Here is a 90,947-nt window from a genome sequence, read left to right on the forward strand (position 1 = left end):
CCAGCTTGGCATCTTCCCATGCCCGCTCTTGTTCTGCGCTTTACGCCATCAAGGCTTCTTGCGCCAAGTGGTCTGTGGATCGCATCAAGGATCTCACCCTCTGTGATGGATTCGCATCTGCAGATGATGGTACCATATGCGGGATTCTCTTTAATAAGAGCATTTCTCTCTTCTACTGAGAGGCCTTCAGTCTTCTTAACACCCTTACGAGTGCTGATCCAGTTAGCCTTCTCCTTAAGTCCCATCATATCCTTCATCATGTTGCCGACCATCTCGCCGATAGCAGGGCTACTTGTAAGTCCGGGAGACTCAATGCCTGCGCAGTCAATAAAGTGTGGCGCATCGTCAACTTCCTTGATGATGAACTCGTGATGTGATTCGTGGGCACGAAGTCCAGCAAAGGATGTGATGACATTTCTGATAGGAAGATTTCTTACATGATCACCGGCCTTAGCAATAAGATCATCGATGCCGGCTGCTGTTGTGTTGTTGCCTTCCTTGTTCTCAATATCCACAGCTGTAGGTCCAACAATAAGGTTGCCATGGATTGTAGGTGAAACAAGAACACCCTTACCAAGATTTGTGGGCTGAGGGAAGATCGTGTGTTTAACATGTCCGCCAACAGTCTTATCAAGAAGACAATAGTCTCCTCTTCTTGGTGTAATATGGATCTTGTCTGCACTTACCATATTATGTATTGTATCAGCATATACACCTGCAGCATTAACAACGTATCTTGCAACATACTCGCCGTTGTTAGTCCTTAAGTGCCAATTGCCGTCTTCACCTTTTTTAATATCTTCAACTTCTGTATTGAAACGGAAATCAACGCCATTCATGTTGGCATTCTCTGCCATAGCAATATTGAGCTCGAAAGGACAGATGATTCCGCTTGTAGGAGCCCAGAGTGCTCCCTCAACGTTCTCAGAAAGGTTTGGCTCCATCTCAAGAGCTTCCTCTCTGTTAAGGATCTTAAGTTCCTTAACTCCGTTGGCAATACCTCTGTTATAGAGGTCTTTAAGTCCATCAAGAGCTTCCTTGTGGATACATACGACCATTGCTCCGTTTCTCTTAAACGGAATATCAAGGTCTTTTGCAAGATCACCCATCATTTCATTGCCTCTGACATTGAGCTTGGCCATAAGCGAGCCTTCAGCTGCATCAAATCCGGCATGAACGATAGCGGAATTGGCTTTTGATGTTCCCTCACAAACATCTTCGCATTTCTCCAGTACGCAGACATTTGTCTCATAACGGGACAGCTCTCTTGCGACTGCAGACCCGGTAACACCGGCTCCGATTACGATCACATCGTACAACATAATAATCTCCTTTTTTCATTGGGCATGGGATACACCCTAAACTTGAAAAAGGCGAGAGAAAGCAAACTGTGTTCCCCACAGTATATGTGCTCACTCTCGCCTCCCGTTCAATATAAAGTTAATTCTATGATACTACTATTTGGTCTTTGTGCAAGCACGAATCCTATTCGATTAGCATTTAAATCAGCCAAACATTCCAGCGCCTGCAAGAACGTTGTAAAGAAGAGATGCAACGATACCGCCGCAGATAGGAGCTACTGCAGGGATCCAGCCATAACCCCAGTTGCCGTTCTTCTTGCCGAAGTTAGGAGCAAGGAGCTGATAAGCAATACGAGGAGCTGTATCTCTTGCTGCGTTCATAGCGTATCCTGTAAGTCCACCGAAGGAAGCACCGCATGCAACGATTACGCCGTATACGAGAACCCATACAGTGCGGTCTGAGCCAGCAGGGATCAGAGCCAGTGTGAATACAAGGATGAATGTAGCGCAGAACTCTGAAAGGAAGTTCAGAACCTGGTTAGGGATTGAAGGTGCTGTGCAGAAGCATCCGCGAACAACATCATCATTAGCTGTAGCCTTGATGTGATCTCCGTAGAGAACCATAAGGATAGCTGCGCCGCAGAAGCCGCCGAGCATCTGAGCAATAATCTGTCCTGCAACTGTTGACCAGTCACCGCTTCTGATAGCGATACCAATTGTAACTGCAGGGTTGAATGCTGAAGGGCATCCTGTGAAGTTGCTCATTGCAAATGCCGGAACCATAACTGCCATTCCCCATCCGATAAGGATGTGAACAGCTCCGCCGCCCTTAAATCCTGACTTCTCAAGTGATACGTTACAGCAAACGCCATCTCCGAGGAGTACCAGAATAAGTGTTCCGATAAACTCGCCTAAATAAATGCTCATAATAAATACCCCCTTTTATATGTGATTTTTTTCCTCACTTAAGTTAATATGTATCAGCCCTTAGCCCATCCAAGAGTTGCTTTAACAGCCTGCTTCCAGCCTTTAAGCTTCTCAGCACGAGCCTCTTCTGTCATTGAAGGCTCAAACTCTCTGTCGATAGCCCAGTTCTTGATAACATCTTCCTTGCTTGACCAGAAGCCAACTGCAAGACCTGCCAGGTAAGATGCGCCCATAGCTGTTGTCTCAACACATACAGGACGATGTACAGGAGCATTGATAATATCTGACTGGAACTGCATAAGGAAGTTATTCTTGCAGGCACCACCGTCAACCTTAAGAGCTGCAAGCTTGATTCCTGAACCCTCTTCCATTGCTCCGAGAACGTCGTTGGTCTGAAGAGCAAGTGACTCAAGAGTTGCACGAATAATATGTTTCTTGTTAACACCACGTGTAAGTCCTGTGATAGCTCCACGTGCGTAAGGATCCCAATAAGGAGCACCAAGTCCTGTAAATGCAGGAACTACGTAGCATCCGTTTGTATCAGGAACCTGAGTTGCGAAGTACTCAGAATCAGGTGATGTATCAACGAGCTTAACCTCATCACGAAGCCACTGGATAGCTGCGCCTGCTACGAAGATTGAACCCTCGAGAGCGTACTCAACCTTTCCGTCGAGACCCCAAGCGATAGTAGTAAGAAGTCCGTTGTTAGGGAACTGAGGCTTTGTGCCGATGTTCATCAACATGAAGCATCCTGTTCCGTATGTGTTCTTAGCCATTCCTGACTCGAAGCAGGTCTGTCCGAACAGAGCTGCCTGCTGGTCACCTGCTACACCGGCGATCTTGATAGGTCCGCCGAAGAACTCAGGATCTGACTCACCATACTCTGTGCTGCTGGAAGGAAGTGCCTTTGGAAGCATGCTCATAGGAACTTCGAGCTGGTCGCAAAGTTCTTTATCCCAGTCAACAGTGTTGATGTTGAACATCATTGTTCTTGATGCGTTTGAGTAATCAGTAGCGTGTACTTTACCCTTTGTAAGTTTGAAGATAAGCCAGGAATCAACAGTACCGAAGCACAGCTCACCCTTTTCAGCCTTCTCACGAACACCTTCTACGTTGTTAAGGATCCAACGAAGCTTTGTTCCTGAGAAATAAGGATCGAATACAAGACCTGTCTTGTTGTAAGCTGCATTGTCGATTCCGGGATACTTGTCCATAAGTTCCTGCTTCATATCAGCTGTTCTACGGCACTGCCATACGATAGCATGATATACAGGCTTACCTGTAGCTCTTTCCCAAACGATTGTTGTTTCACGCTGGTTTGTGATACCGATTGCTGCGATGTCTGTGTAGGTTGCACCAACCTTAGCCATAGCCTCACGAGCAACTGAAAGCTGTGTCTGCCAGATTTCATTAGCATCATGCTCTACCCAACCGGGCTGAGGATAATACTGTGTGAATTCCTTCTGAGCAACAGAGCACATCTCACCCTTCTCGTTGAACAGGATACATCTGTTACTTGTTGTACCTGCATCCAGCGCCATAACGTACTTTGCCATTACTTAACCCTCCTTTTTCTTGTGAAAGAAATAATATTATTAAAGCCCCTTCGCTTTAACTTCTCTTTAAAGCTCCCACACATCATGATTGGTGGTGGAAATTGCAAGTGCCCCGGCATCCAGTGCGTTCATCACATCTTCTTTGTCCGCTATTAACCCCCCGGCTATAATCGGAACTCTGCTGACCTTGTTGATCCGCTTTATCATCTTCGGAAGAACTATGCCCGGTAAAAACTCGATAATATCAGGTTTTATTCCGGGGCTTCTTGCCTGCTTTTCTATGTTCTGCAGTGCCAGAGAATCAAGTATGAAATATCTCAGCACTGTATTTAGCTCAAGTTCTCTTGCATGTTGGATGAGATTGCTCTTTGTGGTGATGATCCCATCTGCTTTTGTGTTGTTCTTAATAAAGTCAAGACATACGTCCTTGGAGTTATTAAGTCCTGTTATCAGATCCACATGCACCATTGCGACCTTACCGGCTTTCTTGATCTTGTCGACTATGGTCGGTATGCTGCATATATCTCCATACAAAACAAATATGATCTCAATGTCTTCTGTCAGAGCCACCTCAAGTCCTTCATCATCTTTAACTGCTGCGATGATAGGGTTGGACTCTATTTTGTTAATAAATTCTCGGTTTTTCATTTCTATTTTGATAAATAAAAAAAGAGCAAACAAAGTAAAATGAGGTTCCCCCTCATTTAACCCTTACTCTTTTCTCAAGGCTCTCTATTAATTTTAATGTACACCAGGATGTCTCGTTCATTCTGTCACCGTTTCAAACTTCCAAAAATCAAAACTCTTCGAATCGACTGTCGGTCAGTTCTTTACGACAAAATCATCATATCTCTTATTTGTGCAAATTGCAATAGCCCTATTTATACTTTTTTTATTTTTTGTACTATTTAACAAATATATTGTACAATTTTCGGCATAATACAATACAAAAAGTATAAATTATGCACAACACGCTTTAAAGCATTAAAGCATTTAGTTGACAAAATGCGCATAAGCATCAATAATTGACATCATTGTCAGAAATATCAAAAGTCAAAATAAAAACCTCAGGTATTAAACCTGAGGTCTGTCTGCCGGTGCATTTGTGTTTTCAACCATCATATTTATGGCTTCAACTGCCACTTCATAGAGCATAGCCATTTCCTTGGCTCCCTCGTCATCTTTTTCAGCAATCTTTCTGTACTGATTTGTAAAATATACCTTAGCCTGCTCTATTGTTCCCCTGGGAATCGCATGGCCATTTGCATACATTGCGCCTGTCTCAGTATTGAACTTATTGGAAGTATATTTTGCTTTCTGTGCATCCCCCACTCCCATTGATTTCGCCAATGAATGTATCAGATCTTCTCTTTCCTGTGCCATAGTCTCCTCCTGATGGTCTTCGTAATAATATCTATGTTTATTATAATATAACGCGCAGTAGATTTAAATCTTTTATTCACCTACAGCCTCATAAGCTGTATAAAACGTCTCTACATGATCAAACCTGTAATAGGCGTCTCCCTTAATGGAAGCAGCACTTCCCGGCTCAAGGCACACTTCATCGGTGTTCTGGGGAATCATCCACATGCAGTCCACAAGCTCTTTTCCATCAAAGAAAAGAACATAAGCATCCACTTTGACCTTTTTGTCAGACTTATTCTCCGCCGTAAGAATTGCAGAGTTGCCTTCTACCGCGGTATAGACTGCCACGTCTGTCGACATGTCTTTTTCATAAGGATCACGTTTTGATATAGAGAACTCAAAGGCATCGGGAATGCCTCCGCCAAGGTCCTTTTTGTCAAATCTTCCCTCGAAGACAAAGACACTTCCGTCCCTTACAACCTCCACGGTCTTCTCGGAGATTGCCATCTCATTTCCATCCTTGTCTCTGGCCGTAAAGATACACTCATATCTGCACAAATCTCCTGATTTGTTCTGCAAAACCAGGATCGGATTGGCATTGTGATCATCCTCCCTGAAATACTGGGCTACTATAAGGGTACCCACCGGAAGTCCGCCGTAGGATGGCATGTCATCATCAGATGGCGCGATGGAGATTATTCCTCCTTTATTCCTTTCAGCAGGAGCAATACTGTCAAGACTTTCAAATATCTCCGGAAGCTTTTCGGAAGATGCTAAAGCGCCGGCACTATTTGCCGCCTCTTCGCTGTGAGTCTTGGGAGTATTGGTGTAATAGGTCATCTCCTCGCCGGCAGAATCACTTACGTTTTCTTCTGCAAGAAGCGTATTCTCTTCCTTAATGATCCCCAGGCCTTTGGCAAGATTTGAATAATTGTTTATCATTATCTGCTGATAAAAATTTCTGCCGCCCTCATCCGGTGTCGGAAGATGCAGTCCAAAGGTGTTCAGATACATGACAATTGGAAGCAGAATTCCCGCAAAGGAAATCGCCAGGATCCTTACTATATCTATGGACTTTTCCTCAATGATCAGTCTTATGCCCATAATAAATGACACCAGTGACGGAATTATCCCCACCAGAAAAAACGAGCTGATAAGCCCAATAATTGAGGTTATAAGTGCAATTGTAGTTATATGCATGAAAGTCCCCTCAAGTTTCTGTGCATATTTTACAAAAGTAACTCAAATCTAAATGTCAATACTTGTATATAGAATATTTTATACTACAATATATGGTAGTTAAAGTGTTATGTAAAAGTATTGTGAGGAGGTAGAGATATGACAACAGCTGCGACATTGGAAGCGCTTGATCTTAGTGTCATCCGCAACATTCTTCGTTCGATGATTAATGAGCACTGGTCAGTTACAGAGGCTCTTGATGAATATGATATTCCTGAATCTCTTCGTGAGGAGTATGAAGCTCTTATCGAGAAGTGCTTTATTGATTAAGAGTTTTTAAGAAGGTCGAGTCCCACATCATAGACTTTTCCTTCAACTGCATCTTTAAGCCAGTCAGCCATAGAGATCCCGTTTTGAGTAAACAGCGTAAAATGAGGTTCTCTCACACTGCAATGTACAGTCCCGCCCATGGTAATGAGCGGGATTTTCCATTCATTCAAGAAAATCCCAAAATGAGGTGTTATCTCTTTTAACTGACGAACCATCTCACAGAGCTGATCGTAATATTCCTTCTGCACATCAGCATCCGTCTCGTACTTCTTGTTTATTATGTCGTTATAATAAGCACTCAGAAGATAGTCATGAATTGAACTCGAATATAAAAGAGTGAATCTATCGCCATATTTACTGTAGAGATCCTTATACCATTCCAGCGTGATATTGTCCCCATGAATAGGCTTCCAGAAGCTCTCTTTTGCCTGCCATATATTTTTGGCCGTAGAGCGCCATTTCTTGTAAAGGAGCTGTCCACTGTCTGAAAAGAGTGTGATGTTTCTTGCGTTCGGATAATAGTTATCCACCACTTCTCCCGCAAGAGCAGGCACAGCAAAAGCACCGGCGGAATTGCCGGCTATAAGAAGATGTGAAGGCGCAGGAAAAAGCTCTTTTGCCACCTTCATGCTCTCGAGGAAATTTACATAGCCATGGAAATGAAGTATCTCACCGCTTCCATCCTCGGCCTTATATGGATAGTCGTGGTTACCGATGTGGAAGTCTCCCGTTGCATAGGTTATGACAACAAAGCTCCAGTCCCTGAATGGATTGGCCTCGTTCTTAATATCGGTGATACCGACATTTATATTCATAAGCTGGGTAAAAGGCCTTAGATTGTTCCAGTAAAAGTTCGGCTGTCTTGCTGCCACTTTTCCACCGGTTACAGGCCTTGCAGCGGTATATTCATTCCAGGCCACTCCTCCACCCGAGAAAAAAACGCACAGCTTGTCAGGATCAGCCAGTTTTACATAGATGTAATACTCTGACCCATCCCCCGAAAGTCCTTTTTCAAGCGGTACTCTGTACCATGTCATCTTTTCGGGATCCTTTGGAAGATCCTCTGCCTTTCTTCCGGAATTCTCAATGGCTCTGCTTATGGAATTCTCTACAAAATCCCCGGCTCTGGAGGCAAATACAAGACCTCTTTTGATGTTGTTTTTATTAAGTCTGTTCTTGATGCTCATATATTAAACATCTTCTCCGATGCGTTCTTAAGATCTCTGAATCTGAAAATTATCAGGGCCGCGATGAGTATCATATAGGTGATAATACTTGCTACTGCCGGCCATGGGAAAGTATTCATGCCGTTTCTGATAAAAATTATCTGAACAAGTGCCATTACAAAATCAAGGACAATGTACAGGATATACTCGTCAAGACGAAGTTTAAGCACCCACGCAATGATGTTGGTTGCGATGGCAAGTCCTATCAGTGTCATTGGGATCATCCAATTGACACTCCAGCCATGGAAACCGGTCTTTATATCGATATAAAGATCAACTACAATTGCAACGACAACCTCAAAGGTTATGACCTTGATAAGGTTATTTCTAAGATACATGGTTGCTATAACATCAATCCACCCAACAAAAAGTCCCAACATAACAGGGCCTATAAAAGAGAACTCTCCTTTTGTCATTATGTTGATAGCCCCAAAGATTATCTCCGATGCTATAAACAAAAAAGTACACATCTTAAGGAAAGTGATATTGCTGATCTTTCTCTTTTCAAGAATTGGGAATGATGGGTTGTCATCTCCCTCGACTTCCTTAAGTCTTCCCTGGCACAGAGGGCAGCATTCCTTTCTGCCTCTTATTTTCACATTACATTTCTGACAAATCTGCATTTACTCTTTTTCCTCGTACATATCGTAATCATTGGTTCCAAGCTCAATTTCAATTCCCTCCTCAGAGAGACATCTGAAGAAATTAAGCATGGTCTTATGAGTCTTGAAGGGCGAAACCTCGCCGAATACCATCTTGTCCTTGAAGGTGCATACACACACCTGCTGAGACGAAGCAGTCATAAAAGCGCTGAATCTGTCGATATAATCGGCAACTTCCGGAGGCATCTTGATCTGTCCAAGGTTAGACATAGATGTTGTAACGCCCCTCTTGGCTGCCCTGTCAAATCTTCCGATGGTGAAGTCCTTGATTGGAAGCGGAACCATCTTGATCGCCAGGTTATGCTCCAATGATGAGTAGGAATTCATGGTCTTTTCTATGTTTTCAGATGAGAGCTTCTCCTTAAAGTCCTTGGCAACAGGCTCTATTATGCTCTTTAGCTCACCGTCATAGTTCTTCGGATCATAGTCAATATTGATGACACCAAAGAAGTTTCTTGCTGTTCCGCTCTTATAGAACTGACGCAGGTTAACAGGTACGCTGACTACGATATGTCTTCTCATCTGATGTCTGTTCATGCCCTGTATTACAGCCTTTATGTACAGTGCAACACACAAAACGCCTACTGTTGACTCATACTTGTGGGCAAGATCGAGGAACTTGGACGCAGATACAGTGCCCTCAAGAAGGTGTGGCAAAAGATTGTCATCCACTTCTCCCGTTACCTGATAAGCCTTAACGGATCTCATCTCTCCCAGCTGCTTAAGACCTTTTTGCTTGGAGTAGTTGTCTGTAAAGGCATCCACATTCTTCTCTTCCACAGAAAAATCATCGGATGGTTTAATGTCCTCGCTGAGGTTGTGCCTTATCTGGAGGTACCTTGTAACAAGGTTTTTAAAAAACATGAAAGCTCCGGTACCGTCTGCCAGTACATGGAACATCTCAAGGTTTATCCTCTTGTTAAAGTAGTTGACCCTGTATAAAAGATTCTTTTTACCGGGAATGTAAAGAGGAAGGCAGGCAGGAGTATGCTCCTGTTCCACCTTGGCCATTAAATTGCTGTCCTCGAGATAATACCAGAAAATTCCCCTGTGAAGAACACAGTTAAAGAATGGGAATTCCTCTATTGTATCATCCAGCGCCTGCTGAAGGATTTCGGGATTAACCTCCTCCTTCAGCTCGCATGTAAGTCTGAATACTCTGGTATTGGCTCCCTTTGCAGTTGAAGGTACAATCTTCGCAGCATTGTCGAGCTTATACCAGTTTGCTCTTCTCTCCATAAACGTTGATTACCTTTTTTCTTTATTCTGATCAGAGTTTTTCAAGTCTCTCTGTGACTATATCCATATTGCCCTTGCTCATCCTGTAGATAACATCCTCCAGGGATATGAACTTCTTGTTCCTGATGAACTTCAAGTACTTAGGGGTAAAGCGCATCTTGATACCTTTACTCTCAATTCCGGAGTTGACCTTATCCTGAATTGTAGCACAGGTATCTGCAGGGTCATGGGCCATGCTCTTATTAAGGATGCAAAGGAGTGTTCCTGCCGTGCGAACAAAGCCCTCACAGTTAGGGTCATCCGATACATCTATGGACTGCAGAGCTCCTACAGACCACTTCTTTAAAGTATGATAAATTCCGTACTCACAGTCAAGCTCTACCAGCTTATCATTTACGCCGTCGTACAGCCAGACTTCATTGCCCTTAACAAACATATCTCTTACCTGGAACAGGCTTCCTTCGAAGGGAAAAGAGATCCCGGCGCCATCGCACCCTGTGAGCATAATGTTGGAATTGATCTCCTCGACAAAGGACTCGGGCTCAGGTATGTCTTCCCTCTCCTTTTCGGTCTCCGGCACTTCTTCAGAAACTGAAGGCTCTACGTCTTCCCTCAGCTCCTCATCCTCTCTGACATCTTCAAATTCATCTTTTTTGCCTTCGATCCTGGGTCTTTCGGCATGTTTGATCCTGTATGGTCCAAAGCCTGATGTCTGAACGGTAAACCTGTCGGTATTGCACTCCTCAAAAGGTCCTGCAACAGGGAATCTTCCGCGCTTTCTTCCGAAGTAGTCCATATCAAACATAATGGCACTGCCATCGGAATTTTCAAATCTCTGCTCAGGCTCAAAAGCTATTCCAAGAGCCTCGGTGTTCATTGGCATAGTAAAGGATCTTGGCAGATACTCGTAGAGGTTTGTGTGAAGAGTATATCTTCCATCCTCCTCATCAAGGTATAAGCTGATCTTGTGATCCTTATCAACGTGGGCAGCAAGCTCGCCATCGCAGGGTCTTGCACCGTTGTAGTAGGCATTGCCTCCGGTATATACCGGCAGATATGAATAGTAGATATCATTTCCTACTTCCCAGGCCGGTATCTTAGTGAATTTGGCAAAATACTCTGATGCCGTCGGGAACTTATTGTACGGGCAGGTTCCGCAGATAAAGTTGTGCTGGTCCATGGTATCGCTGTTTTCTGAAATGCAGAAATCCAAAAGATCCTGCCTGACCTTCTGCTGAATAAAGATATTGTTGTAGAACCTTGCATCTCCGTGCTGGATTGTCATAAATCCTGCAATCTTTGTGGAGTGAGGAACATGGTAAGGCGTAAACCTTGATGTGGTCATCTTTCTGGTTCCATCATCAGTTCCCTGTCCAACATAAGAAAATGATCCGGCGATCAGGTTGTGTATAAACGCAAGGCCCTGTGTGCTCAGTCTGCAGGAAATCTGTGACAGAAGCAGGTTATGATCTATAAGTGTAGGGCCGTGTGAAACCTCAACAAAAATATCCTCGCCAAGTGAGAGGCTGTTATCAATGATAGCACCCTCCGGAGGAACATTGTCATGCATAAAGTTCTGAGTGACCCTTGTGCCCTGAGCCTGCCAGTCAAGCCAGAGTCCTCTGGTACAATGGTCAATGTGGTTGCGCCTTATTATGGTGTCAATGGCTGCATGAAGCTTGATACCACCTATCTCAGCACCTGCGAGATTATGCTTATTGTTAATATGATGGATATGGTTGTCCTCAATGATACTGAAAACACCGCCAAGATGTCCTACAATACCTGTCTGACCACAGTCATGGATATCGCAGCGTCTAACGATATGCGAGCCGACACTCTCTTTATCCCATCCTTCATTTACAGCCTGACATATGCAATCTCTCTCAGTCTGGCTTCCGATCTTTACAAAGGTAGTGGACCACTTGTTGTTATTGCCTCTCTGGAAGTACTTGCCAAGAGATATTCCGCTGCACTTTGATTCATAGATCTCGCAGTCCTCGATGATCCATCCCTTGGACCAGTGAGGACCTACCATACCTTCCTGGTAAGCAGTCGGCGGAGCCCACTGGGTGGCAGCACATCTTACGGTAAATCCGCAGAGTGTTATATAGTTTATACCTGTCTTTTCCGGATAGAAGCATGCCTTCCTGACAGAGAGCTCTACATTTTCTTCATTCGGGTCTTTTCCCTGGAAGTTAGCGTAGATTACGGTATTACCGTCCTCCTGGGCTGTAAACCATACATAAGTTGAAAAATCGGGATCCCAGGACCTCTTATCCTTATGTGGATGCATGCAAAGAGAGAGGTCAAAGACCTCGTACATAGACTTTCCGTCTAAATATATATCGCCTGTGTGTGGATTGTGTTCAGAAGGGAAGAACCAGTCCCCTCTGACTTCATCGATATAGGGATTGTAATCCCCAAAGAAGCTGTTTGGAATCCTGACACGCCATACGTTCTCAAAGCTCTCCCACCCCGAAAGGCGCTCAGCGCCGGTGATGATTGCTTCCCCACGTGACGTGCTGATATATTGTATCCTGTCCTTCTCAGTTCCTGAGTTTACAGGTTTTACCCATTCTCTGTATATACCGGGAGCCACAAATACAGTATCTCCCGCTTTAGCTGCCTGAGCGGCCTCCTGTATTGTTTTGAAAGGATGATCAATGGAACCGTCACCGCTTCTAAGTACACTGCCGGATACATAAATCTGCATACCTATGCCCCTCCAATCTGATATACTATTATAAGTATATCACGTTTTAACATAACCATCTAAGGAGAAGACCTATGGGACGCATGAAATTCATCTATGCCATTTCAATACTTGCAGCATTTATTCTTACAGGAGTCATAATAAGTCTGATAAGCTCTTTATTTTAAGCATTGTTCATCTTTTTGTTCTGATACAGATCAGAATCAGCCCTGGCAATAAAGGCCTGGAGTGAAACAGGAGCCTTGTAGTCATACTGTGCTATTCCTATGCTTACGCTTACATCATAGGGTGCTCCTTCAATATCAGATAATCTTCTGATATTGTTTTTTATCTGCTCCGCAAGATATGTAGCTTCTGCCCTATAAGCCATCTCAGCCACGATCACAAATTCATCTCCGCCGTATCTGGACACAAACATTCTTCCTCTCGGGCCCTGACAGGCGTCCTTAATAGCACTTGCAACTCTGATGAGTGCTCTGTCACCCTCAGTGTGTCCAAAGGCGTCATTTATTGTTCTAAGCTTATCCACATCAACCATGAGAAGGAACAGACTCATTCCGCTCTCTTCATTTCTCATTTTCTTAATCAGGAATTTATACATCTGATTTCTGTTATTGGTCTGAGTCAGCGGATCAATGGAAATCATATTGTCCTGGATAGTTGTATATACATAAAGCACTGCAACTACCGCTCCATAGCAAAGGAAGGGCACTCTCCAGAAACTAGCCTGAAGGATTCCACATACAATAGGAGCAAATGGGAAGATACCTATCATCAGATAGATTCCTCTCTCGGCGTACTTATCCTTATTGGCAAATCTGGAAAAAGCTTTTATGGATGATGCGATCATATATCCAAAAGGAATGATGACCAGAATCACATAAAATCTTCCGTTTACCAGTGTTCCACTGTCATCGACATAATAAAGAAGCCCTGTCCAAAATGCTGTTATGCAGAGAACTGCAGATATGATAACAGGTATAAAGACAAGACGCCTCTTTTTCCTGTCCTCTACAATACCGTCTCCCTGAAGCGACTCGGAGACAATAAACCAGTTGTAAGTTACCATCGTTATTAAAATGTAAGTGAAAACATTGGACAAATATGTCAGTGTTATCGAATATTTTATGACCCGTCCATCAACCAGCACCCAGAATATCTCTGCCAAAAAGTAAAGCATTAGTATTCCGATAAGTCTGGCTATATAGATAGAAGATGCCTGTTTATTAACTGCTTTTACGATCTTATAGTAGATCAGAGCAAGAATGAAAAAACAGGCAAGATGTGCTTCTATATAATAAAAAACGTAATCCAAAATTTATGCCTCCAGAAAAGACGTAGTAGTATTATCAGGCTCCACCGGCAATTGCCTTAAGAGCTTCAAATTCAGAGTCGTATACTCCGCCCATAGCCTCAACTTCTTCCCATGTATACCATGAGCCCGAGAGCTGGACGCCCCTGATTGATATGTCGGTTGCTATAACCATAAACGGCTTATGATTCACAACAATATAACAGGTCCTGTTTAGTCCAAAAGGAGTGACAAAAACATGCCCTGTATCTATCAGATGATTCAATTGATCAATTGATAATGCCTTAGATAAAGGAACTGTTCTGAGCATAGATGCCTTCCTGATTAACTGCAAATAAAAAGCCAAAACGTATACAAATTTATTATACTATCTGGCTTTTTTAGTGTAAATTCGTTTATATTTATTTAATAATATGTGTATAGTCCCTCTCTCCGAAAATTCCTGTTCCAACCCTGACAAATGTGGCTCCTTCCTCGATTGCCACCTGGTAATCTCCTGTCATTCCCATTGAGAGAGTATCCATTTTTACACCCGGGATATTCATTTCGTTAATTCTGTCTTTTAACTCTCTAAGGCCCTTAAAATATACTCTGTTACTCTCAGCATCCTCAGTGTATGGTGCTATTGTCATAAGGCCTCTTATGTTAAGGTGAGGGTACTGTGAAATCTCTTTTACAAAATCAGGCACTTCCTCTGCAGATAAACCGAACTTGCTCTCCTCCTGCGCCATGTTTACTTCGATCAGAACATCAATTACCTCATCAGTCTTTGCAAACTGCTTCTCTATCTCGGCAGCCAGCTTAACATTGTCAACCGAGTGGATCATGCACACTCTGCCGGGAAGATATTTTACCTTGTTGGCCTGAAGATGGCCTATCATATGCCAGGAAAGCGGCTCTTTTATCTCCTCTGTCTTGTCCTTGATCTCCTGGACCTTATTCTCGCCAAAAACTGTAATACCACAGTCCATTGCCTGTCTTATGTCACTTACGGGCTTGGTCTTACTTACAGCGATCAGTGTCACTTCACTCCTGTCTCTGCCGGCTTTCTCGCAGGCAGATACTATATTTTTCTCGACTAATTCAAGATTCTCTTTGATCATAATCGCTCCTGATGCTAGATTTTTTACTCTGTTCAGTATATCATAATCTTAGATTCATGTAATGGGGGTTGTTCCAATGAAAGTCAGTGAAATTTCCAATGGTTCAGAAGTAAAGATCCACGCAGCCATCAACGGGCACAGCATAGTTCTTATGACTGAGGCTATTTTTGGCGTGGCTGCAGGACTTTTGGTTAAGCCCATGGAATACTTTGGAAAATACATGCAGTTTTTGGAGCCATCAAGCGTAGAGATCAGGAATAAGCGCGACGGACGTGTTTACAAATTCATGTCCACCACCATTACTCCTGTAAAGACCAGATATGGTAACTTCCATCTCATAAAGAGTTCTTCCAAATTAGAGCCTGAGAACTCCAGAAAGGCTGAGAGATTCTATATTGATAAGCTTGGCCTTATTTCAATAAACGGCAACAATATGGACCTTAAGAACTGTATTGTGCACGATATCTCAATGCGAGGAATTTCTATTCTTGTTGATGATTCAACCATTCTTAAGATTGGTGACAATATAGATGTAATGTTCAGATACGGTGATACTCTCCACAACTATGAAATCTCCACCAAGGTAGTAAGGAACTTCGAGATTGGAGGCAAAAGAGCTGTCGGCTGCAGCATTTCAAATCTGAATGTGGATCTTATTGGTCTTTTGGTGTCCAAGAAGAGTGAAGGTCATCCTGTACTTGATAATGTACCCGAGACCAACCTCAATCCTGAGATTTCCGAGAAACAGCAGATCAAGGAAGTTGACGAGGATATTGCAAAAGAGCTTATCCCGGAGAGACCAAAAACTCTCACAATATCATCCGGTGGCACAAATCCCTTTGATCCAAAGAATCTTGAACACATAACCGACAAGACACTGCGCCAGGCCAAACAGGAAGAGAGGCTGGCCAAACAGGCCAAGGATATTGAAAATCTGTTAGACCTTAGAGACATCTAAACACATAAATAATAAAAGCCCTGAGTCGTATGACCCGGGGCTTATTTGTTTGCTATCAGAATCTCATCTGCTTCTCAACCATTCTTACAAACTCAACATTGTTGCGAGTCTTGGAGAAGAGGTTGATGCACTGATCTACTGCCTCATCAGCCTTCATGCTGTTAAAGCCTTTTCTAAGGCTGTTGATAGCTGTGAGCTCTTCCTGTGTAAGAAGAAGATCCTCTCTTCTTGTACTGGACTTAGGAATATTGATGGCAGGGAAGATTCTCTTTTCCTGAAGCTTTCTGTCGAGAACCATTTCCATGTTACCTGTACCCTTGAACTCCTCGTAGATAACGTCGTCCATCTTGGAACCTGTCTCAATAAGAGCTGTTGCAAGGATTGTAAGGCTTCCGCCCTCTCTCATGTTTCTGGCTGCACCAAAGAATCTCTTAGGCATATGAAGAGCTGCCGGATCAAGACCACCGGAAAGAGTTCTTCCTGAAGGTGGAACTACGATATTGTAAGCTCTTGTAAGTCTTGTGATGGAATCAAGAAGGATAACCACATCCTTGCCGTGCTCAACAAGTCTCTTGGCTCTCTCCATAACCATCTCAGCAACTCTCTTGTGGTGCTCGGGAAGCTCATCGAAGGTTGAATAGATAACCTCTGCATTAGGTCCCTCGATAGACTCCTTGATATCTGTAACTTCCTCAGGTCTCTCATCGATAAGAAGGATGATGAGATGAATATCTCTGCTGCTCTTTAAGATTGACTTGGCAACATCCTTAAGAAGTGTTGTCTTACCTGCCTTAGGGGGTGATACGATCATACCTCTCTGTCCCTTACCGATTGGGCTGATAAGATCCATAATTCTCATGGCTACGCTGCATCCGGGCTGCTCAAGAGGAATCTTGACATTGGGAAATATAGGAGTCATCTTCTCGAAATCCCATCTGCCCATAGCAACTTCAGGCTTGTATCCGTTTACTGTATCAAGACGAAGAAGAGCTGCGAACTTATCGTTCTCTTTCTTGGCTCTGCAAATACCCTTTAAGATATCTCCCGTCTTAAGATTAAATTTCCTTATAAGGCTTGGCGCAACATAAACGTCGTTCTCACCCGGAAGGTAATTCTCGCATCTGATGAATCCATATCCATCCTGCATTACCTCGAGGATTCCATCTGCACTGTCGCCATCTTCAACCTCCTGAGGCTGCTGCTCTTCTTCCTTGGCAGGCTCCTCAGCAGATGTATTTGTTTTGTTAGTTGTTACAACTACCTTTTTCTTGTGAACAGGTGCCTTCTCCCTTGGCTGCTCATTTTCGCTCTTCTCAGCCTTCTTGGCCGGAGATGCCTTAGCTGCTTCCTTCTCATCAAGTTCGCACATAAGATCAATTATCTCAGACTTCTTCATTCCGGATGCGCCCTTGATTCCACGCTTCTTCGCAATATCACGAAGATCACCGAGTTTTAATGTCTCATATTTTTCTCTCAAAATAACTCCATTTCTGCGCTATATGCGCCTATTATTACATATATCTTGTCATTACAATTACTAGTCACTGGGATTTGTAAACGACTGCATCAAAATGCGTTTGTTTAAAGAATTGCTAATAAATCTGAAATTCATAAGATAAAATACATCATCTCGAGGAAAAAATCAACACCTTTTATGAAAAAATAATAAAAGGCCCGCTGCTACACACAGCGGGCCTATAAAAAACTAAATTCGAATTACTGGAAATTTGTTACCAGAGCTGCAATTCTGAGAACAAACAAAACAAATACGCACCACATAACAGGGCTAACGTCCTTAGCTTTCTTAGTGCAAACCTTAAGGATTACCCATGCAATAACTGCGAACATGATACCTGTAGCGATTGAGTATGCAAGAGGCATCATAACGATTGCAAGGTAAGCACCTACTGAATCAGCGATGTCGCCGTCAAATTTGATCTTAGCAGCACTCATGAGCATGAGCATTCCTACATAGATAAGTGCAGGAGCTGTAGCAAATGAAGGGATTGCAAGGAAGATAGGGCTAAGTACAAGTGATACAAGGAAGAGTACACCTGTTGTAAGAGCTGTAAGACCTGTTCTTCCGCCTGCTGCTACACCGGCACTTGACTCAACAAAGCTTGTGATTGTTGATGTACCAAGGAGTGAACCTGCTGTTGTACCAACAGCATCTGCAAGGAATACCTTACCAACTCTTGGAAGGTTTCCGTCCTTGTCAAGGAGTCCTGCCTTATCAGCAACACCTACTACTGTTCCTACTGTATCAAAGAGGTCAACATAGAGGAAGCTGAATGTGATTGCCAGGAACTGAATAAGATGGCTTGCTGCCCATCCGAAGTTAAGCTTAAATGCTGTATCCTTGATTGCTCCAAGCTGAAGGCCGTTTGAGAAATCAGGGAATACATTAGCGCCTGTGTAGATACCGGCTGCCTGAAGGATCATGCCTACGATCCAGATAGCGATGATTCCGATAAGAACACCACCGGTTATGTTGTAGTGAACCAGAATTGCAATAACAATAAGTCCGATAAGTGCAAGGACCATATCAAGGTCTGAGAAGCTTCCGAGGCCTACTACTGTTGCATCGTTAGCAACGATGATACGGGCATTCTGCATTCCGATAAAAGCAATGAACAGACCGATTCCGGCTGAAATACCATATTTAAGGTTCTGTGGAATACTGTTGATGATCTGCTCACGGAACTTGAAGAATGAAAGTACAATAAAGAGAATACCTTCTACAAATACCGCTGTAAGAGCGATTCTGAAAGGATCTTCCTCAGCTGCAAGTTCTCCAAGACATACTGTATATGCGAAATACGCATTCAGTCCAAGTCCTGCAGAAAGACCGATAGGGTAATTGGCAAGAAATGCCATAATGAATGTAGCAATTGCAGACGCAAGCGCTGTTGCTACAAAGACACCGTTAGCATTCATAACTGTTCCCAAAATGTTAGGGTTAACAGCAAGAATGTAGGCCATGGTCAGGAACGTGGTAGCACCGGCAATGATCTCCTTTTTGACGGTAGTATCATGCTCCTTTAGTTTGAATAACTTCTCCAACATACGTTTCTCCTCTTTTCTCCTCTTGTGAAAGTTATTAGGGGCTTATTTTTACATAAATTGCAAGGTTATCTGTTAAATATCCTGGCAATAGTGTAAACAACTGAATATATGTTGTCATAGAACTCAAAAAGGACATGTGCCATCAGGGAAATATAGATATTCCTTGTAGCGACATATGCTATGGTAACAGGCAGCGCCATAAGTACCCACTCTGCTATCCCCAAAAGTCCGTGGGCACGTGTCAGTGCACACAGTAGCAGAGAAAGAACCGTAAAGGCGAATACCTTTTTCTTGCTTCCAAACTTGATAAGAGCCTTTCTGAAAAAGAGCTCTTCAGCAACGGGCTTAAGTACGATCATCATGATGGCATACATCAGTGTCGGCAAAAGCTCATTGTGATAGATTATCTGGACCACACCGGGCTTGGCCGTTGGAAACAGCTCCGGTACGACGTCTGTCTTTAAGTAATCCGCGATGTAGAGACCGATAAATGTAAGCACAACAGGAATCCAGAAAGTGATTATCCTGCCGAAATTCTTATGTAATTTTCTAAATGAAAACTGCTTATAAAAATAATAAAAATAATAAAGAATACCCAGGTAGAATACAAAGAACAGGTACAGCGTCTGCTTGGGCAAGAATGCAGTGGAAACAATGAGCAGCAGCTCCCATAACAATGGAATATATAACTGATTCAACGCTATCTCCTTAGTTTAAACCAAATCAAATTTATTATATATTCGCTGGGATATGAGGTCAATCGGAAATTGTGCATCAGAGAGAGAGCTCTTCCCATTCATCGTAGAGTCTTTGAAGGTTTTGTTGTAAATCGCTCTGCTCATCCGAGAGTTTACGGAGCCTTCCCAGATCTGTTCCAATTGAAGGATCCGATAAAAGCTCAGTGATCTCGGCATCTCTTGCCTCCAGCTTTTCTATTTCCTCTTCACACTTTTTAAGAGCAGCTTCCTGCTTTCTCTTTCTGGCCTGAGCCTCCTTCTGGGCTTTCCAGTCGTCAGCTCCCGATGATAGCTTTGCTTCATCTGTGCTTTCAGCCTCGCTTGCTACAGCAGAGTCTTCATACTTATAAGCGCTGTCTGCAAATCCCGGTCCGGAAAGGTTCTTTTCACCAAAGAGTCTCTCCATACGCTCATCTACATGCTCAAGGTAATAGTCGTAATTTCCTATGTATCCCACCAGTTTTCCTCTGGTGAGGTCCAAAATCCTGGTGGCTGTCTTGTTGATAAAATATCTGTCGTGGCTTACATACAAAACAGTACCCTCGTAGCCGGAAATAGCCGACTCCAGGATCTCTTTGCTGGTGATGTCAAGGTGGTTTGTAGGCTCATCCAGGATAAGGAAGTTGGCATCAGAGAGCATGAGCTTAGCAAGACTCACTCTTCCCTTCTCGCCGCCGGATAAATCTCCGATTCTCTTAAACACATCATCTCCTGTGAAAAGAAATGCAGCCAGAGTGTTCCTTATCTGAGTATTGTTAAGTGTCGGATAAGCGTCTGATATCTCTTCAAAAAGAGTCTTTTCATCATGAAGTACATGGTGCTCCTGGTCGTAGTAACCCACGTGAACCTTGACGCCGTAGGTAATCTTGCCGGCATCAATGGGTTCTGCCTGATTTATCATCTTAAGCAGTGTTGTCTTACCGGTTCCGTTGTCGCCGATGATTGCCACATGCTCGCCCTTCTTGATCTCAAAATCCAGTCCTTCAAATAGCTTCTCGTTACCAAAGGACTTAGAGAGCCCCTCTACAGTAAGGACATCTCCTCCGCTCTCGCAATTAGGCTTTAGCGTGATCTTCATGCTGTCATTAACGTCCACGGGCTTATCGAGGACTTCGATCTTATCCAGCATCTTTTCCCTGCTCTCAGCTCTTTTTATGGATTTCTCCCTGTTAAAGGACTTAAGCTTGGCAATAACTTCTTCCTGATGCTTAATCTCCGCCTGCTGTTTGATGTAGGCGTTCCATTCGATAGCTCTTTTCTGCTCTTTCTTGATGGCATAATCGGAGTAGTTTCCCGTAAATGAGGAAACTCTGCAATTCTCCACTTCTATCACCTTATCTGCTATCTTATCAAGGAAATATCTGTCATGGGATACGATGATGACCGCTCCCTTATAGTTGAGCAAATAGTTTTCAAGCCATCTGATTGAATTCATATCCAGATGGTTGGTGGGCTCATCCAGGATAATGAGATCGGGATTTTGTAAAAGAAGCTTACCCAGAGCCACTCTCGTCTTCTGACCTCCGGAGAGAGTGCTTATCTTTTTATCAAACTCCTCCTCCAAAAAGCCAAGACCTCTTGCAACGCCTGTGACTTCACTCTTCCAGGCATAGCCTGACTTTCTCTGGAACTCCTCATTCATCTTGGTGTATCTGTCAAGAAGCGCAGTAAGCTCATCACCTTCAAGGTGCTTCATCTGCTCCTCAGCGTTTCTGATGCTATCCTCAAGCTCCCAAACCTCTCTCTTTACCTCTTTGAATTCCTCATAGATGGTATTTTCCGTGTCGATGTTCTGATTTTGGGCAAGGTAACCGACGGTCACGTCTTTTGCAAAAGTAACGTCACCGTCATCGGGAGACAGCTCCCCAAGTATAAGCTTAAGAAGGGTTGTCTTGCCGGCTCCGTTAATACCGACAATGGCAACCTTCTCATTGTTTTCCACATGAAAAGAGGCATCCCTAAGGATGTCCTTTCCATCAAAGCTCTTATATAATCCGTGTACCGAAAGAATCATCTTAAAACTCCAAAACTATATCAAGTCATTTACGTCTCAAAGTATAGCATATTCTTCCGCAATTGCATCTAAAAATTCTTCACTTCCGAGTTTTTCAGGATTTGGAAGTGACGTGATGAGGGCAAGATCTCCTGTCATACGTCCTGACTCAATAACAGAAAGTGTTGCCTTCTCCATCTTGTCTGCCCAGTCGCAAAGCTCTTTTATTCCGTCGAGCTCTCCCCTCTTTCTGAGTGCTCCTGTCCAGGCAAATATTGTTGCTACAGGGTTTGTTGATGTAGGCTCACCCTTTAAGTACTTGTAGTAATGTCTCTGAACGGTTCCGTGAGCAGCCTCGTACTCATAAACACCTGTGGGTGATACCAATACAGAAGTCATCATGGCAAGTGAACCAAAGGCTGATGAAACCATGTCACTCATAACGTCTCCGTCATAGTTCTTGCAAGCCCAGATAAATCCGCCCTTTGACTTCATAACGCGGGCAACAGCGTCATCAATAAGTGTGTAGAAATATGTGATTCCTGCTTCCTCGAAATCCTTCTTGAACTCAGTCTCAAATACTTCATCAAAGATCTCTCTGAATCTTCTGTCGTAGGTCTTGCTGATGGTATCCTTTGTTCCGAGCCAGAGCTCTTTCTTCTCAGCCAGAGCATATTTAAAGCATGCTCTTGCGAAGCTCCTGATTGAAGCGTCCTTGTTGTGGATACCCTGAATGATTCCGGGCTCCTTGAACTCCTCGATGGTCTCTCTTATTACTTTTCCGTCATCGCCAGTAAATACAAGCTCTGCTTTACCCGGTCCGGGGACTCTGATCTCTACATTCTTGTAAACATCGCCGTAAGCGTGTCTTGCAAGAGTAATAGGCTTCTCCCAGGTTCTTACATTGGGCTCTATTCCCTTAACCATGATTGGTGTACGGAAAACAGTTCCGTCAAGGATTGCCCTGATGGTTCCGTTAGGGCTCTTCCACATCTTCTTAAGGTCGTATTCCTTAACTCTCTCGTTATTGGGAGTAATGGTTGCGCATTTAACAGCAACTCCGTATTTGAGGGTTGCATTGGCTGAATCTACAGTAACCTGGTCATCAGTCTCATCTCTGTGCTTAAGACCAAGGTCGTAGTACTCGCTCTTTAAATCAATGTGAGGGAGAATAAGCTTGTCCTTGATCATCTGCCAAAGGACTCTTGTCATCTCATCTCCATCCATCTCAACAATGGGTGTTGTCATCTGAATCTTGCTCATTAGGCTAATCTCCTTTTTTTGTTTTATTCGTACATATCAAGAAGCCCGTGATCAACCATGTTGTCATAAGCGTTGATCATGTGCTGGTTTGCAAGCTCCTCTGCCTTATCAGGATTTTTCTCCCTGATAGCTTCCATAATATACTTGTGCTCGACGTTTGAAACAGCGCCACGGCTACTGGAAAGGGTCTTTTGCCTAACTCTCCAGACATACTGATGGTAATCCTTAAGGAGGTGCTCAAGCATCTTAGAGCCTGATGCCTCGTAGAGGATTGTGTGGAATCTGTTATCGAGCTCTGCCATCTGCTCCATGTGGCCTCTGGCAGCATGGAATTCAGCAAGATAGATGTTCTCCTCCATCTCCTCAAGCTGTTCCTTGGTTATGTTCTCACATGCCCATCTTGCACATAATCCCTCAAGCTTGGACCTGATCATATAGATGTCCTGGATGTCTTTTACCTTGATACCGGTAACGTAGGCTCCTCTGTTGGGGATGATCGTGATGAGTCCCTCAAGCTCAAGCTGTCTGAAGGCCTCTCTTACAGGAGTTCTTGATACACCAAGCTCCTGACCGATGGCAACTTCCTTAAGTTCCTCATGATCCTTGTATTTACCGTTTAAGATATCTTCCCTGATCCTGTGGAATACACGGCCTCTAAGTGAGTACTTATCCGTGACTTCCTGCTTTAAATCATGATTCTCCATATCTTTTTGTGATCACGCTTTTGCGACCACTTCTCCTTCCTTAACAACTATACCGAGCTCATTTCCAACTTCTTCTATCTTCTTTACAAGCTCACCATCAGTCATAACAGTTACTCTTCCGCCTGCATACTCTGCATCAACCCATTCCTTGACCTTCAGAACAAGTGGTGACTGCTTATTAAGAGCATGGTCATCCTTGAGCTTGTAGTGAATGTTGATCCAGTGGGCGATTCCTGCAAGACCGGAAGTATTGGAAACAGCACTTACAGGAGGTCTTCTGAGGAACTTCTCGGTATCGAATATGTTGTAGATCTCCTCGTTCTTTAAAAGACCGTCTGCATGAATTCCGGCTCTTGTAACATTGAAGTTCTTGCCTACAAAAGGAGTGTTGGCAGGAACTGTAAAGCCTATCTCTTTCTCATAATACTCAGCAAGGTCTGTGATGACCTGAGTGTTCATACCATTTAAGTGACCCTTGAGCTGTGCATACTCAAATACCATAGCCTCAAGAGGTGTGTTACCTGTTCTCTCACCGATACCAAACAGTGAAGTGTTGACTGAGCAGCAGCCATAGAGCCAGGCTGTTGTGGAGTTTGTAACGGCCTTATAGAAGTCGTTGTGTCCGTGCCACTCGATGAGCTCACTTGGAACCGAAGCGTTGGTATTGATGGCATAGATGATACCCTGTACGCTTCTTGGAATAACAGCACCGGGATAGTTTACGCCATAGCCCATGGTATCGCAGGCTCTTACCTTGATAGGAATCTGATACTCATCCTTGAGCTTCATAAGCTCGATACAGAAAGGCACAACAAAGCCGTAGATATCAGCTCTTGTGATATCCTCCAGATGGCATCTTGGGCTTATACCCTCTTCAAGACAGCTCTTTACAATACTAAGATAATGGTCTAGCGCCTGTCTTCTAGTCATTTTAAGTTTAAGGAAAATGTGATAGTCAGAGCAGGATACCAGGATTCCTGTTTCCTTCATGCCGATCTCTTTTACCAGCTTGAAGTCCTCCTGGCTGGCACGGATCCAGCTGGTTACCTCAGGGAACTTATATCCCCTCTCCATACACTTAACAGCTGCATCTCTGTCGCTCTTACTATATAAAAAGAACTCGCTCTGCCTTATCATTCCGTTAGGGCCGCCCAGTTCATGAAAATAGTCATATATTCTTACAATCTGCTCAGTGGTATAAGGAGCTCTTGACTGCTGTCCATCACGGAAAGTAGTGTCTGTGATCCATATATCCTTGGGCATATTATGGGGAACAATTCTGTCGTTGAAAGGAATCTTCGGAACTTCCTCATAAGGGAACATGTTTCTGAAAACATTCGGCTTTGCTACATCGTCAAGAATATACATGTGCTCCTCGATCTGAAGCAGATTATTCTTGTCATTCATAGTTACCGGCCGATTTTGGAAAGTACTCTGATCACTCATAACAAAACCTCACATGCAAATTGTCTTTTGCGTATAATTGTATACAATCATACCATCCATGTCAAGATTTCGTACACTGCAATAAAAAAGCGGCTTCCATATGGAAACCGCTTGAATTCTGATAATTTTAAAATGCATTCTTTCTGGCAAAGTACTTTTTGAGATCCTCGATAGGGCCGGGTTTAGCGTAGTGATAGCCCTGTATATACTCAAAACCTCTGTTAACGGAATATTGATTCTGCGACTCGTCTTCTACACCCTCTATCAGTGTGATAAAGCCATTTTTTTTGAGAACTTCTATCATATAAGAAAGAATATCATCCATTCTGTCATCATCAAGTGACTTGTAGAGAATTGTCTTATCGAATTTAATGGTCTTAACCGGGCAGTTCATGATTCTCTCAAGAGATGAATAGCCTGTTCCAAAGTCGTCAAGATAGAGCTGGATTCCTTCCTGATTGAGTATCCTCATGTTGTCATTTGCCTTTTCGTAATTCTCGAACATGGCCGTCTCGGTGATTTCCATCCTGATCTTTGAGGTATCAATGTCGTATCTTTCAATAATCTCCAGGTAGTCCTGATACATTGTACTGTGAGAAAGCTCTTTTGACGAAACATTGATGGAAATGGCATCGAAATCGTAGTACTCGGAGAGACTCTCAATCACCTTGCAGACCTTGTTAAGGATAATACAGGTCAAGGCATGTACACATCCGCCGTTCTCGGCAATCGGAATGAACTTATCAGGTGTGTATATCTTATCGCCGACTTTAAGCCTCATTAGAGCTTCAGCTACTCTGAATGCCCCATCTTCAACACTGTAAATGGGCTGCGCATATACCATTACTCTCTCATCATCCAGATCAAACCTGTTTCTGATATCCTTAAGAGCACTGGTTACCTGATATACTTCCTCAAAGTTGAGGAAATCCTCAGGTTTAACTACATAGAAGTAGCTGTTGTTCTGCTCATGGAATTTCACATTTATAATGTGCTCATTCATCTCCCTGATCTTCATTGGACTATCAAATTCAGGCGAAATTTCCTCAGTGATCAGTATGTAATTAAATGGCACCTTAATCTCAGCCTTTACACCATCATAGACCCCACGGATCTGATCAGCATATTTTAAGGCCTGCTTTTCATCGCTGCAGTCGATGACGTTTACGAACTTTTCATTTTCAAGCCTGTACATTGTCACTTTAGGACTTATTCCCTCAATAGCTCTGCATGCATTAAGCCCTATGTACATGATCTCATCGTCATCCTCGTTGATGAAATTATCGGCAGTAGGCATTCTGAATTCTGCGTACATGAGGTAGAACTTCTTTCTACCGATATTCTTCTTAAGGAATTCATCAAGAGCATTTACACTGTTGCATCCACTCTGCTCGTCATAAGGAATGTTATGGAACAAGAGAAATGCCAGGGTAAATACAGGAACATAAGTCAGTCCACTGAATACCGTATGGTTAGTACTTATGCAGAATATCTGTGCGCACAGAATAATGATCTCCACCGGTACGATAATACATACCGTGTGCCAGATAACCCTCGAAATATGACTCCTGTTAGTTACCGAAGCATAAAAGCAGATGATACATGTCACCATTCCGGCCATACAGTAAAACCTTGTGAAATGCGAAATATCAACGCCTTCAAGTGTCATTTCATAAAGTCCGCTTGCTATTATATCAACAATAAGAGCAATAACATAAACAGCAGACAGAGCCGTATACATCAATATGAACTCTTTACGCTGCCTACGCCTTAGGATAGACATCATATTTACATATGAAAAGATATGATACAAAACCCCGTTATATATCAGCGTAAATAGAATGAGAAGCGACATAAAAAGCGTTGGGTTAAAAGATTCTCCCGCTTTATTTGCCAATCTCAGGATAGTTATCTGCAGAATAATAGCAACGATTGACCAGATATTGCCCCTGAAAATATACCTGTAAACATAGGTTTTTCTGGGCTTGGTATAGAGCATGACAAACAAAAGAAGGCCTGCCAGAAGCAGACTTGCATATTCACCTATTGCATTATAGATAATGATCGAATCCGTATACATGTTATAATTTTATCACAAATTCGTATATCGTTTAATTAAACTATTATTAAATATAAGAAAAAACTCCTCCGGAAATCCGGAGGAGTTTAATAGTTTTATGCTTATTACTCTTCTGAGTTTGCTGCTGCAACCTTATCTGCTCTGTCGGCAACTTCCTTAGCCTGAACATCTGAAGGAGCCTGCTCATATCTTGCGAATTCATACTCGAAATCGCCTGCGCCACCGGTCATGGAGCGGAGCTGTGTGCAGTATCCGTAGAGTTCCATCATAGGAACCTCAGCCTCGATAACCTGCTTGCCTGTAAGGGAAGGATTCATTCCAAGAACTCTTCCTCTTCTCTTGTTGAGGTCACCCATAACGTCGCCGGTGAAGCTGTCAGGTACTGTAACCTTAAGAGAAACGATAGGCTCAAGGAGAACAGGTGATGCTTCCATGAAGCCCTTCTTGAAGGCACCTGAAGCTGCAACCTTGAATGCCATTTCGGAAGAATCTACAGGGTGATATGATCCGTCGTAAAGAACAGCCTTAACGCCTACTACAGGGTAAGCTGCCAGAGGTCCTCTAAGAACTGACTCTGCAAGACCTTTCTCAACTGCAGGGAAGTAGTTCTTCGGAACTGCTCCACCTACAACTTCCTGCTCGAATACATAAGGTGTAAGCGGATCGCCTGATGGCTCAAAGCGCATCTTAACGTGTCCGTACTGTCCGTGTCCACCGGTCTGCTTCTTGTACTTGTACTCTACGTCAGAGTTCTTGCGGATAGTCTCTCTGAAGGCTACCTTAGGCTTGGTGAGGTCGATGTTAACCTTGTATACATTAGCCAGCTTGGACTGGATAACTTCCAGGTGCATATCGCCCATACCATAAAGGAGAGTCTGACGGTTCTCAGCATCGTTGACAACCTTAAGTGTCTGATCCTCAGCTGAAAGCTTAGCCAGTGACTGTGCGATCTTGTCGATATCAGCCTTGTTCTGAGCGTGGTATCTCATGTATGTGTAAGGCTGTGAAATATCCATCTTAGCGTACTGAATAGGATTTGCTTTTGTTGAAAGAGTATCACCTGTTGCAATATCAAGCTTCTGGAGAGCTCCGAGGTCACCTGCGTGAAGCTCTGAAACTTCAGTTGCCTTGTTGCCCTGAAGCACATAGAGCTTACCAAGCTTAACATCTACGTCCTTGCCTGCGATGAACATCTGATCATCGGGCTTAAGGACACCTGAACGAACCTTGATAAGTGAGTACTTACCGATGAAAGGATCGATCATGGTCTTGAATACGAAGGCTGTCTTAGGCTTACTGAAGTCGAAGTCAGCTTCGAAAATCTCATTTGTATTGGTATTGATGCCGGCCATCTTGCGGTTCTCAGGGCTAGGCATGTACTTAACGATATCATCAAGGACTGTGTAGATACCCTGGCAGAGAGTGGAGGATCCCATCTCGATAGGAACGATTGATCCGTCGCAAACGTTACTTCTTGCTGCTGCTCTGATCTCAGCCTCAGAGAATGTATCTCCGTTGAAGTATCTGTCCATGAATTCCTCAGATGTCTCAGCAACGGTCTCAATAAGAGTATCTCTAAAGAGCTTAAGGTTAGCCTCGTTGTACTCGGGAACAGGACACTCAACAACTTCCTTGCCTTCCCATCTAAAGCCCTTCTCCTGTATTACGTTAACATATCCGACAAATTTCTCGTTCTCACGGATAGGGAGATTGAAAGGAGCCATCTTCTTGCCATACTTGTCAGTGAGGTCCTGTACAACCTGTCTGTAAGAAACATCGTCGATATCCATATCTGCTACAAAGAACATACGCGGAATCTTATACTTCTCACAAAGATCCCATGCTCTCTCTGTTCCAACTTCTATTCCGGCCTTACCTGATACAACGATGATAGCTGCATCGGCAACGCTGATAGCCTCTTCTACTTCACCAACGAAGTCGAAGAATCCGGGAGTATCCAGCAAATTGATCTTGTGTCCGTCCCACTCCAGAGGAATGGTTGTTGTGCTGATAGAAAAATGTCTCTTCTGCTCTTCCTTATCAAAGTCGCTTAAGGTGTTTCCGTCCTCAACCTTTCCCATACGGGAAGTGATTCCTGCAAGATAAGCCATTGCTTCTGCGAGTGTGGTCTTACCTGCACCGCCATGCCCCAACAGCACCACGTTACGAATCTTGTCAGTAGTGTAAACGTTCATATCTAATCCTCCAGTCTGGATATTTTGGGTAAAATGTATGAGATATGATACAGGTCCCCAAGAAAATCATATAACCATTTTACTAAAAAAGTGTTTCCAAAACAAGTATAATAGGCAGTTTTGCACAAATATAATTGAGTTGATTTTCTCGCTTTAAAGTGATATAGTGTTAAGCGAACTCTATTTATAATAGGAGGATTTTTTTCATGGACTTTAAGACCTATGGATTCATAGGACTTGGCCTTATTGGCGGTTCAATCGCACGTGCCATAAAGGCGAACACTCCCGAATCCAGGATCATGGCATATACACCCCACAGGGCAACTGTGGATGCAGCTTTTGATGAAGGCATCGTGGATCTTCCGCTGGATGCCATAGGCGAAGACTTTCGCAGCTGCGATTACATCTTTTTATGCGCTCCCGTCGAAGTAAATAACTGGAATCTCGAATCTCTTTTACCCTATATTGACCCTAAGACTACCATCACAGATATTGGAAGCGTCAAGACCAGTATTCATGAGAAGGTAAAAGAGCTCTCGCTGGAGGCTCAGTTTATCGGCGGACATCCCATGGCCGGAACAGAGCGAATAGGCTACGGCAATTCAAAGGCATCTCTTTTGGAAAATGCCTACTACATTCTTACAAAAACTGATAAGACAGATGAAAAGAGATTATCCGACTACGTTGAGCTTGTAAGGACAATCGGTGCCATTCCGCTGGTAGTGCCCTATCTTCAGCACGACTACGCAACAGCTGCGATCAGCCACGTTCCGCATGTCATCTCAGCGTCACTTGTCAATCTGGTAAAAGACAACGACACTGAGGATCACCTGCTTAAGACCATAGCAGCCGGAGGATTTAAGGATATTACAAGAATATCCTCATCATCTCCTGTCATGTGGAATCAGATCTGTACCACCAACAAGGAGAATATTTCATCACTCCTTAGCAGCTATATTGATGCCCTCTGCGATATCAAGCTTGCCATAGATGAAAAGGACGAGGACAAGATCCTTGACTTCTTTACATCTGCACGAGAATACAGAGAGTCCTTCAGCGACCTATCATCCGGTCCTATCAAGAAGGTATATCGCATCAAGGTAGAAATCGACGATAAACCCGGTAACCTTGCCAGGGTTGCTACTCTTTTGTCCGATAACAACATCAATATCAAGAACATCGGTATCGTACACAACAGAGAATATGAACGCGGTACTCTTCGCATAGAGTTCCACGATGAAGCGGGCCTTGATAAAGCCCAGGAAATACTTTCAAACAGCGGCTATACCATTTACACCAAGTAGAGAGCACACTTACACGGAGAGAACAGACTATGATAGCATTGGAAAAAGCTACAAAGCCCTTAAAAGGTGATATTTTCGTTCCCGGGGACAAATCCATTTCCCACAGGAGCATCATGTTTGGTGCCATATCAAAAGGCACAACTGAGGTAACAGGCTTTCTTGAAAGCGCTGACTGCCTCTCAACAATCGATTGTTTTAAAAAGCTGGGTGTCGAGATTGAGCACACCGTAAGGCCTACCCACGGAGTTCCTACCATAACCGTTCACGGAAAAGGACTTCACGGTCTTAAGAAGCCCGACTCCACTCTCTATACAGGAAACAGCGGAACCACAACAAGGCTCATGTCAGGAATTTTAGCTGCTCAGCCCTTCGACTCCATGATCACCGGAGACATGTCCATTGAAAAAAGACCTATGGCCAGGATCATGAAGCCTTTGACCAGCATGGGTGCTGAAGTTGTTTCCGTCATGGGAAACGGCTGCGCTCCTCTTGCCTTCACAGGCGGGAAAACGCTGCGCGGCATAAACTACCACAGTCCCGTTGCTTCAGCTCAGGTCAAATCATGCATCATGCTTGCAGGTCTTTACGCTGAGGGCGACAGTGTTGTATACGAGCCGGCACTTTCCAGAAACCACACAGAGATAATGCTTGCTTCCTTCGGAGCAGACATCCACAACGAAGTCGCAAGAGACGGAAGTGCCGTAGCTATACTCCATCCCGGAATGCCACTTGTCGGACGAAAGGTAAACGTACCCGGAGATATCTCCTCCGCTGCTTACTTTATCGTTGCAGCTCTAATGGTTCCCGGGTCTGAAATTCTCATTAGAAATGTTGGAATCAACAAGACAAGGGCAGGCATTTTAAATGTCCTTGATCAGATGGGTGCTGACATTACTCTTCTCAATGTGGATGAGTTCTCAGAGCCCAAGGCAGATATCCTTATCAAATACTCAGAGCTTCACGGCAATGAGAACAATCAGTTCATCATCAGCGGAAAAGAGATACCGACCATGATAGACGAACTTCCTGTAGTCGCAGTGCTTGCTGCTACCGGAAACTTCGACACCATAATAAAAGATGCTGCCGAGCTGAAAGTTAAAGAGTCAAACAGAATTGACACTGTGGTAGAGGGACTTCGTAGCATGGGATGTGACATAGAAGCCACAGATGACGGAATGATAATCCACGGAGGTAAGCCACTTAAGGGAGCTGATATAAACTGTCACAGCGACCACAGGATTGCAATGAGTTTTGCCATTGCATCTCTTGCAGCAACCGGAACCACGAGGATATTGGATGATGAATGCGTCGGCATTTCTTATCCGACCTTCTTTAAAGACTTACAGGGACTGCTTTAAAAGCAGCCCCTGTTTTTTTATTACTGTATTTATGTCTATCAATGATTCATGTAGAACATTCTTGCAAGCTCTGAGTTCTTATCAAGGATAATTGTCTTTTCACCATTTCCAAGAGACTCCTTGAATGCATCAAGTGATCTTACATAGTTGTAGAACTCTGACTTCTCGGGTGTGTTGTATGCCTCGGAGAGAGTCTTCATATACTCAGCTTCTCCTTCACCGGCAAGCTTAGCTGCGCTCTTCTCGGCATCTGCCTTAAGGATTGCAACCTTCTTGTCTGTCTCGTTCTTGATCTTCTGAGCTTCAGCTGCACCTTCAGCCTGGTAAGAAGCTGCTATATTGTTACGTTCTGAGATCATTCTCTCGTATACTGCTGCCCTGTTATCATCAGGAAGGTCAAGTGCCTTGATCTCAGCCTTTACGATCTCGATACCATATCCTGACATATCTGAATTGGCATCAGCTGTAATAAGGTTTGTAAGAACCTCACCTCTTGACTCAATAACTTCGTCCTGAGTCATGGATGAAATAGCAGTCTTGGTTGCGTTGTAAACTGCTGCCTCAATTCTCTCCTGAGCTCTTGCATCAAGAGCATTCAGTGACTGAATGTACTTAACCGGGTCAACAACCTTCCAAAGTACATATGTATCTGTGATCATGGACTTTTTGTCCTTGGTAATAACATCAGATGCAGGAATATCATAGATCTTGGTAGCAGCACTGATGCGCTGTGTTGTCTGTACAAACGGTGTTATCATGTTAAGTCCGGGCTGTGATTCAACCTTTACGATCTTACCGAACTGTCTTACTGCAACATATTCTTTCTGGTGAACTGTGTATAATGAGTTGCCCAGTATGATAAGTGCAGCAATTATTATAATAGTAATAATTGTTCCTGTTACTTTCTTCTTCATAGTCTTTTCCCTCAACTTTCACATGCTCTATCAGTTACCGGTGCTCTCTGAACTATCAGCTGTTACTGTAGTTGTTGTTCCTGCTACACCTGTGGTAAAACTCTCAAGCGGAAGCATCTGCTGAGTGCTGCCGTCTGTAATGATTACCTTGGCGCCCGGAAGAACATTTTCCATAGCCTCATAGAACATTCTCTGTTTGGTGATCAGAGGGTATTTGCTGTATTCTTCAAAAATGCTGTTAAACTTGGCTGCCTCACCTTCTGCTTCTGCAATTCTGGCTGCCTTCTGTGCTTCTGCATTCTGAATGATCCTGTCTGCCTCAGCCTCTGCTGCCGGAACCTGCTCACTCTGGTACTTCTTGGCATTGTTAACAGCTGTCTCTTTTCCCTGCTTAGCAGTCTCAACGGCCTTGAAAGCCTGCTTGATCTCATCTGTCGGAGGCTCAGCATCCTGTACTGTAAGGTTTACTACAGTAAGTCCGACTTCTTCTTCCTGAAGAGCCTTGGCAAGTCTTTCTTTTGCCTCTGCCTGGATCTGACCCTTGGCTGTTGTAATGACTTCATCTACAGGATAGTCAATTACGGTTGAACGAATGCTGGCAAGAGCAATGTTCTTCATTATGCTCTCAGGGCTGTTGGTGTTGTAGATATATGCCACAGGATCGCTGACTTTGTATTCGAGATAGAAATCAATATCAACGAAGTTAAAGTCCGATGTGATCATTATTCCCTCATCGTCGATAGTGATGTTCTGTCCGTTTCCATCCAGCGCATATCCGATTCCGATACCGTGGGTTGTCATATCAACCTTGTGTACTTTCTGGATAAACGGAATCTTGAAGTAGAGTCCTGCGGAGTTGGTCTGTACTACTTTGCCGAACTGTGTGACTACAGCCTGCTCCTGCTCACTTACGTTGTAGAAAGAACCCATAACTACCGAAAGAATGAATATTATAAGTATTCCCAGTAATATGTTCTTTCCAAGTTTGGATGCATCAAATTCTCTTTTTGGTTTAAGATTCATAACACTTCCTCCTCTATATAAAACATCCATCTGAATATAGCATAATGATAGCACCCGTGCCAAGCCTGATACAGAACGTCATTGGCGAATTAGTATGTGCTATCTTGCAGCTTTGTTATTTATTTCGCAATCCTTTTTTGATATACTAAGTCCTGAAAATAAGTATTTCGAAAGGGGATTAATTATGTTTAATGGACTTGGTCTTATTACAGGACTTATTGTTGGAGCAATCGCAGGATGGCTTGCAGGCAAAATCATGAATAACGAGGGCAGCCTTCTCAGAAACATCATTCTTGGTGTTGTGGGTGGTTTTGTAGGAAACCTCGTACTTGGTCTTCTGAATATTCATGGATCAGGAATCCTTGCAGGTTTAATATTCGCTGTTATCGGATCCTGCATCGTTATCTTTGCCGGTTCTAAGCTCCTTAAGTAAAAAACATAAAGCAGCCCGGAAATCACTTGGCTTTCGGGCTGTTTTTTATGTTATCTGATGGTATTTATCATGTAGTTAAATCTTCTTCTCTTCATACATTTCGCCTCTTTTATCCCTTAAAGTTGGGGCCAAGCCAGATACGGCAGATCAGATCCACAATAAACAGCGCAAATACCACAATAAAGATAATATTATGGATGCGATTGTCTTTGTATTTGTTCTGAAGCTTTACGATAGCCGGATGTATAACGCATATTGCAAGGCATATAAGAAGGCCAAACATCAGACTTGGAACAAGCGCAACCCTTCCCTTATAATTCATGAAGTATGTTGAATAGTTCCAGGTGTATCCACCAACGGTCTTGTCCATTATATAGCTTGCAACTAATTCTGCTATCGTAGCTATAAGACCGCCGACTATAAATACTGTCCAGGGCTTTTGGATCTTAAGCAGTCTGAATATGCCAAGGATAATGAAGAATCCAATTCCATAAATAGGAAGCCACGGTCCAAATAATGTTCCTCTGTTCAGGAATCCCCTGCGATGATATATCACATCGCACCATATAGACTCATACAGCCATCCTCCGAAGCAATATATCAGAAAGTATTCAATATAGTCCCGAATAACATACCGGTTTCTAATCCAGTCCTTCATATCTTCCTCACCCCCGACTATTAGCCATTACACATTCTACTATGATAGCATTTTCTACGCCCATCGAGTACTTTTTCTGATATATATAGAAAGTTTTCGCCTGTAAAATTTTTGGATGTCTGATTTTCTATGCCCATAGCTTACTTTTTGTCATATATGGAGAAAATATAAAATCCGGCTTTTTCATTTTCTATGCCCACAAGGCACTTTTATTCATATATGTAGAAAAATAGCTCAACATTTCTTTTTCACTCAAATATTTTCTATGCCCACGAGGCACTTTTTCTGATATATGTAGAAAATTCAATATATAGAATTTCTTAGACATCACAACTCCCCGGCTATATAGCTTTTGTGATGTATCAGTACTCTTTACCAGGTAATCGCCCCAGTATTTGACGCATCTATGCCCGATGTAATCGTCCCGACTCAGTATCAGATCAGAGAATATCTATATACTCACCATTCAAGGCCTTGTTCATGCTTCGTACAGCGCAGAACTTACCGCACATGCTGCAGGTATCGCTGTGGTCATCCTCAGGCGCTCTGCTATCTCTTATAGCCTTGGCTGTAGCAGGATCAAGCGCCTCCAGCCACTGTGCATCCCAGTCCAGGTTCTTTCTGGCCTTAGCCATGCGATCATCTCTGTCTCTTGCTCCGGGAATTCCCTTTGCAATGTCCGCTGCGTGAGCTGCAATCTTGCTTGCTATGATTCCCTGATGTACATCATCCACATTAGGCAGAGCCAGATGTTCAGCGGGAGTTACATAGCACAAAAATGCTGCTCCGGAAGCAGCTGCGATAGCTCCTCCGATAGCTGCCGTGATGTGATCGTATCCCGGTGCTATGTCTGTCACAAGAGGTCCAAGAACATAGAAAGGAGCTCCCTTGCAGATAGTCTGCTGTATCTTCATGTTAGCTTCTATCTGATCCATGGGCACATGTCCCGGGCCTTCCACCATTACCTGAACATCTCTAGCCCATGCTCTCTCTGTGAGTTCTCCAAGCCTTATAAGCTCCTCTATCTGGCATATGTCAGTTGCATCAGCAAGACATCCCGGACGGCAAGCATCGCCAAGGCTTATGGTCACATCGTGTTCTCTGCATATCTCGAGAATCTCATCATAGTACTCGTAGAATGGATTCTCCTGACCCGTCATTGCCATCCATGCAAATACAAGGCTTCCTCCGCGGCTTACTATGTTCATCTCTCTCTTGCCGTTTTTTATCTGCTCTATGGTATTTCTGCTGATTCCGCAGTGAAGGGTAACAAAGTCGACGCCATCCTCAGCATGGAGCCTGACAACGTCCACAAAGTCCTTAGCTGTCAGGGTTGCGAGATCTCTTTTGTAATGTATGACTGAATCATAGATAGGCACAGTACCTATCATCGCAGGGCACGATGAACAAAGCTTTTGTCTAAAGGGCTGCGTATCACCGTGGCTTGAGAGATCCATGATAGCCTCAGCCCCCATGTCTACTGCTTTCATTACCTTCTTCATCTCTACGTCCAGATCCTTACAGTCTCTGCTAACTCCAAGATTGACGTTGATCTTGGTCTTTAGCATACTTCCGACTCCGTTGGGATCAATGCCTTTATGATTCGGATTTGCGGGGATAACTACTTTCCCCTCTGCAACCATCTGCCTGATAAATTCCGTATCTCTGTTTTCTTTTTCTGCCACCACCTTCATTTCAGGCGTCACTATGCCTTTTCTGGCAGCCTCCATCTGTGTGGAATAAGGTCTTTCATTAACAAAGTTCATACACTCTCTCCTGATTGTTTTTATACAAATACATGCCAAAGCGGCCCATGACCTGTTCCGAGGTCAAGCCCTTCTCTTATGGATTTATCAAGGTACTGCTTGGCATTTTTTATGCTGCTACAAATGTCACAGCCAAGTGCCAGGTAAGAAGCAATCGCGCTGGATAACGTACAGCCTGTTCCGTGGGTGTTTGGATTATCAACCCTCTCAGACTCGTACCAATAAAGCTTCCCTCCTGTTGTTGCAAGCACGTCACAGGATAGCTCATCACTTACCATATGACCACCTTTAACAAGGCAGTTGCAGCCATAAATCTCAGCAATCTTCACGGCTGCTCTTTCCATGTCTTCCCTGCTTTTTATCTCTCCTGCCCCCATAAGAACTTCTGCCTCAGGGATATTCGGTGTAATAAGATCTGCAAGCGGAATAAGTTTCTTGCAGAGCGTAGTGATCCCGTCTTCTTCCATTAGCCTTGCTCCGCTGGTTGCGACCATAACAGGATCAAGAACAATATTTTTCGCATTATAAAACTTTAGTCTGTCCGCGATAGCCTCTATAATGTCACTCTGAAAGGTCATTCCGATCTTGACTGCATCCGGAAAAATATCGGTAAACACCATATCCAGCTGATCCGAGAGCACCTCTATACTAACCTTCATTATGCTCTTTACTCCGGTGGTGTTCTGGGCCGTAACGGCTGTAATGGCACTCATTCCATATACTCCGCAGCCGTGCATGGTCTTAAGGTCGGCCTGGATTCCTGCTCCGCCGCTTGAATCACTTCCTGCTATCGTAAGCGCACACTTCTTTTTCATCTTGCTACCCTGCTCTCTTTGAGCATGTTCTGAAGTTTCTCAAGGACATGATTCTGCTTGAGTACCGTGATAAGGACTGCTGCAATCAGCGTTCCGCCTACCGTGCTCACAAGGAAAGGTACTACATATACGCAAAGAGCCACCTCTTTTCCCATAACAAAAGCAGCAACCGGGTAAGCAAGTAAGCCTCCGATGATACCCGTTCCTATAATCTCAGCCACATATGTGAATGTGAGCTTACCTGTGTATTTGTAAACAAGTCCGCAGCAAAGAGCTCCGATCATGCTCCCCGGGAAAGCAAGAAGTGTTCCTGTCCCCAACAGGTTTCTGATAAGTGAGGTGCAGAAGGCAATTCCAACGCCATACCATGGTCCTAAGAATACCGCAGAGAGAACATTTACCATGTGCTGGATTGGAAAGCACTTTGATCCTCCAACCGGTATCGAAAATGTCGAGAGCACAACCGCCAGTGCCACAAACATTCCCGATAATACAAGCTTAACTACTGATTCTTTCTTCATCCTAAAATCTCCTCCTTAGCCTTTTCCTTAAGGCTTTTTGTGTTTTCTTTTATATCAGAAGCACCAAAGATGCTTGATATCACTGCAATTCCGGATAGGCCAAGTCCCGATAAATGATGCAGGTTTTCACCCGTAATACCGCCGATGGCGACCACCGGAATCGGAATACTTGATGTGATCTCCCTATAGGTTTCAAGGTTCATCATGGGTTTTGCGTCCTTCTTTGTGTCTGACCCAAAGGCAGCTCCGACTCCCAGATAATCAGCTCCCAGCAAAAGAGCTCTCTTCGCCTCTTCAAGATTGTGGGCCGTGGCGCCGATTATGAAGTCCCTGCCAAGGACCTCTCTAGCCTTTTCTATTGACTCATCTTCAAGCCCTAAATGGACGCCTGCTGCCCCTACCACCCGGCATACTTCCACGTTGTCATTGATGATAAGAGGAATATCATAGTTCTCACATATCTGATTGACCTTGACCGCCGTTTTTATGTATTCAGTTGTGGTCATGTTTTTCTCCCGGAGCTGTATCATTGTTGCTCCGCCCAGAATGGCCTGTTCAACAGCCTCCGACAGACTTATTTCCCCCTGAAGGATATCCCTGTTGGTTATTGCATACAAAAACGTATCAAGTCTTCTAAAACGATCTCTCCTGCTAAGCCTTGTAAGACTCAGCTGATCGATGAGAGCATTCTTGTACTCCATAGTCCCAAGTCTTTTTTCATTTTGGCAAAAGAGCTCTGCCCTGGCGGCGTTTATCTGATAAAGTAAAACGCCTTCCCTGATGGCATTTACATAATCATCTGTCTCGTCTTCTTTCTTGGCAGCTCCAAGGTATGAGCCGATTATGGCGCTCATCATACATCCTGCTCCGGTAAAGAGCTTTTGCATGCTGCTGCCACCGGGTAGTTTATAGATCAGATTTGAAGAAGCATCTGCGATCAGCACGTTTTCTCCGCTTACAACGACCACAGCCTTTGTTGCTTTGGAGAGACTTAGCAAATCTTTTTTAGGCAAACGGCTCCCAGTATCTTCCACACCGGCAAATACCTGCGTAACTTTCTCTCCTTTAGAGATACCGAGTATTTCGCATATCGCCTTAATTTCCGATGCGTTTCCTCTGATGCAGGCAAAGTGAACTTTTGCCAAAAGCTCTTTTAACATATCTCTTCGAAAGTCAGTTGCACCGGCACCTACCGGGTCAAGGGCAATAGGTATACTCAGCTCATTAGCTCTTTTACCTGATGATAAAAAGACCTTCAGCCTCTCCGGTGACGGCGTTCCGGTGTTGATAACAAGGCCATCGCAGTTCTCTGTTATCTGCGCACACTCGCACAGGGCATCTCCTCCTATGGCCGTAGCTCCTACGGAAAGACATGCATTTACCACGTCACAAGCAGTAATGTAGTTGGTTAAGATGTGTATTTGCGGGCGAATTTCCCAAAGATCATAAGTCATATCAATTACGTTTGATCATGACTGAGAGAGTTTTAGCACATTCTGTCAGATGGACATAAAAAAGCGCCATCTGATACAGATGACGCTAATTACGCTTAACTAATTGACGATTCCTACGTTGGCATTATCCAAATCAGGTTTAGGGTCGTGCTCATGCACCTCTCAGCCATTATCAGCTCCCCTTGTCCGGTATTTTGTTGTGTTTGCAGGCCTTTGCGACCTTCAGTTATAGAATATATCACGCATTGTCGGCAATAGCAAGAGCACTTTCGCAGATATTCAGCAATATCTCTACATTTTTTACCATGGACTGTATTGGTACATACTCAAATCTTCCGTGGGCGTTTTCATAACCTGCTGAAAGATTCGGGCACGGAAGGCCTCTGAATGAAAGGGCTGCTCCGTCGGTCCCTCCCCTGAAGGGCTCGCAGACAGGTTCTATACCTGCTTCCTTTATCGCATCCTTTAAGATGTCTATCATGAACGGAACGTCCTTCAGAACTTCCTTCATGTTGCTGTACTGATGGATAACCGTAAGCTTCACGCGGTCATCTCCATAGTCTGCTCCCAGCTTGTCTGCGCACTTCTTAAGGAAGTCTTCGCGCTTTTTGAAATTATCGTGGTCAAAGTCGCGGACAAGAAGCCTTACCCTTGCATGCTCGCAGTCGCTCTCGCAGGAGATCAGGTGATAAAAGCCTTCCACTCCTTCGGTATACTGGGGCTTTTCTTTCTTTGGCAGCATAGCCATAAGCTCAGCTGCCATATCAACTGCATTTACCATGATGCCTTTGGCTGTTCCCGTATGTACGCTTCTGCCTGTAAACTCAAACACCGCTTCCGATGCATTAAAGGTCTCATCCTCATACCAGCCAAGATGATCACCATCTAAAGTGTAAGCTACCTTTGCTCCAAACCTCTCAAAATCCAGGTCCCTTGCAAGTCCACCAACCTCCTCATCGGGGGTAAACGCAATGCATATGTCCCCATGCTTTACATCGCTATGATCAACCAGATACTGGGCAAAAGACATGATGGCTGCAATCGAAGCCTTGTCATCCCCTCCAAGCAGTGTTGTTCCGTCCGTCAGTATAAGGTCCTGTCCTATGTACATACTAAGGTTTGAATAGTCTGAAGCCTTCATTACGATGTTCTTCTCTTTATTAAGAACTATGTCTCCGCCATCGTAGTTTTCCAAAACCCAGGGCTTAACATTTGTTCCGCTGGCATCGGGAGCTGTATCAATATGGGCAATGAATCCTATAGGCATTACCTGACTATCCTGCACATTTGAAGGAATTCTGCCATATACAACGCATCCTTTTTCATCCATATAAACATCGGATACGCCTATGCTTATAAGCTCATCCTTAAGCACACGTGCAAGGTCTTTTTGCTTCTCTGTTGTTGGCCAGTGCCCGGTATATTCCGCCGACTGAGTATCGATCTTTGCATATCTGATCAGTCTTTCTTTTACCTGCTCATAAACTTCATTATTGTTCATATGTTACGCCATTTCTCCTGCTACATTTATAGAATAATTATCACGTATTTCTTTTACATCCTCAGTCAGTCCAAGTATCCACATGAGCTTTGTAAGGGCTGCTTCTGTTGTCATGTCGTGAGCTTCAAGTGCACCGATTTCAAGAGCTCTTTTACCTGTTTCATAGACATCCATCTTGGTGCCTTCGTACCGGCACTGGGTTCCGACAACCACTGTGATTCCGCTCTGAATAAGCTTGTCCAATGCTCCTATGAAGTCATGCTTGATAAAAGGCATTCCTCCGATTCCATAGGCTTCGATATATATTCCCTTATATCCCTGATCAGCAATTGATTCGATGAAGCTCCTGTGTATTCCGGGGAACATTTTGATCATGCAGACCTTGTCTGAATAGGTATCTGTAAGTTTGAAAATCCCTGTTCTCTCCGGAACTGCCGACGTATCAATCTTCATTCCAAGTGAGCTTATAGTAGCGATGTTAGGATAATTGATACTTTCAAACGCATCGAAACTAAGTGACCTTACTTTTGAAGCCCTGCATCCGAGCATTACTTTTCTGTTAAATGCCACAAAAACACCCGGTATCTGGCTGGCTGCCATATGAATGGCGCATCTGCAATTTTCCATCGCATCAGCAACAGGATTAGTGATAGAAAGCTGCGAGCCCGTTATTACAACGGGAATATTTATGTTCCTCAGCATATATGAGAGCATAGACGAGGTATATGCCAGTGTATCCGTGCCATGGATCACTACAATTCCATCATAGTCGTTACGGCACTGGCTTATTCTTTTTGCCAGCAAGCTCCAGTCTTCCGGGAAAATATTTGCACTGTCCACTGAGCAAAAGTCCTCAATCTCAATATCAGTATCTCCCGATACCATCTGAAGCTCTTTTTGCATGTCATGGATTGAAAGTCCCGGTATAAGGCCGTTACTCTTCATTACGGCAGACAATGTTCCGCCTGTATTTATGATCAATATTTTTCTACTCATTTTTACTCCTCAGCATTACTCTAAATATGCGCCTTTCATTGGACTTACGGCGTGATTGGCAAAGAGCTTTAATACGCCTTTGGTGTATCTTCTCTTTCGTGGCATCCAGCTCTCTCTGCGCTTTTTAAGGATTTCTTCTATCTCTTCAGGAGTTTTTCTCTCTCCCTTGATGCCAACGATATTTAGCTTTCGCTCCATCACATCAAGTTCTATGAGATCTCCCTCCTCGACAAGAGCAATAGGTCCACCCGATGCTGCTTCCGGAGAACAGTGACCAATTACAGGGCCTGTAGATGCTCCGGAGAATCTTCCGTCAGTTATAAGCGCTATGGACCTTCCCAGCTCTTTATCCGAGCTGATGGCTTCAGATGTATAGAACATCTCAGGCATTCCGCTGCCTTTAGGTCCTTCATATCTTATAAATACCGCATCATTTTTCTGCACCTTGTGGTGAAGCACTGCATCAAGACATTCCTCTTCAGAATCAAAAGGTCTGGCATAAAGAACAGCCTTCATCATCTCTCTTGGACATGCTGTATGCTTTATTACGGCGCCTTCGGGTGCGAGATTTCCTTTGAGAATCACGATGCTTCCATCCGTACCTATGGGATCAGTATATGGTCTTATTATATCTTCTCTTGAAACTGTAATGCCATAACGTCTACAAAAGTCTGAAAGGCCAAGTTCGCACTTCTCATAATAGCCGTTTTTCTTTAGTTCTTCCAGATTTTCTAAAAGAGTCTTACCTGAAATGGTCATTACATCAAGATGAAGTTGGTCTTTGATTTCCTCCATGATCCTCGGAACACCGCCTGCATAGTGGAAGCACTCAGCCGGCCAATGGCCTGCAGGTCTTATATTCAATATGTAATGGGCTCCCCTGTGAAGCCTGTCAAAAGTATCACCGTCTATCTCAATACCAAGTTCATGTGCAATTGCCGGCAGATGCATCAGAGCGTTTGTGGATCCTGAAATAGCAGCATGGACCAGAATAGCATTTTCAAAGCTATTTAGGCTTAAGATATTCGATGGACGCATATCATTAGAGCCTGCCATTTCTACTGCTCGCTGTCCTGATCTGTAAGCGCAGCTTCTTATCTCTTCCCCATCCGCAGGTAAAAGCGCACTGCCCGGAAGCGCAAGTCCCAAAGCCTCTGCCATTATCTGCATGGTTGATGCTGTTCCTATAAAAGAGCATGCTCCGCACCCGGGACATGCATTTGACTTAGCCCAGTCAAGCTCATCCCGTCCTATCTCGCCTCTCTCAAACTTTGCACTGTACATACCGAGCTGTTCCAGAGTCAGCATCTTAGGTCCGGCCTTCATTACACCTCCCGGTACAAAAACCGAAGGTATATCAACTCTGAGCATTCCCATCAGGTTTCCCGGAACCGACTTATCACAGCTTGCCAGAAAAACTCCTGCATCAAAGGGCGTAGCATTTGCTTGGATCTCAATCATGTTTGCCATCATCTCCCTGCTGGCAAGGCTGTAATTGATCCCGTCTGTCCCCTGGCTCTCTCCGTCACACATATCGGTGCAAAAATACCTGGCTCCATGGGCGCCTTTGCTCTCAATTCCCTTAATAACTTCAGCAGTGAGATTGTTAAGGTGTACACTGCCCGGATGGCTGTCTCCGACGCTGCTCTCTACATAAATCTGAGGCTTTGAAAGATCCTCCTTTTTCCACCCCGTTCCAATCCGCAGTGGATCAAGCTCCGGCGCAAGTTCTCTCATTTTCTGGCTCTGAAGATTCATATTTTTCATCTCCTGTCGTCCTTATGTCTATCGATGTAAGTTCCATGCATTAAAAAAGATTTTCCATATATGGCTTTAGCATATCCATAAGAAGATCTGTGGCTTCCTCAGGAGAAGTGTCCGGATAGCTTCTTATCCACAGGTCCATAACTCCAAGAAAGCCTGATACCAGAAATCTTATCAGAATATCTGCTTCTTTTCCTTTCTTAAAAGATGTATGATCAACTGCAATCTTAACCTGTTCCTCAACAGCAGACTCCATCTTTTTTAGAAGAGCCCCGTTCTTATCGTTTTCCAGAAGCAGTTTATATATCTCTTTATTCTCTCCAAGATAATTAAAGATCATCTGAAGAGAGTCTCTTTTTATCTTTATCTCTTCGCTTCCACTGCACTGTGTAAGCATCTCATCCACGTAACTGTCAATGCAATAGTCCATCAGATGATACTTATCCTCAAAGTGCAGATACACTGTGCCTCTGTTAATATCCGCTTCATCAGCTATATCCTGAATTGTGATCTTCTCGAAACCTTTTTCCTTAAGAAGCTTTAGAAACGCATTTAATATGAGCTTTCTTGTCTTTGCAACTCTTCTGTCCATATTTCCTCTTTCTGAACAATTTGACTCTATCTGTTGATTATCCAACATTTACAGGAACAATAGCTATTGCAGGTGCTATTTATCAACTATATGATGACGATAACACACAGGTGTCTATAAATCAACAAATGTTCATAAAGGAGTTTTGATCATGAAAATACTTATTTTAGGAAGAGGCGTGATCGGTAGTCAATATGGCTGGGCGTTTCAAAATGCAGGAAACACGGTAGATTTCTTTGTACGAAAAAGCAGCCGTCACACTTACGCTGACTATATAGAGCTGCACACCTATGATGGCAGAACCAAAAAGAATATAGATACAAAAAGGAATATCAATTTAAAGTATGAAATATCTCCGGATGAGAAGTATGATCTGATCCTCATCAGCGTAAATCCTGAACAGGTGACGAATGCTGTAGAGAGCGTAAAAGACTTTGCAGGTGATTCCACAATCCTTCTTATGGGAAACCATGGCGGAAATCCTGTGGATAATATCGATATTCTCCCCAAAGATCAGTTCGTTATCAGCTTCCCCAGTGCCGGCGGCGGAATCACTGATAATGTCCTGAACGGAATCTTATATGGGTCCGTGCAGATAGGAGCTTCTTCTGATACCCTCTCAAGTAGGGAGCAGATGGTAAAAGAGCTCTTTGAGTCCGCAGGTTTTAAGGTATCTGTCCACAAGGATATAAATGCATTTCTCTGGAATCACTACGTGCTCAACGCCGCCATGGAAACAGAGGTTTTAAAGCGCGGCAGTTTTGAAGCTGTGATCACATCTAAAGATGGCCTTGCAAGTATGATGCGAAACGTAAAAGACATGATCCCATATCTCAAGGCCAAGAACATCTCTCCGGATCTGCCTGTCAGAGCCATGAGTATACTCCCTGCAGATATTATCGCTTCTATAATGATGCGCACCATGTATAAGCCCGGTACACCAGCATATAGCGCCGTAGCTTTCAACAAGTATACCGTAGGCTACAGTGTAAGAGAGATCTGCGAAGATGCCCGTAAACTGGGAGTTTCACTTCCTCGCATAGAAAGTGCGCTGTAAGTCATTTATGAGAATTCATATTTCTCTCATAGCACCATCTTGATAAGTCTTTTATAAGATCAAGCGGCAGTTCTTTATTATTAGGCAATTGTATAGCGCCCTTACTTGTTTTATAGTCCTGCAATCGATCAGCAAAAAACTCAATAGCTTCAGGCCCTGGATACAATCCAATATGCTTTTTGGCAGCGGCAAAATGGATAATATTTCTTCCTTTCCAAAAAGTCGGCATTCCCCACGATATGCGTTCTTCTGCATTTGGCATTGCATCACTGATTACTTTGTAAACGTCTTCCAAACGAGGACGAATCGTTTCATCTTGTTCAGCTATATATTTCTTTATTGGATTCATATTTGTATGTACATCCTTTTGATCGTTAGTTTGAACAGCCATAGAATTGATACCTTCGCTTTGCTTCATAACTAATTTCAGCTATGCCCTGTGTTCCCATATGTTCTACCACAACAGATGACACAGCACATCCATACTTGCAAGCCTCCTGCAGGCAAAGACCTTTTGAAAGGCCATGGATGAATCCGGCAACGAAGCTGTCTCCTGCGCCGGTGGTATCGACAGCTTTCACATCAGGGTAAGCCGGGATGTGGCCTTCTTCGGAAGCATTTTTGTAGTAGCATCCCTCTTTCCCGCATTTGATGATCACGGTATTTGCTCCGTGCTCAAGAAATAGCTCTGCACTTTTTACAGGGTCACTCTCGCCGGTTAAGATCGATGCTTCCTTCTCATTTGGAATTATATAATCGATATACTTAAGGATCGGTTCAAGGTCTTTTATCGTCTCACCATTCTTGGCTGTTGTCATGTCAGCCACAAGTATACGCCCCGGAGCTTGTTTGATTCTTTCAAACACCTTTCCCATGTCACTTACGGTAAGCTTGGGCGATACAAAGATGCTGGCAAAACTCACAATATCTCCTGCATCTTCAAGATGTGAAAGAATATGCTCCTTGGATAGTTTCCTTAATGTACTCTCAGGATTAGTGATGAAGTATCTCTCACCATCGCCGTCCACAAGCACAATATTAGTTGCTGTCGGAATGTCTGCGCTGGTAGTTATCTTCCGTGTATCAACCATGTTTCTATCAAGACACTTTTTCACAATCCCGCCGGCTTCATCTTCTCCTAAAAGAGATATGATCTCAACATCGGTCCCAAGTTCCGATAATACAACTGCCTCATTAAGAGCATCCCCGCCACAGGACATTCCTATGTCCCGGGCAGGCACTGATCCCTTTGTGAAAATCTCTTTATCTACTGCACCAGCGAATATATCTACTATGGCTGCACCAATAACTGTGACCTTACAACTCATACATGAACTCCTGTTACAAAAGTGGTAGTACCTTCTTTTCTATAAACTCTACCCTGTCAAAAATCCGAGGCTTGAACGTACCTGTTATACCCACTGATACATTATCCTCCTTACTTACATAGATAATGTTTCCACTATCTCCGATAGCTGCGTATACTTCTCTGTCGTCATATGGTTTGTACCAGAGATATCCATAGCTCATATATCCCATTCTCTCGCCGAGTTTAAGATGTGGCGTCAGCATATCTTTCAGGTACTCCTCGGAGATAATCCGTTTGCCGTTAAAAGAGCCGTTCTCAAGGACAAGCTCTCCGATCACCGCCATGTCTTTTGCCGACATACATAGTCCCCAGCCTGCTGTAACGCACCCCTTAGGATCTGTGTACCACTCATATTTCCTGGGATTCTTGTTCATAAAGAAATCAAACTGGTCTTCCTTGGAGCTGTCTCCGTGAGGGATCCTGCAAGGAAGTCCCAATGGGGAAAAGAGCTCTCTGTTTGCAAAATCGATGCACTTCTCTCCGGTAGCTCTTTCGATAATACCGGCCAGAATCTGGATTCCAAGAGTCGCGTACCGAAACTCTCCTGTGATACCACCACGGCCTCCGAGGTTATCCAGAATCGCAAGCGTGAAGTCCTGAGATGTGCATACCTTTTTCCAGGGCTCTGACTTTCCTTTATATGGAGCTGTCATCGTAAGCAGATGCCTTATCGTCACATCATAGATTGTCTTCTCCCCGCGCTTAACAGTATAGTCAGGAAAAAAATCCATCACCTTCTGATCCACGTCTTTGATACATCCCTTATCCAGTGCAATTCCCGCAAGCAGCGCCATAATGCCTTTGGTGACCGAGTTGACATTCATGGCATCTTCGGTCTTAAAACCGTGCCAGCAATCGTCATAAGTAGCTTTCCCATCTTTGATCGCATAGATCTGGCATATATTGCTCTCATTATCGGTGCTGTCAGCGATAAACTCATGAAACTGTTCTCTATTCATCAAAAAAGCCTCCTCTTAGGTAAGATTCGGACGTCCTAAGAAAAGGCTAATATGATTAAAAATTGTTTTCAAGAAAAATCTTAAAATTATTTTATTACAGGTTCAATTCTCTTTGAAATTACTACAGCCAAAGCCAGCTTGAGAAGGTCGGGAATGATGAACGGGAATACACACCATCCGAGTACTGTAAGAAGTCCTACTTCTCCGCTGCTCTTCATATAGACATGCATAAACCATGCTGTTCCAAATGCGTAGCATACTGCAAGTCCAATAACCAGCGCTACTACCTTCATAACGATGTTCTTCTTAAAAAACTTAGTAAAAAGAATGTATATAAGACCTGTAAATAAGAAGCCGATAATATATCCGCCTGTATTTCCGAGAAGAACTCCTATTCCTCCGGAAAAGCCTGCAAATACAGGAACTCCGACCGCTCCAAGGAGTACGTAAACAAGTGTTGCAAGTGTTCCTCTCTCTCCGCCCAGTGCCAGCAGAACAAAGAATACTGCGAATGTCTGAAGCGTAAATGGTACTGCTGTAGGAATACTGATCCAGGAACATATAGCTATAAGTGCTGCTCCGATTGCAATATATACCAGATCCAAAACCTTTGAATTATCTCTTGCCTTTACTGCGTTTGCACTACTCATGATGTCAAATCCTCCAACAAATATTTGCAATAAATACCTAAATGAAGGTAACACACGCAAAAAAGATTGTCAACCTAACACGCTATATAAGTTGACAATCAAACATCTCTATGAGAAATAAGGTTGTTCCGTAGGCACATCAGTATTACCATTGTTTAGAAATCCAATATTTTCTCAATTATTCTCGCTATCAGCTTATTTTTGGTAATAGTGGCTTTGCCACTATCAAAAAGGCTGGATGCTCTTGTCTTCACATCCTCAGGGAAGCTGTTTATATCCGAGTCAAAGTTTATTCCTATTCCTGCTACAATCCACTGGAGAGTTCCACTGTCAAACTCACTTCCTGACTCAAGAAGGATTCCGCATATCTTTTTACCATCGACATACAGATCATTGATCCCGTCAATATAAGACTCTATGCCGGTCAGTTCTTTAATAGCGCTTATCACGGAGTTTCCGACAAAAGATGTAACTTCTTTATAGTCAGTACTGAACAAAAAATCAGGCCTTAGGACAATGCTCATATAGAGCCCTCCTTCTGGCGAAAAGAAAGTATGGTCCTTCCTGCCTCTGCCACCTGTCTGGGTCGCAGCAACTATGACTGTTCCGTGAGATGCTCCGTTCACCGCAAGCTCTTTTGCCTTATCACTTGTGGATACAAGGCTGTCGTAGACGTATATATCCGCCTTATCATAATCCATGGACAAAGAGGCTTTTATACCCTCAGCGGATATAATATCGTTGTTCCCGGTAAGCTTATATCCTTTATTGCTGACTGCCTCAATGCAATAGCCTTTTTCTCTAAGATCTTTTATGGCTTTCCAGATTGCATTTCTTGAAACGCCGCACTCACCGGCTATCTCTTCTCCGGAAGTGTATTTAGTTTTGTTGGATTCAAGTATAAACAGAACTTTTTCTGATGTACTCATTTTGCCTCATTCTTCATTTCAATGATTCAAGAAACCCTTGAATCTTATTATATCGCTCATTCATCGCCTTATGTGCAGGATCCGGAATCCAGCTTCCGTTGTGATGATGCACAGTATAGCTAAGGTCCGAACTGTAGATAATCCCAGTGTCAAAGCTTTTTCCGGTCAGCACCTCGAAGGGATAAACCGTGATGTCCTCTACAAACTGAAAGCCTCCGTCTTTTTTCAGACCATGCTTTTCTATTACCTGAGTGTAACGCACCGGGCAGGTGGAATTATCCCAGGTTCCATCTTCCTTAAGGTAGGGGCGCTTTTCATAGCTCTCACAGATCTCCTTAATGATCGGATGCCCGGGCCTTGAGCCCATTCCAGAGCCGCATTCTATTCGGTCCAGAGATTCGAAACTCATATATGCATCGTTGTATAGCAGATCATCAACAGGACGGAGCATCTCAACATCGAGATCCATATAAATGCCACCGTATCTGTAGAGCAGATCTGCTCTTGCATAGTCCGATGCAAATGCCCAGTTTTTGTGCTCTATTGCCTGCTCAAAGAAAAGGCAGCCATCCGGCTTATAAGTCTCCATGTTCCATATTTTTATCTCATAATCGGGAGCATATTTTTTCCAGGACTGCAGACATCTAAGATAAAGCTCCGGCATCGGATCGCCCGAAAACCAGATTGCGTGAATTAGCTTTGGAATAACCGGCTTGTCTTTCTTCCGATAATTCAATGGCGGCTTATTAACCGATAAAAGAAGCATATCCGCATAAAGAGATTCCAGATAAATTGCCGGAACAGCTTCGAACACAGAAAGCCTCTCATCCGCCTTCAGCTGGCCAAGTATCTCCTCATACCCGGTAACTGCGATCAGAATAACAGTTTTATCCCTGTCCATCTGTGCCAGTTTTTCTTTATCCGAAGCATCTGCAAATCCCTTTAGATTTTTGATCAGACCACTTTTTTGCAAAAAAGGATAAGTGATATTTCTGTAATGCTTTCCATTACCCCAGCAGATTATATCTTTAGTTTTCAGCTTTTCAAAATATCTTTCGATTTTGTTCATGTCACCGGCTTAATTGACTTTCTCCATTTAACCCTGGCACCGATCTTGAAATTATCAAAATTCCCCATGCCGTCTATTATGTCCGCAAGTGCCTGCATTGCAAGATAGCCCCTCTCATAGTTGGGAACACTCACCGTTGTAAGTCCCAGATACTTGGACATTATCACATCATCAAATCCGCAAACAGAGATGTCTTCGGGAACTCTTATGCCGTTTTCCTGAAACTTTCTTATGGCACCTATGGCCATCAGGTCGTTGGCACACACTAACACTTCAGGCATCTTAGGTTGCAGCATTATCAGCCTCGCAGCTGCTGCCCCGCTCTTCTCTGTCCAGTCCCCTTCATATAGGAGATTTCTGTTAAAAGAGATATCGTTTTCCTTTAATACGTCTCTAAATGCCCTGTATCTCTCCCTGTTGTCATCCGAATCTATACCACCCAGAAAGGCAAAAGACCTAAAGCCCGAATCCACAAGCTTTTCAACAAGAGTTCTCTCGCTCTCATAGTTTCCGGTCACCATGTTTTTTATCAGCTTATGGGGCATCTGACGGTCAAGTGTGACCATTGGAATTCCTTTGTCGGCAATCTTTAGGATTGTCGCATCATCCGTACTCCAGTCCATGATAATACAGCCGCAGATACTGTCTGAATCGGCATATTTTGAGAAGTTCTCCTTAGTACATATCAGGAGGTTGAAATCTTTTTTAACAGCATAATCACTTATGCCGTGAAGAACATCAAAGTAAAACTGGGCGTCAAAATCACTGAAGTTGATAGCAACTGTATTCTTCTTTCTTTTGTGAACCATCTCTTCAGCTCTTTTGGGGACATACCCAAGTTCTCTGGCAGCTTCAAGGATCCTGTCCCTGGTCTGCCTCCCCACGTTATTTTTGTTGTTTAGAACATTTGATACCGTAGTCGGAGAAACGCCGCATTTGTCTGCTATGTCCTTTATCCCCACCAATTTATCTCTACTCATACAAAACTCCTGAAAAAAAGCCTCTTCTTAGGAAAAACATCCTAAGAAAAGGCTAATATGACTGCAAACTGTTTTCAAGAACTTTTTACTTTTAAACCTCAATTACTGTGAATGTATCCCTGCTCTTTTTTGATTCATAAAGAGCTTTATCCGCAGTTGCAATCAGGTTATTTACCAGCTCTGTTCCGTAAGCGCCGCCAAAGCTCATGGTAATTTTAACATCAGGGTTATTATCAATCCTTATCTCTTTTACTGCTGACCTCAGATATGACAGCTTATTCTCAAGATCCTCCTTGGAGATATCAAAGAATACCATCATAAACTCATCACCGCCGTAGCGGATGACCACGTCGTCTTTTCTAACCGATTGTTCCAAAATCCTGGCAACTTTTTTGATTGCTTCATCACCACTTCTGTGGCCTGCTGTGTCATTGACTTCCTTGAATAAATCGATGTCTGCCATAACCACTGCATGACATGGCTCATAGATGAGCTTTTCATCCAAAAATCTTCTGTTACGGACTTTAGAAAGAGAATCTACATATATCTCAGTTTCAAATTCAGATATCTTCTTCTGCTGGGCCAGACTCTGCAGTTTATTATCCGTTGTATCCATGCAGCCATAAACAAGGTGAGCCAGACTTCCGTCCTCATTCCTGTCTCCCACCATAAAGACTCCGTTGAACCAGCGATTTGCGCTTTCGCTGTAAAACTCCATGGTAGTAGATCCATGTTCTTCAACGGCTGCAAGGATTTTATCCTTATCAAGCCAATCATATAAGTCTTTGCGGAAGCTCTCTGCAACTGATGAATCAACATTGTTTTTAAGGAACTGCAGAGCATCCGGATCCTTTGGAGCCATATCAACATATTCATTGCTGCTGATCATGCGATAGCTCATATCCCGTACATCAATAAACAGTGAGAAATTGAAGACTTTGCCAATAGCCTCAATGATCTTTATATGTTCCTCTCTCTCCTGTTGTGCTGTGATATCGCGATAGCATCCCATATAAATTTCAAGAGAGCCGTCATCAGGACGCCTTATAAATCTTCCCGCTCCGGTAACCCATATGATACTGCCATCTTTCTTTTGCATACGGTAGGTGGCATGCGTAATGTCCGGTAGTTCACGGTGCATTTTTACTGAGTCCCAGAACAGCTTGACAATGCCATCTCTTTCTGCGGGAACAAGAGTCTTAACCCAGCTCTCGAACTCATTGGGCAGATCTTCAATTCCGTCGTATCCAAGCATTTGTCTGGTCTCATCATTGAACTCAAAGCTAAGCAGATTCTCGTCGCGATCAAAAGTACAGAAATACATACCGGCTTTTAAGCCCTTAGCAAACATATCCTCTCTGAATTTCGCTATTCGATATTTGTTGTTGGCCTCATCTATCCTTCGATTACACTCATTTATAAGTTCACGCTGATCTTCAGGATATTCAGAAGCATCAAATAAAGGTGTCACATCAGTTACATCAATGCTTGCTTCAGCGACAAACTGACCTACACCTTTATCTAAAGTATTCACTACTGCAGAATTATCCATATGGCTCCTTCAAATCAATCATCAATTTAAAGTAATATTTTAACCCATATATCAATAATACCACATTTTTAACCAAATGACTGACTTTTTAAGTGCCTCACTGTTTCAAGATATAGTTCATGTTTAATCATACATTGCTCCCCATTATCGTACTGTTTCCTTAGATACTCTCTCAACCTGACCGGCGGCTTCTTCAGGAGTTATTTTCCCTGTTGCAAGCTCCTCAAGCGCATGACATACTGCAAGGCTCAGGTCTTCATACTTGATTCCTCTTGGCCCTGCAACATTGTTTTTGCCGTTTTCAATTATCACTTCAAGGTTTTTCTGGCCATCCTCGCTAAGCCCCTTGACGCTTAGTTCCATATCAGCTCTGGATGGCATATATTCAAGATATTGATTGACTAAAAGGTCCTGTCCTTCATTTACCAGATAGTCCATGAAGCGGAAAGCCGCTTCTTTCTGCGTTGACTCAGGGTTCATGCAAAGGACCACATCGGGATTTGCTGTTACAGGGGCTTTTTTCCCATCGCCATTCCAGTCGATCAGGAAAACATCGTGGTCTGCACCCTCTTTATCAAAAACAGACCTTGTTTTCTCATCGCTTACAGTATACATGTTCATGGCCCAGGATCCGTTGGTGAACATGGGTATACTGCCCTCACGCTGGAACATGTCATTAACAGTATCGTAGATTGGCATTTTAATAGCTTTGTCCTGGAACACTCCGCCCTCAAAGCAGTCCTGCCATATCTTAAAGGACTCAATTACAGGTTCTGAAACAAAGCTTTCCTTACCCTCTATTGCATCGTATAAAGCATCTCTGTCACAATCTGCTGCAATAGACATCCACATATCAAGATTCATCCATGAATCCTTGGCGCCAATCGCCAAGGGAAGTTGCCCGTTCTCACGAAGAATACGGCAGATTTCCTTCATTTCCTGATAGTTTACCGGAACTTCGCATCCATATTGCCTCAGCATATTTACATCTGCCCACATATATCCCGCATAAGTCTGTCCAAGCGGAAGTCCATATACTTTGCCTTTAGAATCACTTACGCGATCAAGACATGAATCAAGAAATTTATCCTGCCAATTCTCTCCCCATTCTCTTTCACAAAAAGGAGTCAGATCCTCCTCAAAGATCCTGAATGTATCAAAGGCAGAACCGGTACTTATTCCATATACGTCAGGTCCATCACCATCTATCAGTTCTACTCGCATATGTTCCTGATACGCATCTGATCTGGTAAACACATATTTGACCTCTATATCGGGATTCTCTTTTTCAAACGAGTCTATGATCTTGTATATCGGACTATCCGGTCCGTAATCTGCCGGATTCCAGGTTTGAAAGGTTATGATTGTTTTCCCATCCTGCTCTTTTGGTTCACATCCGGAAAGAGTAGTTAAACATATGATCATAGCCAAAATACACAGAGCACTTTTTCTCATAAACGATTTCCTCGCATCATCCAATTAACATGCGTACTTTAAAAATATCATTTTCAGCTATATATCTGATATTGCTGCCTGTCTTCTTCACAAAGTCAAGAACGCTTCTGGTTCCGATTCCATGGCCGTCCTCTGAAGCAATCGGATGCCCATCTTCATCAAGCTTAACCGGCCCACTACAGGAATTTGATATCTCCAAAAGAAGCTGCTGCTTATATTTGGCAGAAACTTCTATGAAACGCTCTGCTTCAGGGACCTTGTTGCAAGCATGGATCGCATTCTCAAGTAAGTTGCTAATGGCAATAGCCAGTTGCATCTCATCAACACCAACATTATGAGGAATATTGGCAGATACCTTTACTCTTATATTATTCCTCTCTGCAATGGCTACATAGTGCATAAGCGCTGCATTGACAGTAGTATTCTCACAAAAGCTTCTGCTTCCCCTAGGCTCCTGAGACATACGCTCCTCAAGACATTTTTTGGCTTCATCCACTTTTCCGTCCTGTATCAGAGATAAGATGAGCGCTTCAAAGTGTCTCCTGTCATGGCGCATTGCTCTGTCCTGCTGAAGGATCTCCTCTGTAGCATTCAGACGCTCTTTCATGCTGTTTGTAGCCATTTCCAAAATAGCTGCATCCGATTTTAATTGATACTCCCTCTGCTTAAGTACTGTTGAGTCAACCAGTGCATAGAGCTTTCCGATAACTTCTCCATCTGCCGAAAGTTCTTTTTCCTCAGGTGTGTAATACTTATCGCCAATCTCAATGGTATCGCCTTTAATGATTGCTTCTCTTAAGGTATTAACGACACTCATTGGGTCTTTGGTAATATCAGGATAAAGCTCTTTTGCATGCTCATTGTAGTACTGAAGCTTGTCGTCAACATCAAGAGCAATAACTCCCTCTGATAACCTGTCCACAATATAATCTCTGGCCATATCAATGACCCCAAGAAGGTTATATCTGAATATGGCAATGAACATGGAAATAGTGATCGCAACATTTCCAAAAACAGTTAAGTCAAAGTAATATGTAATAAAGAAAACATGTGCAATCTGGAACAAATAGAGAATTGACGCAATGAGGAATCCACCGATAATGATAAAGGCACGCCTTTTGGCAATTTTACCCTTGTGATATTTTATGGATCTGAACAGCATTGCTAAAACGATCACAATGACAACAGCCTGATACTGCATAAACGCCTTATGTACGATACCGGCTCTCTGCAAAAGAACCGGAAACATACCGGTCTTGTCGTACCAGATTTTGGAATAGTATAGATTATGGTTCTGAAATGTAAAAATGATGGCATAAACAAACACATCAATTAGAAGTAATGCTCTTACAAGGAGCTTCGGAATCGAAATGTGACACAGCTCAGCAGAAACCATAATAATGGAAAATAAAATAAACGCTCTACCTGCATACGAGAACTTTAGAGCAGCAATATGGCCATCTTCAGTTTTTGAAAGAAGTTCCAGAAGATATCCGGTATTGTTGACCAGCATTGTGATGCAGTTGAGAAAAAGATATGCATGAAGCTTGTTCTTGAGGTTTCTAAATACAACAACCCCCTCAAAAAGCATAGCAAATATGCTAAGTATTATCGCGCCTAAAAGAAATTCCCTCATAGTCATTTCTGTATACCCTTCATTCCATACATATCTACAGTTTTTACCCTCCATTCCATAATACTCTATCATTAAATAAAAAACAGACCCAATCATGCACTGATTTGGGTCCGTTTTACACTTATTTTTTATTCTGTTGTTAAACCGCGTCTTCCTTAAGAGCTTCTATGATGTTATCGTCCTTTATCTTGTTTATGCTAAGCGCCATACTGATGCCCAGAATTCCAAATACCGCGATCATTGTTATACCGTACATGAGCCAGTCAGGATTGAAGGTGAACAGATTTGAATCAAAGGTCATGTACATGATGTAGCTGAGCAAAAGAGATATTGAAAGTCCCCAGATAAGGGCTTTAATGCCGTAAAGAAGCGTTTCAAGCCTTATCATCTTCTTAAATCCTGCATTATCAAGGCCCACAGATTTGTACATGGCGAACTCTTTTCTCCTAAGGAGCACTCCGGTTGAGATCGTGTTAACTATATTCGCAATAGCTATCAGGGTAAGAAGAATAGTGAACCCATACATAGCTGTCTTTAGCATAAGCGTGATGGTATCCATAGCCTTTAATACACCGGTAAGGTCTGCACAATAATAGCTGTGATATCCGCCAGCTTCCAAAAGAGAATATATTCTTTCGTGAACCTCGCCGGGATTAGACGTTTCAACTCCCAGATCCATTGTAAGCATATCTTCGGAGAGTACTTCTTTCGCCTTTTCATAATACATTGAGGCAGGCACATAGACTGCGATACTGGTCTTAGGTGTCATATCAAAGATCTTGTTATTTTCATCATATTTTACCAGTGCTGCAATCTCTATAGCCGGTGGATTTCCCTGCACCTTATCATAGTGAAGAACCTGCCCCACTATCTCATCATTAAAGATCTCACTGGGCTTCTTTTCACGGAAATAGTCATTGAGAAGAACGCCTTTTAAGGTATCGCCATAGTATGTATCCTTATCAAGCCCATTATCTGCAAGGATCCTGTCAAAATCGTTATCATCAGCTATGACCACATCCATCCCGTATAATTTCAGATCTGAAAATCCATGCATAAGGAACTTTGGATCAGCTATATCTGTGTTTGCCAGCTCTTCCTGTGACTCAGGGGCTTTTCTGAATAGAAACTCTATCATGCTGGCGCTGTAAACATCATCAACGCCCTCAAGCTCTTCTATTTCACTTCTAAGTCTGTCGCATTCTGAAAGCGAGCAGGATGCTACAATCTGATACGGAATATCAACTTCATACTGATTAGCTCTTGCAACGGCATTACAGAAAAAGTTGATTGTAAGGAACAGAATCACTGAAACCGCAATGGTAGCGATAATAACTTTTCCTTTTACACCATTTCTTTTTATGTTCTTGTAAGCAAGCTCTCCTTCATATCCAAATATCTTGCGGACAAGAGGATTAACACGAAGGCTCTTTGCTTTTACTTTTATCACATTGCTCTGCCTGAGAGCATCAATAGGCATAACTTTGGCTGCCCTGATGGCCGGAACAAAGGTCGAAATAAGTATTGTAACTGCTGCGAAAAACACAATGACTGCAATTACAGAAGGCTCACATACAACTGGTATGCTCCCCCTCATCCCCTCTGCACCAACAAGAATATCTGCTTCAAGGATCTTGCTTCCTAAAAACGCCAGCGTGATCTTAGTTCCGACGTAACCAAACAGCAGTCCCAAAGGGATTCCGATGATTCCCAGAATAATCCCTTCAAAATAAATCGAGGATTTCTTTTGCCTTGCTGTAGCTCCGACACTGGCAAGCATTCCCAGATAACGCATTCTCTCTGTAAGAGACATTCCTATAGAATTAAATATCAGGATGACCGATGTAGCAATTACGATTGCAAGTGCAACAGCCATCATTACGAAAAATGATCTGTATGAGCCTCCGCTTCCCTCAAAAGCAAAGCAGCTAAGGAGATACTCTGTATTAAAATCGTACTTTTCGATCCCATAGTCTGCGACGATGCTCTTAAGCTGCTTAAGTGCTGTGCGATCACAGTTTTTCAGCGATATGATTACCTGGGATTTTTCGGTATCAGGAAAATAACCTTCATCCAGGCCCCTTAGAATATCCCAGCTTTGGGTAGGCTTGTTGCCGTGAAGAATTGCTGTCACAGTGCAGGTCTCGGTTGACTGCGCCTTGAACTGTTCATCTGACCTGTAATTTCCTCCAATATATACTAATTGGCCATCCTCATCGTAAATATATCTGTATCCCTGTTCAAAGGTAAGGATATCCCCGATTTTAAGATTTTCCAGGCCGTTATCAATAAGGAACTGCTCTTCAACTGCTATCTCGGATGCATCCTTTGGAAGAACCCCATCATAGTCTGATACCACCCTCATTGACATATAATCAGAATCCACATGCTCGATATTTCCAATGCTAAAGCGCTCTTCTTTGCCACAATTAAGCCTCACACCGGTTATCTGTTCCTGTATATCACACAGGCCAACACTGTCAATCCTGTCATCATCTGACAGTGACAGATACTGCTCATACGTGATCTCACTAAACTGAGCCTGTGCATTTCCATCAGACTGTATGGATAAATAGCCAAAAAACTTAAAGAAAGAAAACACGCCCAAAATAATTGCGCTTATAAGTGCCGTTGATGCTACAATTCCAAGTATTGTTACAATTGATCTTTTCTTGTTTCCAAGAAGGTGTCTAAGTGTCAGGGTTGATACAATGTTCATGATGCCATCACCCCTTCTTTCTTGGAATCCCTTGTTATCCGGCCATCCTCAATGGTGATAACTCTGTCTGCAGAAAGCGCGATCTTTTCATCATGTGTGATGATAATGACCGTCTGGTTGTTTTCCTTATTGAACTTTCGAAGCAGAGATATGATTTCCTTACTGTTCTCAGAATCCAGGTTTCCTGTAGGCTCGTCCGCAAGAAGCAGAGCCGGATGGTTCATAAGCGCCCTTCCTATTGATACTCTCTGCTGCTGACCGCCGGAGAGCTGATTGGGAAGATGCGATAATCTATCTTTTAATCCAAGCTTTTCGACAAGGTCATTAAGGAGCTTTTTATCAGGCTTTTTCCCATCCAGCAAGATAGGAAGTGTCATATTTTCTTCCACGTTCAGGATTGGAATAAGGTTGTAAAACTGATATATAAGTCCTATGTTTCTTCTGCGAAAGATCGCAAGCTTTGTTTCATCGAGTTTTCCGATGTCGGTTCCTGCTATATTGCAGCTTCCCGATGTAGGAACATCTACTCCGCCCAGGATATGGAGCAGTGTTGACTTTCCCGAGCCGGAAGGACCAACTATTGCAACAAACTCTCCCTGCTCTATATCGAAAGAGACATCTTTCAGAGCATCAACTCTTGTCTCTCCTGTTCCATAAACTTTGCAAAGGTTTCTGATTTCCAAAATGTTCATTTTCGTTTTGTCTCCCTTCTTAAACATATTTTCATCGTCTAAGAAAAGTTTAGTTTTATAGGCTTACAATCCCGTGACTTTTTAATTACATTTTTGTAATATTGCAGTTTTTTGAAACTTGTCTTAAATGATCGTCTTATAGAAACGAACAGAGAATCTGGTCCCCACACCTTCAGTGCTCTCCACAATTATGTCACCATGCTGGCTTGTAATGATTGTCTTTGAAAGAGCAAGCCCTATACCCACGCTGTCCTTCCCGGCATTTTTGCCCTTATAGAACCTTTCAAAAATGTGCGGAAGGTCTTCTTCTGCTATTCCGCAGCCGGTATCTTCAATTGTGATCTCCTTGTAGATGTTGGTGTCGGATGTACTTATTGACAGCTCATCGCCACTCTCCATATGCTCTATGCAGTTTTTCACAATATTTTGAAGTGCTTCTATAGTCCAGTTCTTGTCACAGCTAAAAGAAATATCAGAAATATGCCTTGTGCGTTTTATATTTTTCAGTTCCATCTGAATTTCAAAAGGTTTTATAACTTCCTTAATCAGCTGCTCTGCCTGTATATCTTCAGGCTTCATGGTTATGGTACCTGCATCAATCTTGGATAATTTCAGAAGCGTCTGGATCAGCCAGCTCATTCTGTCCAACTGATTTGACTGTGTCTTAAGAAACTCCATTTGCTTCCCTTCATCATCCTCTGTCTTTAAAAGATCATTCATGACGATCATGGATGTCAAAGGTGTTTTAAGCTGATGGCTTATATCTGCTATAGCATTTGACAGAGCCAACTTGTCTTTTGACAAAAGATCTTTTTGATAATTAAGAGTAGATGTTGCCTTGTATATATTTGTCTTAAGGAGTGATAGCTCACCCTCTTCCTGATCAAGAATACCGGGAGCCTCATCTCCTGCAAGAACTCTTACCAGATAAGAGTTCAGACGGTCGATGGCAGCATATCTTCGCCTTATTATTATTACAAAGCCTGTTGTAATGATTATTCCCAGTATCAATATCAGAAAAAATGCAGCCATGCCACAAATAGCATATCCACATACAGAAAGAGCAGCTGTAAATACAGCTGCCGTAATAAACATAAACTTGAATTCCTTATTTCTAAACATTCTGCAATTCCCCAATCATGCAAACTTTAGTTACTTTTCAAGTATATACCCAAGTCCCCTGACCGTTTTAATGATCTGAGGTTTAGCCGGGTCTTTTTCTATCTTATCCCTAAGTCTTTTGATGTAGACAGTAAGAGTATTATCATTGACAAAATCTCCGCTTACATCCCACATCTCTTCAAGAAGCTGGTTCCTAGACATAACAACGCCCCTGTTATTGTAAAATGCAAGAAGCAATCTATACTCCAATGCAGTAAGCTCAACCATTTCCTCTTTTCCGGTCACCTCATCAAATAAGCCAACTTTGGCTTCGCTTGTATGAATGCGGACATTTTTTATTTCAAGTATCCCACTTCTCTCCGCTCCGGAATCAGCCAAACCTTTGCCACTTCTCCGAAGAACAGTCTTTATCCTGGCCATAAGCTCATTGATCCTGAAGGGCTTGCACACATAATCATCTGCACCCATCTCAAGGCCCATGACCACGTTTACTTCTGCATCGCTTGCTGTCAGAAAGATTACCGGAACATCCTCTTTTTCTTTGATGAATTTGCAGACATCATAGCCATTTCCATCCGGAAGATTGATATCCAGGATGCATATATCATATGTATTTGTGCTAAAGGCGTCTTGCGCTTCTGCCTTGGTCTTCATATGGACAACATCATAGCCCTCTTTTTCCAGAGAGTACTTAAGCCCCATTCCAATTGCGTCATCATCTTCAAGTAAAAACAGCTTCATTTCATGTGCTCCTTGTTCATCTATATATAAAGATTATACGCAGAGTAGTGCTAATAATCCATATGAAGCAAGTCCCAGACTTGCTGCGCAACAGCTTGGTGCATCAATAAAGATATCCAGTTTAGTCGCCCTGAACAAAAAACCAACGAGCTGGAAAACTACCGGATTTAATATCACGCACCATATTGGAGCATGGATAAAGCCCATAATAATAAGCACTATGACAGCGATCGCCGGAATGATGATCAACATTGAATATAGCGCAAAAAACGGTACATAAATCTGCTTAAAGGTTGACTGGATCACATCTTCAGCAAGCTTTCCATCAGCTTTTGCTATGATCTTTCTGTATATTGTTGGCTGCTGGCAGAGGAATGTATGAATCATAAATCCACCCATTGCCCCGATCAGGAATATGACTGTGAGAACTGTTGCAATTACCGGATGCTCCTTATGGAGTGTCATCATCACCGCAATGAATCCACAGGAGTACATCGGTACTGCAAACATCGCCAAAATAGCCGACCATACAAACCTCCACTGTGCCATGTTTTCCCATTCACTGTCGATTATTCCCATTTTCCCGAGTTTCTTATTCTGTGGTCCTTTTAAATCCAGCAAAAGATCTGCTACAGCACAGATAAGACCGCCAATAATTCCAATTACTGCCAATATAGTATTCATTTTCTCCTCCAATACTTTATGAAGCCTTCTGTACGAGTGGCTCTGACTGATGCTCCACTGCAAGATTATTAAGCCAGCGCTCTTTCTTTAGCCAAAAATGGAATATAAGAGTCCTGACAATATCCAGAAGCTTTACGCAAAGGTACATCTGTACCGGGCCGATATCGGTATATCTTGCAAGCAGAAAAAGCATAGGGAGCATGACTACTATTGTTATTCCAGCATCTGCATATGCGCCCATCTTGGTATCGCCGCCAGATCTTGCAATAGCCTGCTGTGCGTTTACAAGTACCCATACAGGCATAAAAAACGCCATAAGTATTACCATGCTCCTTGAAATTGCAATAGCACTTGGACTTAGCTTTCCAAACACAACAGGAATGATAAGTGTTGTAGCAAATCCGACAAAAGTCATGGCAACCCCAAATACGATAGCTCCTGATAACAGCCATGTTTTTTCTCTGCGGGCTTTTTCAAGATTTCCCTCACCAAGGGTTTTTCCAATTATTACAGTAGTTGCAGAGTAGATTCCGCCAAATGCTACAAAAAACAGATTAGCTATGGCAAAACTCGATGCCATACCTGAAACCACATCTGCTCCTCCTCTTCCGTTATAGATAGCTGTCGTTAATGTTTCAGAAAGGACCCAGGTCATCTCACAAAACAGCATCATAGCGCCTTTTCTTATTATTTCCTTAAACAGCTTTCCATCTACCATGAAATCTCTGTTAAAGCGAATTGCAAAATCAGGTCTGCTTTTAAAATAAATACATACAAATATTACAAACTCCAGTGTTCTGGCTATAACAGTTGCATAAGCAGCTCCTCGTACCCCAAGTGCACGGAATCCAAAATTTCCATAGATAAGAAGGTAGTTGAATACCGTATTTGTGAGTGTAGCAATAACTGTTACTATAAGAGGTGTTTTAACTTTTCCCATATCCCTAAGTGAACTGGCAATGCTCATAGAAATGCACATTGGAATTCCTACAACAGACATAATTCGTATGTATGGAACTGCCTCATCAAGAATAAGAGGCGCCTGTGTGTTTCCAATAACCATAAGTGACAGGATTTCTCTTGGATATACAAGGCACACCATAAGGTATGGAATGAGCGCCACAAATCCTGCAAGCAGTTTAAACATAAACGCCTGCTGCATTCCGCCATGGTCTTTTGCACCGAAAAACTGCGTAAGGAATATTCCTCCGGTCATGGTGATCGTGTTAATTAAAACCATAAACACAAAAAGCACCTGACCTGCAATATTTACACCAGACATTGATATATCACCAAGTCCTGAAACCATAAAATTATCTATAAGTGATACCATGCTTTGTATGAGCTGCTGAAGCATTATAGGTACTGCTATCGCCAGCACATTTTTATAAAATTTTCCATCTCCAAAAAACTCATTCGTTTTTTCCATCACATTAATTCTCCCTAACTCTAGTCTGTTTGCTCACCATCCCACAATCCTTACATTATCACCAAATAAAAAACAGACCCTTTAATTCACTCAATTGGGTCTGTTTTACACTTAAAAACTATTTCTGACAAATTAAAAAACTGATCCTTATAATCTGCTGTATAGGATCTTAATATCTCCTCAACATATCCGGGTGGAAACTTTGCGAGAAAGCGCTGCTCAGCTTCAATCTTATCAATATATTCTTCAATTGCATCAATCCCAGTCTTACCTTCAACAGGGATCGGTGTAGGATAATCCATCGTAATGATCGTCTCTTGTGGAGAAAACCTTGGAGAATAAAGTTTAAAAAATCCCGGAATAGCTTTTAAAACAGTGTCATTCAGATTGCGATTGCCATATGAGGAAAATGAAGATATGAGTACCTTATACTTTTCCTTGGCACGTTCTACCTTATCCACAACCTCCTGAAATCCTGCTTCATACAGGCTTCTTGCATACGCCTGCTGGCAGGTTACCAGACCATTAGCATTCATAGACTCAGCTTCATGAATGCAATATAAAACCGCTTCCATCAGATGCTGCGCTGCCTCATAGGTAACGGAAGTACTCTCGCCTCTGGTATATAGATCAGTTAATTCCGCAACTATTGGAATAAGCTCTTCCGGATCATAATTCATCAAAATCGTCTCCTAAGTTTAGTTTTTCACGCTTATATCTGTCAGCCCAGTTCTCTCCGGCCCTGACGCTTCTTGCGAAGCCTTCCAGTGCTGTTCCTTCAAGATATTCAAAATCACCACCGGACTCGTTTTCATAGGCGTTTTTCATAATACCAAGCAGTTCATCATCTGAAACCATGTCCATGGATTCATTCTTATACAGGAAAAAAATTTCCTGCAAACGCGCAAGAGTTTGCGCATAATCCTCCTGGTTGATAAAAGAAGAATCCGAGAACGTTCGAATAAGTTTTGGACTTATGCTATCGCCAAACTCCACGCGCCTTTCTTCCCTCAAAGTGTCTCTTTTTGCTTCCACTAGGGCTGTAGCTTCTTCCTCTGACAGGACAAGTCCATTCTCTTTGCTCTCTTCGTTTGTTTTCATTATCTGGCTGACCTGATACCGGTCAGATATTTTTTGTAAATAGTTATCCTGCAATTGTTTCTCCTTCAATTACATTCCATATACAACCTGCATCCAGCCTGCAGTAATCCTTCCTGTCTGAATGACAGCTTCATGGTCATAGAATTCTAAAAACTCACCAAACATCTCATTATTAAGCTTATTGCTCCACCTAGTCCTGTCAAGATTCTTATGTATATAGTCTGCCTTGTCAGAAATGAACCTATCCCGGTTTTCATTGACAGCATAATCATAGTCAAGAGTTTCAAGCCACTTATCAAATCCGACATTAAACTCATCAATATAAGTCATGTCGTCAAATACATAGCTGTGACCCTTGTCTTTTAGTCTCATAAAAGAAAACCTGGCATCATCCTTGTATTTATCATAGTAAATGTCGTACCCATAGGATATTCCTACAACATTGTCATCCTCACTGTGAACTATCATGACTCTGGCGTCACTGGCTTTAAATCCCTTCATGGCTGTTGCACTTGCATACTTTCCGAATTTAATTCGCTCATGAATCCTTATACAGGGCATCATAAGAGCTGTTAATGGTCCAGCCTGCTCTTTAGCCCCAACCTCAAAAACATCAGATGACTTGTTGCATCCGGATACAGAGATCACGGCTGCAACTTCAGGATGATACTCAAGAACACTGCATGCGCTATATGCTCCCCAACTATGTCCAAATAGCATGATGGGAACATCGGGGAAATCATCATTATTCTCAACAAAGCTGATTGCTTTATCAAGATCTATCACACCCTGTGGGATTCCGCCAATAGCGCTGCCTTCACTCTCATCATTACCTGTGACGTCATATGCAAAGGCGTAGTATCCGTTCTGGGCAAAAAAGTTCGCAGATTCCATATAGAAATTGTGACCTGCCCCAAATCCGTGGGCAATGACAACTATCCCCTTAGGTGTTTTATCTGTGCTATATAAATATCCGGAAAGCATCTGTCCCTTGTCTGATTCAAGCTCATAATGAGTTGCATTTAGTCCTTCAAAATCTGAGACCTTAAGGGCTGTGGGCTCATATGTATCTAATCTTTTACCGAATACATTGTTGTAACAGTACACCGAAAAGCCATAGTCAAAACCGATAAATAACACCAGCGCGACCATCACTAGTGTAACAAATTTCCTGACCTTAGATTTATTCATACTGCTTCTCCTTTATAGCATCAGCCAAGTGCCTCATTTGCAGCTGCTGTTGCATGAATAATTGTCGTATCATAGGTAGGAATTACACTGTCTTCTTCCTTTATGAGCATGCCAATCTCAGTGCAACCAAGTATCACGCCCTCGGCACCTTTTTCTTTCATATCTTGAATAATACGTTGATATTCTTTTCTGGATTGATCCAGCACCTTTCCAAGACAGAGCTCATTAAAAATAACATCATTCACCAGCTCCATATCTTTTGGCTCAGGTAGTACTACTTCCAGACCGGCACTGACAAGCCTGTCTATGATAAAGTCCTGGGTCATCGTAAACCTGGTTCCAAGAAGGCCGACTTTCTTTATACCATCGCGCTTTATCGCATCAGCAGTAGCATCAGCTATATGAAGAATCGGTATGCTTATTTCTTTTTCGATATCCGGAACAAGCTTATGCATAGTATTTGTTGCTATTACTATTAAATCAGCCCCGGCTCTTTCAAGTCTTACTGCAGCATCTGCCAGAATAACAGCATTCCCTTGCCAGTAGCCATTTTTCATATTTTCTTCAAGCTCTGCAAAATCAACACTATACATTAGTATCTTGGCGCTGTGGAAACCTCCAAGATGTCTTATCACCTCTTTGTTTATGAGCTCGTAGTACGTAACAGTACTCTCCCAACTCATACCGCCAATAATTCCTATGGTTTTCATCTTATTCCCCCTATGTCTTTTCTTATTTCAGTTCTAAAATCGTCCTGCCACCCTTTGTATCCTGCCAGTTCGCCTCCAAAGCTGTCATCTTTATCGTACATGCTTTTCCGGGTACTACCAAAAAAGCGTTTTATCCAGGATAAGTGGCTGGGGATTTCCACTTTGTTCATCATGGCTTTCCCTCCCTCAACTATATCAAAGTTATTTTGTCTTTTTACGATTATCAATTTAACACCAAACAAAAAACAGCCCCGAGGTTACACTCATTTGGAGCTGTTTTTCACTGATTTATATCATTTCTTAAACCAAAATGAATAATGATACTTCTTTCTAAAGCCGAGCCTCTCATAGAATTCCATATCGGAAATGACGTAAGCTCTTTTTGCTCCAAGCTTTTTTGCTCTGCTCAGTGCTTCAAAGATAACAGCCTTAGCAACGCCTTTTCCTCTATATGAGGGGATAGTGCATACAGGCTCAACATAAACATAGTCAGTCTCTGTCATATACCATAGCAGACAACATGCCACCATTTCTCCATTTTCATTCACAGCAGCAACACCCAAATTCTTGTTAAAATGCTTCCTGACTCTTGGAACGATTTCTTCTTCCCGCTCAAATTCTGCTTTGTCATAGCCATGGTCAAATCCCTGCCAGAAGAGCCACTGAAGGTCATAAGCATCTTTTACGGGATCCGGGGAAAAATTTAATATCAGTTCTCATTCTTTTTTACATCCTCTTTGATCTTTCCAAGGTAAATGCAATAGACAATTGCTACAACAATTGTAACCCCAACATAGATCTGATCCACAAGTGCGTTGTCAGCCCCAAACATAGAAAAGGCATCTATCATTGAGTGGGCTATTATGCATGGGAAAAGGCTCCCACTCTTGTAAAAAACTAATGTAAGGATAAATCCCCAGCTGATAGCAAAAATCATCTGAATTATAGTTTCAAAGCTTGTCTGTCCTGTAAAAAGGTTAATAATGTGCCCCATACCAAAAGTAAGTGAAGAAACAATTATAGCTACTGCTGTCCTTTCCTTTGACAACATTGCTGAAAAAAGAAAGCCCCTAAACAGCATCTCTTCCACAAAGCCAACCAGGATCATAAAAAGCACTGCAATAACAAGCTCAATTCCGTGATAAGACAGTGCAAAACCATCCCAAAGATTTCCGGTTGCTAATATCCACATAGGGATAAAGTATAAGAACCTTTTTGTATCCTCAGGCCACGAGGCTATTCCACATTCTTTTTCAAGATGATTTCTCTTTACAAAAAAAATGATTCCATTCGCAAAAGCAGTTATGCCGAGCAGCATTGCTATGCTCTGATATCCGAAATTTCCTTTTAAGTACGACATAACAACGCAGTACAAAACAATGCACAAAACCGCAAATAATATCCTGTTCTTTTCATACAGCTTTCTCATTTATGCTGTCTCCTTTAAGCTCTTATAAATAACGTACGAGAAAACCCCTTCCGATGAAGTCGGTTGTGGGATGAATCGCCTTTACACAAACATATGTTTGTGTTAGAATGAAAACATATCGGAACATTGAAAACTGTATATAGAGGGTTGCGCCACGAATCTAACAAATCAAGAACCTGTGGCACGTAAAATATACAAGGTGTTTGTTCCCGGCGCCACAAGCGCATCTAACAACATTTGCAAGTATGCCGAAGGGTTTTCCCGACGGAGTAGTGGCACTGTGAACGTGCCTTACTATACTGCTTTGGTATTGTAGAAACCATTTCCGATGTTGTCGGTGATGGTAGTTCATACGGCGATTCTATCTTGAAGCAACCTGCACAAAGCCGCCGCATTTCCATTCACTCCATCAAATCTGTAATCCACAGCTTCAGAATCAAACAATCCATGTTTCCTCTCAAGCATCTGCTCAACAGGTGCCGGCAAGTTTCCATGCATTCTCTCCTTAAAACGTTCCTTTATAGTATCAATATCAGCTGTAACCAGCACCTTTACTGCTCCATCAGGCAGAAAACCAATGTGTTCCTGATCAGCTATAATATAAATAATATTTTCCTTGTTGATGGCACTCCTAAGCTTTTCCTTAAAAAGAGCTGTTGCTTCACTCTCGCTCTTGGCCATTCTGAGATAGTCTTTACCTGTTATCACCTCAGCTCCGATTGTTCTCTGTATTTCATTTGCAAGTGTGGATTTTCCACTGCAGTTTTCACCTATAATTCCTATGACCATTGTCCTCTCCTTCTGTTCGTTCATCACTTCTGCCAAAGCATTTTCTTCAATTTAAGACACATATAATACATTCCATCTGAAGATCATATGGCTCATCTTCCACATAAGATGAAATTGGGTCAGAACTGAGACGGAAACCCATAGCGGAATAGAAGTTTATCGTTTCCTCAGAAGAACAACAGGATGCATACAAAGCATACGCTCCTCTCTTTAGGGCTTCCTGTTTGGCAGCTTCAAGCAGGAATCTGCCAATTCCACGACGGCGGTAATCTGTGGACACGTGAAAGCTATCTATGATGAGTCGCCCTTTATTTAGCTGGGGGATCAGCATAATCTCGCCAACCACACAGTTTTCCTCAAACGCACAGTATGTCACATATTTCCCACTGAGAATATCCTCTGCTTTTTGCAGGCGGCGTGTAGCATCCCAATCCTCGGTGAAAGGGTTGTAAACCAATATCATTTTCCCATCATGCAGACGATACACATTCTTCACTTCCTGATATCGCTGAAAGTCTTTCAGTGAATCGCGTGTGAAGTTATGTTTGTCAGCAAGCTTAATTTCCATATAATATTATTCCTTCCATTATGCCTATTTTCACTTACTACCTTCGTTGTAGACAATGAATCTTGGTCCCTCTTCTCCAATCTTTCCGTTGGATTTAAATCCACATTTCTTCAGGACTTTCTGAGACGCAACATTGTCAGGATCTGTCTCAGCCTCTACAGCAACAATTCCATGGTGGTCAAATGCCCATTGTAATGCCAGCTTAACAGCCTCTGTCGCATAGCCATTTCCCTGAAACTCTTCTAAAATTCCATATCCGATTTCAGGGTTGTCTTCCTCAAGTCCTTTGAAGCACAAATCTCCGATGTGCGTCCCATCTGTCTTTTCTATCATCCACATAGCATACCAGTCCCACTGGTCTGGATGCGCAAGGCACCCATCAAGCATTTCACCATATGCCTTCTTAAGTTCATCATCCTTTTCTGTCAGGATGCTGCTCTCCATCTGCTCTCTGCTGGCAGGATAAACCCTTATTCTATCTGTTTCCATCTTAATTCTCCTGTCATCAATCAAAAATCTGTCCGGGAAGCTTTAATTTTTCCTTTGGTGGGAATGCCTTGTCAAACTCTTCAACATCTGAGTCTTCAACATAGTATCCCTTAGGCGTCTGATACACCCCTGTGATACCATCAAGATATCCCTGAATCAGCTCTCTGCACAGGAAAAATGATGCATCTTCACCCTCCGGAAGATCATGGTATCTGATTCCAAACTTGCTTGCATAGTCAAATCCGCAGTGACTGTAGAATCCGATATTTCCTTCAAAAAGAACTGCTCCAAATCCCATCTCTGTAGCCTTTTCCAGGGAATAATCCAAGATAGCCTTACCATAGCCTTTTCTCTTTAATTCCGGTGTAATTCCTATAGGTCCCATGGTAAGCACATCTATAGTTCTTCCATCATCTGCCTCAATAACAGTTTTCATGAACATGTTCTGCCCGATCAGCTTCCCATCCTGTTCCATAACAAAGTCAAGTTCAGGGATAAATGCAGGGTCATCTCTAAGTACATGAATTACATAGTGCTCACTGCACCCGGGACGATACACGTTCCAAAATGATTCTCTTACTAAATTTTCAACTTCTCTATAATCTTTCTTTTCTTCTAATCTGATTATGTAATTACTCATTGTTTTCTCCTCTATTTCATCGTTAAGAAATCAAAAGCTCACCAATTTCTATATGTGGATTCCTATATCTGGCTGAACTCTTCTCTCTATTATGGTGGATAGCATTCTTAGGGCAGTTCTGGATGCAGGATCCGCAGCTTATACAATTCTTTGAAAAGAACGGACGACCATTTTCAATATGTATATTAACCATCGGACAAAGTCTTGAACATGTGCCACATCCCGTACACGCATCGTTCACGGTAACTTCTTCTGTAATACCAATTCCCATAGGAAACTCATACTTTTTCTTGTGACTGCTTGTAATAAGTTTGCTTAAAAGCGAATTCCTTTTAACGTACTTTTTCTTTTCAACTATATCGCCCACTATCTGGTCAATTGCGTCCTGCTGCTTTTTGCTATCGCCTTCCTGTTTTTTCATGTCAGCAAAAGTAATGCAGTTCTCGCCCATTAAAACTGAATTAATATAGTCGAACTTTCTTCCATTTGCCAGAGTAATCTTGTTTACCTCGTTGCAAACAGATCCGGCAAAACATCCGTATCATCGTGTTTTCCCGCCTTGGCTTAATTGTACTTCATTTCGCAATTTTAATTAATTTTCGGTCAATGCCCTTTATGTTTTTCTCTTCTCTTTTCCTGTTTTAGTTCAAACAAACGTTGATTCTCAGCTTCCTTTTGTTCGCGGCTTTTGCATTTCCGTTCCAGTTTATTCTGCTCCTGTTGTAATTTGAGAGCCTGCTGCGATTTAGTACCTATGCCAGTCTCCAGTATCTGCTTTTTCGCATCGCGCTGTGCCCTCTTGGGATTTTTCTTAGTTTCCTTTACAGTCGTTTCAATCTCCGGACTAAAATGCAGATGATAATAGTTCCGATTAATAAACTCCAGCACCTCTATGTCCTTTGGTTCAGCACCAAATGTCACTTTAGCTGCTGATAGTTTTTTATCGATAACCCTCTCGAATATGCCCACCCAGAATGGGTCTTCAAAATACACGATCAGCCTGCCACTTACTCTATCCATTGTTAATCATCTCTCGTATCAGAGCCTTCAATTTAGCCTCTGTACATTTATATGTAGTAGTGATCATACTTTATCATAGCAAAAGAAAACAGACCCAAATCACACTGATTTAGGTCTGTTTTTCACTGATTTAATTGATTTTCAGGTCTTTTGCCATCATGTATTCTGTGATTCCGGGACGGTACAGGTTTGGAATTTCTCCAACTTGCTGATAGCCGTTTCTTTCATAGAACCGCTTTGCTTCCGGATTATAATCCGCGACAACAAGGAAAAACTTGTCTGCCATTTCATACGCAATATTTTCAGAAAAATCCAGCAGAGCCTTGCCGATTCCCTTGTTCCTGTATTCTTCCTTCACGGCGATGATGTGCAGGTATGGAAAACTGTGAAACGCTCCTTTGGGAATGATATATGTAAAGCCAACGCATTCTTCACCGATGAACGCCACATACAAATTTTCTTGGCGAATCCCTTCAAGTATCGCGTCTTCCGCGCTTCCCGGTGATGAAAAGTATTTTTCGCCGAGCATTGACCGGCAAAGTGCGTCCCTGCAATCCTTCAGATGCTGTTCGCTTGCTTTTGTAACTGTTATCTCGTGCATTCTAATCCTCCCCACTTGTCCAGGTCAGTTCTCCTCTATGTTTTGAATAGAATACAAACTCCTTATCGCGCTTTATTTCTTTATAGCCAAGCTTAGTATAAAAACTATTTGTCCTGACATTCCAAATAGGAGTATCCAGTGTATACTCTCTTACTTCTGGAAACATATTCTCCACTTTTCGCATAATAAAAAGCCCATACCCTTTTCGAAAATGCTCCGGTGCAACGAATATCCTGCCAACATTCAAAACATCATTTTCCAAAAAAAGGATTGCTCCGCCAACAATGAGTCCATCATCTGTCAATTTATACAAATGCCCCTGCCGTGCCATTTTCGTATGAAATTGTAATGACATATATCCGGGAGGTCCTCCCGGTGATTCCGCACCGATCAGTACATCACTGTCAAATGCGCGCTTCGATATTCCATTCAATGAAAGCGCATCAGCAGTACTTGCCTTTAATAACTGTAAACTCATATTGACTCCTTAACTGACCAACATTCTGACTTTGAAGGTCTTTTCTTCAGCTATATATCTTATCTCGCTATCTGTTTTATTTATGAAATTCAGAACACTTCTGGTTCCTATCAATTATTCGCAATACATACATATTGTTCCATTTGATAACTTAAATCCGTTCTTTTCGTAAAACTTAGCCGCTGGTGCATACTCGCTTGTATAAAGAACAATGCCTGCAAGTCCTTTTTCTTTACTGTAATTTTTGACCGCATTTAATAGTTGTTTACCTATTCCATGCCCTTGTCGTTCGGGAAGTACCGCCATCTCATTAATGTAAATTTCTTCTTTGCTTCCGGAAATTTTACAAAGCGCAAATATACAACCTAGCACTTCATCATTTTCTTCATAAACATATCCAACAAATCTTTTCTGTTCAAAAAAATCGCGAAGATATTCTGTTGCATTTTCTGCAGTCCAATCTATTCCCCAATGTTCCATGGGGAATGCTTTTGCATAAATCATGCCACATTGTGCTAAGTCAATGTTCTCCATAAGTCTAATCATTTTGCTATACCACCATCAAATTCTAATTTATTGGTTTCTTTGCACAACCCCAGATTTGTCATAGCTTCCGGATTGTTCTCACTAACTGCGATTTTTCTAAGAACTCTTTTGATAAAGGGCAGGAAAATAATTGAAATTGCCAGTAGAACAAGGCCTGTAATAAGCATTGAATTATCCTGAACTCTCTCCATTTCGGTTGCCTCAGCAAGATCCAGTCTCGCCGAATTTGCTGCCTTTTCCCCAAGAAGCAATATTATGAATCCCAAGCTGTTGATGATACTGTGCATAATAACGGATGTCCAGATGCTGCCACTTGCATAATTTGCCAAAGCAAAAATGATTCCCAGAACAATTGCATAGCACATCTGATTGATGTTCAGATGAATTATCCCAAACATGAGAGCTGAAATACATGTTGCCGTCAAAAGATATGTGACTTTTTTTAATCTGTTAAAACAAAATCCCCTTAGGGCTATCTCCTCACAGATTGATGCTGCTATTACCACAACAAAGAAAGAACCAAACAGTGATCCTGATGTCATTTCAGATGCAGCTTCTACCGCAGTGTTTGGAACAAATACCTGTGACAGGACATTAGCACTCCAGAATGGCGGCAAACTTAAAAGTGTCAGTCCAACAGTCAGTAGGACTGTTTTAGGTCTAATCTTGCGAAAGCCAAAACTCGTAACAAGGCTTTCTCCCTTCATCTTAGTGTAAATGATTGCCGGCAGCAAGATTCCTATTTCCATTACAGTTCCATATATAGCAAAAGGAATGTTTATTCCCTTATTGGGGAGAAAATCAAACAGTTTACTCAAAGCAAAATTTATTATGAGCATTACTATATAGGTAACTACAATTCCTATCGTTTCAATCTTCATCTCTTTTTCCTCCCATCATTACGAGTACTCTATCTGCATTCTGCAAATGTCAACACATCACAGCCCTTTTGAGCATAGTAATCGTACATCTCAGGCAGCTTTCTCAAATCATAGCTTGTCACACAATCAGATATAACATGCACTTTGTATCCGCATTTTGCAAGGTTATAGCTTGTAGATTTCACACACCCTGTTGCATCAGCTCCAGCGATATAGAACTCTTTTATTTCATTATTTTCAATAAAGTTCGAAAACGCCTCACAGGTGAGTGCACTTGCTTTTGATTTTTCAAAAATATTCTCTGATACTACATTTAATTCCGGGACCAGCTCAGCTCCCTTGCTGCCGGGTTTAAAGGTTCTTGTTTTCTCAGACAGATTAAAATGCTTTATATAGATTACGCGCATGTCATTTTCAGATGCCCAGTCAATAGCTGTATTTACACGCTCTATGATCAGTTTGTAGTTCTTCGTGATGTCATTCTGAAGGTCTATAACAACCAATGCTTTGTTTTCCATTTCTTATTTGATCTCCTTTATTCTCGGTTTTTGTTATGTTTACAGCATAACAGTTCAAAATCATCAAGTTCTCCATTTCACTGATTTGCATAAGTTTTACACTGATTTTGGAGTAACAAAAAACACTACAGGCCACATAACCTGCAGTGCTCATCATATCTCATTCACATATCATATTTCGTTTTACTCTTGATCATTATTTAGCCCCTTCTCTTTTTCCCACTCTGTACGCGTAATAGCATATGCATAAGATATTTCATTCTTTGGATCAGGATATTCCTTCACTTTTTTCATGCCATTGGCCATCGCCGTTGAGTAGGAGCCGATATTTGTATACTTCATATAAGAGTAAATCTTCTCATAATCTGTATTCTCAAATGCCCAGTCTCTGCAAGCCCGCGCAGCTTCTTTTGCAAATCCCCGTCTCTGGTATTTCCTGTTAATGTGATAGCCTATTTCAGGTAGCAATTCTCCGTCAATATTCTGGATAGTAATACCACAATCGCCTATGAATTTCCCTGTATTTTTAAGTGTGACTGCCCATAATCCGAACCCATAAGTTTTATAATTATCAAGATTCCAGGTTATCCACCCCATGGTTTTCTCTCTGTCAAACGGGGCCGGATAATGCTGCATAGTCTCAGGATCGGATAATATTTCATATAAGGCATCAAAGTCATCTACTGTGAATTCTCTGAGGATCAATCTTTCCGTTTCTATTTTCATAGTAACCTCCCGGATCATTCATGCTAATCAATTATTTTATTTGGCCATTTACAGATTCCCACCTCAAGAGCTCTTTCTTCCTTCAAATGAAAATCTGCATATTTACAATACCAGCAGCCCTTCAAGCTTGGAATTGCATCCTCTCTTGGGGTGTATGCAGGACAGATATCTTCCGGCCATACACTTCCATCTCTCTTGGGAATATCATAATTGTTTGTGTTTTTATCCATAATTTTACCTTTCAAAACCTATAATCCATGTAACTATCCATAACCTCTGAGTACCTGCTCTTTGTAACAGGTATCTGTTCCCCGCCGCGAAGTGTAATATCTATCTTGGTCAATTTATCAATTGCTGCTATGTTCACAGCTATTGATTCATGGCATCTTACAAAATCTTTACCGGAATGATTCTCTGAAAGATATTCTGCAAATCCTATCCTTAAGGTTGGTGTTGATATGATTTCGCCATTATCCATGTGATATGAAACCACATGATTGCGATATTCTATATAAAGAATGTCACAAAGATGTAGAGTCTGTATACCACCCTTGATCTTTATGCAAACGCTCTTATCACTCTCAATATCCACGCGAGAAATAGCCATATCTAGAGTTGAAAAGAACTTTTCCTTTTCAATAGGCTTCAAAATATAATTTATAGGATTTACATCAAAAGACTCCAATGCATATGAGCTTTCAGAAGTTGCAAAAATAATCTGAGCATCGGGCTGATTCCACCGAAGTTCTCTGGCAGCCTGTATTCCTGTAACCATTGGCATAACAATATCCAGAATGTAAATATGAGGTCTATAATGCTCGCACTCCTCTATAAGTGTATCCGGATGATCAAATATCCTGACCTGGGCTTTTATAGCGTTTTTCTTCAAATAGTCCTGAAGAAGAACATGTACCTTTTCCCGGTCAGACTTATCATCATCACATATAGCTATACGTAATTCAGAATTCTCAATAAAGTCCTTGTTTTCCATAAATCCCCCTGTCATAGCGTGATTATCTTTAACTACAACACATTATATCAAAGTCCTAAGCTTTATTTACCTTCAAGTCTGCGCTTTGCATCAGGATTGTTGCTGATTATGTCAGAAAGCTTGGAACATGATGTCATTTCATTGCAGTCTCCGCAAGTAACAACCTTCCTGCCCAATGCACATTGCCTGATCTTACACAAAGACTGGCAAAAAGGCGTCTTCACTCCTGTAAGTCTGCAGCCTACGCAATTTATCATATCCTGGGTTATCTCTACACCATTTAGCTTAGACCATTCTTCAGCAACCTTTGCTCTAAGCTCGTTGTCATCATTAACCGTTGCTATACGAGCTTCACACTGTTCACAATCAAGTCCGCAGAATGCGATATAATCGGTCATGGCCAATCTCCTTTTCCTAATATGTTTTTCTCTTCCTGTTTTACGCTGATTCACCCCCAAAATACTACTTTATATGTGGGGATGCAAACCGGCTGAAAAGGCAATACACCTGAATGTCTCTCAACCGTGTATCCCTGCTCTATCAAGGAATCTGCCCGTCTGTTCATTTCTTGTTCGCTATTACACATAATCTCATGTTTTCTTTTCATTTTTAACTCCTCTTTCAATAACCATACCAAAGCTTTACTTGATGCCATCCCCTTTCACACCCTAATCTATCACAACCCAAAACAGACCCTATCAGTTACACTGATAAAGGTCTGTTTTACACTTACTTTATTTTATTTAGCAGATCAGTCAAAACTCTTACCGAATTTCCCAAGCAACAAGAATGTTCCCAACACTGCGTTAAATGTTACTGCCGAAAAGGTACTGAATCTCTCAAACAATCCGAATACTGCCTTTGGCATGATTCCCGTTCCGACAGGTCCAAGGAGCATCGCAGTAAGGCACACACATGCCCAGATAAAAAGAGACTTCATCCCCTCTTTTTTAGCTCCGATTATTGACAGGATAAGCGCTGCCAGAGAAAAGATCACCACTAGAGCAGTTACTATAAGGTGCATCACGTTCTGTGGATGACTACTGTCTGCATCTGCTACCCATGGAAAAAGTTTATATCCAACATCCGAAATCCATTCCATAGCAGCAAAGAAATATATTCCCAGCCTCAAAACCTTAGTCTTAAGATTCTGAGAAGCCACGCAGACGGCCATGATAGAAACCAGCCCGCACGGTCCATACAAGGCATTTAGCTGCCCGGCAAGCTCCGCAGATGGAGCTCCGACAGCACTTAGATCACTTACCGCCATGCTAAGCCAGTCATATCCCGGATAAGCAAGAGGCGAAAACACAACCATCGCCGTATATGAAAGCAGACTGATTATTCCACATATACCAAGTTTTGTTAATTTCATAGTGTATCTCCTGTTTTGGGTCTTGTCTTAGTAGGATGCGCCTTGGAAACAAATATCATGGCGTCATAAGCTTCATGAGGATTTTTCCATTCTCTGTAAGTATATGGAATTGCTCTCATAACTATTCGGTTAATTCCTCCTATGGACTGATCTCCCAGACTTCCCATGAAAGTATAACCATTTATTTGTGCTGCTATACTTGAATCATCCGGAACTTTTGAAAAATCAAGCATACATATGTCGTTTCCACTCTTATATGCCGCTTTTGCCAAAGGATCATGCGAATAAACAGTGAATGTTGTACGCTGCTTCTCATTTTTTGGCAAATTGCAGGTTGTTTTATAAAAATCTGTTCCTATACTAAAGTACGCGTCACTACCAACCTTATCCGCTAGAATGTTTCCCATAACCTTATCATTTCCGCCACGGTACGTTCCAAATTGTTCCATATGACCGTTATGTCCACATATGAAGATCATCTTATTACCAAGCTGTTCTTCCTGAGCCAGAATCCACATAACATTCTCTGCCATTAAGGTATCACGAAGGCCAAATGAGCCATTGGGATTATTTTCATATTCGTCAAAGAGCTTGCTGTTTTGTATCAGCACATCTGCATAATGAGCTGCTGCCTGATCGTGATTTTCTAATAAAATATCTCGTACCTCTGAGAGTATTTTTTCTCTGTCTTCCCTGCTAAACTCATCTGAATAATCTACGCCATCCATTAGCTGATCAAGCCCAGCGGTACTGATTCCGTATTCTTTCAGAGCTTCAATGACATATCTTAACTCGTACTCTTTATCCTGCATGTCAAATCCATAGAATCGTATATCCTGTCCTTCTTTTGCCTTCTCATTGTAAGATTTCATCCAGGATATGAGATCTGCCATCTCATCTGTTCTGTAAATCTGAAATCCAAGAGTTTCGGTTGCTTCTTCCAAAGTTCCCTCCCCTCCATGGATGTAACGGTTTATAGCTTCACAGCCACCGGTGTCTGCTTCCAGAACAAATGCTCTTATTCCTTTGTTTTCTACCATGTCCTGAAATACAAGTTTCTTTAGTTCCTGAAACTCCTTGTTACCGTGTGTTGCTTCACCAAGCGCAACAATACGAGTACCTTCAGGAACATCTATACTGGGAAGTTCATCACCTGTGATTTTCTTTGCATACTTTGCAAATTCATCTATATCCGCGCTTTTCCCTGTACTAAATCCTCCTAAATGGGCATAGACCAGGCTACAGGTAACCATTATCAGTAATATCCCGGTAACAATGATCAATCTGATCAGTTTTCTATTTTTCTTTTCCATCACTATATCCTCCATTTCAAAAATACATTACCACAGCAAAAAACAGACCCTATCACTTACACTGATAAAGGTCTGTTTTACACTTAATTTTCGTTGCGAATCATGCATGCGTTATAGCTTGCATCATGTATTCTTCATTGTGATTCTCCTCAAAGAACTTCCCTTGTACGAAGAATGTAGTATCTTCCTCATGGAGCTCGCTTTTTTCAAAACCATCGGTGTCCTTCGGAGTAAAGCAAAGGATAACTTTTTTCACCTGAGATCCAAATGCCCTGATCACCTCATCTACTGCCCCATTCCCGATGATGGTATGTAAGATAAGTGTATCGTCCTCCATTTCAGCAACAGCATAACTGCTACACTCCTCAATATAGAACAGGTTTTCCGTCATAAACTGTGACAGATAGAACATATATAGTCCGGGATTTCCTACCATATACAACTGTGCGTTCTGATTATTTGTATCGAGTATCTTAGCCGCCCTGTCAAAATCAGTCTTATTCGTCAGCGGAATATTTTGGACTTTGCATTTACCGGATATGGTCACTTCTTTTGAATACTGATATTCTTTTGCTTCTTTAAATCCAAATTTCGGATAAAACTCAAGTACAGAATCATTGGCGAAAAGGTAAATTCCATCAACTTTTCCGTCATAGTCTTTTATAACCTCTTTCATCAAAGCTCCGGCATACCCTTTTCCTCTGTGGTCAATGTCCGTCATGATTGTTCCAAGCTGTATCAGCTTTACAGTTTTACCCTTATAATTCATATTACAGGCGTTTACTGAAACATTTGATACAACCTCTCCATCTATCACCACAGAATATGGAATGTAGTTGTCCTGCCAAAATCCGTTCTGGTACCAGTTTTCGAAATTAAGCCCAAAGGTCTTTTCAGCAAGTCTGTTGAATGATGCCCTAAGAACATCATTGTTTCTGTAATTCTTTTCTATACAATAATTCATAATTTCATTCTCCATTAATTCCACCTTCAACTCTTCTTATCATAACATAACCCCTCGCCTTTCTTCCTGTAACTGTAAGTGTATATGTTCCTTCAGTATCAATTCCAACCTGAAACTTCGCAGACTTAATCTTATTTCCCTGATAGATTGGCTTATTATCATCCTTTTGGATGATCAAAGACAGATTTCCCGATTCTGCATCTACCGTTACTTCAAGAGCCTCCCCCTCTTTCATCTTCAGTTCATGAGAATAAGACGTATTAAGAATTTCAAAGGTCATATCAAAATGATCTTCATCTTCGGTTATGCTTCCATCAAAAGCCGCTCCGTGCATGCATGCACAAAGCAGCGTCGAAACAATAAGCACTGTGATAGCTGTTAAAAGGCATCGCTTTATTTCATATTTATGTTCTCTCATAATATTTTTTTAGCACTTATAAAAAACAGCCCCTCTCATACACTGAAAAGGAGCTGTTTTACACTGATTTATCAAATCTTTAAAGGATTGGCCATAAATAAGCCATCACGATTACAGTAAAAGAGAATTCGTCTGACTCCACGGATTTTAAACCGAGCTTCTGCACTGCCTTCCGGATAGAGCTTTACTATTTGAATATCATCGGATGAAGCCGCAGCCACGAACGAAATGTAATGTTCCTTCGTCATGCTGTGATCAATCCACACATAATACTCATCCTCAATGCGCTCAATAACTGCCATGTGGTTCTCGTCTGCAGGTTCTGCCTCCAGCGGTGTAAGCTGTATGCCATGGCAATGAATAGCCGCTTCTCCCATGCTGTGTATGACGTTTCCGCAAACCGGGCAGACATAAAACTTTGATCTCAGCATATTTGCAGATATGTTTTCGTTATGAATGGTATTTCCGGATATAAGTTCTGTTACCGAAATTCTAAATGCCTCCGCTATTGGTTCTAACAGTGTAATATCCGGATACCCTTTGGCAGTTTCCCATTTTGATACCGTTTTATCACTAACTCCAAGTTTTTCCGCAAGCTGAAGCTGTGTCATCTTATTCTTTTCCCTAAGCTGTTTAATTACTGTGCCTGTAACATATTGATTCATTTTTCCTTACCTCCATGCAATTGGTCCTAAGGGGGTATCGCTTGCGGTGGATCCCTTAGGACGGTCTACAGTTTTCGCAATTTGCTTTACACTATGCACGGATTGTAATATGGGATGATAGAATATTGTACCTACGGAAAGTAGAGTCAGTGCCTTCATTACCTAAAGGTAATTTTAATGATCTGCATCTTAACATAACTATCGCAGAACTTGATCATCAGTTTATGGAAAAAGCTGACATCTTTATATATGTCCCTGTACCCTCGCATGTAGCTCTTTGCCGAAACAGACGCGAAATTATCAGACCAGGTCTTAAGCTCATCTTTATCCTCTAAAGTGAAAAAAGCGCCCACATCTGCAATCCCCGCTTCCTTAAGCCAGGTCTTTGTCATCATCTTTGCACCGCGTCTATTGCAACTGTCGAAAACAATAACAGCTTTTGGAAATCTCATTGCCATCTTATGAAGTAACACCTTCATATCTTCAGTCCTGAAGTAATAAAATACTCCCGCTGCAAAAAAGACTGCTCCATCCTTTGCGTCTATCGCATTCATCCAGTCCTCGTCATTAAGATTACAAGCAATGTTTCTCTCCCTGTCACTTTCCGGAAGAAGTTCGTTTCTGACAGCGATCACATCAGGCATATCAATGTTATATCCCTTGCACTTTCCATTGTCACATTTACGGATCGTATCATCAAGGCCACAACCGAGATTTACAACTGCAGCTTCAGGATTCTTCTTTAAATAGTCCTTTACTTCCCATGCAAGATCGTACTGCCTTTGGGCTACTTCAAGTGCGCCAAAGAGTCCTGCTGCGCTCTCCATCTTCTTTCCTTTTTCTTCAAAGTCATAATCCAGCATGCTGCAGATGCTCTCTGCTTCGGGATCTTTGAACAAATCAGGAAAGTGTTCAGAGCATACCTTTCTTCCATACAAAGGTATGATAAGTGTTTCCTGTACTGTGTTTTTCTCAATGTGATACATCGTCATTCACCAGCCTTACTTTTTTGCGATTACTGTAATCCACGGTTTACTCTTATAATGATCGGATTTGACCTTACTAAATCCGGCGCTTTTTAGTGCTTCTTCTATTTCCTCTATGGTATGACATTTCATTCCATCTATGATCTTCTCAAATTTTAGACTCGTTTCATCCGTTCCATCAGATTCATTCACAATCATGAATGTACCACCGGGTTTTAAAACTTTTGCCACCTGTGAAAAACACTCTTTTAGTCCCGGCCAGAAACACACATTCACTAGTTTTAAAATGTATATGTTAGTTCTAGCTAACTTGATTGTTATTATAAATACTTATGAGTGCACTTTTCAAGATATATGCAAAATATCATACGTTGACAGCATCCGTTTTTAATGATAAGATTTCTCATATTTCCCATGAGGGAGTAGCAAGCGTTTTAACGTAGCAAGTCAACATACTGGCTTTGGCCTGGCTTGTTTTAAATTGCGAGACTCATGTATAGTTGTTTAAGGGAGAACTATGCATGCTGTCATTTTTTCGAAGGAACGACCAAGTATAGTTTTCTGTACTTGGTCTTTTTATTATTCATTTTAGGAGATGGATTATGGGCTTATTTGAAGTACTGCTTTTGGCGGTAGGTTTGGCAATGGATGCGTTCGCGGTCTCTATTTGTAAAGGACTTGCAGTAGGCAAGGTCACAAAGAAAGAATATCTCTTGTGTGGCGTATGGTTTGGAACATTTCAGGGAGTTATGCCTCTTATAGGTTATCTGGTGGGTTCCAATTTTGTTAAGCTTATCAGCATGGTGGCGCCATGGGTGGCTTTTATTCTACTGTCACTGATTGGCGGCAATATGATCAAAGAAGCGCTTGGTCCGGATGAGGAAGTATCACCGGGATTCGATGTTAAGACGATGTTCATGATGGCTGTAGCTACAAGTATTGATGCTTTGGCAGTCGGCATCACTTTTGTAGCTGTACCGGTTGAGATCATTGATTCAGGAAGACTTATCAATGTTGTGATTGCAGTAATCATAATCGGAGTCATTACTTGTATCATTTCAATGGCAGGAGTTAAGATAGGCAGCGTTTTCGGGGATCGCTACAAGGCAGGATCCGAGATCATGGGCGGAACAATTCTTTTGTTCATTGGATTCCGCGCACTTATAACACATTTGGACAGCGCCAATACACTCTCCGACACCGAGACAATCTTTGGAATGCTGATTCCTCTTGTCGGAACACTTCTTGGTTCGCTGATCATCTATGCTCAGAAGGCTCAGCTCTCTGACAAAATGAGAGCTGTACTGGTTGGATTCAGTTCAGGTATTATGCTCTCAGCAGCAGTCTGGGCTATGATAGAGCCTGCAGTTAAAGGCTTTGACACCAATGTACATAAGGGAATCATACCTGTAACCATATTCTTTTGTGTAGGCGTGCTCTTCCAGATTCTTCTTGATAAATTCATACCACACACACATGTTTATTCCGATATAACCGAAGGTCCGGAAAGTGAATTAAGCCCCAAAATAAAGGCTGTGCTGAAGGAAGTGATCCATCATGTTCCCGAAGGAATAGCACTTGGAACTATTTACGCGGCTCACTTCATGGAGACTGAATGGATATCATCATCGGTTGCACTTGTTCTGGCTATTGCCATTGCACTACAGAATATACCGGAAGCGCTCAACGTTTCACTTTGGCTTAGAGAAGCAGGAACCAAAACCGGCAAGGCATTTCTTATGGGAGTTGTATCCGGTGCGCCGATACCTCTTCTCGGTATTATCACTGTTGTACTGGTTGTTTTATTCCCCGGACTTCTGCCATATATAATGTCAGTTTCCGGTGGAGCTCTTGTTTACACTACCATTGAGGAAATTCCTCAGATAGCCCTGAAGCAAGACAACGACAGAGGCGCACTTACCTTCGCGGTAGGCTTTGCAATCGTTATGTTAATGATCTTTCTTTAATAAATTTGTTTTAAAAAAAGGTACGTTCTTCACGTACCTTTTTTGATTAACCATTAATTCACCTCAATTTTTCAACAGCTTTTTCGCCTTTGTGCACCATTTAAGGTACGCCTCATAGGTATCAATTCCAAATGTCACGGTCAGATAATAGAAAACATGGTCTTCTTCATCAAGCACTTTTTCCAGATTTTCTTTGTACATATTGAGCACCGCCAAACTTTTCTTAACGTCTTCCTCAAAAATCTCAATGTTCCTGATCGTGATGCTCCTGTCCGCAGCTCCGCCAAAATACAGCTTAAGCAGAGTTTCATATTTAAGCTCATTGGAAACCTGTGTTTCCTCCAGCCATGTTCTCAAAGCCTTGGTTCCCTTGCTAGTTATATGGTAAGGAATCCTCTCGCGTCCACCTGTCTTAGAGTTCTTCTTTTTGGAAATGAGTCCCTCTTCTTCCATTGAGCTCAGCGCAGGATAAATGTTTCCAAAACTACCTTTCCAGAAAAATCCTATCGCTCCGTCCAATCTCTTTTTTATATCATATCCGGTCAGATCTTCATGGGATAAAAGACCTAAGATCACAAGATCAATTTTCCTGTCCTTAGCCATATTTCTTTCTCCTGATCACTTCCAAGTAAACTTATATTTTAGGACTGATTTAGGGCATTCATCGACGCATGCTCCACACTGGATACACTCAGTGCATTTGGCATTTTTGTCGGCTTTAACAAGCTCTTTTACATCAAGTCCCATTGGACATACTCTGCTGCACTTTCCGCAAGAAATGCATTTATCCCTGTCTGCATCAATATGAAGCTGCGGCAGATGGAGAAGCCTTCCGATACTGCTTCCAATTACCATAAATGGCGCCATCCAGCAGATATAATGGCACGCTGCTCTTCTACCGTGGATAAGTGCCGGTATCAGCAATAAAAATATGACGCCATAGTAGATCACATAATTGTATATGCTTGCAATAGATATGCCATGGTCTGTCATATAAAAAGGGTTTATGCGCACATCATTCTTACCCATCACGAATGTAGCGATTACTGCGCATATCCAGATGATCCATATCACATATTTGATTCTATCACGTTTCCCCTGCTTTGCAGAATTGTCATTTATCCGAAGTGCACATTCCTGGAGTCCTCCTGACGGGCAAAGATACCCACAAAAGACTCTTCCGAAGAACATTGAAAAGACAAGCATCGCTGCAAAAACTATAAAACTGCCGTTAATAACGTGTTCCATAGCTGCATTAATGATCAGGTACGGCGAGAAATACCACATTGTAATTGGGAAAAGAAGTAATGATATCAATAGGATTGTTTTTCTTATTCTTTGTCGCATAACTGTAATCTCCTTTTGTATAAAGCATATATCTATTTGATATATCTGTTTGATATATTATATCTATTATCATATTATGTCAACAAAGAAAAACAGACCCGAATTTCACTTATTCGGATCTGTTTTACACTCTATAACAATCGCAGATGCAATTATTACCGCGAATATGATTACTATCGCAAAAAGTGTCTTAAATAGCTTTCTCATTGTCTATCCCCTCAAGGTAGGCCACAATAGGCTCTATGAACTTTATGTCAGATATATCATAGGATGATGCCATCTTCTCAGCCATTCCCTTTTCCTTCTCAGTAGCATCTTTCTTATTCTTAAGGGTTGATACAAACATCTTCATTGCAAGCCTTGAAGGAGCCTTCATCTTTTCATAGTTAAAGCCGCCCTGGCAATAGAATGCTTTTATGTACTTCTTCTGCTCATCCGTTAATACATTCTGAAGAAACACATCAACATCCGGATTGTCATTAGGGCTACCACCTACACAGAACATAGCAAGACGCTTATCCTTCCAGTTACCAGCCTTTTCAAAGAACCATTTCACCTTAACAACATTTCCTGCCATAGCCCATCCACCATAGCAGATTGCATCATAGTTTTCAAAGTAATCAGAGCTCTTCTTCTGAGCATCCTTAAGATCAAGCAGATCTCCACCTGTTCTGTCTGCGAGCCACTGTGCGTATCTCTTTGTAAATCCTGTCTGGGATGTGTAGATTATAAGTGTTTTCATAATTCACTCAGATTCCTTTCCATTTTCATTATTGTCTGTATGGTAGTCTGCAGGCTCTTTTCATCGATTCCTTCAAAGATACGGCCAATCACATACCGGCTCTGCTGACCGTTATTGTCATTCTGTTCCAAAAAAGCCCTGCATTTATCAGTGACGAATATGCGCTGCTTTCTCTTGTCTTTTTCATCAGGTGTAGCTGAAACAAAGCCTTTTTTCTCAAGCTTTAACAGAATCTGCTTAACATTCTGATGCGAACTGCCCATTACGTCTGAAAGCTCATTAAGCGTAGGTGGCTCCTTGCATAAGTTTATGCAGATTATGGCAAAGAACTGCTTCCAGGTGATCTCCTTGAAATACGCATCAGCAGCTGCCTGATACCTATTGTCAAATGCACTTAGAAGTCCCAGTAAAAAAGGCTGTGGAGGCATATCGCCGAACTTCACCTTCTCAATATTCATCACTTCATCGTAGTTCATAAAAGTACCTCATTAAAATATGTAATATATTACCTATGTAAATAATGTAATATGTTACATATTTTTTGTCAACTATTTTTCCAAGATAAAAGTCATCTCTTCTTAGAGGCAGGTAATTCCTCATATATAGCCTCTACAAGTTCTCTAAGAAACTCCCTGTCATCAACATCGTCCACAAGGATCATCTCTTTTGCTCCTTCATACGGAAGCTCCATATCCGCATCGGGCATCATGGCTTTGGCGGATTTTGTAGGCTTTACCAGAAAGCGATCATCATAGATACCGCCAAACACCTTGCCTCGATAATACAGGATATATTCTCCCATCATTGAACGATGCGTTATCTCATTAAGACCGGATAGCTGCTCTAATATGAATTCCAAATAATCTTTACTTGATGCCATCTGCTAACCTCTTTATCTTCCAATTTAACTTTATAAGTTTTTTGCAATTTCAAATACTTTTCTTAGATACTTACCAGCGTTTTTATCCCGGTTAGCATCATTACCATAGCCTCTGGTCATCTCATCAAAAGCATATACTTCGCAGGTTTTTGCTCTATTTCTGATCCGATCACCAACCATAACTGTCTTCATTGCTTCCAGCTGATCTCTTCTTACCTTATCTTTTAATGACCCACCCATGGTAATCAAAAATAAAGCTTTTTCCAGACATTTCATAGATGTTTTATCCCCATATGCAAATCCGTAAGTCCATACCCGTTGAAACCATCCCTCTAACATAGCAGGAGACGAAGTCCAAAAATCAGGGTAAATAAAAGCTATCGCATCTGCTTCATTTATCTTTTTCTGCTCAAAAAGAACGTCCTCCGATACAGGACTATCCAAATTATAAAATCCTTCTCTTATATACTCTTTTTCCGACATCACGGGATTGAATCCATCTGCATACAGATCAGAAATCTCATATGAATGTCCTGCACTCTCCAGTCCTTTGATAAAAGCTTCTTTCACTTCGTATGTGAAACTGTTTTTACTTGGATGACAATATACAATGAATACCTTCATTTCATACTCCTTTACCTATAGCTACTTATCCATCCCTATCCACTGTATGAAAGCTGTCTTATCACTGCTGTTATACCCAGCCTTCTCATAGAAACGCATAGTCTCCGGCTTCTTTGATCCTGTCAGCAGCATCATTTTGTAACAGTTTTCCTTCTCCGCAATCTTCTTTGCATAATCCAGACATTCACCTGCATATCCGTTTCCTCTGAAATCCGCATGTGTTACCACATTTTCAACAAAAGCATATGGTCTTATATTTCTTGTTAAATTCGGGATGATCACACAAACACAGGAAGATATAATCTGACCATCAATCTCATTTACGATCAGATGGTGATTCGGATCTTCAATGATCTGATTCCATATTTTTTCAAGATGTTCATCATGCTTGGGAATACTGTCTTCATGTAAGTAAAGATACAGTTCCAAAAGTGCTTCCAAATCTTCTTTTTTTGCTTCTCGTATCATCAGCTGATAATCCTTACCTCCCTAACCCGGAATAAATTCCGAAATAACAATCTAAACATCATATTCCAAAAATGTTCTAAATGGTTTAAAACCTTCAGCTTCATAGAACGTCGCAGCGTCATTAAACGCCCATACATCCAATTCTATTTTGCTCAGTCCACGTTTTTGAGTCTCTTCTTTGACACGTTCTATAAGTGAATGAGCAATACCTCTTCGCCTGTATTCTTTATCCACGCATATTTCAGCAATATGACAGAAGTCTCTTGCGAAGCCGTATGGGGATTCAGGTTTTGAAATATAATCAACCATTACCATTCCAGCTATTTTCCCCTCTTGTTCATCGACAAAAATATCATTATTATCAGAGGATAAATACCATTCGGCATAATCTTCCAATTCCTTACAAAATCCAGGTTTGAATATATCCGGCCTGCCATTAACATGAATATCATTGACTTGTCTTCTAAGTTCATTTATGGCTTCTAAATCTTTGTTATCTGCTAATCTAATCATATATTCTCCTATGAAACTTATCCGCTGATCTGTATTTCTGACAATATCACTATCTATGTCTTTGTGCATTCTACTGTTAATATATACCGTTCAACATTGTATTCCGGTTTAATGGCATTTCCACGGTCTTGCTTTTCCAATCCAGCCATTTTCATTCCAATACTTAAAATCTGTATATTCAGGGTTCTGTTTACCAAGACTTGTCTGCAGCATCCTAACGGCATAAAACTTTGCCTTCACCACAACACCTGTGTGGCCTGGTCTACTATAATCGATGGCTCGCATTTTCTGTGCAATACTGTCCAGCTTCTTTTTGAAGGATGCTTTCCTCTTGTCCTCGATCTTGTCCCAGTCAATTTCAGACATAAGCTTAAAACTTACGACTTTGATGGTTGAGATGCCCCACCAGGAAAGGCTGTCTTTAATATCCTTTGCTGCGGATTTTCCACCTGCTCCCAGGCACTGTGTGATTATCACCGCACGTTTCCCGAACATTTCCTTTGCCGGGCGGTGAGGCATCCACCTGTAACCGAAATGATCAAGCATAGCCTTCATTGCGCTGGTTGTATGGAAAACATATGCAGGTGATGTAAAAACAAGCAGATCCGCTTCAAGCATTGACTTCTCGATCTTCTGAACCTTTTCGGAGTCCTTGCAACGAATCTGATCATTCCTGAAACAAGCAGTACATCCCATACAGAAACCCGGACCATCTTTGGGAAGATAATATTCCGTGATTTCCGAATCGTCTCTGAACTGCTCTAAAAAGATTTCCTTCATTCTGTATGTAACACCGCGTTTTTCGGTTCCATTGATAACCACAATTTTCACGTTCCTGTTCCTCCGAATAATCTGTTATGCCTGATTATTTTCCAATATAAAACGCTAAGCTTTGGTTATTACAGCAATAGCGCATGGCATGCGCCCGTCGACCACATAATACTCTACTCCGGTATATCCCTTGTCTTCAAAAAATGCCTTATATGAATCCAGATCAAACTGCCTTTTGAAATCTGCTCCGAGAAGAGTAATGAACTTAACCGCTGCTGTTCCCGTTCCCTTTGACATATTGATATAAGTCGGAATGATGATCTCACCTCCCGGCTTAACTACCCTTTCCAATTCATGAAGTGCCTTCTCCGGGTCAGGCAACAAATGGATCACGTTACCTACAACCACTTTATCAAAGCGGGCATCTTTGCATTTGATATTTGTAATATCAGCTTTCTTGAACACAGCATTCGGGTAATTTCGGCATTTCTTTGCTGCTCTCCGAAGCATCCCGGTTGCAAAGTCTGTTGCGATCAACTTTTTACACTTCTGCGCAATATATATACTGATAGCACCTGTTCCACATGCGCATTCCAATACTTCATCCGACGAATCTATAAGTTCTGCAACCTTTTCCCCGGTACCGGTATATACCTTGCCGTTATAAATATTTTCAAATATGTCATATAAAGGTGAAATCTTGTCCCAAAACATGTCTTTAATCTCCTCAACACCTAGTAGCAAATTATCTTCCAATTTAATCTATCATCCGTTTATCTTGTAGAACCTATACAGTTCTTCCTTCTCATCATCAATATCTTTGTACATCTTGGTTGCCGCCAACTCAAATCCGCATTTTTCTGCCGTCTTCCATGATGGAATGTTTATATCTTTAATTGTGGCTATGATTTCTTTCTCGTTGTAATGGTCAAAGAAATAGAAAACGTATGCCTGAACTGCTTCACTGACATATCCATGTCCTCGATATTCCATTCCGGCAAAATAACAAATACCTATCCTATCCGTATCCTCATAGTATGTACATCCAACGTTTCCGATTACTTCCCCTGTGTCTTTGAGCACTATGGTGCAAGGTATATAATCAGCTCTTGGATCATCCTTTTCAGTAAGTGCAACTGCTTCGTTTATCCAATCCTCTGCCCAATCTGAAAAGTTTTCATCAAACCCTATTTCAGCCAGGCTTCCATCCTTAGCCATCTCGGCATACGCTTTTTCATCTCCGCGTTGGATTGATCTTATAATGATTCTTTCTGTTTCTGTATTCATAGTCACTTTTCCTTATTCCGATATAACTTATCATCGGAATGAGATTTTCTTATTGATATAATTTGGCAAATTTGCAAAATTGACTAATGTATAGTATTTTGCATGCTTTAGTCACTTTAATCAGACAATTTGCACTTTCAATTTGAAGAAAATTTGACTAAATCAGCTGAAATCCATCACCTGAGTCACTCAAGCATCATTAGAAGCTCCAAAAAGAGTGACTAACGTAGGAAATTATTGATGGTTTAGTCAAAAATTGAAAATATTCCAATGTATGCCTTATAGAAGAAAAAATATAGCTATAGGGCATACATTTTGGTGCCAGTGAAGGTTTTCCATACGCAATGTATGCCTTTGATAGATAAAACGAGCTACTTAAGGCATACAAATGCAAATCAAAGATCAATAATATTAGAAAAAATATGCCTTCAGAAAACAAAAACACCTTG

The 90,947-nt window shown here is 42.1% G+C and carries 95 protein-coding genes, 1 pseudogene and 1 riboswitch (1 of these 97 only partly in view); of the genes and pseudogenes, 7 read left to right on the plus strand and 89 right to left on the minus strand.

Annotated features, from left to right (window positions below; translation table 11 throughout):
• The 6 genes from G632_RS0109300 to G632_RS0109325 all read right to left on the minus strand — a co-directional run.
• Positions 1-1,319 carry the 5' portion of an NAD(P)/FAD-dependent oxidoreductase gene (locus G632_RS0109300; RefSeq protein ID WP_026512510.1) on the minus strand. Its footprint begins 130 nt before the window's first position, so 1,319 of the gene's 1,449 nt are visible here — the first part of the coding sequence; the start codon lies at positions 1,317-1,319; its stop codon lies beyond the left edge, outside the window.
• Between the two features lie 186 nt (positions 1,320-1,505).
• Positions 1,506-2,228, minus strand: coding sequence for an MIP/aquaporin family protein (locus G632_RS0109305; protein ID WP_022768782.1), 723 nt, complete (start codon positions 2,226-2,228; stop codon positions 1,506-1,508).
• Positions 2,229-2,281: 53 nt separating this feature from the next.
• Positions 2,282-3,784, minus strand: a complete 1,503-nt coding sequence (glpK, locus tag G632_RS0109310) for a glycerol kinase GlpK (protein WP_022768783.1) — start codon at positions 3,782-3,784, stop codon at positions 2,282-2,284.
• Between the two features lie 66 nt (positions 3,785-3,850).
• Positions 3,851-4,432: a glycerol-3-phosphate responsive antiterminator gene (locus tag G632_RS0109315; RefSeq protein WP_026512511.1), complete on the minus strand. Its 582-nt coding sequence runs from the start codon at positions 4,430-4,432 to the stop codon at positions 3,851-3,853.
• Between the two features lie 426 nt (positions 4,433-4,858).
• Entirely contained in the window at positions 4,859-5,167 is a 309-nt protein-coding gene (locus G632_RS0109320) for a hypothetical protein (protein WP_022768786.1), read from the minus strand.
• A 72-nt stretch (positions 5,168-5,239) separates the two neighbouring features.
• Positions 5,240-6,349 carry a hypothetical protein gene (locus G632_RS0109325; protein ID WP_022768787.1) on the minus strand — a complete coding sequence of 370 codons (1,110 nt, stop codon included), beginning with the start codon at positions 6,347-6,349 and terminating at the stop codon, positions 5,240-5,242.
• A gap of 138 nt (positions 6,350-6,487) precedes the next feature.
• Here G632_RS0109325 and G632_RS21975 point away from each other — a divergent pair, with 138 nt between their 5' ends.
• On the plus strand, positions 6,488-6,658 hold the full coding sequence (locus G632_RS21975; RefSeq protein WP_022768789.1) for a hypothetical protein: 171 nt from the start codon (positions 6,488-6,490) through the stop codon (positions 6,656-6,658).
• Here the strand turns inward: G632_RS21975 and G632_RS0109335 are convergent.
• The 7 genes from G632_RS0109335 to G632_RS0109370 all read right to left on the minus strand — a co-directional run bounded on the left by G632_RS0109335 (position 6,655) and on the right by G632_RS0109370 (position 14,916).
• Positions 6,655-7,845 (minus strand): pectin acetylesterase-family hydrolase, encoded by a 1,191-nt coding sequence (locus G632_RS0109335; protein ID WP_022768790.1) that lies wholly within the window; start codon positions 7,843-7,845, stop codon positions 6,655-6,657. The two genes, G632_RS21975 and G632_RS0109335, sit on opposite strands and share 4 nt — an antisense overlap.
• Positions 7,842-8,507: a DUF6320 domain-containing protein gene (locus G632_RS0109340; RefSeq protein ID WP_022768791.1), complete on the minus strand. Its 666-nt coding sequence runs from the start codon at positions 8,505-8,507 to the stop codon at positions 7,842-7,844. The genes G632_RS0109335 and G632_RS0109340 overlap by 4 nt, the downstream gene beginning before the upstream one ends.
• Positions 8,508-9,785 (minus strand): hypothetical protein, encoded by a 1,278-nt coding sequence (locus tag G632_RS0109345; protein ID WP_022768793.1) that lies wholly within the window; start codon positions 9,783-9,785, stop codon positions 8,508-8,510.
• A gap of 31 nt (positions 9,786-9,816) precedes the next feature.
• Positions 9,817-12,501 carry a right-handed parallel beta-helix repeat-containing protein gene (locus G632_RS19455; protein WP_022768794.1) on the minus strand — a complete coding sequence of 895 codons (2,685 nt, stop codon included), beginning with the start codon at positions 12,499-12,501 and terminating at the stop codon, positions 9,817-9,819.
• A gap of 163 nt (positions 12,502-12,664) precedes the next feature.
• The gene (locus tag G632_RS0109360) at positions 12,665-13,816 is read right to left on the minus strand and encodes a GGDEF domain-containing protein (RefSeq protein WP_022768797.1); all 1,152 of its coding nucleotides are present in this window, start codon (positions 13,814-13,816) and stop codon (positions 12,665-12,667) included.
• Between the two features lie 34 nt (positions 13,817-13,850).
• Positions 13,851-14,123 carry a hypothetical protein gene (locus G632_RS0109365; protein ID WP_022768799.1) on the minus strand — a complete coding sequence of 91 codons (273 nt, stop codon included), beginning with the start codon at positions 14,121-14,123 and terminating at the stop codon, positions 13,851-13,853.
• A gap of 91 nt (positions 14,124-14,214) precedes the next feature.
• Complete coding sequence (locus G632_RS0109370; protein WP_022768800.1) at positions 14,215-14,916, minus strand: YggS family pyridoxal phosphate-dependent enzyme; 702 nt, start codon at positions 14,914-14,916, stop codon at positions 14,215-14,217.
• Between the two features lie 76 nt (positions 14,917-14,992).
• Between G632_RS0109370 and G632_RS0109375 the strand changes: the two genes are divergently transcribed.
• A complete protein-coding gene (locus G632_RS0109375; RefSeq protein ID WP_022768802.1) occupies positions 14,993-15,874 on the plus strand; it encodes a PilZ domain-containing protein in 882 nt (293 codons plus the stop codon).
• Between the two features lie 55 nt (positions 15,875-15,929).
• On the opposite strand, the gene rho is transcribed toward G632_RS0109375, so the two are convergent.
• From rho to G632_RS0109420, 9 genes are all read right to left on the minus strand, one after another.
• Complete coding sequence (gene rho, locus G632_RS0109380; RefSeq protein ID WP_022768803.1) at positions 15,930-17,351, minus strand: transcription termination factor Rho; 1,422 nt, start codon at positions 17,349-17,351, stop codon at positions 15,930-15,932.
• A 239-nt stretch (positions 17,352-17,590) separates the two neighbouring features.
• The gene (locus tag G632_RS0109385; RefSeq protein WP_022768804.1) at positions 17,591-18,940 is read right to left on the minus strand and encodes a solute carrier family 23 protein; all 1,350 of its coding nucleotides are present in this window, start codon (positions 18,938-18,940) and stop codon (positions 17,591-17,593) included.
• Between the two features lie 65 nt (positions 18,941-19,005).
• The gene (locus tag G632_RS0109390; protein WP_022768806.1) at positions 19,006-19,638 is read right to left on the minus strand and encodes a CPBP family intramembrane glutamic endopeptidase; all 633 of its coding nucleotides are present in this window, start codon (positions 19,636-19,638) and stop codon (positions 19,006-19,008) included.
• Between the two features lie 76 nt (positions 19,639-19,714).
• Entirely contained in the window at positions 19,715-21,691 is a 1,977-nt protein-coding gene (gene abc-f, locus G632_RS0109395) for a ribosomal protection-like ABC-F family protein (RefSeq protein WP_022768807.1), read from the minus strand.
• Between the two features lie 36 nt (positions 21,692-21,727).
• Positions 21,728-22,933: an NADP-dependent isocitrate dehydrogenase gene (locus G632_RS0109400; protein WP_022768808.1), complete on the minus strand. Its 1,206-nt coding sequence runs from the start codon at positions 22,931-22,933 to the stop codon at positions 21,728-21,730.
• Positions 22,934-22,956: 23 nt separating this feature from the next.
• On the minus strand, positions 22,957-23,637 hold the full coding sequence (locus tag G632_RS0109405; RefSeq protein WP_022768810.1) for a GntR family transcriptional regulator: 681 nt from the start codon (positions 23,635-23,637) through the stop codon (positions 22,957-22,959).
• Between the two features lie 12 nt (positions 23,638-23,649).
• Positions 23,650-25,083, minus strand: coding sequence for a 2-isopropylmalate synthase (locus tag G632_RS0109410; RefSeq protein WP_022768811.1), 1,434 nt, complete (start codon positions 25,081-25,083; stop codon positions 23,650-23,652).
• A 127-nt stretch (positions 25,084-25,210) separates the two neighbouring features.
• Positions 25,211-27,163 carry an EAL domain-containing protein gene (locus G632_RS0109415; RefSeq protein ID WP_022768812.1) on the minus strand — a complete coding sequence of 651 codons (1,953 nt, stop codon included), beginning with the start codon at positions 27,161-27,163 and terminating at the stop codon, positions 25,211-25,213.
• A gap of 104 nt (positions 27,164-27,267) precedes the next feature.
• Complete coding sequence (locus tag G632_RS0109420; protein ID WP_022768814.1) at positions 27,268-29,358, minus strand: elongation factor G; 2,091 nt, start codon at positions 29,356-29,358, stop codon at positions 27,268-27,270.
• Positions 29,359-29,564: 206 nt separating this feature from the next.
• Between G632_RS0109420 and G632_RS0109425 the strand changes: the two genes are divergently transcribed.
• Both G632_RS0109425 and aroA read left to right on the plus strand, forming a co-directional pair.
• Entirely contained in the window at positions 29,565-30,662 is a 1,098-nt protein-coding gene (locus G632_RS0109425; RefSeq protein ID WP_022768815.1) for a prephenate dehydrogenase/arogenate dehydrogenase family protein, read from the plus strand.
• 29 nt (positions 30,663-30,691) lie between these two features.
• Positions 30,692-32,020: a 3-phosphoshikimate 1-carboxyvinyltransferase gene (aroA, locus tag G632_RS0109430; protein WP_022768817.1), complete on the plus strand. Its 1,329-nt coding sequence runs from the start codon at positions 30,692-30,694 to the stop codon at positions 32,018-32,020.
• A 38-nt stretch (positions 32,021-32,058) separates the two neighbouring features.
• Here aroA and hflC read toward each other — a convergent pair whose 3' ends face one another.
• The gene (gene hflC / locus G632_RS0109435) at positions 32,059-32,934 is read right to left on the minus strand and encodes a protease modulator HflC (protein WP_022768818.1); all 876 of its coding nucleotides are present in this window, start codon (positions 32,932-32,934) and stop codon (positions 32,059-32,061) included.
• Between the two features lie 30 nt (positions 32,935-32,964).
• A complete protein-coding gene (gene hflK / locus G632_RS19460) occupies positions 32,965-33,957 on the minus strand; it encodes an FtsH protease activity modulator HflK (protein WP_022768819.1) in 993 nt (330 codons plus the stop codon).
• 184 nt (positions 33,958-34,141) lie between these two features.
• On the opposite strand from hflK, the gene G632_RS0109445 reads away from it, so the two are divergent.
• Complete coding sequence (locus G632_RS0109445) at positions 34,142-34,390, plus strand: GlsB/YeaQ/YmgE family stress response membrane protein (protein ID WP_026512513.1); 249 nt, start codon at positions 34,142-34,144, stop codon at positions 34,388-34,390.
• 109 nt (positions 34,391-34,499) lie between these two features.
• Here the strand turns inward: G632_RS0109445 and G632_RS0109450 are convergent, their stop codons facing one another.
• The 9 genes from G632_RS0109450 to G632_RS0109490 all read right to left on the minus strand — a co-directional run bounded on the left by G632_RS0109450 (position 34,500) and on the right by G632_RS0109490 (position 44,457).
• Positions 34,500-35,048 (minus strand): putative ABC transporter permease, encoded by a 549-nt coding sequence (locus G632_RS0109450; protein ID WP_022768822.1) that lies wholly within the window; start codon positions 35,046-35,048, stop codon positions 34,500-34,502.
• 440 nt (positions 35,049-35,488) lie between these two features.
• Positions 35,489-36,814, minus strand: coding sequence for a phosphomethylpyrimidine synthase ThiC (gene thiC / locus G632_RS0109455; RefSeq protein WP_022768823.1), 1,326 nt, complete (start codon positions 36,812-36,814; stop codon positions 35,489-35,491).
• A 20-nt stretch (positions 36,815-36,834) separates the two neighbouring features.
• Positions 36,835-37,629, minus strand: coding sequence for a bifunctional hydroxymethylpyrimidine kinase/phosphomethylpyrimidine kinase (gene thiD / locus G632_RS0109460; protein ID WP_022768825.1), 795 nt, complete (start codon positions 37,627-37,629; stop codon positions 36,835-36,837).
• Positions 37,626-38,150, minus strand: coding sequence for an energy coupling factor transporter S component ThiW (gene thiW / locus G632_RS0109465; protein WP_022768826.1), 525 nt, complete (start codon positions 38,148-38,150; stop codon positions 37,626-37,628). The genes thiD and thiW overlap by 4 nt, the downstream gene beginning before the upstream one ends.
• Complete coding sequence (gene thiE, locus G632_RS22155; protein ID WP_196802281.1) at positions 38,147-39,604, minus strand: thiamine phosphate synthase; 1,458 nt, start codon at positions 39,602-39,604, stop codon at positions 38,147-38,149. The genes thiW and thiE overlap by 4 nt, the downstream gene beginning before the upstream one ends.
• A gap of 92 nt (positions 39,605-39,696) precedes the next feature.
• Positions 39,697-39,797, minus strand: a riboswitch (TPP riboswitch).
• 45 nt (positions 39,798-39,842) lie between these two features.
• Positions 39,843-41,105: a peptidase T gene (gene pepT / locus G632_RS0109475; RefSeq protein WP_022768829.1), complete on the minus strand. Its 1,263-nt coding sequence runs from the start codon at positions 41,103-41,105 to the stop codon at positions 39,843-39,845.
• A gap of 3 nt (positions 41,106-41,108) precedes the next feature.
• Complete coding sequence (locus tag G632_RS0109480; RefSeq protein ID WP_022768830.1) at positions 41,109-42,101, minus strand: asparaginase; 993 nt, start codon at positions 42,099-42,101, stop codon at positions 41,109-41,111.
• A 15-nt stretch (positions 42,102-42,116) separates the two neighbouring features.
• Complete coding sequence (ilvD, locus tag G632_RS0109485; protein WP_022768831.1) at positions 42,117-43,859, minus strand: dihydroxy-acid dehydratase; 1,743 nt, start codon at positions 43,857-43,859, stop codon at positions 42,117-42,119.
• 49 nt (positions 43,860-43,908) lie between these two features.
• Positions 43,909-44,457, minus strand: a complete 549-nt coding sequence (locus tag G632_RS0109490; RefSeq protein ID WP_022768833.1) for a TetR/AcrR family transcriptional regulator — start codon at positions 44,455-44,457, stop codon at positions 43,909-43,911.
• A 151-nt stretch (positions 44,458-44,608) separates the two neighbouring features.
• Between G632_RS0109490 and G632_RS0109495 the strand changes: the two genes are divergently transcribed.
• Positions 44,609-45,514 carry a ketopantoate reductase family protein gene (locus G632_RS0109495; protein WP_022768834.1) on the plus strand — a complete coding sequence of 302 codons (906 nt, stop codon included), beginning with the start codon at positions 44,609-44,611 and terminating at the stop codon, positions 45,512-45,514.
• A gap of 1 nt (position 45,515) precedes the next feature.
• On the opposite strand, the gene G632_RS19465 is transcribed toward G632_RS0109495, so the two are convergent.
• The 45 genes and pseudogenes from G632_RS19465 to G632_RS19530 form a co-directional block, all read right to left on the minus strand.
• Entirely contained in the window at positions 45,516-45,905 is a 390-nt protein-coding gene (locus G632_RS19465) for an iron chaperone (protein ID WP_022768836.1), read from the minus strand.
• Positions 45,889-46,842, minus strand: coding sequence for a carbohydrate kinase family protein (locus G632_RS19470; RefSeq protein ID WP_022768837.1), 954 nt, complete (start codon positions 46,840-46,842; stop codon positions 45,889-45,891). The genes G632_RS19465 and G632_RS19470 overlap by 17 nt, the downstream gene beginning before the upstream one ends.
• A gap of 13 nt (positions 46,843-46,855) precedes the next feature.
• Positions 46,856-47,842, minus strand: a complete 987-nt coding sequence (locus tag G632_RS0109510; protein ID WP_022768838.1) for a serine hydrolase domain-containing protein — start codon at positions 47,840-47,842, stop codon at positions 46,856-46,858.
• An 86-nt stretch (positions 47,843-47,928) separates the two neighbouring features.
• Entirely contained in the window at positions 47,929-48,492 is a 564-nt protein-coding gene (locus tag G632_RS0109515) for a biotin transporter BioY (RefSeq protein WP_022768840.1), read from the minus strand.
• Positions 48,493-48,647: 155 nt separating this feature from the next.
• The gene (locus tag G632_RS0109520; RefSeq protein WP_022768841.1) at positions 48,648-49,421 is read right to left on the minus strand and encodes a biotin--[acetyl-CoA-carboxylase] ligase; all 774 of its coding nucleotides are present in this window, start codon (positions 49,419-49,421) and stop codon (positions 48,648-48,650) included.
• Positions 49,422-49,434: 13 nt separating this feature from the next.
• Entirely contained in the window at positions 49,435-50,490 is a 1,056-nt protein-coding gene (locus G632_RS21155; protein ID WP_022768842.1) for a glycosyltransferase family 32 protein, read from the minus strand.
• The gene (locus G632_RS0109530) at positions 50,487-51,470 is read right to left on the minus strand and encodes a LacI family DNA-binding transcriptional regulator (RefSeq protein ID WP_022768844.1); all 984 of its coding nucleotides are present in this window, start codon (positions 51,468-51,470) and stop codon (positions 50,487-50,489) included. The genes G632_RS21155 and G632_RS0109530 overlap by 4 nt, the downstream gene beginning before the upstream one ends.
• Before the next feature lie 91 nt (positions 51,471-51,561).
• Complete coding sequence (locus G632_RS21160) at positions 51,562-53,022, minus strand: sensor domain-containing diguanylate cyclase (RefSeq protein ID WP_022768845.1); 1,461 nt, start codon at positions 53,020-53,022, stop codon at positions 51,562-51,564.
• Between the two features lie 144 nt (positions 53,023-53,166).
• The gene (locus G632_RS0109540; RefSeq protein WP_022768847.1) at positions 53,167-54,477 is read right to left on the minus strand and encodes an ABC transporter substrate-binding protein; all 1,311 of its coding nucleotides are present in this window, start codon (positions 54,475-54,477) and stop codon (positions 53,167-53,169) included.
• A 16-nt stretch (positions 54,478-54,493) separates the two neighbouring features.
• Positions 54,494-56,119, minus strand: coding sequence for a histidine kinase N-terminal 7TM domain-containing protein (locus G632_RS21165; RefSeq protein WP_196802282.1), 1,626 nt, complete (start codon positions 56,117-56,119; stop codon positions 54,494-54,496).
• A gap of 133 nt (positions 56,120-56,252) precedes the next feature.
• Complete coding sequence (locus tag G632_RS0109550; protein ID WP_022768849.1) at positions 56,253-58,832, minus strand: ABC transporter permease; 2,580 nt, start codon at positions 58,830-58,832, stop codon at positions 56,253-56,255.
• On the minus strand, positions 58,829-59,524 hold the full coding sequence (locus G632_RS0109555; protein WP_022768851.1) for an ABC transporter ATP-binding protein: 696 nt from the start codon (positions 59,522-59,524) through the stop codon (positions 58,829-58,831). Before G632_RS0109555 ends, G632_RS0109550 begins: the two co-directional genes overlap by 4 nt.
• A gap of 123 nt (positions 59,525-59,647) precedes the next feature.
• Entirely contained in the window at positions 59,648-60,646 is a 999-nt protein-coding gene (locus G632_RS0109560; protein ID WP_026512517.1) for a sensor histidine kinase, read from the minus strand.
• A gap of 30 nt (positions 60,647-60,676) precedes the next feature.
• Positions 60,677-61,387, minus strand: a complete 711-nt coding sequence (locus tag G632_RS0109565) for a response regulator transcription factor (protein WP_022768853.1) — start codon at positions 61,385-61,387, stop codon at positions 60,677-60,679.
• Positions 61,388-61,420: 33 nt separating this feature from the next.
• Complete coding sequence (locus G632_RS0109570) at positions 61,421-62,071, minus strand: DUF6796 family protein (protein WP_022768855.1); 651 nt, start codon at positions 62,069-62,071, stop codon at positions 61,421-61,423.
• Positions 62,072-62,087: 16 nt separating this feature from the next.
• Positions 62,088-63,500 carry an MATE family efflux transporter gene (locus G632_RS0109575; protein ID WP_022768856.1) on the minus strand — a complete coding sequence of 471 codons (1,413 nt, stop codon included), beginning with the start codon at positions 63,498-63,500 and terminating at the stop codon, positions 62,088-62,090.
• An 86-nt stretch (positions 63,501-63,586) separates the two neighbouring features.
• Positions 63,587-64,180 (minus strand): DUF6179 domain-containing protein, encoded by a 594-nt coding sequence (locus G632_RS19490; RefSeq protein WP_051154921.1) that lies wholly within the window; start codon positions 64,178-64,180, stop codon positions 63,587-63,589.
• A complete protein-coding gene (locus G632_RS19495) occupies positions 64,170-64,655 on the minus strand; it encodes a DUF6323 family protein (RefSeq protein ID WP_022768858.1) in 486 nt (161 codons plus the stop codon). Before G632_RS19495 ends, G632_RS19490 begins: the two co-directional genes overlap by 11 nt.
• A 15-nt stretch (positions 64,656-64,670) precedes the next feature.
• A complete protein-coding gene (locus G632_RS19500; RefSeq protein WP_022768859.1) occupies positions 64,671-65,792 on the minus strand; it encodes an alpha/beta hydrolase in 1,122 nt (373 codons plus the stop codon).
• A gap of 20 nt (positions 65,793-65,812) precedes the next feature.
• Positions 65,813-66,502, minus strand: coding sequence for an aspartate/glutamate racemase family protein (locus tag G632_RS0109595; RefSeq protein WP_022768861.1), 690 nt, complete (start codon positions 66,500-66,502; stop codon positions 65,813-65,815).
• Entirely contained in the window at positions 66,499-66,675 is a 177-nt protein-coding gene (locus tag G632_RS21980; protein ID WP_022768862.1) for a hypothetical protein, read from the minus strand. Before G632_RS21980 ends, G632_RS0109595 begins: the two co-directional genes overlap by 4 nt.
• A gap of 120 nt (positions 66,676-66,795) precedes the next feature.
• Complete coding sequence (locus G632_RS21745; protein ID WP_081647121.1) at positions 66,796-67,215, minus strand: GNAT family N-acetyltransferase; 420 nt, start codon at positions 67,213-67,215, stop codon at positions 66,796-66,798.
• Positions 67,212-67,931: a CPBP family intramembrane glutamic endopeptidase gene (locus G632_RS0109610; RefSeq protein WP_022768865.1), complete on the minus strand. Its 720-nt coding sequence runs from the start codon at positions 67,929-67,931 to the stop codon at positions 67,212-67,214. The genes G632_RS21745 and G632_RS0109610 overlap by 4 nt, the downstream gene beginning before the upstream one ends.
• Before the next feature lie 348 nt (positions 67,932-68,279).
• Positions 68,280-68,744 carry a hypothetical protein gene (locus G632_RS0109615; RefSeq protein ID WP_196802283.1) on the minus strand — a complete coding sequence of 155 codons (465 nt, stop codon included), beginning with the start codon at positions 68,742-68,744 and terminating at the stop codon, positions 68,280-68,282.
• Positions 68,745-68,766: 22 nt separating this feature from the next.
• Complete coding sequence (locus tag G632_RS21175; RefSeq protein WP_022768868.1) at positions 68,767-69,288, minus strand: GNAT family N-acetyltransferase; 522 nt, start codon at positions 69,286-69,288, stop codon at positions 68,767-68,769.
• Positions 69,289-69,318: 30 nt separating this feature from the next.
• Positions 69,319-69,777 (minus strand): GNAT family N-acetyltransferase, encoded by a 459-nt coding sequence (locus G632_RS19515; RefSeq protein WP_022768869.1) that lies wholly within the window; start codon positions 69,775-69,777, stop codon positions 69,319-69,321.
• Between the two features lie 16 nt (positions 69,778-69,793).
• Complete coding sequence (locus G632_RS0109630; protein WP_022768871.1) at positions 69,794-70,417, minus strand: GNAT family N-acetyltransferase; 624 nt, start codon at positions 70,415-70,417, stop codon at positions 69,794-69,796.
• A gap of 22 nt (positions 70,418-70,439) precedes the next feature.
• Positions 70,440-70,943 (minus strand): annotated as a pseudogene (locus tag G632_RS0109635) (EFR1 family ferrodoxin); the annotation flags it as partial.
• Between the two features lie 77 nt (positions 70,944-71,020).
• Complete coding sequence (locus tag G632_RS0109640; protein WP_022768873.1) at positions 71,021-71,437, minus strand: YjdF family protein; 417 nt, start codon at positions 71,435-71,437, stop codon at positions 71,021-71,023.
• 130 nt (positions 71,438-71,567) lie between these two features.
• On the minus strand, positions 71,568-72,038 hold the full coding sequence (locus tag G632_RS0109645; protein WP_022768875.1) for a GNAT family N-acetyltransferase: 471 nt from the start codon (positions 72,036-72,038) through the stop codon (positions 71,568-71,570).
• Position 72,039: 1 nt separating this feature from the next.
• Entirely contained in the window at positions 72,040-72,516 is a 477-nt protein-coding gene (locus G632_RS0109650; RefSeq protein ID WP_022768876.1) for a GNAT family N-acetyltransferase, read from the minus strand.
• Positions 72,517-72,630: 114 nt separating this feature from the next.
• Complete coding sequence (locus tag G632_RS21180) at positions 72,631-73,062, minus strand: GNAT family N-acetyltransferase (protein ID WP_022755695.1); 432 nt, start codon at positions 73,060-73,062, stop codon at positions 72,631-72,633.
• The gene (locus tag G632_RS0109660; RefSeq protein ID WP_022768878.1) at positions 73,059-73,943 is read right to left on the minus strand and encodes a CPBP family intramembrane glutamic endopeptidase; all 885 of its coding nucleotides are present in this window, start codon (positions 73,941-73,943) and stop codon (positions 73,059-73,061) included. Before G632_RS0109660 ends, G632_RS21180 begins: the two co-directional genes overlap by 4 nt.
• Positions 73,944-73,972: 29 nt before the next feature.
• Entirely contained in the window at positions 73,973-74,461 is a 489-nt protein-coding gene (locus tag G632_RS0109665; protein ID WP_022768879.1) for an isochorismatase family cysteine hydrolase, read from the minus strand.
• Between the two features lie 183 nt (positions 74,462-74,644).
• On the minus strand, positions 74,645-75,187 hold the full coding sequence (locus tag G632_RS0109670; RefSeq protein ID WP_022768880.1) for a GNAT family N-acetyltransferase: 543 nt from the start codon (positions 75,185-75,187) through the stop codon (positions 74,645-74,647).
• 23 nt (positions 75,188-75,210) lie between these two features.
• The gene (locus G632_RS0109675; protein ID WP_022763624.1) at positions 75,211-75,417 is read right to left on the minus strand and encodes a hypothetical protein; all 207 of its coding nucleotides are present in this window, start codon (positions 75,415-75,417) and stop codon (positions 75,211-75,213) included.
• Positions 75,418-75,428: 11 nt separating this feature from the next.
• Positions 75,429-76,178, minus strand: coding sequence for a LytR/AlgR family response regulator transcription factor (locus G632_RS0109680; protein ID WP_022768882.1), 750 nt, complete (start codon positions 76,176-76,178; stop codon positions 75,429-75,431).
• Positions 76,179-76,240: 62 nt separating this feature from the next.
• Complete coding sequence (locus G632_RS0109685; RefSeq protein WP_022768883.1) at positions 76,241-76,576, minus strand: DUF3795 domain-containing protein; 336 nt, start codon at positions 76,574-76,576, stop codon at positions 76,241-76,243.
• Between the two features lie 353 nt (positions 76,577-76,929).
• On the minus strand, positions 76,930-77,553 hold the full coding sequence (locus tag G632_RS0109695; RefSeq protein WP_022768886.1) for a DUF998 domain-containing protein: 624 nt from the start codon (positions 77,551-77,553) through the stop codon (positions 76,930-76,932).
• Complete coding sequence (locus G632_RS19525) at positions 77,550-78,866, minus strand: erythromycin esterase family protein (protein WP_022768887.1); 1,317 nt, start codon at positions 78,864-78,866, stop codon at positions 77,550-77,552. Before G632_RS19525 ends, G632_RS0109695 begins: the two co-directional genes overlap by 4 nt.
• A 100-nt stretch (positions 78,867-78,966) precedes the next feature.
• On the minus strand, positions 78,967-79,830 hold the full coding sequence (locus tag G632_RS0109705) for a GNAT family N-acetyltransferase (RefSeq protein ID WP_026512520.1): 864 nt from the start codon (positions 79,828-79,830) through the stop codon (positions 78,967-78,969).
• A gap of 4 nt (positions 79,831-79,834) precedes the next feature.
• Positions 79,835-80,248 carry a hypothetical protein gene (locus tag G632_RS0109710; RefSeq protein WP_022768890.1) on the minus strand — a complete coding sequence of 138 codons (414 nt, stop codon included), beginning with the start codon at positions 80,246-80,248 and terminating at the stop codon, positions 79,835-79,837.
• Positions 80,249-80,319: 71 nt separating this feature from the next.
• Entirely contained in the window at positions 80,320-80,913 is a 594-nt protein-coding gene (locus tag G632_RS0109715; RefSeq protein WP_022768892.1) for a helix-turn-helix domain-containing protein, read from the minus strand.
• Between the two features lie 158 nt (positions 80,914-81,071).
• The gene (locus tag G632_RS0109720) at positions 81,072-81,905 is read right to left on the minus strand and encodes a class I SAM-dependent methyltransferase (protein WP_026512521.1); all 834 of its coding nucleotides are present in this window, start codon (positions 81,903-81,905) and stop codon (positions 81,072-81,074) included.
• A 9-nt stretch (positions 81,906-81,914) separates the two neighbouring features.
• A complete protein-coding gene (locus G632_RS19530; RefSeq protein ID WP_242826717.1) occupies positions 81,915-82,130 on the minus strand; it encodes a hypothetical protein in 216 nt (71 codons plus the stop codon).
• Between the two features lie 371 nt (positions 82,131-82,501).
• Here G632_RS19530 and G632_RS22505 point away from each other — a divergent pair, with 371 nt between their 5' ends.
• Complete coding sequence (locus G632_RS22505) at positions 82,502-83,866, plus strand: manganese efflux pump (RefSeq protein WP_022768896.1); 1,365 nt, start codon at positions 82,502-82,504, stop codon at positions 83,864-83,866.
• Positions 83,867-83,929: 63 nt separating this feature from the next.
• On the opposite strand, the gene G632_RS0109735 is transcribed toward G632_RS22505, so the two are convergent.
• From G632_RS0109735 to G632_RS0109790, 11 genes are all read right to left on the minus strand, one after another.
• Positions 83,930-84,469: a PadR family transcriptional regulator gene (locus tag G632_RS0109735; RefSeq protein WP_022768897.1), complete on the minus strand. Its 540-nt coding sequence runs from the start codon at positions 84,467-84,469 to the stop codon at positions 83,930-83,932.
• A gap of 15 nt (positions 84,470-84,484) precedes the next feature.
• A complete protein-coding gene (locus tag G632_RS0109740) occupies positions 84,485-85,213 on the minus strand; it encodes a 4Fe-4S binding protein (protein ID WP_022768899.1) in 729 nt (242 codons plus the stop codon).
• A 190-nt stretch (positions 85,214-85,403) separates the two neighbouring features.
• A complete protein-coding gene (locus G632_RS0109750) occupies positions 85,404-85,955 on the minus strand; it encodes a flavodoxin domain-containing protein (RefSeq protein ID WP_022768901.1) in 552 nt (183 codons plus the stop codon).
• The gene (locus G632_RS0109755) at positions 85,952-86,431 is read right to left on the minus strand and encodes a MarR family winged helix-turn-helix transcriptional regulator (RefSeq protein WP_022763612.1); all 480 of its coding nucleotides are present in this window, start codon (positions 86,429-86,431) and stop codon (positions 85,952-85,954) included. Before G632_RS0109755 ends, G632_RS0109750 begins: the two co-directional genes overlap by 4 nt.
• Before the next feature lie 92 nt (positions 86,432-86,523).
• A complete protein-coding gene (locus G632_RS0109760) occupies positions 86,524-86,835 on the minus strand; it encodes a TfoX/Sxy family protein (RefSeq protein ID WP_022768903.1) in 312 nt (103 codons plus the stop codon).
• Positions 86,836-86,865: 30 nt separating this feature from the next.
• Positions 86,866-87,459 (minus strand): NAD(P)H-dependent oxidoreductase, encoded by a 594-nt coding sequence (locus tag G632_RS0109765; protein WP_022768904.1) that lies wholly within the window; start codon positions 87,457-87,459, stop codon positions 86,866-86,868.
• A 21-nt stretch (positions 87,460-87,480) separates the two neighbouring features.
• Positions 87,481-87,927: a GNAT family N-acetyltransferase gene (locus G632_RS0109770; RefSeq protein WP_022768906.1), complete on the minus strand. Its 447-nt coding sequence runs from the start codon at positions 87,925-87,927 to the stop codon at positions 87,481-87,483.
• A gap of 51 nt (positions 87,928-87,978) precedes the next feature.
• Positions 87,979-88,440 carry a GNAT family N-acetyltransferase gene (locus G632_RS0109775; protein ID WP_022768907.1) on the minus strand — a complete coding sequence of 154 codons (462 nt, stop codon included), beginning with the start codon at positions 88,438-88,440 and terminating at the stop codon, positions 87,979-87,981.
• 108 nt (positions 88,441-88,548) lie between these two features.
• Positions 88,549-89,271 carry a flavodoxin family protein gene (locus G632_RS0109780; protein ID WP_022768908.1) on the minus strand — a complete coding sequence of 241 codons (723 nt, stop codon included), beginning with the start codon at positions 89,269-89,271 and terminating at the stop codon, positions 88,549-88,551.
• A 54-nt stretch (positions 89,272-89,325) separates the two neighbouring features.
• The gene (locus tag G632_RS0109785) at positions 89,326-89,925 is read right to left on the minus strand and encodes a class I SAM-dependent methyltransferase (protein ID WP_022768910.1); all 600 of its coding nucleotides are present in this window, start codon (positions 89,923-89,925) and stop codon (positions 89,326-89,328) included.
• Positions 89,926-89,976: 51 nt separating this feature from the next.
• A complete protein-coding gene (locus G632_RS0109790) occupies positions 89,977-90,498 on the minus strand; it encodes a GNAT family N-acetyltransferase (protein WP_022768911.1) in 522 nt (173 codons plus the stop codon).
• Between the last annotated feature and the right edge of the window lie 449 nt (positions 90,499-90,947).

The sequence above is a fragment of the Butyrivibrio sp. NC2007 genome, from assembly GCF_000421405.1.
In the GTDB taxonomy this organism is placed as follows: domain Bacteria; phylum Bacillota; class Clostridia; order Lachnospirales; family Lachnospiraceae; genus Butyrivibrio.

What these genes read in the sequence shown, in the direction of transcription:
- G632_RS0109640 (WP_022768873.1), bottom strand. Translation starts at nt 71,437, where the DNA reads ATGGATAGAGTAAGTGGCAGGCTGATCGTGTATTTTGAAGACCCATTC.
- G632_RS19470 (WP_022768837.1), bottom strand. Translation starts at nt 46,842, where the DNA reads ATGAGTTGTAAGGTCACAGTTATTGGTGCAGCCATAGTAGATATATTC.
- thiD (WP_022768825.1), bottom strand. Translation starts at nt 37,629, where the DNA reads ATGAAAAAGAAGTGTGCGCTTACGATAGCAGGAAGTGATTCAAGCGGC.
- G632_RS0109340 (WP_022768791.1), bottom strand. Translation starts at nt 8,507, where the DNA reads ATGCAGATTTGTCAGAAATGTAATGTGAAAATAAGAGGCAGAAAGGAA.
- G632_RS0109595 (WP_022768861.1), bottom strand. Translation starts at nt 66,502, where the DNA reads ATGAAAACCATAGGAATTATTGGCGGTATGAGTTGGGAGAGTACTGTT.
- G632_RS0109660 (WP_022768878.1), bottom strand. Translation starts at nt 73,943, where the DNA reads ATGAAGATTGAAACGATAGGAATTGTAGTTACCTATATAGTAATGCTC.
- G632_RS0109480 (WP_022768830.1), bottom strand. Translation starts at nt 42,101, where the DNA reads ATGAGTAGAAAAATATTGATCATAAATACAGGCGGAACATTGTCTGCC.
- pepT (WP_022768829.1), bottom strand. Translation starts at nt 41,105, where the DNA reads ATGAACAATAATGAAGTTTATGAGCAGGTAAAAGAAAGACTGATCAGA.
- G632_RS0109575 (WP_022768856.1), bottom strand. Translation starts at nt 63,500, where the DNA reads ATGGAAAAAACGAATGAGTTTTTTGGAGATGGAAAATTTTATAAAAAT.
- aroA (WP_022768817.1), top strand. Translation starts at nt 30,692, where the DNA reads ATGATAGCATTGGAAAAAGCTACAAAGCCCTTAAAAGGTGATATTTTC.
- G632_RS0109560 (WP_026512517.1), bottom strand. Translation starts at nt 60,646, where the DNA reads ATGTTTAGAAATAAGGAATTCAAGTTTATGTTTATTACGGCAGCTGTA.
- G632_RS0109775 (WP_022768907.1), bottom strand. Translation starts at nt 88,440, where the DNA reads ATGATTAGATTAGCAGATAACAAAGATTTAGAAGCCATAAATGAACTT.
- G632_RS19465 (WP_022768836.1), bottom strand. Translation starts at nt 45,905, where the DNA reads ATGGCTGTTCAAACTAACGATCAAAAGGATGTACATACAAATATGAAT.
- G632_RS0109370 (WP_022768800.1), bottom strand. Translation starts at nt 14,916, where the DNA reads ATGATCAAAGAGAATCTTGAATTAGTCGAGAAAAATATAGTATCTGCC.
- G632_RS21155 (WP_022768842.1), bottom strand. Translation starts at nt 50,490, where the DNA reads ATGAACAAAATCGAAAGATATTTTGAAAAGCTGAAAACTAAAGATATA.
- G632_RS0109550 (WP_022768849.1), bottom strand. Translation starts at nt 58,832, where the DNA reads ATGAACATTGTATCAACCCTGACACTTAGACACCTTCTTGGAAACAAG.
- G632_RS0109630 (WP_022768871.1), bottom strand. Translation starts at nt 70,417, where the DNA reads ATGAGTAATTACATAATCAGATTAGAAGAAAAGAAAGATTATAGAGAA.
- G632_RS0109410 (WP_022768811.1), bottom strand. Translation starts at nt 25,083, where the DNA reads ATGAGTGATCAGAGTACTTTCCAAAATCGGCCGGTAACTATGAATGAC.
- G632_RS0109675 (WP_022763624.1), bottom strand. Translation starts at nt 75,417, where the DNA reads ATGGATAAAAACACAAACAATTATGATATTCCCAAGAGAGATGGAAGT.
- G632_RS0109490 (WP_022768833.1), bottom strand. Translation starts at nt 44,457, where the DNA reads ATGGACAGAAGAGTTGCAAAGACAAGAAAGCTCATATTAAATGCGTTT.
- G632_RS22505 (WP_022768896.1), top strand. Translation starts at nt 82,502, where the DNA reads ATGGGCTTATTTGAAGTACTGCTTTTGGCGGTAGGTTTGGCAATGGAT.
- G632_RS0109705 (WP_026512520.1), bottom strand. Translation starts at nt 79,830, where the DNA reads ATGAATTATTGTATAGAAAAGAATTACAGAAACAATGATGTTCTTAGG.
- G632_RS0109785 (WP_022768910.1), bottom strand. Translation starts at nt 89,925, where the DNA reads ATGTTTTGGGACAAGATTTCACCTTTATATGACATATTTGAAAATATT.
- G632_RS19500 (WP_022768859.1), bottom strand. Translation starts at nt 65,792, where the DNA reads ATGAATAAATCTAAGGTCAGGAAATTTGTTACACTAGTGATGGTCGCG.
- G632_RS0109735 (WP_022768897.1), bottom strand. Translation starts at nt 84,469, where the DNA reads ATGGCTAAGGACAGGAAAATTGATCTTGTGATCTTAGGTCTTTTATCC.
- G632_RS0109425 (WP_022768815.1), top strand. Translation starts at nt 29,565, where the DNA reads ATGGACTTTAAGACCTATGGATTCATAGGACTTGGCCTTATTGGCGGT.
- G632_RS0109665 (WP_022768879.1), bottom strand. Translation starts at nt 74,461, where the DNA reads ATGGAAAACAAAGCATTGGTTGTTATAGACCTTCAGAATGACATCACG.
- thiC (WP_022768823.1), bottom strand. Translation starts at nt 36,814, where the DNA reads ATGAACTTTGTTAATGAAAGACCTTATTCCACACAGATGGAGGCTGCC.
- G632_RS0109420 (WP_022768814.1), bottom strand. Translation starts at nt 29,358, where the DNA reads ATGAACGTTTACACTACTGACAAGATTCGTAACGTGGTGCTGTTGGGG.
- G632_RS0109450 (WP_022768822.1), bottom strand. Translation starts at nt 35,048, where the DNA reads ATGAAGGACTGGATTAGAAACCGGTATGTTATTCGGGACTATATTGAA.
- G632_RS19490 (WP_051154921.1), bottom strand. Translation starts at nt 64,180, where the DNA reads ATGAATTATGATCCGGAAGAGCTTATTCCAATAGTTGCGGAATTAACT.
- G632_RS0109445 (WP_026512513.1), top strand. Translation starts at nt 34,142, where the DNA reads ATGTTTAATGGACTTGGTCTTATTACAGGACTTATTGTTGGAGCAATC.
- G632_RS0109315 (WP_026512511.1), bottom strand. Translation starts at nt 4,432, where the DNA reads ATGAAAAACCGAGAATTTATTAACAAAATAGAGTCCAACCCTATCATC.
- thiW (WP_022768826.1), bottom strand. Translation starts at nt 38,150, where the DNA reads ATGAAGAAAGAATCAGTAGTTAAGCTTGTATTATCGGGAATGTTTGTG.
- G632_RS0109770 (WP_022768906.1), bottom strand. Translation starts at nt 87,927, where the DNA reads ATGATACGAGAAGCAAAAAAAGAAGATTTGGAAGCACTTTTGGAACTG.
- G632_RS0109645 (WP_022768875.1), bottom strand. Translation starts at nt 72,038, where the DNA reads ATGCACGAGATAACAGTTACAAAAGCAAGCGAACAGCATCTGAAGGAT.
- G632_RS0109650 (WP_022768876.1), bottom strand. Translation starts at nt 72,516, where the DNA reads ATGAGTTTACAGTTATTAAAGGCAAGTACTGCTGATGCGCTTTCATTG.
- ilvD (WP_022768831.1), bottom strand. Translation starts at nt 43,859, where the DNA reads ATGAATCTTCAGAGCCAGAAAATGAGAGAACTTGCGCCGGAGCTTGAT.
- G632_RS0109400 (WP_022768808.1), bottom strand. Translation starts at nt 22,933, where the DNA reads ATGAGCAAGATTCAGATGACAACACCCATTGTTGAGATGGATGGAGAT.
- G632_RS0109695 (WP_022768886.1), bottom strand. Translation starts at nt 77,553, where the DNA reads ATGAAATTAACAAAACTTGGTATATGTGGAATAATCAGTCTGCTTTCA.
- G632_RS0109680 (WP_022768882.1), bottom strand. Translation starts at nt 76,178, where the DNA reads ATGGAAAACAAGGACTTTATTGAGAATTCTGAATTACGTATAGCTATA.
- G632_RS19455 (WP_022768794.1), bottom strand. Translation starts at nt 12,501, where the DNA reads ATGCAGATTTATGTATCCGGCAGTGTACTTAGAAGCGGTGACGGTTCC.
- G632_RS0109415 (WP_022768812.1), bottom strand. Translation starts at nt 27,163, where the DNA reads ATGTATACGGATTCGATCATTATCTATAATGCAATAGGTGAATATGCA.
- G632_RS0109670 (WP_022768880.1), bottom strand. Translation starts at nt 75,187, where the DNA reads ATGAAAATAGAAACGGAAAGATTGATCCTCAGAGAATTCACAGTAGAT.
- G632_RS21160 (WP_022768845.1), bottom strand. Translation starts at nt 53,022, where the DNA reads ATGGATAATTCTGCAGTAGTGAATACTTTAGATAAAGGTGTAGGTCAG.
- G632_RS0109510 (WP_022768838.1), bottom strand. Translation starts at nt 47,842, where the DNA reads ATGAATAGAGAACAGTTTCATGAGTTTATCGCTGACAGCACCGATAAT.
- G632_RS0109495 (WP_022768834.1), top strand. Translation starts at nt 44,609, where the DNA reads ATGAAAATACTTATTTTAGGAAGAGGCGTGATCGGTAGTCAATATGGC.
- G632_RS0109405 (WP_022768810.1), bottom strand. Translation starts at nt 23,637, where the DNA reads ATGGAGAATCATGATTTAAAGCAGGAAGTCACGGATAAGTACTCACTT.
- abc-f (WP_022768807.1), bottom strand. Translation starts at nt 21,691, where the DNA reads ATGATTCTTTCGGTACACGGATTATATAAGAGCTTTGATGGAAAGGAC.
- glpK (WP_022768783.1), bottom strand. Translation starts at nt 3,784, where the DNA reads ATGGCAAAGTACGTTATGGCGCTGGATGCAGGTACAACAAGTAACAGA.
- G632_RS19525 (WP_022768887.1), bottom strand. Translation starts at nt 78,866, where the DNA reads ATGGAAAAGAAAAATAGAAAACTGATCAGATTGATCATTGTTACCGGG.
- G632_RS0109365 (WP_022768799.1), bottom strand. Translation starts at nt 14,123, where the DNA reads ATGCTCAGAACAGTTCCTTTATCTAAGGCATTATCAATTGATCAATTG.
- G632_RS0109615 (WP_196802283.1), bottom strand. Translation starts at nt 68,744, where the DNA reads ATGAACGAACAGAAGGAGAGGACAATGGTCATAGGAATTATAGGTGAA.
- G632_RS0109790 (WP_022768911.1), bottom strand. Translation starts at nt 90,498, where the DNA reads ATGAATACAGAAACAGAAAGAATCATTATAAGATCAATCCAACGCGGA.
- G632_RS0109515 (WP_022768840.1), bottom strand. Translation starts at nt 48,492, where the DNA reads ATGAGTAGTGCAAACGCAGTAAAGGCAAGAGATAATTCAAAGGTTTTG.
- G632_RS0109305 (WP_022768782.1), bottom strand. Translation starts at nt 2,228, where the DNA reads ATGAGCATTTATTTAGGCGAGTTTATCGGAACACTTATTCTGGTACTC.
- G632_RS0109335 (WP_022768790.1), bottom strand. Translation starts at nt 7,845, where the DNA reads ATGAGCATCAAGAACAGACTTAATAAAAACAACATCAAAAGAGGTCTT.
- G632_RS21975 (WP_022768789.1), top strand. Translation starts at nt 6,488, where the DNA reads ATGACAACAGCTGCGACATTGGAAGCGCTTGATCTTAGTGTCATCCGC.
- G632_RS0109570 (WP_022768855.1), bottom strand. Translation starts at nt 62,071, where the DNA reads ATGAATACTATATTGGCAGTAATTGGAATTATTGGCGGTCTTATCTGT.
- G632_RS0109325 (WP_022768787.1), bottom strand. Translation starts at nt 6,349, where the DNA reads ATGCATATAACTACAATTGCACTTATAACCTCAATTATTGGGCTTATC.
- G632_RS0109750 (WP_022768901.1), bottom strand. Translation starts at nt 85,955, where the DNA reads ATGAAAACACTTATAATCTACACATCCCAGACAGGATTTACAAAGAGA.
- G632_RS0109565 (WP_022768853.1), bottom strand. Translation starts at nt 61,387, where the DNA reads ATGAAGCTGTTTTTACTTGAAGATGATGACGCAATTGGAATGGGGCTT.
- thiE (WP_196802281.1), bottom strand. Translation starts at nt 39,604, where the DNA reads ATGACTTATGATCTTTGGGAAATTCGCCCGCAAATACACATCTTAACC.
- G632_RS21180 (WP_022755695.1), bottom strand. Translation starts at nt 73,062, where the DNA reads ATGATTAGACTTATGGAGAACATTGACTTAGCACAATGTGGCATGATT.
- G632_RS0109610 (WP_022768865.1), bottom strand. Translation starts at nt 67,931, where the DNA reads ATGAGAAAGCTGTATGAAAAGAACAGGATATTATTTGCGGTTTTGTGC.
- G632_RS21175 (WP_022768868.1), bottom strand. Translation starts at nt 69,288, where the DNA reads ATGGAAATTAAGCTTGCTGACAAACATAACTTCACACGCGATTCACTG.
- G632_RS0109345 (WP_022768793.1), bottom strand. Translation starts at nt 9,785, where the DNA reads ATGGAGAGAAGAGCAAACTGGTATAAGCTCGACAATGCTGCGAAGATT.
- G632_RS0109685 (WP_022768883.1), bottom strand. Translation starts at nt 76,576, where the DNA reads ATGACCGATTATATCGCATTCTGCGGACTTGATTGTGAACAGTGTGAA.
- G632_RS0109710 (WP_022768890.1), bottom strand. Translation starts at nt 80,248, where the DNA reads ATGAGAGAACATAAATATGAAATAAAGCGATGCCTTTTAACAGCTATC.
- G632_RS0109540 (WP_022768847.1), bottom strand. Translation starts at nt 54,477, where the DNA reads ATGAGAAAAAGTGCTCTGTGTATTTTGGCTATGATCATATGTTTAACT.
- G632_RS0109320 (WP_022768786.1), bottom strand. Translation starts at nt 5,167, where the DNA reads ATGGCACAGGAAAGAGAAGATCTGATACATTCATTGGCGAAATCAATG.
- G632_RS0109555 (WP_022768851.1), bottom strand. Translation starts at nt 59,524, where the DNA reads ATGAACATTTTGGAAATCAGAAACCTTTGCAAAGTTTATGGAACAGGA.
- G632_RS0109760 (WP_022768903.1), bottom strand. Translation starts at nt 86,835, where the DNA reads ATGGCATCAAGTAAAGATTATTTGGAATTCATATTAGAGCAGCTATCC.
- G632_RS0109740 (WP_022768899.1), bottom strand. Translation starts at nt 85,213, where the DNA reads ATGCGACAAAGAATAAGAAAAACAATCCTATTGATATCATTACTTCTT.
- G632_RS0109520 (WP_022768841.1), bottom strand. Translation starts at nt 49,421, where the DNA reads ATGAGTACATCAGAAAAAGTTCTGTTTATACTTGAATCCAACAAAACT.
- G632_RS0109375 (WP_022768802.1), top strand. Translation starts at nt 14,993, where the DNA reads ATGAAAGTCAGTGAAATTTCCAATGGTTCAGAAGTAAAGATCCACGCA.
- G632_RS21165 (WP_196802282.1), bottom strand. Translation starts at nt 56,119, where the DNA reads ATGACTATGAGGGAATTTCTTTTAGGCGCGATAATACTTAGCATATTT.
- hflC (WP_022768818.1), bottom strand. Translation starts at nt 32,934, where the DNA reads ATGAAGAAGAAAGTAACAGGAACAATTATTACTATTATAATAATTGCT.
- G632_RS0109385 (WP_022768804.1), bottom strand. Translation starts at nt 18,940, where the DNA reads ATGTTGGAGAAGTTATTCAAACTAAAGGAGCATGATACTACCGTCAAA.
- G632_RS0109765 (WP_022768904.1), bottom strand. Translation starts at nt 87,459, where the DNA reads ATGAAGGTATTCATTGTATATTGTCATCCAAGTAAAAACAGTTTCACA.
- G632_RS0109530 (WP_022768844.1), bottom strand. Translation starts at nt 51,470, where the DNA reads ATGAGTAGAGATAAATTGGTGGGGATAAAGGACATAGCAGACAAATGC.
- G632_RS0109755 (WP_022763612.1), bottom strand. Translation starts at nt 86,431, where the DNA reads ATGAACTACGATGAAGTGATGAATATTGAGAAGGTGAAGTTCGGCGAT.
- G632_RS19515 (WP_022768869.1), bottom strand. Translation starts at nt 69,777, where the DNA reads ATGGAAACAGATAGAATAAGGGTTTATCCTGCCAGCAGAGAGCAGATG.
- G632_RS0109715 (WP_022768892.1), bottom strand. Translation starts at nt 80,913, where the DNA reads ATGAATCAATATGTTACAGGCACAGTAATTAAACAGCTTAGGGAAAAG.
- hflK (WP_022768819.1), bottom strand. Translation starts at nt 33,957, where the DNA reads ATGAATCTTAAACCAAAAAGAGAATTTGATGCATCCAAACTTGGAAAG.
- G632_RS0109720 (WP_026512521.1), bottom strand. Translation starts at nt 81,905, where the DNA reads ATGACGATGTATCACATTGAGAAAAACACAGTACAGGAAACACTTATC.
- G632_RS21980 (WP_022768862.1), bottom strand. Translation starts at nt 66,675, where the DNA reads ATGATGAACAAAGTGGAAATCCCCAGCCACTTATCCTGGATAAAACGC.